The sequence below is a fragment of the Nocardioides pinisoli genome (genome assembly GCF_024199985.1).
Classification (GTDB): domain Bacteria; phylum Actinomycetota; class Actinomycetes; order Propionibacteriales; family Nocardioidaceae; genus Nocardioides; species Nocardioides pinisoli.
This window is the reverse complement of record NZ_JANARS010000003.1, coordinates 339,817-450,051: the sequence shown is the minus strand read 5'-3', so window position 1 is coordinate 450,051 and position 110,235 is coordinate 339,817. Positions and strand designations below refer to the sequence as shown.

The following is a 110,235-nucleotide window of genomic DNA, read 5'->3' as shown; positions in this document are numbered from 1 at the left end:
CCGCTGGGGGGCCGCCGGCGTCGAGGCCTGGACGACCGTCGTCGACGACCCGGTGCTGGCTCCTCTGGCCCGCGCGATGGTCCGCTCGCAGGTGTCCGGTGCGTCCGTCGTGCAGAGCGTCGAGCGGCTCGCCGACGAGCTGCAGCGGGAGGCGCTCGCGCGGGCCGAGGACGCGGCCCGACGCGTCGGGGTGGCAGCGGCCATCCCGCTCGGCGCCTGCCTGCTGCCCGCCTTCATGCTGCTCGGCGTCGTGCCCACCGTGGCTGCGCTCTTCGGCTCGGTGACCCCGTGACGCGCCGCCGGGCGTCCACAGGGCGAGCGGTCCGGACGTCCTCCACAGGTTCGTCGCCACGCACGTGCAGGCCGGCCGCAGCCCTCGCAGGCTGGACGTCGGTCGGGGTTCATCGGGAGCCCCGCGACGACAGGGGAACTGATGAAGCCCATGCACCACCTGCGACGACGCAGGTCGACGACGACCGTCAGGCGGCGGAGCGAGGCCGGCATCACCACCGCGGAGTACGCCGTCGGCACCGCCGCCGGCGCCGGCTTCGCGGGACTGCTCTACACGCTGCTCACCGGTGCCTTCGGCGACCAGCTGCTGGAGCGGATGTTCAAGCACGTCATGAGCCTGCTCGGCATCGGCTGATGCCTGCGCGGTCTCGCGGGGCGCAGTCCCGGGGCGAGTCCGGCGCGGCGACGGCCGAGCTCGCGATCGGCATCCCGCTCCTCGTCGCCCTGACCGCCGGCCTGGTGTGGATGCTGGCGGTCGGCGCTGCGCAGGTGCGCGTCGTCGACGCGTCCCGCGAGGCCGCGCGCGCCGTCGCGCGCGGCGACGACGTCACCTCCGCCCAGGGCGTTGCCCTGCGCATCGCCCCGGAGGGTGCGCGCGTGCGGGTCGAGGTCGGCGCGACCGACGTGGTCGTGACGACCTCCGTCCGGGTCAGCGGCCCGGGTGGCCTGCTCGGCGCGCTGCCCGGCGTGACCGTGACGGCCGACGCGGTGGCGGTGGTGGAGGAGTCGTGACGGCTCGGCGGGAGCACGCCGGCGAACGAGGCGCGGCGACCGTGCTCGTGGTGGCGATGGCCGGCGTGCTGGCGTTCGTGATGGCCGGGCTGGCCGCTGCCGGTGGGCTGGTCACGGCCCAGCGCCGGGCCCAGGCCGCCGCAGACCTCGCCGCGCTGGCGGGCGCCGGAGCGCTCGTCGACGTCGGCGCCGCCGTGGATCCGTGCGGGCTCGCCGCCCGGGTCGCCCGTGCCAATGCGGCCGTGCTCGACGCCTGCGCGCCCGACGGCCTGACGATCCGGGTCACCGTCTCGGTGGACGGGCCGGACGTCCCGTGGCGCGACGTGCGCGTCACCGCTGACGCGCGCGCCGGACCCGGCTGACACGCGGCCCGCCGCGGGCGACCTCAGACCTCGTCCCGCCGCTCCGGGTCGTCGGTGCGCCGCTCGGCCTCGACCCGCTCGAGCTTCTGGTTGAGCTCGGTGAGCTCCTTGCGCTCGCGGCGGTGGGCCAGGCTCCGCTTGGTGCCCCACTTGAGGATCGCGAAGCCCCACAGGATGGCCGCACCGGCGGCCACCCCGACCAGGAACGACTCGAGGGTGGTGACGCTGAAGCCCAGCAGCTCGCCGCCCGACCCGGGCTCGCTGACGAAGAGGGCGGACAGCACCGCGATGCCGCCGAGGATCATGAGACCGAGGCCGAGGATCACCATGACCCGAATCTAGCCCTAACCGTCGCTTCCGTCGGCACGCGGTGCCCCCGACAGGAGGGCGTCGAGGAGAGCGATGGCGCCGGCCTTGTCGAGCGGGTTGTTCTGGTTGCCGCACTTGGGTGACTGGATGCACGACGGGCAGCCGCTGGTGCACTCGCAGCTCGCGATCGCCTCGCGGGTGGCGGTGAGCCAGGAGACGGCCGTGCGGAAGCCGCGCTCGGAGAAGCCGGCACCGCCCGGGTGGCCGTCGTAGACGAAGACGGTGAGCACCCCGGTGTCGGCGTGACGGGCCGTCGAGACGCCACCGATGTCCCAGCGGTCGCAGGTGGCGAAGAGGGGGAGGAGGCCGATCGAGCAGTGCTCGGCCGCATGGGCCGCGCCCGGCACGTCGAGCGCCGCCAGCCCGGCCTCGGCCACCACGTCGTCGGGGACCGTCCACCACACCGCCGTCGTGCGCAGCGTGCGCTCGGGCAGGTCGAGCGGGTCCTCCGACAGCACCTCGCCGCCGGGCTGGCGCCGCTTGAGGAAGGAGACCACCTGGTGGGAGACGTCGACCTCGCCGAGCGCGAGCTCGCAGCCGCCCCACGACCGGCGCTCGCGGGTCGCGACGATGCTGATGTCGGTGACCTCGCGGGCCGTGGTGCTGTAGGACGGCTCGTCGCGACGCATGACCGCGACGTGGTGCTCGAGGTCGAGGTCCTCCACCAGCCAGGTCTCGCCCTGGTGCACGTAGACCGCGCCGGGGTGGGCCTGGTTGTGGGCGCCGCCGGCGTCGACGGTGCCGACGACCCGGCCGGTGCCGGCCTCGATCAGCTGCACGGGCGACCCGCCCGCGGACCGGATGTCGGCCAGGTCGGCCGCGCGGCTCCGGTCGGTCCAGAACCAGCCACGCGGGCGCCGCCGCAGCAACCCGAGCGTCGTCAGCTCGTCGACGACCTCCCGGGCGGTGGACCCGAAGAGCGGCAGGTCGGCCTCGGTGAGGGGCTGCTCCTGCGCGGCCGCGCACAGGTGGGGGCCCATGACGTGGGGGTTGGCCGGGTCGAAGACCGACGCCTCGACGGGAGCGCCGATCAGCTTGTCGGGGTGGGTCACGAGATAGGTGTCGAGCGGGTCGTCCTTGGCGACCAGGACGCCGAGCGCGTCCTGGGCGCCCCGGCCCGCCCGCCCGACCTGCTGCCAGAACGCCGCCCGGGTGCCCGGGAAGCCGGCGATGAGCACGGCGTCGAGCCCGCTGATGTCGATGCCCAGCTCGAGCGCGTTGGTCGCGGCCAGCCCGACCAGGTCGCCGCGGCGCAGCGCGGCCTCGAGCGCCCGGCGCTCCTCGGGGAGGTAGCCGCCGCGGTAGGCGGCGATCCGGTCGGGCAGCGACGGGTCGACCTCGCTCAGCAGCTCGGCGGCGGACAGCGCGACCTGCTCGGCGCCGCGCCTCGACCGGATGAAGGCCAGGGTGCGCACGTCCTCGGCCACCAGGTCGGCGAGGAGGTCGGCGACCTCCGACGACGCGGCCCGCCGCACGGGCGCGCCGTTCTCACCGGCGTGGGAGGTGAAGGGCGGCTCCCACAGCAGCAGCGACACCTCCCCGCGCGGGGAGTCGTCGCGGGTCAGCGCGACCACGTCGAGACCGGTCAGCCGCGACGCGGTGACCTCCGGCTCCGCGACCGTCGCCGAGGCGAGCACGAACGTCGGGTGCGCGCCGTACATCGCGCACACCCGCCGCAGCCGGCGCAGCACGTGGGAGACGTGCGCGCCGAACACGCCGCGGTAGTGGTGGCACTCGTCGACGACGACGTACTGCAGCGACCCGAGGAGCCGCGACCAGCGGTGATGCGAGGGCAGCAGCGAGCGGTGGAGCATGTCGGGGTTGGTGAGCACGTACTCGCCGAAGTCGCGCGTCCAGTCGCGCTCCTCGCGGGAGCTGTCGCCGTCGTGCGCCGCCAGGCGTACGTCGAGGCCCAGCGACGACAGCCCGGCGAGCTGGTCGTGGGCCAGCGCCTTGGTCGGGGCCAGGTAGAGCACCGACGCGCCCCGCTCGCCGCGCGGACCGCGGGCGGCGCGGATCGCGGACAGCGCCGGCAGCTGGTAGGCCAGCGACTTCCCCGAGGCCGTGCCCGTCGCGACGATCACGTGGTCGCCGGCGTGCGCCGCGTCGGCCGCGACCACCTGGTGCCGCCACGGTCGCGCGACCCCCTGGCCGGCGTAGGCCCCGCGGACGTCGTCGGGCACCCAGTCGGGCCAGTCCGCGTGCACGGCCTCCCGCGCCGGCAGCACCTCGAGGTGCCGCAGCCGGTCCTCGCGTCCGGGCACCCCCGTGAGCCGACGCACGAGCACGTCGACCGGTGGCACGACGCCGGGGCGGGACTGGTTCACCTGCGCAGTCTGGCAAAGGCCGGGGACGTCGCCGGAGGCGGTGGCGGGGGTGGTGGCGGGGGTGGTGCGGGCCTGATGCGGGGCCGATGCGGATGTGATGTGGATGTGATGTGGAGAGGAGTCCTGCGGAACCCGTGTGACTCGTGGTTTGATACCACCCGAAGAACGAAGGGGCACGGGCGTGCCCGAAGACGCACTGTCCGAACGAGTTCGGGGACCGGGGAGCAGTCGTGGATCTCACCCTTGCGACACGCGAGGTGGACGGCCGTGCCGTCGTTGCCGTCGGCGGCGAGATCGACGTCTACACCGCGCCCAAGCTGCGTGACTGCATCACCGAGCTGGTCGGTGCCGGCACCTACGACATCGTCATCGACCTCGAGGCGGTCGAGTTCCTCGACTCCACGGGCCTCGGCGTGCTCGTCGGCGGGCTCAAGAAGGTCCGCGCCCACGACGGCTCGCTCGACCTGGTGTGCACCCAGGAGCGGCTGCTCAAGATCTTCCGCATCACCGGCCTGGCCAAGGTGTTCGTGATCCACGACTCCGTCGGCCTGGCGCCCGGCGTCTGAGGCCCCGCCCACCCGGTCCGACCCCTCAGTACGCCCTGCCCGGGCGCGATCGTCGTACGACCCACCACCCCTGCGGACGTGTCCGCAGGGGTTTTGTCACGTTCGAACCGGGTGCCGGTCCAGATAGCAGGTGTGGCCTGGGTCACGCTGCCCCGTGATCTGGGTCACGTCTGCGTAGACTCCGGCGCGTTCACGGATCTATTCCAGCGCTAGACCAAGTCCGAGGAGGACACGCATGACGGGGATCTTGCCCGCGGTCGTCGCGACTCCCGAGCTCGAAGGCAGCAACCTCGTCCTGGTCGTCGTCGTCGCCCTGATCGCGCTCGGCGCGCTCGGGATGGCCGCGATGTTCAGGTCGCAGGTGCTCGCCGCGGGTGAGGGCACCGACAACATGAAGACGATCGCCCAGGCCGTCCAGGAAGGCGCCAACGCCTACCTGCAGCGGCAGTTCCGCACACTCGGGATCTTCGCCGCGGTGGCGTTCGTGGTCCTGTTCGCACTGCCCGCCGACGACATGACCGTCCGCATCGGCCGCTCCATCTTCTTCCTGGTCGGCGCCGGCTTCTCCGCCGCCATCGGCTACCTCGGCATGAGCCTGGCCGTGCGCGCCAACCTGCGCGTCGCGGCCGCCGCCGAGACCGAGGGCCGCGATCCCGCCATGACGATCGGGTTCCGCACCGGCGCGTTCGTCGGCATGGCAACCGTCGGCCTCGGCCTCCTCGGCGCCAGCGTCGTCGTCCTGCTGTTCCGCGACGAGGCCCCGGTCGTGCTCGAGGGCTTCGGCTTCGGCGCAGCGCTCCTCGCCATGTTCATGCGAGTCGGCGGCGGCATCTTCACCAAGGCCGCCGACGTGGGTGCCGACCTCGTCGGCAAGGTCGAGCAGGGCATCCCCGAGGACGACCCCCGCAACGCCGCCACCATCGCCGACAACGTGGGCGACAACGTGGGCGACTGCGCCGGCATGGCCGCCGACCTGTTCGAGTCCTACGCCGTCACGCTGGTCGCCGCGCTGATCCTCGGCGCCGCCGCGTTCGGCGACAAGGGCCTGGTCTTCCCGCTGCTGATCCCCGCGATCGGCGCGCTGACCGCCGTCCTGGGCATCTACATCACCAAGCCGCGGGCCGGCGAGAACGGCCTGACCACCATCAACCGGGCGTTCTACATCTCCGCCGCCGTCGGCGCGCTCGCCTCCGTGGTCCTGTCCTACGTCTACCTGCCCGGCGACTTCGCCGAGTTCGGCGACACGTTCGCCGGCATCGACGGCGACCCGCGCTTCATCGCCAGCGCCGCCGTCGTCATCGGCATCGTGATGGCGGCGGGCATCCTCGCCCTCACCGGCTACTACACCGGCACCGAGTTCCGTCCGGTCAAGGACGTCGGCAAGACGTCGCTCACCGGTCCCGCCACCGTCATCCTCTCCGGCCTCAGCGTCGGCTTCGAGTCCGCGGTCTACACCACGCTCGTCATCGGGGCGGCCGTCTTCGGCGCCTACCTGCTCGGCGGCGCCACCCTGACGGTGTCGCTCTTCGCCGTCGCGCTGGCAGGCTGCGGCCTGCTGACCACGGTCGGCGTCATCGTCGCGATGGACACCTTCGGCCCCGTCTCCGACAACGCCCAGGGCATCGCCGAGATGTCGGGCGACGTGAGCCCCGAGGGCGCGCAGATCCTCACCGAGCTCGACGCCGTCGGCAACACCACCAAGGCGATCACCAAGGGCATCGCGATCGCCACCGCGGTGCTGGCCGCGACGGCCCTCTTCGGCTCCTACGCCACCTCGGTGGCCGAGGCGCTCGCGGAGGCCAGCCCCACCGACGAGGAGATCGGCCTGCTCAGCTTCGAGGTCTTCAACCCCGCCGTCCTGGTCGGCGTGCTCCTCGGTGCGGCCGTGGTGTTCCTGTTCTCCGGCCTGGCCATCAACGCCGTCGCCCGCGCTGCCGGCGCGGTCGTGATGGAGGTGCGCCGCCAGTTCCGCGACATCCCCGGGATCATGGAGGGCACCGGCCGCCCGGAGTACGGCAAGGTCGTCGACATCGTCACCCGCGACTCGCTCCGCGAGCTCGTCACGCCCGGCATCCTCGCCGTCATGGCTCCCGTCGCCGTGGGCTTCGGCCTCGGCGTGACCGCCCTGGCGGGCTTCCTCGCCGGTGCGATCGGCGCCGGCACCCTGATGGCCGTCTTCCTGGCCAACGCGGGCGGTGCGTGGGACAACGCCAAGAAGCTGGTCGAGGACGGCCACCACGGCGGCAAGGGCTCGCCCGCCCACGAGGCGACCGTCATCGGCGACACCGTCGGCGATCCGTTCAAGGACACCGCCGGTCCGGCCATCAACCCGCTGATCAAGGTGATGAACCTGGTCTCGCTGCTCATCGCCAGCGCGATCGTCTCGATGAGCGTGGGCGACGACCAGAACGACGTGCTGCGCGTCGTGATCGCGCTCGTCGCGGTCGCCATCATCACCGGCGCCGTGATCGTGTCCAAGCGCCGCGAGGTCGCCATCGCCGACGACGGCGACAACACCGGTTCGACGTCGATGGCTCCGCGCCACGCCTGACCCGCACCACCCGTTCCACCCGTCCCGCACCTGATGGCGGTCGGTCGCCCCGGCGACCGGCCGCCATCACGCTGTCCCGAAGTGCGGCCGGGTCAGCTCCTCGGTGAGCCCGCCGAGCGCGGTGTGGTCGTCGGTGTCCCCGACGTGCGGCCCCTGCAGCCACTGGGCGAACGACCAGATCTCCGAGAGCCGCCACTCCAGGTCGAACAGCCGCACCATCTGCCGGTCGTGGTCGACGTCCCGGCCCTCGTGCACGAGCGTGGCGAGGTCGCGCTCGCGCGGCGCCAGCAGCAACGACTCCCAGTCGACCAGCCAGGTGCGCCCGCGGGCGAGCCACTGGTTGCGGACGTGCGGCTCGCCGTGCGTGACGACGTACGTCGACGGGTCGGCGAGCGCGACCAGCCGCGCGTGCTCCCGGGCCCAGCCGCCCACGGTGGTGAGGTGCTCGACGAGGAGCTCGTGCGCGGCGGGACCGAGCGGACCCGTCCACGGCTGCTGGAGCAGGCTGCGCAGCAGGGCGGGCAGGTCGGAGGGGATCTCGGTGGACCAGGCGCGGGCGCTGGCCGGTGCCGGCGCGGCGTGCAGGTCGGCCAGCAGGTCGGGCAGCTCGGCCACGGACTCCTCGGGGCGGGTCCCCTCGAGCCACCCGGTCACGCTGGTGGTGCGTGCGCCGAGCGGCGCGGTGAACGTGCCGTCTAGGGAGGGCAGCGACGGCCACACGAACGGCAGGTCCAGCGAGGCCGCCGAGGCGTACGCCGCCTCCAGCGTCGCCTGCGTGTGGCGGGGCAGGTCGGGGTCGAGGGTCAGGAAGAGCGCCGGCTCACCGTCCACGTCCACCCGCCAGTGGTGTGCACCCCACCCGACCGCCAGGTGCTCCACGGCGTCGGCGCGCGGCTCCCAGAGGCGGCGGACCAGCCCGAGCACCTCGTCGTCGGTCACGTCCGGAGGTCGTTCGAGCACCGCGCCATCGAACCACGCCGGCACCTGCGAGGCTGGGGCCATGCCGTCCGACCTCGACTACGCCGGGCCCCTGCGCGACGCCCTGCTCGCCGCCGACTTCACCTACGACCGTGTCGCCGAGGCGATCGGCGAGGAGGCGCACCGCGCGCTCGGACGTAACGAGACCCTCCCCGCCCTGCGTCGTACGACGTCGGGCGCACCGCTCGACACCCTGGTCCGGCTCTTCCTGCTGCAGACGCGGGTGGCGCGCGACGACGCGGAGCGGGCCCTTCCCGGGCTGGTCGACCGGCTCTGCAACGCCGGGCTGCTCGAGCAGAGCGTCGGCGAGGTCGCGGCCCGCACCGACTGCCGGCCCTACGCGACCGACGAGCGCGACCTGTGGGTCGTGTCCGACCTGACCCCCGGCCTCGACGGTGCCCCCGTCGCGGTCGGCCCCGACCACGTCCTGGGCATCTCCAGCGCCTCGACGAGCCTGGCGCAGCTGACGATGCGCGAGCCGGTGGGCCGCGCCCTGGACCTCGGCACCGGCTGCGGCGTGCAGGCGCTCCACCTCGCCGGCCACGCCGACGCCGTGGTCGCGACCGACGTCAACGAGCGCGCGCTCTGGATGACCCGGCTCAACGCGGCGCTCAACGAGGTCGAGGTCGACGTCAGGAGCGGCTCGTTCTTCGAGCCCGTCGCGGGCGAGCGCTTCGACCTGGTCGCCACCAACCCGCCCTTCGTCATCTCCCCGGCGACCGGCGAGCGCCTGGTCTACCGCGACTCCGGCCTGCCGGGCGACCGGGTCGTCGAGCACATCGTGCGCACCGGTCCCGACCACCTCACCGAGGGCGGGTGGCTGCAGGTGCTGGCCAACTGGGCGATCGTCGACGGCCGTCCCTGGGACGAGCGGCTCGGGTCGTGGCTGCGCGAGGACTGCGACGCGCTCGTGGTGCAGCGCGAGACGCTGGACCCGTCGGCCTACGTCGAGCTGTGGCTCAAGGACAGCGGCCACCACGGGCGCCCCGACTACGCCCGGCGCTACGACACCTGGCTGTCCTGGCTGGAGGAGACCGGTATCGACGGCGTGGGCTTCGGGTGGATCAACGTCCGGCGGGGCGGGGGAGGCCGTCACGAGCTCCTCGAGTGGCCCTACGACGTCGAGCAGCCGATCGGGCCGGCGATCCGGGCGTGGGGAGAGGCGGCGACCGGGCTGCGCGGGCTCACCGACGACGCGCTGCTGGGCGCGGTGCTGCGGGCGCGGGAGGACGTGCAGCAGGAGACGGTCGGACGGCCCGGGGCCGAGGACCCGGAGGCCATCGTGCTGCGCCAGCAGCGGGGCTTCCGGCGGGCCCGGACGGCCGACACGGTCGAGGCCGCCCTGGTCGGCGCCAGTGACGGCGACCTGACCCTCGAGCAGCTGCTCGGGGCCATCGCGGCGCTGCTGCAGCGCGACGAGGCCGACCTGCGCGAGACCTACCTGCCCGTCGTGCGCGAGCTGGTGGGCGAAGGCTTCCTGCTCCTCGGCTGACGGGCGTTGTGTCGCGGTCGAGTGGGTACTGCCCGGCCATGACCCAGACCACGACCCGGAACGGGGTGCAGTGATGGCCGAGTCCCTGATCGACGACGAGCTCTGGCAGGAGTTCCACGAGGTGGTCAACATGACCTCCCGCGAGCTGTCCGACTGGCTGCGGACCCAGGCGACCGGGGAGGACGGACGGGCGACCACCGGGCTGCCCGAGCTCGAGGTCGGCGAGGCCGTCGTCGCCATCCTCGGCAAGCGACGCACCGACCTGACTGGCGACGACGTCGACACGATGCAGCACGTGGTCGACCAGGTGCGCACGATCCGCGGCGACGAGCCCGAGCCCGAGGCGTACGACGACGACGTCCGGCGCGCCCTGATGCTGTTCGGGCACGACCCGCTGCGCCCGACAGGAGTCTGAGCCGACCCGAGAACGCTGGGAGCTGGTTCACCGCTGAGGGTGGGTCCCACGCTGAGCACTTGTGCCGACAGGCGGACAAAAGTCGCCTGCTCGTTGACGTGACGGTGGTCACGTGCCTACGTTGCTTGCTGGCTCCCAGCCACTCGGGAACAGGAGACCCCCCCAAATGAAGCATCCTTACCGCGCAGGGTTCACGGTCGCCGTCGGCGCCGCCTTCTGCCTGCCCACGCTGGCGGTGACCACCGCTGCCACGGCCCACGAGGGCCACGACGACACGGCCCCGCCGCCGCCCGCCGGCGCGTTCCAGAAGGTCACCCTCAACGACCGTCCGGGCGAGGCCATCGACCTCGCCGTGCTGCCGGACGGCGACGTCCTGCACACGACCCGGGCGGGCGTCATCTGGCACAACGACGCCCAGACGGGCGTCAACAGCGTCGCCGGCCGCATCCCGGTCTACCTCCACGACGAGGAGGGCCTGCAGAGCATCGCCCTCGACCCGGGCTACGACGGCAAGAAGAACAAGTGGATCTACCTCTACTACTCCCCGCCGCTCGACACCCCGGCCGACGACCCGGCCACCGCCTCGATCAACGAGGGCGACGCCCCGGAGACCGGCACGGCCGCCGACTTCGAGCGCTACAAGGGCCACCTGACCGTCTCGCGGTTCCAGTATTCCGGTGGCCAGGTGCAGCTCGACTCGGAGCAGAAGGTGCTCGACGTCCCCGTCGACCGCGGCATCTGCTGCCACGTCGGTGGTGACATCGTCTTCGACTCGGCGGGCAACCTGATCCTCTCGACCGGTGACGACACCAACCCGTTCCAGTCCGACGGCTACGTGCCGCTCGACGAGCGTCCCGAGCGCAACCCCGCGTTCGACGCCCAGCGCACCTCGGCCAACACCAACGACCTGCGCGGCAAGATCCTGCGGATCACGCCCAAGGCCGGCGGCGGCTACACGATCCCGGAGGGCAACCTGTTCGCCCCCGGCACGCCGAAGACGCGCCCGGAGATCTACTCGATGGGCTGGCGCAACCCGTTCCGCATCGAGATCGACCCCGACACCGACGACATCTGGGTCGCCGACTACTCGCCCGACGCCCGGCGCGCCGACCCCAACCGCGGCCCCGCCGGCCACGGCAAGTGGGCGGTCGTCGACGAGCCGTCCAACTACGGATGGCCCTACTGCGCGACGGCCGAGCTGCCCTACAACGACTTCGACTTCGCCACCCGCACGAGTGGCCCGAAGTTCAACTGCGACGCCCCGGTCAACGACTCCGTCCACAACACCGGCCTGCGCGAGCTGCCGCCGGTGGAGCAGCCGGAGGTCTGGTACTCCTACGGCCTCTCCGAGGAGTTCCCCGAGCTCGAGACCGGTGGCATCGGCCCCATGGCGGGACCGGCCTACCAGTACGACCGCAAGGCCACCAAGGGCCGCAACCCCGTCGCCTGGCCCGAGCGCTACGACGACACCCCGCTGTTCTACGAGTGGACGCGTGACTACATCAAGGGCTTCCACGTCGACGGCGAGGACGTCGCGATCGAGGACGTCGTCCCCGACATCGTCACCGACAACCCGATGGACATGGAGTTCGGCCCCGACGGTGCGCTCTACGTCCTCGAGTACGGCGACGGCTACTTCGCCGAGAACCCCGACGCCCAGCTCTCGCGCATCGACTTCATCGGCGAGGGCGGCAACCGCAGCCCGGTCCCGGCGATCGAGGCCGAGCCGACGGCCGGCAAGTCCCCGCTGACGGTCGACTTCTCGAGCGCCGGCACCACCGACCCGGACGGCGACACCAAGCTGAAGTACGCCTGGGACTTCGACGGTGACGGCAAGGTCGACAGCCGCCAGGCCGACCCCTCCTACACCTACGAGGAGGACGGCAGCTACCGCGCCACCTTGACGGTGACCGACAAGGGCGGGCGTCGCGCGTCGGCCGACGTCGACATCGTCGTCGGCAACCAGGCGCCGGTCGTCGAGTTCGTCACCCCGGTGGCGGGCCAGTCGTTCAGCTTCGGCGACACCGTGACGTACGAGGTCACGGTCACCGACGACGAGCCCGTCGACTGCAGCCGCGTCACCGTGACCTACGTGCTGGGCCACGACACCCACGGCCACCCGCAGTCCACGGCCACCGGGTGCACCGGCTCGCTCACCACCACGGTGCCCGAGGGCCACGACCCGGCGACCGAGGACCTCGCGGCCGTCTTCGTCGCGGAGTACACCGACGCGGGCTCCGAGCCCGGCCTGAGCGACTCCGACGAGGTCGTCCTCGAGCCGGCCGGCTGATCCGCAGCACGACCCGACCAGAGGCGGGCCCGGGCGACCCGGGTCCGCCTCCGGCCAGCACCACCCACCCCGAGAATCCCCCCGAGAAATCCAGGAAGAAGGCAGCACATGTGTTACGGATATGACGGCGACGCCGCCCTGCGCGAGTCGCTCGAGAGGAAGGGCGCCAGCCGCCGCGGCCTGCTGCGCGGCGCGGTCGCCGGCGCGGCGGGAGCCACTGCCCTCGCCGCCGGTTCGCCTGCGCTGGCCGCCAAGCCCAGCAGCCACCCGGGCAAGGGCCACGGCCACGCCCACGGCCGCCACAACGGCGTGCCGACCGACCTGATCAGCATCCAGCTCTACACGCTGCGGTCGGCCATGACCACCAACGCCAGCGTCCTGCAGCAGCTCGACCAGCTCGAGAAGTTCGGCTACCAGCGCGTCGAGCGGGCCGGCCTCTACGGGGGTGCCGGGCTCGACACGGCCGCCAAGCTCAAGGCGGAGTTCGACGCCCGCGGCATCTGGGCCTCCTCGAGCCACGACGGCATCAGCACCACCAACAACGTCCTCGACCCGGCCAAGCTCAACGCCAAGCTCGACGACGCCCAGACCTTCCGCCAGAAGTACATCAACGTGCCCTACCTCAACTCGCCCAACAAGAGCGACTGGCAGCTGTGGGCCGAGCAGATGAACGCCGAGGCCGAGGTCGCGCGTCGTCGTGGCCTGCGCTACGGCTACCACAACCACGCCCACGAGTTCACGATCACCTTCGCGGACGGCACGACCCCGTGGGACGTGCTCACCAGCGAGCTCGACCCCAAGCTGGTCCACTTCGAGATCGACCTCTACTGGGCCTACACCGGTGGCGTGAACACGGGTGCGGCCGACCCGCTGCAGTTCGCGATCGACGTGGTCCAGTCCTCCCCGCTGGAGGTCCGCCAGTACCACGTCAAGGACCGTCACGGCGCCGAGGCGGCCGAGCTCTACGGCCAGCAGCCCGGCGACATGGCCGACCTCGGCCTGGGTGTCATCGACTTCCCGACGATCTTCGCGGCCCACCAGCCCGAGGAGTACATCGTCGAGAACGACACCCCGGACTTCCGTCCGGCCGCGACCGCCAACACGGGCTTCCGCTACCTCGAGGGTCTCGACTTCTGACCCGTCCGGCAGCCTGACACGCTCGGGCCCCACGTCCTCGCGACGTGGGGCCCGAGCCGTGCCGGGCCCCGTCGCCGGCCCGGCTGTGGACGGCGCGGAGTGGCGTTATCGGGATGTGGCGCTACCGTTGCGGCGCTGAGCAACATCGCAGCGCACAACTTGAGGGAGCGAACAGAAGTGGCAAAGCTCGTCATCGTCGAGTCCCCGGCCAAGGCCCGCACCATCGGCGGCTACCTCGGCGCGGACTACGTCGTCGAGTCCTCGATCGGTCACATCCGCGACCTGCCCAACAACGCCGCGGACACCCCGGCCAAGATCAAGGACAAGCCGTGGGGCCGGCTCGCGGTCGACGTCGACAACGGCTTCGAGCCCTACTACGTCGTCCCGCGCGACAAGAAGAGCCACATCGCCAAGCTGAAGAAGCTGGTGAAGGACGCCGACGCCCTCTACCTCGCCACCGATGAGGACCGCGAGGGCGAGGCGATCGCCTGGCACCTCCTCGACGAGCTCAAGCCGCCGAAGGGCCTGCCGGTCCACCGGATGGTCTTCCACGAGATCACCAAGCCCGCGATCCTCGCCGCGGTCGAGAACCCCCGCGAGATCAACGACGACCTCGTCGAGGCCCAGGAGGCGCGCCGGATCCTCGACCGCCTCTACGGCTACGAGGTCTCGCCCGTGCTGTGGAAGAAGGTCATGTCGGGCCTCTCCGCGGGCCGCGTGCAGTCGGTGGCGACCCGCCTGGTCGTCGACCGCGAGCGCGAGCGGATGAAGTTCCGCGTCGCCTCCTACTGGGACCTCGACGCCACCTTCGACGCCGGCACCGGCCACGACCCGCGGATGTTCCCCGCCAAGCTCTACAGCGTCGACGAGGTCCGCGTCGCCCGTGGCTCCGACTTCGACAACACCGGCGAGCTGAAGGGCAAGGCCGAGCGCGTCCACCTCAGCCGCGCCGACGCCGAGGCGCTGGCCGCCGGCCTGGGCGAGACGGCGTACGACGTGCGCTCGGTGGAGTCCAAGCCCTACCGCCGCTCGCCCTACGCCCCCTTCCGCACCACCACGCTGCAGCAGGAGGCCAGCCGCAAGCTCGGGATGAGCGCGAGCGTGACGATGTCGGTCGCGCAGCGCCTCTACGAGAACGGCTTCATCACCTACATGCGTACGGACTCCACGACGCTCTCGGACGCCGCGGTCGGTGCCGCGCGCGACCAGGTGCGGGAGCTCTACGGCGCTGAGTACCTGCCCGACTCGCCGCGCACCTACGCCTCCAAGGTGAAGAACGCGCAGGAGGCGCACGAGGCGATCCGGCCGGCCGGCGACACGTTCCGGACCCCGGCCCAGACGGGCCTGTCCGGCGAGCAGTTCCGCCTCTACGAGCTGATCTGGATGCGCACCGTCGCCTCGCAGATGAAGGACGCCACCGGCAACTCGGTGACGATCCGCATCGGGGGCGCCGCCGCCGACGGTCGCGACGTGGTCTTCAGCGCCAGCGGTCGCACGATCACCTTCCACGGCTTCCTCAAGGCCTACGTCGAGGACATCGACGACGCCTCCAAGCGCCGCGACGACGCCGAGACCCGCCTGCCCAACCTCACGCAGGGTGCGGCGGTGTCGGCGGCCACGCTCACGCCCGAGGGCCACGAGACCAAGCCCCCGTCGCGCTACACCGAGGCCACGCTGATCAAGGAGCTCGAGGACCGCGAGATCGGCCGTCCGTCGACCTACGCCTCGATCATCGGCACGATCCTCAACCGCGGCTACGTCTACAAGAAGGGCACCGCCCTGGTGCCGGCCTGGCTGGCCTTCTCGGTCGTCCGGCTGCTCGAGGAGCACTTCCCCCGGCAGGTGTCCTACGAGTTCACCGCCGACATGGAGGACGTCCTCGACGAGATCGCGGGCGGTCGCAAGGACCGGGCCACCGAGCTCGGCGAGTTCTACTACGGCGCCGGTGACGTCGTCGGCCTCAAGACGCTGGTGACCGAGCTCGGCGAGATCGACGCCAAGGAGATGGCGACCTTCCCGATCGGGGAGGGCATCGACCTGCGCGTCGGCCGCTATGGCCCCTACGTCGAGGGCCCCGGCCCCGACGGTGGTGACGCTGCCCCGGTCCGCGCCAACGTCCCCGACGACCTGCCTCCCGACGAGCTGACCGTGGCCAAGGCCAAGGAGCTGCTCGCCAACCCGGCCGGCGAGGAGCAGGTCGTCGGCAACCACCCCGACACCGGCCTGCAGATCGTGGCGAAGAACGGCCGTTTCGGCCCCTACGTCACCGAGGTGCTGCCCGACGACGCGCCCAAGTCGGCCAAGCCGCGCACCGGCTCGCTCTTCAAGTCGATGACGCTCGACACGGTCACGCTGGAGCAGGCGGTCCAGCTGCTCGACCTGCCGCGCATCGTCGGCGTCGACGACGACGGCACCGAGATCACCGCGCAGAACGGGCGCTACGGGCCCTACCTCAAGAAGGGCACCGACTCCCGCAGCCTGACGTCCGAGGACCAGATCTTCGACATCACCCTCGACCAGGCCAAGGCCATCTACGCCCAGCCCAAGCAGCGCGGTCGCGGCGCGGCCACCCCGCCGCTCAAGGAGCTCGGCAACGACCCCGTCTCCGGCCAGCCGGTCGTCGTGAAGGCGGGCCGCTTCGGCGAGTACGTCACCGACGGCGAGTACAACGCCACCCTCCGCAAGGACGACACGGTCGAGTCGATCACCCTCGAGCGCGCCGCGGAGCTCCTCGCCGAGCGGCGTGAGCGCGGCCCGGCCAAGAAGGCGGCCAAGAAGGGCGCGAAGAAGGCCCCCGCCAAGAAGGCCGCGGCGAAGAAGACGACCGCCAAGAAGACCGCTGCCAAGAAGACGACGAAGAAGGCCGCGGCCAAGAAGTCCTGACGCACCGCTGGCGGCGCGCTGGTCGAGGAAGCCGCCCTGGCGCCTGTCACGAGACCCCGCGGTCAGGCCCCCGGCGCGAAGACCAGCAGCGCGAGGAGCAACGCCCACCCGGCGGTCAACCGTCGCTGCGGCGACTCCGGTCGGAGGAGACCGGTCATGCCGCCCAGCAGCAGGAAGCCCGGGACGCCGACCGGCGTCAGGAGGACGAGCCATGCCCAAGCCCAACGCGTGGCTCGCCACGGCTCGCGGGCGCCGATCAACAGCAGGGTCGCGCAGGTGATGACGAGCTGCGCGACGAAGAACTCGCCCGGGACGGTGAACCCCAGCACCTCGGTCGAGGTCCCGAAGGGACGCTGGGTCGTGCCGGCCACTCGCACCTGCCCGTCGGCGGTGAGGAAGTCCGCGACATCACCCACCGCGACGGGGGTCGACGCGTTTCCGCGCCGAGCCTGGCGCGCCTGGCGCTCGCCGGAGGCCTGGGTGACGGTCGTCGAGTAGGAGACACCGTGCTGCTCCCACGCGACCTTCACGCCGATGTAGCCGCGGGAGCCGTCGTCCAGGCCCTCCGACAGCCGGACCTCGGTGACCTCGCCCGACGCGATGGCCGCCCGCAGGTGCGGGAGGTCGGTCTCACGCTCGCCGACCACGGCGGCGGCGGCGTACATCACGAGGACACCGGCGAGGAGCACCCAGGCGACGATGCAGTCCAGGCGGGCGGGTGGCTGCGTCGCGAGGCGCGCGGGCTCGGGCGGCACCACCAGCTTCGTCGTCACGCTGTCCCCCTCCGGCTGAGCAGGATCCTAGGCCGTCGAGCGGACCGAACGCACCGGTTCGGAGGCGGCGTACGCCTGACGCTGGCGCCGCGGTCGGCGTTGGGTCCGTCCGACCGTCCCCCGGATGCGTGTCCCACCCCGCCCGTAGGGTGTGCCACGTGGACACCACCCCACGGAGTTCTCCTCCTCCGCTGCGCTCCCCCGGACGACACCGCGGGGACCCCGGATGAGCGCAGGCGTGTTCTCGGAGACCGGGCTCTTCGTGTGCTTCGAGGGCGGCGAGGGCGCCGGCAAGTCCACCCAGTCGCGTCTGCTGCGCGACTGGCTCGTCGAGCGCGGAGAGGCCGTCCTGCTCACCTTCGAGCCCGGTGACACCTCGGTCGGCAAGGAGCTGCGGCGCATCGTGCTCGACCCGGCGACCGGCGACCTGTCCGACCGCACCGAGGCGCTGCTCTACGCCGCCGACAAGGCCGAGCACGTCGACCACGTCGTGCTTCCCGCGCTCGCCCGCGGCGAGGTCGTGATCACCGACCGCTACGTCGACTCCACCCTGGCCTACCAGGGAGCGGGCCGCACGCTCGACGTCGCCGAGGTCGAGGCCGTCGCACGGTGGGCCACCGGCGACCTGCGCCCGCACCTGACCGTCGTCCTCGACCTGGAGCCGCAGGCAGGGCTCGACCGGTTCACCGGCCGCGACCGGATCGAGGGGCAGTCGCTGGACTTCCACCAGCGGGTGCGGCAGGGCTTCCTCGGCCTCGCCGCCGCCGACCCCGACCACTACGTCGTGCTCGATGCGCGCGCGCCGATCGACGAGATCGCCGCGACCATCCGCGAGCGCGTCGAGCCCCTGCTGGCGGTCCGATGACGACCACGACCCGCACCGTCTGGGACGACCTCGTCGGACAGCGTCCCACCATCGAGGTGCTCCAGCACGCGGCCGCCGGTCAGGGGATGACCCACGCCTGGCTGTTCACCGGGCCGCCCGGCTCGGGCCGGTCCAACGTCGCGCGCGCCTTCGCCGCGGCGCTGCAGTGCGAGCGCCGTACGGGCTGCGGCGAGTGCGAGGCGTGCCGGCTGGGGATGAAGGGCAACCACCCCGACATCACGTGGGTGAAGTCGGAGACCTCCGTCCTCTACGTCGACGACATGCGCGACCTCGTGCAGTCGGCGGCGAAGTTCCCCTCGATCGGGCGCTGGCAGATCGTGGTGATCGAGGACGCCGACCGGCTCGGCACCCCGGAGAACCCCCGCACCGGCAACGCGCTCCTCAAGGCGATCGAGGAGCCGACCCCCAAGACGCTGTGGCTGCTGTGCGCCCCGACGGTCCGCGACGTGCTGCCGACGATCCGCTCGCGGTGTCGCACCCTGACGCTGGCCACGCCCGGCACCCGCGACGTCGCGGCCTTCCTGACCGCCAACGACGGCATCTCCGAGACCATGGCCGGCTTCGCCGCGCGCGCCAGCCAGGGGCACATCGGGCGCGCCCGCGCCCTGGCCCTCGACGAGGAGACCCGCACGCGCCGGCGCGAGGTGATCAGCATCCCGGCCCGCCTGACGTCGCTGGGGTCCTGCATGACGGCCGCGACCAACCTCGCCGAGCTCGCCAAGGAGGAGACCGAGGCGATCACCGCCGACGCCGAGCGGCGCGAGCTGCAGGAGCTGCAGGCGATCTTCGGCAGCGAGCGCAAGGACACCACGAGCCGTTCCTACCGCGCCGCCCTCGCCGGGTTGGAGAAGCTGCAGAAGCAGAAGGCCAAGCGGCGCGTGCTCGACGTCATCGACCGTGCGCTGATGGACCTCGTCTCGGTCTACCGCGACGCGATCGCCCTGTCGGTCGGCGCCCCAGGCCTCCTCGTCAACGAGGAGCTGCGCGGCGACGTCGCCGTCGTCGCCCGGGCCGCCTCGCCCGAGGAGCTGCTGCGGATGATCGACGCGATCTTCACCGCCCGCGAGCAGATGCTGGAGTTCAACGTGCCACCGCAGCTCGCGCTGGAGTCGATGACGGTCGCGCTGCGGCTGCCCGGAGGTCGTGGATGAAGAAGGCTGTCGCGCTGGTCGCCGTGCTCGCACTGGCGCTCACCGCGTTCGTGGCGGTCGGCCTCGCCATCCAGGGCGCCACGCCCGACTCGCCGGCCGCTCGGCCGACGCCCTCACCGACGACCCCGCCGCCGGCGACGGTCACCGAGGCGCCGTCCCCGGAGCTCGAGGAGCTCTACTCCCAGCGCATCGACTGGCAGCCCTGCGAGAGCGACGACGACCACGACTGCGGCTTCCTCACCGTCCCGGTCGACTACGCCGACCCGCAGGGGGAGACGATCGACCTGGCGCTGCTCCGGGTCCCGGCCAAGGGGGCGCGCGTCGGCTCCCTGGTGGTCAACCCGGGTGGCCCCGGCGCCCGCGGTACGACGTACGCCGCCGCGGGTGCGCAGGTCTTCCGCGAGCCGCTGCTGGACGGCTTCGACATCGTCGGCTTCGACCCCCGCGGTGTCGGTGCCTCGGCACCGGTCGACTGTCTCACCGACGCCGAGCTCGACACCTACCTCGCCGAGGACCCCTCGCCCGACACCCCGTTGGAGGTCGACTACTTCGAGGACTCGGTGCTGTCCTTCGGTCCGGGCTGCGTGGCCGGGTCCGGGCCGGTCGTCGGCCACGTCACCACCATCGAGGCCGCTCGCGACATGGACGTGCTGCGGGCTGCGCTGGGGGAGGAGACGCTGAGCTACTTCGGCGCGTCCTACGGCACCGAGCTCGGCGCGACCTACGCCGAGCTCTTCCCGGAGAAGGTCGGCCGGTTCGTCCTCGACGGCGCGGTCGACGTGTCCCTCGACAACCGGTCGCTGGCCCTGGAGCAGGCGGCGGGCTTCGAGACGGCGCTGCGGGCCTACGTGCAGAACTGCCTCGACTCGACCGACAACTGCTTCCTCGGCGACACCGTCGACGAGGGCATGGCCACCATCACGGGGCTGCTGGAGTCGATCGAGGAGGAGCCGCTGCCCGCGGGTGAGCGGGAGCTGACGATCGGCAACGCGTTCTACGGCGTCATCACGCCGCTCTACAACCGCGACTACTGGTTCCTGCTGAGCACGGCGCTCGCCTCCGCGCTCGACGGCAAGGGCTCGGCGCTGATGTCGCTCGCCGACGCCTACGCCTCGCGCAACCCCGACGGCAGCTACGCCGACAACTCGGTGGAGGCCAACTACTCGATCAACTGCCTCGACGACCCGTCGTCCGTGCCGTTCGACGAGGTGCCGTCGCTCTACCCCGAGTTCGAGGAGGCGTCGCCGACCTTCGGCCGGGTCTTCGCCTGGGGGATGACCGCCTGCCTGGGCGTCGAGGTCACGTCGAGCGAGGAGCCGTTGACGATCAGGGGCGAAGGGGCGGCCCCGATCGTCGTGCTCGGCACCAGCCGCGACCCCGCGACGCCGCTCGAGTGGGCACAGGCCCTGTCGGCCCAGCTCGACTCCGGTGTGCTCGTCGAGCGCGACGGCGACGGCCATACGGCCTACAACGCCGGCAACGAGTGCATCGACACCCTCGTCGAGGACTACCTCCTCGACGGCGACGTCCCCGCCGACGGCACGATCTGCTGAGCCTCAGGCGCTGGTCGGGACCTTCGTCCCTACGCTGAGCTGCGGGTGCTGCCTACCGTGGGCCCATGGTCGTCGACGCCCGCTGTCCGCTGCGCCCCGGCGACTCCTGCACCTTGTGCGTCCCGGGCGCCACGGGACCGCAGGACTGCCCGACCGTGGCCGAGGTGATGCGCGACCCCGACCTGCGTGAGCGGCTGGCCGAGCTGCGGCGCGAGGCGCTGGCCCCTGCGGTCACCGGGCCGGGCGCCTGATCCTTCATACGGACCCGCACGCATCCGTGCGGGCCCGCATGAGGGAAGGAGGTGGCTCAGCCCTCGAGCGCGGCGTCGAGAGTGATGTCGACGGCGGCGAGCGCCTTGCTGATCGGGCAGCCGACCTTGGCCTTCTCGGCCGCCTCCTTGAACCCGGCGTCGTCGAGCCCGTCGACCTCGCCACGGACGGTGAGCTTGATGCCCGTGAGCTTGAACCCGCCCGCCTCCTTGTCCTCGCCGAGCGTCACGTCGGCCGTCACCTCGAGGGCCTGCGGGGTGCCACCGGCCTCGGCGACGAGGTTGGACAGCTGCATGGCGTAGCAGGAGGAGTGGGCCGCCGCGACGAGCTCCTCGGGGCTCGTCGTCCCGCCCGCGTCCTCGGCGGCGCGCTTGGGGAAGCTGACGTCGTAGGTGCCGACGCCGGAGCTGGTCAGCTCGACCTGTCCGGAGCCGTCCTGCAGGCCGCCGTTCCATGCCGTGCGTGCGGAGCGAGTGGGCATCGTGCCTCCTGTGATGAGGGATGTGCGGTCGCCTCGAACCTAGCCGGTGGACCGTGATTTCAGTCCGGCCCGACCGCGTCCGTATACTCGCCCGCGGTCCACCGAGCACGCTCGGCAGACCACGCCGCCTTAGCTCAGTCGGTAGAGCGAGTCACTCGTAATGACTAGGTCGTCGGTTCGATTCCGACAGGCGGCTCCGACTCCCCCGGGGACCCGAGACCCTGGGGGAGTCTTCTGTGTCGGGGGTCGACCTCCGGTCGGCGACGGCAGCTCGAGCACGCGAGCGTCAGGCGTCCGAGGACGATCGCGTCACGGCACTTCGGTGGAGGCGAATCGCCTGCGGTAGGACGTCGGCGTCGTGCCGTAGGCGTCGACGAAACGCTGTCGGAACGTCACGACGCTGCCGAAGCCGCAGCGGCGTGCTGTCGCGTCGATCGACAGGGTGGTGCGTTCGAGGAGCCGGCGCGACTCGTCGAGGCGGCGGGTCAGCAGCCACCGTGCAGGACTCGACCCGGTGACCTCGGTGAACCGGCGTGTGAAGTTGCGCGTGCTCATCTGGGCGTGGGCCGCCATCGCGCCCACCGTGATCGGCCGGTCGAGGTTGGCCAGGGCCCAGTCGATCGTCTCTCCGAGGTGCCCGACTCCGCCGGATTCCGGCATCGGACGGGTGATGTACTGGGCCTGCCCGCCGTCCCGGTGCGGGGCCACGACCAGGTGCCGGGCCAGCTCCGCCGCAGTCTCCGAGCCGAGCTCGCGCCTGACGATGTGGAGGCAGGCGTCGAGCGAGGACGCGGTCCCGGCGGACGTCAGCACGTCCCCGTGGTCGACGTAGATCGCGTCGGCGTTCACGGAGACCGACGGATACTGCGTCGACAGCTGCTCGGCGGCGTTCCAGTGGGTGACGACGGAGCGTCCGTCGAGCAGGCCTGACTCGGCGAGCGGGAAAGCGCCCAGGCACAGACCTGCCAGCCGGGCGCCCCGGTGAGCGGCCTGGCTGATCGCGGTCTGCACGTCGGGTTCGGCCGGACGCAGGTCTGCGTGCCACGACGGGAAGACGAGCAGGTCGGCTCCGAGGGCGGCGTCGGGCCCGCGGAGGTCGTCGACGGTCATGCCCTCGGCCGTGGTGACACGAGGAGCGGCGCTCCACACCACGGTCTCCCACCGCGCATCGAGCCCCAGTCGTGCCACCTCGGAGAAGACGGTCGTGGGCACCGCCAGGTGGAACAGGCTGATGCCGTCGAAGGCGTGGATCGCGATCTTCATTCTGTCCTGAACCCATCGCAAGGCGACATATGAGCCACTCACAATAGCGGGTCGAGACGGCGAGGATGGAGGCTCACCAACACCAAGGAGACACCGTGACCGCCATCCGCCGCGCCCTCGTCGTCGTCGACGTCCAGAACGAGTACTTCGACGGGACCCTGCAGGTGCAGTTCCCGCCGCGCGAGAAGACCCTCGAGAACATCGCCCGAGCCATCGACGTCGCCGACGAGCTCGACATGCCCGTGGTCGTCCTGCAGCACGAGCTCCCGGAGGGCGCGCCCGTGTTCGCCGTCAACTCCCCGAGCTGGGAGCTCCACCCGGAGATCGAGCGTCGCCTGAAGCCCGAGTTCAAGCGGGCGTCGAAGGTCTACGGGAGCGCGTTCACCGGCCAGGGAGTCGCCGAGTGGCTGGAGGAGAAGCAGGTCGACACGATCACGATCGTGGGTTACATGACCAACAACTGCGACATCGCCACCGCCGTGGACGCAGAGGCTCGCGGCATCGCGGCCGAGATCCTGTCCGACGCGTCCGGCGCGATCCACCTCGAGAACGAGGCCGGCAGCGTCTCGGCCGAGCAGCTGCACACCACCTTGATGGTGCTCCTGAACTCGAACTTCGCTGCGGTCGGCGACACCGACTCGTGGATCGAGGCCGCGCGCGGCGGCACCGGGCTGCCCAAGAGTGACCTGGGCACCTCTGCCGTCCAGGGACGAGCTCGCTTCGGCGACTGACAGGAGCTGCTGCCGGCGACGTGATCAGTCGCGGTTCAGCTCTCGCCCAGGTCGGTCACGGCGAAGACGGGCCAGCCGATCTCGGTGCGCCACTGCGCCGGGTCGTCGGTGTCACGGGGCCCGAGGACGTACGTCTCGCGGACCGGTCCGGCGACGCTGAGGGCGTTGGCGACCACCCAGGCGCCGACCTCGCCGTAGGTCACGTCGATGTCGTCGTGGTCGCCGACGTGGGTCGCGACCGCCAGCTCCACGGCCGGCAGCTCGACCGGGTGCACCCGGCCGCGGGTGGGCGGCTCGACGCAGGGCCGGTGCACCAGGACGTGGCCGCGGCCGAGCTCGAACAGCGCGTTGTCGTAGACGCCTCCCGGCGTGCCCCGAGGGTCGCCGAGGGTGGCGTCGAGCTCGGCCATGGCTCCGGCGTACCAGCCCAGCACGTCGTCCAGCTCGACGTCGTCCTCGACGGCCGCCACGGTCGTCCGCGGGACGGAGCGCACCTCGACCTCCACCGGGGCGGGCTCCGGGGCGAGCAGCCGGCGCAGTGACCGCACGGCGGCGCGCGTCCGGTCCAGCTCGGCCTCCAGGCGGTGGAGGTGCTCGGAGACGAGCTCGGACCGGGTGTCGGTCGCGGACGCGTCGAGGATGCGCCGGACGGTGGCGAGCGGGACGTCGAGCTCACGCAGCCGGTGGATCACCTGCGCGGTGGGGATCTGGGCCGCGGCGTAGTAGTGGTAGCCGGTGTGCTCGTCGACGTCGTCGGGGACCAGCAGGCCGGCCTCGTGGTAGCGACGCAACGTCCGCACGCTCACGTGGGTCAGACGGGCGAACTCGCCGATGCTGAGGCTGCGGGGCACCCGCGAAGTCTGCACTCTCTCCCGGGGGGAGAGTCCAGTGCTTGACCCTCCGCCGGGGAGAGGCGCGACGGTCGGTGCATGACCACGACAACACCTTCAGACATCCGCCCCGACGACCTGCCCGCCACGATCCGCGCGTTCCTGGCGGCGCACACGGCCCGCGAGGCCGACGCCGCCGCGCGCACGTTCACCGACGAGTCCGTCGTCGTCGACCAGGACGAGACGTTCCGCGGCACCGAGCAGGTGCTCGACTTCGTCCGCCACGCGGGGAGCGAGTTCACCTACACGACCGAGCTGGTCGCCGCTCGGCGTCGCGACGACGCCCACTGGGAGGTGGTCAACCGCATCGAGGGCGACTTCCCCGGCAACGTCGCCGACCTCACCTACCGGTTCACCCTCGCCGACGACCTCATCAGCGAGCTCACCATCGGCTGACGCACGTCGCCACCACAGATGCCGGAGACGGCAGAGAAGAGGAACAATGAGCACCACTGACACACCGATCACCAACGTCGTCCTCGTGCACGGCGCGTTCGCCGACGGATCCGGGTGGCGCGGCGTCCACGAGCGCCTGACCGACCGGGGCTACCGCGTCACGGTCGTCCAGAACCCGCTCACGTCGCTCCAGGACGACGTCGCCGCCACGAACCGGGTGCTGGACCTGCAGGACGGCCCGACCATCCTGGTGGGCCACTCGTGGGGCGGGACCGTCATCACCGAGGCGGGAGCCCACGACAGGGTCGCCGGACTCGTGTACGTCGCGGCGCTGGTGCCGGACGCGGGCCAGACCTCGGGCCAGCAGTACGAGGGCTTCGCCCCGACGCCGGACTTCGTCATCGACGTGCGTGAGGACGGGTTCGGCTTCCTCGACCACGACACGTTCAAGGCGGGCTTCGCCGCCGACCTGAGCGACGCCGAGGCCGCCTTCATGCGCGACACCCAGGTGCCGGTCAACATGTCCGTCTTCGCCGAGCCGGTCTTGCGGGCCGCGTGGCGCGACAAGCCGAGCTGGGCCGTGTTCGGCACGGAGGACAAGGCGTTCGACCAGGCCATGCTCACGCACATGGCCGAGCGTGCCGGGGCTGCCGTCACCACCGTGCCCGGCAGCCACGCGATCTACGCGAGCCAGCCCGACGCGGTGACCGACGTCATCCTCACGGCGGCGAAGGAGGCCGCGTCGGGGGGTCGGTGAGCGTTGCATCCCGCGGCGCGGGTCTCGGTCACCGGCCTTGGCCCGCGCCGTCCTCCCGGTCCGTCAGCGCCTCGAGCATGTCCAGCAACGCCTCCTGTCGCGCGGCGGGCAGTCGTCGGACCCGCTCGAGGGGGAACGTGAACGCCTCGCGCATCCGGCGGTCGACCCGCCTGCCGGCGTCGGTGATGCTGACCTCGCGCGAGCGCCTGTCGACGGTGCCCGGGACGCGTCGCACCAGGTCTCGCGTCTCCAGCCGGCTCACCAGCTGCGTGACGTTGGACGCGTCGCACAGGAGCTCGGCGGCGAGCTCGCCCATGGTGCGCGGGCCCCCGGCGACCGCCCGCAGGAGGCAGGCCTGGGCGGAGCTCAGGTCGACGCTGCGGGCCGCTTGGTCGTAGGCCGCGTCGTAGGCGTAGACGAAGTCGTAGAGCCGCTCCGCCAGCTCGTGCGGTGTTCGATCCATGCCGCCAGAATACTTGATTGACTCATGCAATTGTGCTGCGATGAAGATCCTTGAGCCGATCAAGCAATTCGGCTCGCGACCGGAAGGAACTCATGCGACACGTGCTCGTGACCGGTGCCCGCGCCAAGACGGGTGCCCCGCTCACCGATCTCCTGGCCCAGGACGGCGCAGTCGTCGTACGCGCCGGCTCCCGCGACGTGCGCCTGCTGGAGTCCGACCGCGACCGCGTCGAGGCAGTGCGGTTCGACTGGGACGACCGGGCCACCTGGGAGGGGGCGGTCGACGGCGTGGCGGGCGTGTTCCTCGTCCGCCCCGATCGTCCGGACGCCGCCGAGCTGGCCGCCGACCTCCTTGCGATGACCCCTCGAGGGGCGCACGTCGTGCTGCTCTCCGAGCTCGACCGCGGCTACTTCGGGCCCGATGACTGGGCCCCGCGGGTCGAGCGTGCCGTGCGGGGGAGCGGACGCCCGTGGACGATCCTGCGGCCGGGCTGGTTCATGCAGGTCTTCACCGATCCACGCTTCATGCTCGACGACCTCGTCCGCGACGGGCGCCTGCCACTGGTCTCGGGTGGTCAGGCGGTGTCGTGGATCGACGCTCGCGACATCGCCGCGGTCGCCGCGCGCTCGCTGCTCGACGACGGCCACGACGGCCAGGTGTACGAGCTCACGGGGCCGGAGGCGCTCGGCCCCGGCGAGACCGCCACCGTGCTGGGCTCAGCAATGGGGCGGCCCGTGCGTCACGTCGAGCTGTCCATGGAGGAGGCGCTCGAAGGCGTCGAGGGTTTCCTGCGCCGCAACGACGAGGGCGCCTACGACCGCATCCGTCGAGGGATGTTCGGCGTCGTGACCGACACGGTCGAGCAGGTGACGGGGCACCCGGCCCGCACGCTGCGTCAGTTCGCCGCGGAGGTGTTCGCCCCGCTTGCCGTCGGGTGAGGTGCTCCGTCGCTACCGGATGTGGCTGACCAGCTCCCAGTCCTGGGTCCGCGCGTTCCAGCGCTCGAGCACCCAGGGCCACTGGCTCCGGAGCTCGGGTGGTCGCAGCCGGTTGCGGCTGGCGGCCCAGCGGTGGGCCTCGTCCTGGGCCTCACGGCCCGTGGTGCCGGCGAAGTCGCGCACGATCCGGTCGCGGTCGGGCGCGTCGTCGGGGCCGGGCGCATATGCGACGCGATACACCACCTGCATGATCCCTCCCGAGCCCCGCAGGGCTCACGTCGTCGACGTTGTCCTCCACCTGACAGGAGGACGGACGACGGGATCTGATACGTCGCGGGCGGTGCTGGAACGGGCGGGCCGGCCGCCGATCACGACGCGCCCGGCGGGCGACGGTGCTGCCCGCCGGGCGCGTCGCGGCTGTCAGCGCGCCGACGCGTCGACGACGGCGGGCTCCTCCACCCGCGCGGCGTCATCGTGGGAGTGCCGGCGCAGCCCGGCGGTCAGCAGGCAGCCGGCGACGGTCGCAGCCCCCGCGACGAAGCCGGCGAGCCGGAGCCCGTCGACGGTCTGGTCGGCGGAGTTCGCCACCGCGACGAGGATGCCGAGCCCCACGGCGGCGCCGATCTGCTGGGTGGTTGAGGCCAGGGCCGAGGCGATGCCCTGCTCGTGTGGCGGAACGCCCGCCCCGGCGGCGGCGAACATCGACGTCCACCCGACGCCCTGCCCGAGGCTGATGAGCGCGATGCCGGGCAGCAGTGCGACGAACGTGCCGTCCTCGGACAGCGCGAGCGCGAACGCGGCCATGCCCAGGCCCCCGGTCACCAGTGCGGCGATCAGTGACGGGCGGATGCCCCAGCTGCCGAGCGTGGACTCGGCGATGCGGGCGCCGACCATGCCCAGGACTGCGGCGGGGAGGAAGGCCATGCCGGTCTGGAGCGCGGAGTAGCCCAGGACGCCCTGCAGGTAGACGGTGAAGAGGTAGTACTGGGTGCCGAAGGTGCCCATGAAGACGAAGGTGATCCCCATCGCCGTGACCAGGCTGCGGTTCCTGAACAGACCGAGGGGCATGAGCGCGTGGTCGGAGACCCTCTCGATCGCGACGAAAGCCAGGAGCAGGGCGGCCCCGACGCCGAGGACGGCGAGCACCTCGGCGCTGCCCCAGCCGAGCTCCGGGCCCTGCACCAAGCCGTAGACGATGGCCGTCACGGCCAGGGTGCCGGACACGGCCCCGGGCAGGTCGAGGCGGCGAGTGCGATCGCGGCGGCCGTCGGCCGGGAGCAGCCGGAGGCCGGCGACGGCCGCGACGGCGGTCAGCGGCACGTTGACGAGGAACACCGACTCCCACCCGAAGGCGCTGGTCAGCACCCCGCCGAGGAGCGCGCCGAGGGCCAGTCCGAGTGCCCCGGCGCCTCCCCACACGGCGAGGGCGCGGTTGCGGGCGGCGCCCTCCTCGTACTCGGTGGCGATGAGCGAGAGGGTGGCCGGCACCAGGAGCGCCCCGCCAACGCCTTGCCCGGCGCGGGCGGCGATGAGCAGCTCCTGCGAGGACGCGAGTCCGCCCACGAGCGAGGAGAGGCCGTAGAGGCTGATGGCCAGCACGAACATCCGGCGTCGGCCGAGGAGGTCGGCGGCCCGGCCTCCGAAGAGCAGCAGGCCACCGAAGGCGACCGCGTAGGCGCTGACGGTCCACTGCAGGCTCTGCTCGGAGAAGCCGAGCGCTCGGCCGATCTCGGGCAGCGCCACGTAGACGATGTTGTAGTCGAGGGCAGCGATGAACTGCCCGAAGGCGAGCACCGCGAGCAGGCGCACGCCGCCGTTCGAGTGTTGCGAAGGCATGGAAGATCCTCGGGACGGGTTGTAAGTGGTCAATCACTAATATCAGACCACGCCGTCGATGTGGGCGTGCAAGCGGGACCGGTCGGGGCATGGCTCTCGATGTGGTGGTTGAATAGCCACATGGCGACGACGCGGAGCGACGCGGACTCGCGCCGGGCCCAGGTCCTCGACGCGGCGGTGCGCGTGTTCGGCGCGCGCGGCTACTACGGGACCTCCACGCAGCAGGTCGCGGCGGAGGCCGGGATCTCGCAGCCCTACATCTACCGCCTCTTCCCCGGGAAGGAGGCGTTGTTCGTCCAGGTCGTGAAGCACGTGTCCGGGCGACTCCAGGCCGCGCTGGCCGACGGCGCGAGCGAGTCGCGCTCCGAGGACCCGCGCGACGTCCTGGCCGCGATGAACGCCTCCTACGACCGCCTGACCCGTGAGCGGGACCTGCTGATGCTGTTGCTGCAGGCCAACGCCGCGGCCGCGGTGCCGGCGATCCGCGAGGCGCTGCGCGAGTGCTATGCCGAGCAGGTCGAGTACATGCGCACCGTCGCCGGCGCGAACGACGCCGAGATCCGGGAGATGTTCGGCCGCAGCCTCCTCGCGAACGTGATGGTGGCGATCGACGCCGACGAGCTCGACGCCCCGTGGGCGCGCACCCTCACCGGCGCCCCGGCGGCCCGCCCGGGCGAGGCTCCCGCGCCGTCCTGACGGGGGACCCGCGACAGGCGGCTCCGACTCCCTCGCGGGGGCCCGAGACCCTGGGGGAGTCCCCTACGTCCGGCCGCTCGGCCTCACTCGGCCAGGGTCCAGGTGCGAACGTGGTCGAATCGCGCGGTCAGGTCCTCCGGCCCGCCCATCGACACCAGGCCGATCCTCGGTTCCGGACCGAGCTCGCCGTGCGTCCAGGCGCCACCGCGCACCCAGCGGGTGCCGTCCTGGCTGGTGTAGGCCGTGAACAGGTCCGCGCCGTCGCTGCCCGCTCCGACCTCGCGGACGATCCGCAGCCACGTCTCGTCACCGGGGGCGCCGACCACGGTGTTGCCGTAGCGCGGCTGGCCGGCCGGCGCGGCCGGCACCTCCTTGGCGAACTCGGTCTGCCGCGTCTCCCACAGCGACGCGTGGGTGAGCTTGAGGAAGGCGTCGTCGGAGCCGTAGACCACGAGCCCGGCCTGCACGAAGTTGTAGCAGTCCTTGCCGTCCGCGCCCGCCTCCGGTGGGCAGCCGTCCGCCGGGACGTCGAAGGCGACCTTGGTCTCCACCACGTAGTCCCCGTCCGGGGCCGGCCGGGTCAGCACGGAGGCGGTGTTGTTGTCGACGTAGAGGTCGGTGTCCTGCGTGTCGAGGGCGAACCGTCCGTCCTCGAGCCGCCACGACGCGGACTCGCCCCGTACCCACTCCCAGCCGGCGAGGTCCTGGTCGTCGAACTCGTCGGAGTACGCCGCCAGCGGCGCGCCCGGCACCTGGGCCGGAACGGGGTCGGGGGTGTACGCCGACACCTCGCCGTCCTGCGCCGCGGGCGCGGGCATCGGCTCGTCGGAGGCCCACCGGCCGGCACGCACCGAGGGCCACCCGTCGACCCAGTCGACGGGGTCGAGGAGCGCCGGCCGCTTGGTGAAGCTCGTGGTGCCGGCGAAGTAGGGGTCGTAGCGGTCGACCGCGTGGTAGGCCGTCCACCACTGGCCGCTCGCGTCCTGGAAGGTCGAGTTGTGACCGGTGCCGACCCACCGGTTGCCGTTCATGCTGAGCGCGGGCGTGCCGCCGGCGCGGCCGGCGAGCAGCGAGTTGCCCTCGCGGTCGACGAACGGGCCCATCGGGCTCGTCGATCGTCCGGTGAAGACGCTGTAGCCGGTGAGCGGACCGTTGCAGCAGTTGGTCGCCGACCCGAAGTAGTAGTACCACTCGCCTCGCTGGACGACGTTGGTCCCCTCGTAGCGGTTGCCGACCACGACCTGCCGACCACCCGGGCCACGGAGCTGGGCCGCGCCGGCGCGCTGCTGCTCGACCGGGTCGAGCCGAGGCTCCCGCTCCGTGCCGGCGGTGATCCGTCGCTCCGGCCCCGTGGTGACCATGCCGTTCCCGGTCAGCGTCACCTGGCGGGCGAAGACGCCGCCGTAGTAGCTCCCGTAGTAGAGGACGCTGCGCGAGCCGACGGCGTCGCCGAGCACGTCGGGGTCGTAGGTCCAGTAGAAGTCGCAGCCCGGACCGGCTCGCCGCGGGTCGACCAGCGGCTTGTCGCTCACCGTCCACGGGCCGGTCGGGTTGCGGCTGGTGGCGACACCGATGGCGCTGTCGCCCGTGCAGCCGGGCTCGCCGCTGACCTCGGTGGTCGTGTCCGTGACGACGAAGGTGAGGTAGTAGCGCTTGGTGGCCCGCGAGTACACCAGGTCCGGTGCCCACATCGCCGCCTCCGGGGCGGCCCAGGAGGGCTTCTGCGGCAGCGCGTCGCCGACGTAGTCCCAGTCCACGAGGTCCGTGCTGCGCAGCATGGGGATCGGGTGGAACACCGGCGAACCGTCAGCGGTCTCGGTGTCGTCCAGCGGGTCGGTCGTGCAGTACATGTACCAGGTGCCGCGGTCCTGCCCCTGACCGCGCAGCACGACGGGGTCGGCGCAGTTGTCCACCGTCCGGCCGTCGGCGATGCGGGGCGCGAGCGGGTTGTCGTACGAGCGGGCGCCGGCGGGCTCAGCCGCTCGAGCCGCCGACGAGGGCGGCGACGGCGTGGGCGGCGCCAGGGGGACGAGGAGCGCCAGCAGGGCGAGGACGGAGGCAGGGAGGAACCGCGGGACCCGAGACATCTGTCCACCCTGCGGGATCACTACAACGTTGTAAAGAGGCGCGCGACGGTCAGCCGCCGGGGCGGGCGTGCACGCGACGCGGCGGCGGCCGTGTGAGGCTTGCGGGCATGGCAGACCGAGCCGACGACCGTGCGGTGCTGATCGAGACTCCTCGCCTGCTGCTCAGGCCGTGGCGGGTCGACGAAGCCGCCGTCCAGCGCGAGATGTGGCTCGAGCGCGACCCGCGGGTGCCCGCGCACCGCCGCATCGACGCGGACGGGCGACCCGCGCTCGACGCCTTCGAAGCAGGGATCCGCGCGAGCGACCCGTCGACCGTCGGACTGCTCGCCGTGGAGCGCAAGACCGTCAGCGACGTCATCGGCTACTGCGGCCTGGTCGGCGGATCCGGCGTGCGCGAGCCCGAGCTGGCGTTCGAGCTCCTCCGCCGGTCCTGGGGACAGGGTCACGCGACGGAAGCCGCGTGGGCCGTGCTGGACTGGGCGAGAGCCGCGGGCCATGAGCGCCTGTGGGCCTCGGTCTGGGAGTGGAACGTCGCCTCCCGTCGTGTGCTGGCGAAGCTCGGGTTCACCGAGTCCGATCGCGAGGAGACGCCCCACGGGGTCAACGTGATGACGACGAAGGGACTCTGAGCTGCGCCCCGGACGGTGCGTGGAAGGATGCCGACCGTGAGGGTCGCCCTCCAGATCACCTGCGTCAACGACGCCATGTTCCCCGACACGGGGAAGGCCGTCGTGAGGCTGCTGCGCCGTCTCGGGGTCGACGTCGACTTCCCGCAGGCCCAGACGTGCTGCGGGCAGCCGATGGTCAACACCGGCTACCTCGACGAGGCGGTTCCGGTCGTGCGGACCTTCGTCGACGCGTTCGCGGGCTACGACGCGATCGTCACCCCGTCGGGTTCGTGCGCCGGGTCGGCGCGGCACCAGCACTCGATCGTGGCCGAGCGGTCGGGTGACCCCGCCCTGGTCGCCGCCGTCGCCGAGACCGCGCCGCGGACCTACGAGCTGAGCGAGTTCCTCGTCGACGTGCTGGGCGTGACCGACGTCGGGGCCTACTTCCCGCACCGGGTGACCTACCACCCCACCTGCCACAGCCTGCGCATGCTCGGCGTCGGTGACCGACCGCGGCAGCTGCTCGAGGCCGTGCGCGGCATCCAGCTGGTCGACCTCCCCAACGCCACCGAGTGCTGCGGCTTCGGCGGCACCTTCGCGCTCAAGAACGCGGACACCTCCATCGCGATGGGCGCCGACAAGGCGCGTCACGTGCGCGACACCGGCGCCGAGGTGCTGGTCGCGGGCGACAACTCCTGCCTGATGCACGTCGGCGGCCTCCTCTCGCGTGAGCGCGCCGGCGTGCGCGTCATGCACCTGGCCGAGGTGCTGGCCGCGACCGAGGACTCCGAGGGCGAGTCGAGCGGGCCCGCTGTCGGCGAGCGGGCCGGTGATCTCGCATGAACACCCCACGCCGTTCTTCTCCTCCGCTGCGCTCCCCCGAACAACGCCGCGGGGACCCCGAGAAGATGAACGGCACCTTCGTCGGCATGCCGGCCTTCCCGACCGCGGCCCGCGAGGCACTGGCCGACACCCAGCTGCGCCGCAACCTCGCCCACGCCACCCGCACCATCCGCGACAAGCGCGCGGCGGTCGTCGCCGAGGTCGAGGACTGGGAGGACCTGCGGCTCGCCGGTGCGGGTGTGAAGGAGGCAGCGCTCCGCGACCTGGCCACCCACCTCGAGACGCTCGAGGCGTCACTGACCCGGGCCGGTGCGACGGTGCACTGGGCGCGCGACGCCGAGGAGGCGTGCGCGATCGTCGCCGCCGTCACCAAGGCCCACGGCGCCGACGAGGTGGTGAAGGTCAAGTCCATGGCGACCGCGGAGATCGGTCTCAACGAGGCGCTGGAGGCTGAGGGCATCGCCGCCTGGGAGACCGACCTGGCCGAGCTGATCGTGCAGCTGGGGGAGGACCTGCCCTCGCACATCCTGGTGCCGGCGATCCACCGCAACCGCGCCGAGGTGCGCGAGATCTTCCTCCGCCGGATGGGCGCGGTCGGGCGTCCGGCACCCGCCGACCTGACCGACGAGCCGGCGGTCCTCGCAGGCGCCGCCCGCGAGCACCTCCGCGAGAAGTTCCTGCGCGCCAAGGTCGCCGTGTCGGGCGCCAACTTCGTCGTCGCCGACACCGGTACCCTCGTCGTGGTGGAGTCCGAGGGCAACGGCCGGATGTGCCTGACCCTGCCGGAGGTGCTCGTGTCGGTGGTCGGCATCGAGAAGGTCGTGGCCACGTGGTCCGACCTCGACCCGATGCTGCGGCTGCTGCCGCGCTCGTCGACCGGCGAGCGGATGAACCCCTACACCTCGACGTGGTCCGGGGTCACGGCCGGCGACGGCCCGCAGGAGGTGCACGTCGTCCTGCTCGACAACGGCCGCACCCGCGCCCTCGCCGACGACGTCGGCCGCCAGGCGCTGCGCTGCATCCGCTGCTCGGCCTGCCTCAACGTCTGTCCCGTCTACGAGCGCGTCGGCGGCCACGCCTACGGCTCGGTCTACCCCGGGCCGATCGGCGCGATCCTCAACCCCCTGCTCAACGGCGTCTCCGACGAGCAGACCGCGTCCCTGCCCTACGCCTCGTCGCTCTGCGGCGCCTGCTTCGAGGTCTGCCCGGTGCGGATCGACATCCCCTCGGTGCTGGTCGACCAGCGCGCGGCTGTCGTCGACTCCCACCGCGACGACCGGGTGCCCAAGGCCGAGGCGGTGGCCATGAAGGCCGCGGCGTGGACCTTCTCCGACTCGCGCCGACTCGCTTGGGCGGAGAAGGCCTCCGGCCTGGCGGGTCGCGTCATGGGCCGCTTCTCGCGTAGGACGATGCCCGGCGGCCGCGCCGCCGCCGGCCGCCTGCCCGGGCCTGCCGCGGGCTGGACGGGCGCACGTGACCTGCCGGCGCCGCCGGCCGAGTCCTTCCGCGAGTGGTGGGACCGCACAGACGGCGGTCGGGACGGGAGCGCCCGATGAGCGCACGCGACGAGGTCCTCGGCCGGGTGCGTGACGCCCTCGCCGGGGTGTCGCCCGCCGTCGCCGTCCCGGCCGCCCCCCGCGCCCCCGATCGCGGGGACCTGGTCGCGCTGTTCGCCGAACGGGTGGCCGACTACCGCGCGGTGGTCACCCGCTGCGCCTCCGCCGACCTGGCGACGGCGGTGGCCGACGCACTCGCGGGGGCGCGCGCCGTCGTACCCCCCGGACTCGGCCTCGACGTCGCCGGGTCCGTCGTGGACGATGGCCTGACCGCCGCCGAGCTCGACGCCCTCGACGCCGTCGTCACCCGCGCCCGGGTCGGCATCGCCGAGACGGGCACGATCGTGCTCGACCACGCGCCCGACCAGGGCCGCCGAGCGATCAGCCTCGTCCCCGACCTCCACGTCTGCATCGTCGACGCGAGCCAGGTGGTCGCCGACGTGCCCGACGCGATCGCGCTGCTCGACCCCGCGCGGCCGCTGACCTGGATCAGCGGGCCGTCGGCCACGAGCGACATCGAGCTCGACCGCGTCGAAGGCGTCCACGGACCACGGACGCTCCACGTCCTCCTCGTCGGCTGACGACGCCCGTCCCGGGACCCATGCCCCGAAGTCCCGGCACGCCGGGCACATCGGCACTTCGCACGCGGCTCCGCAGCCGATGTGCTGGAGGCAGGTGGAGGTGACGTCATGAACGACATGTCGAAGGCAGAGGCGATGCGGGCCGCGCGCGAGGCGAGGGACCGCGCCGGGTCGTCGCGCCGGTCCTCCGCGGCGGCGATCGAGTCCGCGATGAAGCGCTACCTGAGCGCGGAGCAGTACCACCAGCTCACTGAGGAGGCGCCGGCGGACGACGAGCGGCACGAGCCGATCGACCGCGGCGAGTGACCGACGGCTGCCTGTCGGCCCTGCCTCGGGTCGCTCAGCCGGCGACGGCGTCGCGGCGCCGGTAGCCCCAGAGACCCGCCGCCACGAGGGCCGCGGCGATCCCGACCAGGACGACGACGGGGACGACCTCGAAGTCGTCCGTCGGCACGGCGGCCAGGTGCCAGAACGGCGAGATGGCCTGGACCCAGTCGGGCAGGCCGAGGAGCTGGCCGAGCACGACCTGGAGGGCGACGAGCGCGACGGCGGTCCAGGCGACCCCGGCGCCGCGGGGGAGCAGGCCGAAGAGGGCGACGGCGAGCGCCCCGACGACGAGGGTGCCGGGCAGGTAGGCCAGCTGGCCACCGACCTGGGGGAGGACCTGGTCCCACTCGCCGCTGACGACCGCGTAGCCGACGGCGAGCCCGAGGCCCATGAGCACGGTCAGGCCGGCGGTGGCGACGAGCGCGACGGCGGTGGTGCCGGCCATCCACGACGTCCTGCTGACCGGGGTCGCGAGGACGACCTCGGCGCGGCCCGCCTCCTCCTCGGCGTTCAGGCGCAGCACCGACGCGACGACGAAGCCGCAGGCCACGACGGCCATGAACAGGAAGATGTAGGCCAGGAACGCGTCGACGAGCGCGTCCTCGGCGGCCTGGCCCGACGCACCGACGACGTCGGCCATGTCGGGGTTGGAGGCGATGAGGTCGGGCACGGTCGGGATCACCGCGCCGTAGAGCACGCCCAGCAGGAACAGCCCGACGGCCCACCCGGTCAGCAGTCCGCGCTGCAGCCGGACGGCGAGACCCAGCGGCGTGTGGAGCAGCCGGCTCGCCCGCGGCGGCCCGGGTCGGGTCGCGAGGAGCCCGCCCCCGAAGTCGCGGTGCGCCACCAGGCGCGCGGCCAGGGCCAGGAGGAGAGCGGTGAAGGCGAGGAGGAGCGCAGCGGGCCACCAGCGCTCGTCCCCGAACGCGTCCATGCCCTGCGCCCAGCCGAACGGGGAGAGCCAGACGAGGGCGTTGTCCTGCATCGCGCCGATGCCGCGCACCAGGTAGCCCACGGCCACGGCGGCCCCGGCCAGGCCGAGCGCACCGCGGGCCGAGGTCGAGACCTGGACGGAGACCAGGGTGATGGCGGTGTAGGCCACCCCGAGCAGCGCCAGCCCGACGCCGTACGTCAGGCTCCCGCCGGCGGGCAGGTCGGCCGCCAGCATGGACGTCGTCGTGATGGCGGCGAGGAGCAGCGCGGCCGTGACGCCGTAGACGAGTCCGGCGAGGGTGGCGGCGTGGCGGCCGACGACCGTCGAGCGCAGCAGCTCCGCCCGCCCGGACTCCTCCTCGGCGCGGGTGTGCCGCACCACGAGGAAGACGACCATCAGGCAGACGCCGAGCTGGGCGACCTGCGAGATCTCGTTGGCCACGATCCCGCCGATCGTGTCGAGCCCGGCCTGGCGGCCCGACATCAGGTAGCTCACCGGGCTGGTGCCGACGGTCCGGGCGTAGCCGGCGACCTTCTCCGGGGTGTCGTAGATCGGTGGCACGGCCAGCGCGCTCGCGACGATCGACCCACCGAGGCCGACCAGCCACAGCGGCAGCCGCAGCCGGTCGCGGCGCAGGACCAGGCGCAGCAGGTGGCCGACGCCGGTGACCGGGCTGGCGGCCGGGCTGGTGGCCGGGCCGGTGGTCGAGGTGGCGCTCACGCGGTCACCTCGTCGCCGTACTGGCGCAGGAACAGCTCCTCCAGCGTGGGCGGGTGGGCTGCCAGGGAGCGCACGCCGAGCCCGGACAGCGCGCGGACGGCCTCGTCGAGGTGGTCGGAGTCGACGTCGAAGGTGACGCGGTTGCCGTGGAGCTCGGGCTCGTGGACGCCGGGGACGGTCGCCAGCCCGGTGGCGGGGCGGTCGGTCTCGGCGATGACGGTGGTGCGGGTCAGGTGGCGCAGCTGGGCCAGCGTCCCGGTCTGCACGACCCGGCCGGCGCGGATGATGCTGATCCGATCGGACAGCGCCTCGGCCTCGGCCAGGATGTGCGAGCTCAGGAGGATGGTCGCGCCCTCGTCCTTGAGCTCGAGGACGGCCTCCTGGAACTCGGCCTCCATCAAGGGGTCGAGCCCGGACGTCGGCTCGTCGAGCAGGTAGAGGTCGGCCCGGCTGGCGAGTGCTGCGACCAGGGCGACCTTCTGCCGGTTGCCCTTGGAGTAGGTGCGCGCCTTCTTGGACGGGTCGAGGTCGAAGCGCTCGAGCATCTCCCGGCGTCGCGCCTCGTCGAGTCCCCCGCGCATGCGGGCGAGCACGTCGATGACCTCGCCACCGGTCAGGTTGGGCCAGAGCGAGACGTCTCCCGGCACATAGGCGAGCCGGCGGTGCAGGGTCGGGGCGTCGTGCCACGGGTCGCCGCCCAGCATGGTGACGGTGCCCGAGTCGGTCCGGAGCAGCCCGAGGAGGACCCGGATGGTGGTCGACTTGCCGGCCCCGTTGGGACCGAGGAAGCCGTGCACCTCGCCCTGCTCGACGGTGAGGTCGAGGTGGTCGAGCGCGCGGGTGGTGCCGAAGGTCTTGACGACGTCGTGGAGCTCGATGACAGCCATGGAGCGAGTGTTGCACAAGTTTCACAAACTTGTGAAGGTTATATAGTGCCCGACGTGAGCGACCTCGCGCGTGCCGTCGAACGACTCGGCCAGACCCTGGAGACGATGGGCCTGCCGCGCATGCCCGCCCGCGTCTTCGCGTTCATCCTGGCCGACGACCAGTCCGTCTACACCGCCGCCGACCTGTCCCGCGGCCTCGAGGTCTCACCGGCCGCGATCTCGGGGGCCGTGCGCTACCTCTCCGACACCCACCTGGTCGTCCGGGAGCGCAACCCCGCGGGGCGCGGCGACCTCTTCCGGGTCCGCGACGGCGACATCTGGAGCACCATCCAGGCAGCCAGGCTGCCCCTGCTCGACGTGATCATCGAGTCCGTCCAGGAGGCCATCGACCTGCTGCCCGAGGGCTCGCCCGGCCGCGAGCGGGTCGAGGAGACCCGCGACTACCTGCGGTTCGTCAGGGAGGACTCGCGCGGCCTCGACCAGCGCTGGCACGAGTGGCGTGCCGCTCACCGATGAGGCCACGTCGACGCTCGCTGGTGAGCGCTCGCGCTGGCACAATCCCGCCATGACGGGACGCGCGCATCCGGGGGTCGACGCCTACATCGAGAAGCTGCCCGACTGGCAGCGCGCGATCTGCGAGCGGCTGCGCGAGCTGGTCTGGGAGACGGACCCCGAGATCGAGGAGACGGTCAAGCGGACCGTGCAGCCCTACTTCGTCCTCGACGGCAACGTCTGCGCGCTGCTCGCGACGAAGGACCACGTCAACCTGTTCCTCTACGACCCGACCGTCAGCGACCCGCACGGCGTCATCAACCAGGGCCACGACAACCAGACCGCCAGGGCGATCCAGGTCTACGACGGCGACGAGATCGACCGCGACGCGATCGTCGGCATCCTCACCGAGATCGTCGACCACAACCGGCGAGGCGGGTGGCGGCGGCTGAGCCGGCCCTGACCGTACGGCGCTGTGGCGGGCGCGGCCGGTCCTGGTCGCACCCCAAGAACTGCGGCGGCGCGACGGGTCGAGGCCATCGGAGGGCGCCCTACGGCCGCAGTTCTCCCGCCGGGGTCCGCCCCACGACCTCCCATTCTTCCCGGACGGCTCGGGACTCGCGACCCGTGTCTCCCGCGCGCGAGGCGCTCATCCTGAGTGGCATCGGACGCGGGGAAGGAGCCCGGACATGGACACGTACGACGCCACACCAGCTTCATCGAGGTGGACCCGCGGACGGACCAGGCCGCCCCGCCTGGCCATCGCGGGCCTGGCCCTCGTCGCGCCGCTGCTTCCCGCGGTCTCGTCGAGCGCGGCCGCGGGGACGTGCGAGGGCAGGCCCGCGACGCACCTGGGCACGCCGGGGGACGACGTGATGACGGGCACCGATGGCGACGACGTGATGGTCGGGCTGGGAGGCGACGACAGGATCTCGGGGTTGCTCGGCAACGACGTCATCTGCGGCGACGAGGGGACCGACCGGCTGGAGGGGCTGGCAGGCGACGACCGCCTCCTCGGCGGCTTCGACAGCGATGCCGGCGGCGACGTGATCTGGCCGGGGGTGGGCAACGACTACGTCGACGGCGGCCTCGATCCCCTGACGCGCGACGACTACTCCCTCCCGGCGGACACCGTGCTCTACTCGGACCTCCTCGCCGCCGGCTTCCCGGGCGGGATCAGGGCCGACCTCACTCCCGTGGGAGGGCTCGGCGTGGTCGCGGAGCCGTCCGGCACCGACCAGGTCGTCGTGACCGAGGCCCTGAGCATCGTCGGCACGCGCACCGCGGACGTGCTGATCGGGTCGCCGTACCTCGACGTCCTGATCGGTCGCGGCGGCGCCGACCAGATCGACGGCGCCGGCGGCAACGACACCCTCGTCTCGGACTTCGCGGACACGGACCTCGACCCGGCCGCTGACGCCCCGGACGACATCGACGGTGGCCCCGGCATGGACTGGGTCTTCCTGGGGCAGGCCGGAGGTACGGCGCGCGGCGGGGAGGACACGGACCACCTCGAGGCCCACCCGGAGACCCGACCGGCCGTCCTGCGCGGCGACGACGGGGACGACCAGCTCCTGGCCCAGGCCGGGGAGGGCGTCGACGTCGACGGCGGCGGGGGACACGACGACATCTACGTCCGGCTCACCCCCGCCTCCCGCGGGACGACGGTGGACGGAGGCAGGTCCCGCGACCTCGTCACCCTCGACGTGCGGAAGGCCGGCTTCGGCGAGGGCTCGCCGATCACCGTGGACCTGGGCCGCGGAGTGCTCCGGACCAGGGCACGGGCCGCTCGCGTGCGCGGGCTCGAGGTCCTGTGGATCCAGGGCGAGGACGCACGGTGGCGGGTCCGCGGCACCCAGCGGAACGACGACGTGATCATGCAGGGCGGACGCAGCCTGGAGGCCTCGATGCGCGGGGGCCGCGACTCCGTGGTGGCCACCCGCGGGCGGGACGTCCTCGACCTGGGCGCTGGTCGCGGCGACTTCGCGAACGGCCGTCAGGGGCGGGACACCTGCCTCGGCGCCGAACGGGTCAGGAGCTGCGAGGACGTGGGGTCCGGCCGGTCGGGTCGGGACGCGCGTGATGGACGTACGCCGGCACCGAACGGGTTCGAGCGGCTCGAGAGCGGCCCGCGGGTCGCGCCGCGGCTGCCGATCGAGCTCGCGGAGCTTCGCCGAGCCGGCTGACCGGACCCGTCCCGGCAGCGACGTCCGGGTCAGGAGCGGCCGCCAGTGCTCGTCCGGTCGCGTGGTTCGAGCACGACCACCGCCGTCTCGGTCGGCCGGCGGGCGGCGTAGGCATCGAGGTTCTTGTCGATCTGTGCCCAGCGTGCCCACAGCCGCTCGCGCTCGGGTCCCTGCGCGCGGCGGGCACGGACGGGCCGGACGCCGTCCCTGGTCTGGGCGACGGCGTCGGGGTGGGCCTGGAGGTTCAGCCACCAGGCGGGTTCGGCCGCACCCCACCCGTTCATGGCCATCGTGACGTAGTCGTCGCCGTCCTCGAAGTAGCCGACCAGGACCTGGCGCGGCTGCCGGCTGCGTCGTCCCGTCGTGGTGAGCCAGAGCGCTCCCCAGCCGTCCGGCTTCGGCCGCCACAGCCCGACGCGGCCCTTGGTCAGGCGCACGAGCGCGCGATGGGCGTGCCAGAAGGTGACGACGAACCAGCGCGGCGGAAGCATCGCCTTGCCCCGCCCTGATGCCCGCCGGCCGTGGTCCAGGCTCATGACGTACCTCCCGGGGGCGTGTCCGTGCACTGCCGCGCGGCACTGCTGCGCTCGCCACTCCCGGTCTAGCACCCGCCCCCGGCGATCGCCAGGGTCGATCGTCCTCAGGCTGGCCCCCGGCTGCCCATCGGCGTGCGTAGGGTGTGGCACGTGGCCGACAACGTCCTGTGGATCGTGACGGACGACCAGATGCGTTCGACGCTGAGGTCGATGGACCGCACGTGGAAGCGGCTGGTGCGCAAGGGTGTGCACTTCCGGCAGGGCTACAGCGCGATGCCGTTGTGCGGGCCGGCGCGGGCCTCGATCCTCACGAGTCGCTACCCCCACAACCACGGGTGCGCCACCAACATGACCCATCAGCCCTTCGTGGCTCAGGGCCATGACCGGGACACGGCCGCGACCAGGATGAAGGGGGCCGGCTACAGCACCGGCTACTTCGGGAAGTACATGAACGGGGTCGCCCAGGATCCGACGTACGTCGCCCCCGGCTGGGACCGCTGGGTCACGTTGCTCGACGGCATGATCGACGACCCGCGGGTGAACGTGGACGGTGAGGTCCGGAAGGTCGACTCGCAGCGGAGCTTCGACCGGTTCGCCGGCACGCGGCTGCGCCGCTTCATCCGTCGCCACCAGGACGCCGGGCCGTGGTTCGCGGTGTACTCGCCGACGGCGCCCCACGGCCCGTACACGCCGAGCCCCGAGCACGCCGACGACTTCGACGGGGTCGAGTGGGACCCGCCCTCGCTCAACGAGGCCGACATGAGCGACAAGCCCACGTGGCTGCAGGACCTGCCGCCGCAGGACCGGCGCAAGATGCAGAAGATCTATGAGGGCAAGCTCGAGGAGCTGCAGGACGTCGACGAGCAGGTCGACCGCGTGCTGGACGTCCTGCGGCGGACCGGCCAGCTGAGGAGGACGTGGATCTTCTTCGTCTCCGACAACGGCTACCTGCTGGGCGAGCACCGGCTCCTGAGCAAGAGCCAGCCCTACGAGGAGGCGGCGGGCATCCCGTTCGCCGTCCGCGGGCCCGGTGTCGAGCCGGCAACGAGCGACGCGTTCGTCTCGCAGGTCGACCTGATGCCCACCACCCTCGACATCGCCGACCTCGACCCGGACGCCGGACGCGAGCTCGACGGTCGCTCCATGCTCGGCCCGCTCAGGTCGGGGGACTGGTCCTCCTGGCGGCGGCGCCTGATCATCGAGAACACGAACCTCGACTGGTCGCTGCTGCGGGAGGGGTCCCAGGCCTACATCGAGCACCACGGCACCGGGGAGTGGGAGCTCTACGACCTGGAGCGCGATCCCCACCAGCTCACCAGCCTGCGCGACGTCGACGTCTCCGACTGGTCACGGAAGGCCGGCGAGCTCTCCCGGGCGCAGGGCCTCGCCCTGCGCAGGTCCGAGCAGTAGGCAGAGCGCCACGCTCGCTCGACCGGGTGTGGGCGAGCGACCACCACGGGTCCTGTCACTCCGGCGGATGCGTCGTGCGGGCGACACGCACGAGCAGCTCGTGCATCGCGGTCTCGGACTCGTGACTGGGCTCGAGCCTCCCGAGCTCGTCGACCAGGCGGTGCGCGAGGTCGTGCAGCTTGATGTTCTCCCTGTTGGAGATCGCGCGCAGCATCTCGAAGGCGCCGTCGGCGTCGAGCCGGAAGGCCGCCATCAGACCGCCCTTGGCCTGCTCGATGACACCGCGGTGCTCCATCGCGCCGCGCAGCGCCGCCTCGACCGCGGGCTGCACTTCTTCGCGTTGGGTCGCGGTGAGATCCACGGTGTAGCCGTTCACCTCGACCAGCTCACCGTCAGCGTCGGTGAAGCCGCGCCCGGCACTCAGGACGTCGTGCACGCGTCCGTGCGCGTCGACGATGCGGTGGGGATTCGAGAACGGGGTCCCGCGCTCGGCGGCCGTCTGCACGAGTCTCCGGGAGCGCTCGAGGTCCGCCGGGTGCTTGTGTCGCAGGACGAGCTCGGTCGTGGGCACCACCTCGCCCGGCGCGAAGCCGTGGATCACGTACATCTCGTCGGACCAGTACCAGGTGTCATCGGGCAGTGAACGGCTCCAGCTGCCGGTCATCGGCCCGAGGACAGGCACGTCAGGGTGTGGAGCCACCTCGGCGAGCTGGTCAGTTCCGGGGATCGTCTTGGCAGGGCCGAGGCCGGTCATGGCGCCCCCTCTGTCAGGGTCGCGGGACGCCGTCTTCTGGACGCCCGCAGTGCCTGCGTCACGGTACGCGCCTTCCGCACGTTCAGCGAGGGGCAGTCGTGCGGCACGAACGCAGGTCGTTCTGCGTGGTGACAGGCCCCGCGCCCGGTCTCTAGCGTGGGTGACCTCGGCCGACTTCGGGAGGGACATCATGGGACTGATCACGGACGTGCGGGTGCGCCAGCCGGCGAAGGACGACCTGGTCGGGCGGCGGTTCGTCGTCGCTGGGATCGGCAACGGGTTCGAGGGGACGATCGGTGTCCGCGTGCTCGACGGCCGCGGCCGCGTCCTCGCCGAGGACTCCGCGCAGTCGACCGGCGGGATGGCCGCTGTGGGGGAGTTCTCCACGCACGTCACCGTGAGCAGCCCGCCGCGTGACGGCTCGCGGCTCACGGTGCAGGTCTTCGGTGACAACCCCGGCCTGCCCGACGAGGGACCCAGCCCGGGCTTCAACCTGCGGGAGATCGAGGTCATCTCGTTTGCTGACCTGCAGGGCTGGCTGGTCTACCGGGTGGAGCGTGGGGACACGCTCACCTCGATCGTGCGGAAGGTGCGCGACTACACGCGCACGACGGTCGCGCAGGTCGTGGCCGCAAACCCGAAGATCACCGACCCGGACGTGCTCAGCGTCGGCCAGCGGCTGCGGATCCCCGTCAAGGGCTGACGACGACGTCCGTCAGCGGCGCACCTCGCACTGCCGTCGCTGCTCGGCGCTGATGCACCGGTCCCGCCCGGGACCACCGACGACCGCGTCGCGACCCGGACCACCGTCGAGGAGGTCGCTGCGCGAACCGCCCACGAGGATGTCGGGCCCACGGCGCCCGTACGCCGTCACCTGCATGCCGCCGCTCACCGAGAGGCGGTCGCGCCCCGACCCGCCCAGGTAGGCCAGGCTGCCGGGACGCCCCGAGAACCTCGTGTCCTCGATGCCCTCGTAGCGCGCCCGCTTCGCGCCGTCGACCGTCACGCGCTTGCGCGGCACGTCGATGACGTACCTCGAGCCCCGGGGGAACTCCGACTTCGGCGCCCGCAGCGAGACGGTGTCCCGCCGCCCGTCGCCGCCGTCGATCTCGATCGTCCGCCTGCGGATGACGTCTGCGACGATGTCGTCGTTGCCCGGACCGCCGTGGACGCTGGCGCCGAGCCAGGAGACGAGGTAGTCGTCGCCGGCGCCACCGCCGATCGCACTGCCGGGCCCGCGCCCCTGGACCGAGTCCTCCCCACCGTCGCCGTAGAGCCGGTCGCGTCCCTTGTCCGGGGACATGATGTAGTCGTCGCCGCCACGTCCGCGCACGACGTCCTCGCCCGTTCCGGTCTCGAGCTCGTCGTTGCCGCCGAGGGCGTCGATGCGGTCGTCGCCGGCGCCGCCGTCGATGCGGTCCGGACCGTCCGTCCCCGTGAGCACGTCGTCGTACGCCGAGCCCACGATCCCGCCGGAGTAGGCCGGCACCACGATCGTGTCCGTGCCCTCGCCCGTCGCCGTACCGGCCGAGAGGTCCACGCTCACCGGTCCGGGCGCGTCGGCCTAGACGACCCTGTCGTACCGGGCCGGCCGGTCGACCCAGTCGACGTTCGCCGACGCGGGGTCGTCGCCGAGGTCCACGTGGTCGTTCCCGGGACCCGGCACGAGGGTGTCGCCGAAGTAGCCGTCGTCGGGGACGTAGTAGTCGTCGAGGCCGCCGAAGAGCCGGTCGTCCCCCGGGCCGCCGACCAGGGTGTCCCCGTTGCCGAGCCCGCAGATGGTGTCGTTGCCCGCACCGCCGTCGATCCGGTCCTGGGCGTACGTGCCGAGGATGACGTCGTCCCCAGGCGTGCCGGTGGTCGGCGTACCGGGGACGACGACGATCGTGGGCACCTTGCCGTCACAGGTCACCTGGGCCGTCGCGGGACCAGCGAGCAGGCCCATGACACCGAGCGGCGCCAGGGCGATCAACGAGACAGTGATGGGCATGCGTCGCATGGCTCTCCTTCGGGGGGTCGGCTCCGGTTGCGGGCCGCAACACGTGTGACGCAGGGACCCAGCCGGAAGTTGCGGGCCGACCCGGGTTCCGCTTGCAGGCGGCTCGATGCACGTCACCGCTCGAGCGGGATGTGTCGGAGCTCGCGACGCGTCTCGACCGGACGGGGCTCAGGGAGGCTGGCGAACGCCTCCGCCAGCCCGCGGAATCGACGAACCACACCTGCTTCTCCGACGCTGCGGCCAGTACCGCTGTCGGTACGTCAGAAGGCCAAGCTCAAACGTGTCGGCGCCCACCCTCCGCAGTGAAGCTGACGATGACCGACTCGTTCTCCCGGTAGTGGTGGCAGATGCCAGCCCTCTGGAGCTCTTCGAGAGCCTCGACCGGCGGCTCCTCATCGGGCGTGTACCACTCGATCGCAGCGTCCTCGGGGCGGTCCTCGTCGTGAGCGATGCCGACAAGCTGATCGACGATGCTGACTGCCTCGGGGGAGAGCTGGGCGTACGGGTCGGTCGGTCGCATGTCTGTCTCCCTGGTTCGGTACTACGTGGCCGGGCTGTCCGGTCGCTGTCACCGGGGGCGGTGGGTGCCTCTGGAGCTCAGCCTGTCAGTTCCGTGCTGGGATGTCGGTCCGCAGGCCAGCGACGGCGAGCATGCGACCCACGACGCGGCCGATCCGGATGTTGCTAGGACCGCAGGAAGGTGTCCTCGATGAGCACCTCGGGGGTCACGCGTACTCGCGTCCGACCCGAATGTCCCGCAGACCCGTACTCCACCAGGATCTCTGCCATCTCTCCCACGCCCGCGACGTGAGCAAGGTCGCCATCTCGCGCGTCGCAGGGTGCGGGGAACGTCCGTTCATTGGTCCGTGCGCTGATCGGGGCAGATCCGGATGTGCCGACTCTTGGGACGTCATGCCCAGTGGCTGTCCCAACGACCGCCTGCCATGACGTCATGAGAATTCCCGGTCCGAACCGCCAGAACTCATGACGTCCTGCACATCTGCCAGCGTGGGGCGACGGCTCGGGTTGCGGTAGATCGGGGCGAGCCTTGCCGCCCTCAACGCGGCAGTTCCGGATGTTCGGCCTCTCGCTAGCGATCGGAGTGGAGATAGCGAAGGGCCGCGCTGAGGTTCTCATCCGCCGCACTCTCGGCGTCCAGCCGAAGCCAGTCACGCTCTGGACGAACGAGCTGGGTCTGCCAGGTCGCGAGTGTCTCTTCGGCTGTGCCGAACTCCCATACGGTTCCTGGGGCCGGCGCTGTCGCCGACGCCACCTGCGAGGAGATCGGGGAACGTGCGTCGAGACGAGCCAGCACGGTCGTCCAGTCCCGGACCCAGAGCTCGATGAACCCGTAACGCACACCATGCTCGCGAGCGATCTGCTGACCGGATTTCAGCAGCTCTTCATACCTGCACGGCGAGTCCAGCAGCACGTCTCGACCCTGGTGGAGCAAGTCCTGCGCGAGCGCCAAGGTCGCCGCATACGTGGCGGCTCCTGCGTCGGCGACGGGCACACGGGATTCGATGAGCGAGCTCTTTAATACGTCAGTGTCCAGGACGACGAAGTTGCTCGCTGCCGCGATCGACCTGGCGAGCCTCGACTTGCCCGCACCCGGGACTCCAGACAGTTGTACGAGCACAGGTCGAACCTATTCCGCTCATCGGCGTGTGCGGACGCACGGGTCGCGGCAGACCCGGATGGTCGATTCGTGAGGCCGCTACCTGCGGAGCGGTCGGTCGTCGTCACGTGCGAGGTGGCCGTCGGCGGCGACGGTCGACAGGTGGCCGTTGCGCGTCGACCATCTCTCCGGCAGCGCCTCCGACAAGCGCGGTGCAACATGTCGGTCCCGCTCACGGGTCTTCACGGCGGTCCTTTCTCCGGACGCACGACGGGGCGGCATGTGCGGACGTTGGTGCTCCGGACTGGCCTCTACGATGCGTCTCGTGACCAGCCCGGTACAGCGCATCGTGGGGCAAGTCTTCATCCCGGTGCGAGACATGTCCTCGGCCATCGAGTGGTACGCCGACCTGCTCGGCTTCGATCCCGGGACGAGTTCACACGGCGGAACAATCTTCGACGTTCCCACCGACGGGGAGACCAGGCTCGCCTTGGACGCCAACCGTCCCGACTTCGACGTTTCAGGGCCGCCGAGGTTCTTCCTGTGGACGCAAGACATTGCCGCCACCGTGCGACACCTAGAAGGTCTGGGAACCAAGATCACGTCGGATGTCGAGGACATTGGCAGCGTTTTCTTCGTCCAGTTCGAGGATCCGGACGGCAACCCGCTCATGGTCTGTCAACGCCGCTGACGATGGGTTCACCTGCCCGTGACGTCGGCTCGCGAGCGTCCCTTGCCGTGAAGCCAGCGAATCGCCCTGTCATCGGCAGATCCGGAAGTCCGAGCTGCGCCGGCAGGCGGCGGTAAGACGCGGGTTCGATACGCACTCGCAGCGGCATGTGCGTACGTCTCGACTTCAGCGTTACCACACCTCAATCGCATAGGGGGGCGCCGCTGGACCACGAGAACGTGACACGTAGTTTCCGGTAGAAGCGCCATGAGGAACTCAACGTCGAGTTGCGACATCTGATCCCGCGTGGCCTCGGCCACCCGCGAGGCGCCCGGACGGCCCCTAGTGCGGAGCTGTTGGGGTCCGGTCGATGCGGCACCTGCGGCCCGAGTCCCTCGAGACTTTCCCCCGAATTTCCCCCGAGCGCCCCCTATGCGATTGCGGTGTGATTTGGCGCGAGCCCGGCAGGGACGCACGGATTGCGGTGGCGGACGGTCGTCTGGCCTTGGCCAGTGGTACCCAGGTGTCTGGCCAACGTCCAGGTGTGGGTCTTGACTGCTGCACGGGGCCAGAGGAAGGCCCGAGGAGAGGCAGGCGTCATGAGCACGCTCGAACAGCGCAGTCGCTGGCGCCAGCGCGCCACTTGGCTCACGCAACTGGGGTTGGCCGAGGGCGAACCGACGCCGGATGGGATCGCCAAAGAACTTGCCGACGCCGTCTCGGTCCTTCTGGCGGAAGTCCAACAACTCGAGCTCGATCGAAGCGAAGTGGGACGACCACGTCGAGCAGGCCATCGAGCACTACGACCGGGCGGTGGCGAAGCGGCGCTATTCGGCCACCATGTGCTGAACGAGATCGCGCGTGAAGGTGTAGACGTGTACTGCGCTGGAGCGTGACAAGACGTTGCCGGCCGGGTCGCGCACCAGGAGGTGAACTTTCGCCTCCACGTTTCCGTCGGTGCGTTCCTCGACGCTTCGCACCGTCATGATCGGCCGGATGTGAAGCCACTGGCGCTCCCAGTAGTTCCTCACGCTGTCGCGTCCCACCAGTCGGCCACCTTCCCAGCCGTTCGGCCAGACGACCTCGGGGGCCATCGTGGCGACGACAGCATCGAGGTCCCGATCGTTGAAGGCCTGGTACAGGTCGCGGACGCGCTCGGTGCGTTCAAGGGTCATCTGATGTCTCCGTGGTCAAAGATCGTGGTCGGCGCGGTGCACGCGGACGGCACCGTCAACGGGCAACGCGGGTGACCGGCGCTGATCCGGTCGACGTCTTCGGCAATCGCCTCCGCAAGGCTGCGGTCCGACGGTGAAGGGGGGTCGCGGATGCTCTCCACCCTCACCGTCTGACCTGGCCCTGGGTGTGTCAGCGGCCCTCGAGCCGGTGGCGCTGGAGGAGGCGCATCCCGATGAGCGCGAACGGCGCGAAGCCGACCAGCACCGCACCGGCCGCGAGGACCGGCAGTGTCGAGCCCAGGACGATCAGGGCGGCGACGCCGGTGACCAGCAGGGCGATCGTCCACCAGCCCAGCACACCGGCTCGGGCGAGCCCGGCGAGAACCATGATTGTGCCGATCGTCGACAGGGTCTCCGTGCCGTCCCAGAAGGGCAGCAGGGAGGCCGCCTTGACGTGGGCGAACACTGCTTCTGCCTGCGCGGGCTCGAGCACGGAGCCGGCTGCGGAGTTCCACCAGTCCGAGAGGAGCATCCCGGACACGTTGACGAATCCCAGGGCGGTGGCGAGCGAACCGAGCACGACGAGCCGCATGCCACGCGCGCCCCTCACCAGGGACGGCGCTGCCAGGATGCCCAGCCCGATCAGCACGTTCGCGTAGTGCAGGAACAGTGCCGAGATCTGCGTCATCGTCAGGTCTCGGGAGAGTGCCGCGATGTAGTCGGCGTCGGAGAAGCTCTCCTGCGGTGGCGAGGTCAGCATGCCGGCGGAGAACAGCAACGGACCGACCACCAGCGCGACACCTCCCACCAGGCGCAGGGTGCTGGACCCGCGGGTCGGGTGAGCAGCCTCGCGGGCAGCGGTCTGGGTGGGTTCGGTGATGGGGGCAGTGGTCGTCATGTCGGATCCTTCGTGTCTGTCGTCGCCGACCGTCGGCGACATCGAGGACTCTTTCTGCCCGCGCCCTCATCGCGCTTCCATCGCGGAGTACCGACCTCGGTCCTCCACGAGGACGAGGTCAGTGAGGTCGCCCCTCCTTCATGTGGCGGATCCGAACAGGCCCCACCGGCACCTACTCTTCTCGCCATGGACTGGCCGCGCGGGCGTGATCCCCACCTGTTCCCGCTGCTGGCGGCTCCCGTCATGGGAGTGCTGGCCGTGGCCGAGGCGAGTCTCGACGAGACGTTCCGCCCCGATCTGGGTCCGCTGACGCTGGTGGCCCTGTGGATCGCGACGTCGTTCCTGGTCGCCATCCGGTTCCCCGCGACGGGCTGCGTGCTGATGGCGGGCTTCTACCCGGTCGGGGTCGTGGTGGGCGCCCCGGGTCCTGGCGGTGCCGGCCTCATCTCCGTGTTGCTGGCCGTCGGGTGGGCGGGATACGCGGCACCGGCCCGGCGGTCCATGCTGGGCACGACCCTCGCCGTGCTGGTGTTCATCGCCACCGACGCCACGCAGCACGGGCTCAGCTGGGACACGATCTTCTTTCCCGCGGCCTTCTACCCGGGCCGATGGGCGGGCACGCTCGTCCAGAGGGAGCAGACCCGGACCGCCCAGCTCGTCGAGCTGACCGCTGTGCTGGACGCCCAACGCGAGGCCACCGCGCACGCCGCCGTCGTGGAGGAGAGGACCCGCATCGCGCGCGAGGTGCACGACGCCGTCGCGCACTCGGTCAGCGTGATGACCCTCCAGGTCGGCGGCCTGCGCCGCCAGCTGGCCGAGGTGCTCGAGGAGCGCCCGGACGAACGCGACGTCATGCTGGGCATCGAGCGGCTCGGGCGCCAGTCCGTGGAGGAGCTCCGCTCCCTCGTCGGGATCCTCCGCGAGTCGGGCAACGACGAACCGGCGGCAGTCGTACCGTCGCTGCGTCGGGTGCCGGAGCTGGTGGCCGACGTGCGAGCCGCCGGTCTGCCGGTGGAGCTGTCCACCTCCGGCGCGGTCGCCGAACTACCGCGGGCCTTGGACGTGAGCGCCTACCGCATCATCCAGGAAGCCCTCACCAACGTGCTGCGCCACGCGCCACAAGCTCAGACACGGGTGAGAGTTAGCTACGCGCCCGACGTCGTGGAGCTGGCCGTCGAGAACGACCCGCCGCGGCACCCCGCCGGGGCCCCGCACCCCACGGACGCAGTCGGCGGCCACGGGCTGGTCGGGATGCGTGAGCGCGCCGCGATGTTCGGTGGCACGCTCACGACGGCGCCGAGCACGGACGGGGGGTTCACCGTGTGCGCGCGGCTCCCCCTGACCGGGAGGTGGCGATGAGTATCCGGGTGGTCCTTGTCGACGACGAGGCCATGGTGCGCGTCGGGCTGCGCATGGTGCTCAGCGCCGAGACCGACATCGACGTGGTCGGTGAAGCCTCCGACGGTGCCGCCGCCGTGGGCGTCGTCGCCGAGACCCAGCCCGATGTCGTCCTCATGGACATCCGGATGCCTGAGGTCGACGGCATCGAGGGCGCCCGGCGCGTGCTCGCCAGCTCCCCCGACGTCAAGGTCGTCGTGCTCACCACGTTCGACGAGGACGCCTACGTCGAGGCCGCGCTGCGCTCAGGAGTCAGCGGCTTCCTGCTCAAGGTCGCTCCGCCCGAGCGACTCATCGACGCCGTGCGCACCGTTGCCCACGGCGGGGGTCTGCTAGATCCGAGCGTCACGCTGCGCGTCATCGAGACGTTCAGCGCCGCCCCTACCCCTCGGCCCGATAGCGCCTCGCGACTACAACCGCTGACCGAGCGTGAGAAGGACGTCCTCCGCCTCCTGGCCAGGGGGATGTCCAACGCCGAGATCGCGGCCGAGCTCTACCTCGGCGAAACCACCGTCAAGACCCACGTCTCCGGGGTACTGGCGAAGCTCGGCCTGCGTGACCGCGTGCAGGCCGTCGTCGCGGCCTACGAGACAGGGCTGGTTCGACCGGGCGGTAGGTGACCATCCCGCCTCGAGCGGCACCGGCCCGAGCTAGCTTGCGTGTCCGTGCGCTCCCCCGACATCAAGCGGGTGACGAGCGCACCAGTTCCTCTCACTCCTCGGCGGTCGCCATACAGAGAATCACGCCCTCCTCGGAACGACCTGTCATCGGCATGTGCGGATGCTCGGGTCGCGTCAGTTCGGACGTGCGAACCACGGCGCGCAGGCGCAGATGATCGTCAGAGCCGGCCGTACGCGCGGAGGGTGCGCAGGGCGCGGAGGGTCTCGATCCCGCGCCACTCCATGGTGGAGGCGGTTCCCGGTGCGTCCCACGTGACCGGCCAGCCGCCATCTGCTTGCTGGTCGCTGGCCAGGCGATCGAGGTGGCCTGCGATGGTTTCGTCGTCGAACAGCTGCCGCCAGGGGCTGTCCGGCGTGGGTGCTATGTGAAGCGGTGTCAGTCCGTAGCCGGGGTCTGTTGGGTCGGCCCGGTACCACGCGGCTTGGGTCAGCCAATCGCGAACGCCCGAGCCAATGGTTTCTGCACGCCCTCGATCAGGCACATAGGCGAGGAAGACCAGCACTTCGATCAAGGCGTGCGCGTCCTCGTCGAAACCGGATTCGAGTCGCCCCCAGGTCCACTCGGTGGCGTGATCCAGCCAGGGATGGGTCACGCCCAGACGGTGCAGTCGCCCGGCCAGCCCGGCGGTCGGGTTCAACCCGGGAGCGTAGGTCCAGTCCGACCAGTGCTCGGCTCGGGGGTAGCGCTCGATGACCGGGAAGGCCAGGGACACCGCCCCGTCGGGACTGGCGACCGTGGCCAGCCAGTCACACGCGTCACGGACGAGCTCATCGTGGACGGCGGTGCCCGTTTCGTCCGCTGTACCGCCCTGACTGACCTCGAGGAGGACGTCGAGAGCACGCTCGACGTCGATTGGGAGACTTGCCGGGCACCGCTTGTCGGGTTCGAGGCCGTGACCGAATCCTCCGTCGGGATTGCGGTAGGCGCGGACGGCGTCGACCACCCCGGCGGGGCTGTCGCCGTCGAACAGCGCTGCGGCGAGGCGGCGTTCGATGAGCCGTCCCTCACGATCAAGGAACCCTCGAGCCGCACCAACGAGTTCTTCCGTCACGGGCGGCAGTCTGGCAGGAGCATCGGGCACGTTCTGTCGCTCGAAGCTGCGTGGCGCGGCACCCTCGCCACTCACATCGGCAGATCCGCGCACTATGAGCGGGCATAGTTCGGGCGTGCGGCCTAGGTGCAGCAATAGCCTCCGGCCATGGGGGACGAGACCACCACCGAACCGCTTGACGACGTAGCTGAGGCCGACTGGTTGGTGTCGGCCCTCCCCGACTTCCACGGCCGGGTCATCGACCTAGTCACGGACACGTTCCCCGCGTACGCACGGATCTTCCATCGCCCCGACCAAGGCCTCCCCAGTGGCGACCGCCCAAGCTCGTGGGCCGAGATGGCCAAGGACCGCGGCACCGTGTTCCACCCCGCTGCGCAGTTCACCGACCTGGGCCGTGAGGCCTATCAACCGGAAACCGAACGGATCCCGGGTCCGCGACTCGGGACACTCGATCGGATCACGCTGCCTCTGCTCATCGAGCGTCTGAACGCCCACACCGCCACCCCCGAGGCGTGCTGGTCCGCCCTGTGGGTCGGCTACGGAAAATCTCCGGACCGATGGCGCGCCAAGCCCAGCTTCCGGCTGCCCGGTCGCGAGTACTGGCTCTTATCGGGCGCGTTGAAGGACCTGATCGCGCTGTCGTCCGAGTTTGAGACCGCCGGACTCACCGACGACTGGCGCAGGATGACTCGCAAAATGGGCATCATCCACTCACCCACGATCTGGTGGCCCCAAGACAGGTCTTGGCTGGTCCACTCGGAGATCGACTACGACTCCACGATCGTGGGCGGCACGCCTGCCCTGGTCCACGAGCTTGTGGCGGACCCTGCGATCGAGGCTTTGCAGGTGGACGGGGACATGTCGCTGTATGCAAACGGCGACAGGATCAACGGCTCGTACCCGAGCGGCTGGCTGCAGAACGACTGAGCTGGCGGTCCGCCACTGAGGTTAGAAGTCGTGCGGACATCGGCATGAGCGGTCGTCCGGGTCGCGGCAGATCTGGACGTTCGCGGGGCTCGACGGATGTTGTCGTGGTCCATGCTGTTGCTCGTGACCGACCTCATCCTCATCGGCTATTGGCAGAGCGAGCAGAAGCCCCTACTGCCCGACCCCCACAGGTTTGTGGACCAGTCGTGGGATCGGGACGAGCGCGACCTAGTCACTGACTATCTCCGCGGCGGCCTCCCGGTCGTGCACATGATGGGCCATTCCCAGTGCCGCATGTGCTCGTCGCAGGACTGAACTCACGGACGGGACCTACTTGTGGCCAGAGGGCCTGGCGCACTACGTCGCCGACCACGGGGTCAGGCTGCCGGACGAGTTCGTCCAGCATGCGATTGGCCGATTCGTAGATCTAGAGGAGGCGGCGGCGAGACCCAGCAATCGCGGGGTCGACGCCTGGCTCGCGATGGTCGGGTAACAGCCGTTCATCGGCCGATCCGGGCGCGCATCGCGGCAGATCCGGGCGAGCGTAGCCGCCCTCAACGCGGCAGATCCGGGCGAGCGACGACAACTAATCATGAGGTCGGCGCGTCTTAGCAAGGACCGTCGCATGCGACGTACCGTCAGCGACACGCTGCCCACCATCATCGGGGGATCGCGCTCACCCAGGGGTAACCGTGCTTCAACGTTCGACCACGCTTGTTGTCACCGCGCTTGTTACGGGGGCGCTGAGCGCACCGTCTTCGGCGGCTTCGGACACTGCCCAGACCTGCCAGGGCCGCCCGGCCACGATCGTCGGCACTGGCCCGGATATTCAGGGCACGCCGGGTGATGACGTCATCGTCACCGGCACATCCCAGCGCACCTACGCTGTCGCTGGGAACGATCTGGTGTGCGTGAGCCCGACCGCCTTGCGCGTGTACGCGGGCGACGGCGATGACGTGGTGGACGCGTCCGAGGCTGGGACACAGATGAGTGCCTATCTAGGTGCTGGTCTCGACCGCTACCTCGGGGGACCTGGCAACAACGGTCCCGTCTCAGCCGCGCTCAATCAAAACGTGGTGTACGCGGACGGCACGGATGACACCGTGACAGACGCCGACTGGGCGATCCTGACGGTCACCGCGCCTGCGACCGGGACACCTGGCACCTACACCGGTGGCGGGATCGCCGTCTGGTCGGCCGACCAGTACGTGGAGATCGACCTGGACACCAACATGGTGACGGTCGGCGGGGTCCATGCGGTCAACCTGTCTGGCATCGACGGCGCGAGCGTAGTCGCGCCGCGCGCGGTGTTGCGAGGCAACGCCGAGGACAACCTCCTATTCGGTTTGGGATGCGATGTGCTGTTCGTCGGGAAAGGCGGAAACGACCGCCTCAGCGGTGGAGATGGGAACGAGGACGGCCCTGAGGCCCAGATCAAATCGGAGTGCGTGGGCATGAAAGCCACGATGCGTGGTGGATCCGGCGACGACAGCATTAGGGGGTGGCTGGGCCGCAACCGGCTGGTCGGGAACGCAGGCAATGACGAACTCCAAGGTCGCGCCCGATCAGACGTGCTTCTCGGTGGCAGCGGCCGCGACGACCTCAGGGGCGGCGACGGGTCGGACGTGCTCCGCGGAGGCGGCGGTCGCGACACCGCCGACGGGGAGAATGGCCGCCAGGACCGCTGCGATGCCGAACGCGAGCGTCGCTGCGAACGCTGAAACCACCTAGGTCTGACGATCGCCATGGGCGCTCATCGCACGAGCGGACGCGCGGATCGCGGCATGTGCGGTCAATCGCTCGCTCCACCGTCCAGGAGCTGCTCGCGTACTCGTCCGGACCCGCTGGGATGCCCAGCTCGTCACGTGACCGCAAGGTGACGGCCTCGTCGAACCAGGCCTTCTCGACGAAGGTCGCGTGCTTGACCAGTCCGAGCAAGGTGGTCTTCGAGGGCACCAGGGATCGGCGTGCCTGCTGCTCGGTGAGCCCATCCAGGCAGGCATTCAGCGCCTCACGGTGCTGGTCGAGGAACGTCTCGAGCGATCAGGACGCGCTGCAGGTGAGGGCCATGCGCGTCCAGAGCGTGCAGGATGTCTGCTCGTGCCCCACGACTCCATGCCGACGCTCGAGTCCCGACTCCGCCAGATGGCTCCGCAGGAACAACGTCGGACGGCGACCGAGCTCGCGTCCGTCGTACTTCCCCTCGCTGAACTCGGTTCGCTCGAACTGCCACCTGGAGGACTTGGTCCTGTCGCCGACGCGATCAAGGCGCAGACCAGCATCACGTCAGTTGACGAGGCGCGTCACGCTCTGCTCTCCATGCCGGAGATGAGCCGTGACGAGGAGCCCGAGGGGTACCTGGACTGGTTCGCGTTCGGGGCACTCGTCGCCTGGGTCTACGCAGCCGATGCGAACACGACCCCAGCCTCCGATGGGGTCGTCCACACCTTCGACCGCGTGTCCGAGCTCCTGGACGAGATCGACAACGACCTCGGCGACACCCAGTTGCTGAACCGGCTGCTGCTCGTGATGAACGGCCTGGGCGGGACGTCCGAGTCGTGGGCCACGCTTTCCCAGGGCGTACGGGAGGCCGTCGAACGGCTTCGCTCTCGCTAGCTAGAGAGTCGCCCGCCCGACGGCCTGACGATGCGCTCAGCTCCGGCGCGCTCTGTTCATACGCGTGGTGGCGGGTGCGGTGCGTGGATCCTCGGGCCACGAGTGCTTGGGATAGCGCCCGCGCAGATCGGCACGCACGCCCGGGTAGCCGTTGTCCCAGAAGGACTGAAGGTCTGCAGTGACGGCGGCCGGGCGTCGGGCGGGGGAGAGCAGGTGCAGCAGGAGCGGGACCCTGCCGCCGGCCAGGACCGGTGCCGCGGCCCAGCCGAAGACCTCCTGCAGTCGCACGGCGAGCACCGGCTGGTCCTGGGAGTAGTCGATCCGCACGCTCGATCCGCTGGGGACCTCGACGCGCTCGGGTGCCAGGTCGTCGAGCCTGCCCGCCTGCTGCCACGGCACCATCGCTCGCAGGGCGGCGGTCACGTCGATCCGACGAAGGTCCTGCGCCGAGCGGACCCGCGCCAGCTGCGGCCCGAGCCAGGAGTCGAGGTTCTGCGTCAGGGCCGCATCGCTCACGTCGGGCCACGGGTCACCGAGCGCGCGGTGCAGGAAGTCCAGGCGGGCGCGCAACGTCGTGGCCGCCTCCGTCCAGGCGAGGAGGGCGATCCCCTCGCGCCCGAGTGCCTCCTGGATCGCGTCGCTCACGGCCTGCGCGGGTGGATCGCTGAGCGGGGTCGAGGTCAGCTCGATCGCGCCCAGCAACGTCCGTCGGCGTGCCAGCACCCGCCCACCGGTCCACGTGACCTCGTCCACCTCGGTCCACAGCGATGCGGCTGCCTCGACCGCGAGGTCCTCGGTGAGCGGGGCCGCCGCGCGGATCCGGGCCTCGGGTTGCCCGGGCCGTCGCTGTGCGTCCCCGACCGCGAGCCACTCCAGTCCGGCCAGCGGCCCCGGGTCGCGCGGGTCGAGCGCCGCGCCCGTCCCGGACGCCATCAGGTAGCTCGACGTGCCGGAGCGCTTGCGTGCGATCCGGTCCGGGTGCGCCAGGGCCACCACCAGGCCCACCGCCACGTCGTCGGTGAGTGCTCGGGCGTGGCCCGACGTCCCTGTCCGGTCGCCGGTGGTGCCCTGCTTCGCCACGACCTCCCCGAGCCGGGCGACCTGGTGGCGCCAGGACCCTGCCCGCCGGTCGGCGCGCAGTGACCGGAGCGCAGCGACCAGGTCCCCGCCGGGCGCGCGGACGTCCTCGCTCAGCATGGCGACCACCTCCGAGGCCCGCTCGGCCCCGACGAGACCGGCCCCGTCGATGAGCGCACGCGCCAGCCTGGGATCGGCCGGCACACTCGCGATCACCCGGCCCCGCGACGTGGCTCTCCCGTCCTCAGTCATCGCACCCAGCCCCACCAACACCTCCCTGGCCGCCGCCAGTGCGTGCGCCGGTGGCTGGTCGAGCAGCGCCATGTCGTGGACGTCGCGGCTGCCCCAGCACGCCACCTCCAGGGCGAAGGCCGTCAGGTCCGCGGTCGCGATCTCGGGCTCCGGGTGGGCGGCCAGGTGCGCGTGCTCCGCCTCGGACCAGCAACGCAGCACCGCACCCGGCCCCAACCGCCCGGCCCGTCCCGCCCGCTGCTCGGCCGCGGCCCGGCTCACCGCGACGGTCACCAGGGAGGCCAGTCCACGACGGTGATCGGTGCGCGGCTCGCGCGAGAACCCGGCGTCCACCACGACCCGTACGCCGGGCACCGTCAGCGACGACTCGGCGACCGCGGTCGAGACGATCACGCGTCGGCGCGGGCCTTCGCTGAGCGCACGGTCCTGCGCGGCGCCGGAGAGACGCCCGTGCAGGGCGTGCACGGCGGCGTCCACGCCGGCCAGGCGGCGTACGGTCGCGTCGACCTCCGCGACACCCGGGACGAAGACCAGGACGTCCCCGTCGTGCTCGACCAGGGCACGGCGCACGGTCGCTGCGACGTGGTCGTGGAACGCCGGGGTGATCCCCCGGTCGTCGGTGCGGCGCACCCCCGCAGGCGGTGGGCACCAGAATGCGCGGACCGGGTGCAGGGCACCCGGGACGCTGATCACGGGAGCGACCGAGCCTTCGTCGAGGCCATCGGGATCGTCACCCCGGCCGAGCAGGGCGGCCGTCCGCTCGGCCTCGACGGTCGCCGACATCGCCACCAGGGACAGGTCGTCACGCAGGTTGGCCCGGACGTCGATGAGCAGCGCCAGGGTCAGGTCGGCGTCGAGGTGGCGCTCGTGCACCTCGTCGAGCACGACGGCGCCGACACCCGCCAGCTCGGGGTCGTGCTGGATGCGCCGGAGCAGCAGTCCGGTCGTGACGATCTCGACACGGGTACGCCGACTGCTGCGTCGGTCTCCGCGTACGGCGTATCCGACCGTCTCGCCTACCGGCTCGCCCAGCAGGTGCGCCAGCCGGCGGGCAGCGGCGCGGGCGGCGATGCGGCTGGGCTGCGTGACCACGACCCGTCCGGCGACGACCCCGGCGACCGCCGGCGGGACCAAGGTCGTCTTGCCGGTGCCCGGCGGTGCGTGGACCACCGCCAGTCCGCGCGTGCGGAGCGCCTCGACGAGAGGGGCCAGGCCCGCGGTGACCGGGAGGTCGGGCGGCGCAGCGAGCAGGTCGCGCAGCGGGTCGGGCACTCGTGCAGTGTGCCCTAGCGTGTGTGACCTCGGCCGACTTCGGGAGGGACATCATGGGACTGATCACGGACGTGCGGGTGCGCCAGCCGGCGAAGGACGACCTGGTCGGGCGGCGGTTCGTCGTCGCTGGGATCGGCAACGGTTTCGAGGGGACGATCGGTGTCCGCGTGCTCGACGGGCGCGGCCGCGTCCTCGCCGAGGACTCCGCGCAGTCGACCGGCGGGATGGCTGCGGTGGGGGAGTTCTCCACGCACGTCACCGTGAGCAGCCCGCCACGTGACGGCTCGCGGCTCACGGTGCAGGTCTTCGGTGACAACCCCGGCCTGCCGGACGAGGGACCCAGCCCGGGCTTCAACCTCCGGGAGGTCGAGGTCATCTCGTTTGCCGACCTGCAGGGCTGGCTGGTCTACCGGGTGGACCCGGTCAAGGGCTGACTGCCAGGTCCAGATCTCCTGAGCAGGGGAGTGCCGAACTGAGGCGGCCCGCCCCGATTCGGCCCCGTCGCACGCGTCCGCTCGCGAGGAGGATCCTGGTCGATGAGGCCGACGAACGCTCGAGGGCGAGGCACTACTCACTCCCCGGAGGTCGTCATGGACGTCCTGATCTTCGTACTGGTGGCACTGCTCGCGCTTGTTGTCGTGGCCCTATCGGCCGGCTTCCGGGTCGTCAAGCAGATCGAACGCGGTGTGGTCTTCCGGCTGGGACGCGCCCAGCAGGAGGTGCGGCGGCCTGGCCCGATCATGCTGATCCCGTTCGCGGACCGGATGAAGCGGGTCAACATGCAAGTCGTGACCATGCCGGTCCCGGCGCAGGACGGCATCACCCGCGACAACGTGACGGTGCGCGTGGACGCGGTCGTCTACTTCCGGGTCATCGACCCGGTGCGGGCGGTCGTGGAGGTGCAGGACTACAACTATGCGATCTCGCAGGTGGCGCAGACCTCGCTGCGGTCCATCATCGGCAAGAGCGAGCTCGATGACCTGTTGTCAGATCGCGAGCGCCTCAACCAGGGCCTCGAGGTGATGCTCGACAGTCCGGCCGTGCCGTGGGGGATCGAGATCGACCGCGTGGAGATCAAGGATGTCGCGCTGCCCGAGGCCATGAAGCGCTCGATGTCGCGTCAGGCGGAGGCCGAGCGGGAGCGCCGGTCCCGGGTCATCACGGCCGACGGTGAGTACCAGGCGTCCAAGAAGCTCTCGCAGGCGGCGGCCGCGATGACGGCGACGCCGGGTGCCCTGCAGCTTCGTTTGATGCAGACGATGGTCGAGGTGGCGGCCGAGAGGAACTCGACTCTGGTGCTGCCGTTCCCGGTGGAGCTGTTGCGCTACTTCGAGGCGGCCGCCCACGCCGCCGACCCGGCCGTGCCGCGCGCTGGCATCCCGGATCGGGAACCCGCTCCGGAGGCTGCAGCTCCGGAGCCGGCATCTGACGTGGAGAGAGCGATCCTGGACCCGGCGCCCGACCCGGGGCGTCTTCCGCTCGACTGACAGGTCGTGTCCTGCACGGAGTGAGCGGACTCCGGCTCGATCTGCGCCACCACCAGCCGGCCGTCATCCGTACCTCGGCTGTGAGGACTTCGTGCGCTCCGACAGCCCCTCCTTGGAGACGTCGGCAACTAGGAGATGCCTGGGCACTGGCTCTCTTGTTTCCCCGCGGTGGGTGTGGTTGCGTGGCAAGACCGTCCCCGCCGTCCGGCGAGGTGCCACAACGAGGTGGGATCGATGGAGTCGACGTACGACTACGTGATCGTGGGAGCTGGATCGGCGGGCGCCGTGGTCGCCGCCCGGCTGAGCGAGGACCCGGATGTCCGGGTGTGCCTGCTCGAGGCCGGCGGGCCGCCGCCGCCCTCGGAGCTGGTGCCCGCCGCGGTGGCCAGCCTGCAGAACGACCCCGCGACCGACTGGATGTACAACGGCGACCCTGGTGGGGTCGGCAAGGGCCTGATCGGCGGCCAGATGATGGTGCCCCGGGGAAAGATGCTCGGCGGCTCCTCCGGCCTGAACTACATGGCGTACGTCCGGGGGCACCCGGGCGACTTCGACGCGTGGGCCGCCGGGGGCGCGGACGGCTGGTCCTACGAGGACGTCCTGCCCTACTTCCGCAAGGCCGAGGGGTTCGTGGACAGCCCCGAGCTCCACGCCGACCCCGACGTGCACGGGCACGACGGCCCGGTGGGCGTGTCGGTGCGCCAGCCGATCCTGCGTGCCTCGAACCAGTTCGTGGAGGCCGCGGGCGCCGCGGGGATGAAGCAGGGTGACTACAACGGTCGCGACCGCCTCAGCCCTGAAGGGGTGGCCTCGCTCTTCCAGACCACGACGAAGGACGGCAGGCGGACCTCGACCTTCCACGCCTACCTCGAACCGGCCATGGACCGGGGGAACCTCACGGTCGTCACCGGCGCGCTCGTCGAGCGCGTCCTGCTCGAGACGGACGGGGACGAGGTGCGTGCGACGGGGGTGGCTTACCGCACGGAGGACGGCACGTCGGAGGAGGTGGCCGCGAGCACCGAGGTGGTGGTCTGCGCGGGCGCCATCGGGTCACCGCACCTGCTGCTCCTCTCGGGGATCGGGGCACGCGACGAGCTCACCGCCGTCGGGGTGGACTGCGTCGTCGACCTCCCGGACGTCGGGCGTCACCTCAAGGACCACCTGCACACTCCCCTGATGTTCGCCGCCGACGGGATCGGCGAGACGATGACCGAGGTGGCGATGTCCCTCGGGCCGGACGCGTTGCGGGCTCCCGCTGGTCCGCTGCCGGCAGACCCCGCGGACGACGCGGACCTGCCCGAACCCCTCGCCGCTGCCAAGGCCGAGGCGGAGCGCCGCATCGCCGAGTGGTTCACCACCGGTCGCGGCCTCGCCTCGTCCTCTCTCTACGACGCTGTCGCGTTCTTCTCGACCGGGCTGGGCGACGAGCACACCCACGACGCGCAGATCGGATTCCTCGCAACGGGCTACACACCGCCGATCTGGGAAAACGTCTTCCGACTCCCGGCGTCCGCGTTCTTCGAGGACCCGGAGTCCTTCCTGGACCCGACGCGCGGCCAGGTGGTCGTCCTGCCCAATCCCGTCCAGCCCCACTCCGAGGGCTCCGTCACGCTCGCCAGCGCAGACCCCGCGGTCCCACCGCGCATCGAGCTCAACTACTTCGACGACCCGCACGACGTCACGGTCATGGTCGCCGTGATGCGCAGGGCCCTCGAGGTCGCGAAGGCTTGGCCCGGCGGCGGCCTGGGTGAGCCGGTCATCCCGCCGCACCTTGCGCAGGCACACGGCCACCTCGCCGGCGCCGAACCGAGCGACGCGCTGCTGGAGGACCTGGCCCGCCACTACGCGCTGACCGTCTACCACGAGACGTCGACCTGTCGGATCGGCGACGTGGTCGACCCGCGCCTGCGGGTCCACGGCATCGAGGCCCTGCGCGTGGCAGATGCGAGTGTCATGCCGAACGTCGTCAGCGGCAACACCAACGCTGCGGCCATCATGATCGGCGAGAAGGCAGCCGAGCTAATCGCCACGGACAACGGCGTTCACCTCCACGAGGTGGTCGGCTGAGGCCTGGGCGGCTACTTGAAGCGTGCGGTGTACGTCGTGGCGGTGGCCGGGGCGACGATCGTGTGGGTCTGCGCACCGCCGTCGGACCAGGACGTGAAGGTGTACCGCTTGTTGCCCTTCACCTGCGGTGACACCGCAGTCACCGTGTTGCTCGAGCCCACGACCACGTTGCGCGTGAAGGTGGCCTTCGCCGAGGAGCTGCCCACGGTGAGGGTCATGCCACCCGGCACGCTCGCGAACGTCAGCGCGACCATCCGCGGGTCGAGGCGGCGTACGACGGTGGTGCTCAGACCGCCCGAGTCGGTGGCGGTCAGCTTGAGGTCGAGGTAGACGGGCGCCTCGTGGTCGGGTGCGACGAAGGACCCGCTCGAGGCCCCGACCCAGCTCTGCATCGGGTGGGAGTGGCAGTTGCTGGGGCAGTGCTGGATGACGACGTCCCACGTGAGCGCCGAGGCCGGGAGCGCGCCTTCCTGGGCGTCGGTCGCACCGCCCGAGAACGTGATCGTGTCCCCGACCTTCCACAACGTCCCTGCCGCCGGGGTGTTGATCACCGGGACCGGCGCGGTGTTGCCGACGCTGATCACCACGGCGTCGGTCGCGGTCGCCCCTGCGGGGTCGGTCACCCGAAGCGTGGCGGTGTAGGTGCCGCTGCTGGTGTAGGTCCACGACGGCTGTGTGGCCGTCGAGTCGTCGAAGGCCCCGTCGCCGTCGAGGTCCCAGGCGAAGGCCAGAGCGTCACCGGGGTCCGGGTCGCTGGAGGCCGAGCCGTCGAAGGACACGGTGAGCGGCGCCGACCCGGTCGTCGGCGTGGCGGTGGCGTGAGCCACGGGTGGGCGGTTGGCGCTGGCGTAGGCGATCCGTCGGATGGTGCCGCCGTCGAAGTCGACGTAGAACAGCTCGCCCGTGGGGCCGACCTGCAGGTTGACCGGGTTGGCCGCGCCCGCCACGAAGGTCTTCACGAGGCCTGGCGCCGGGAGACCGTCGGCCCCCTTCGGCATCACCCAGATGCAGTCGCGCGAGTAGTCGGCGAAGAAGAGGGCGTCGTCGTACTCCGCCGGGTAGGGACCTTGACCGGCTCCGAAGGCGAACTGTGTGCCGGCGATCGAGGAGCTCCCCGTGGGGCACGACTCGTTGGGCACCACGCGAGCGGTGTGGTGGTAGGCGAAGTGCGGCGAGGTCACCGCGCCCGGCGAGGCGTAGAGGGACTCGCAGATGTCGAGGTTCGCGCTGTCGTAGCCGGCCTGCCGGTTCACGCCCTCGTAGCAGGGCCATCCGAGGTTGGGCACCTGGGTGGCGGGCGGGACGACCCGGTTGATCTCCTCCCAGTCGTTCCACCCGACGTCGCCGACCCACAGCTCGTCGGTGCCGGGCCGTTCGGTGAAGCGGAACGGGTTGCGCAGGCCGTGGGCGACGATGCGCCGGGCGTTGGGGTCCGACGACGCCGCGAGCGGGTTGGTCGGCAGGCCGGCTCCGGTGGCGGGGTCGACCCGGATCACCGAGCCGTCCAGGCTGACGGGGTCGCCACTCGTACGCAGGTCCTGGCTGCGCAGGGCCCCGCCCTCGGCGGTCGGTGGCGTGAGGGTCGCCCCGGCGCCGCCCGGCGGGTCCCCGCACGGGTTCACCGGGTCGCCGTCCTGGCCCCAGTCGGCGAAGTTGAAGCTCGCGCCGTCACCGGCGCTGGCGTACAACGCACCCGAGCGCCCGAACTCGACCGTGCCGACCGAGTGGCTGGGGTACTGCTGGCACCAGTCCTCGACCAGCACCTGCTCGGGACCGGTCATCGAGTTGCCGCTCGCCGTCAACCGCGACAGTCGGCCGCTGACCACGCACCCGTCGGCGGTCGCCCCCGGCGGGCTCGGGCACGGGTCGGAGTAGACGCCCGGGGTGCCCCACCGGGGTGCCGGCGCGGTCGACCCGAGCACGTGGTCGTAGGTGTAGAGCACGTAGACGTAGGGGTCGGCCGGGAAGTTCGGGTCCAGCGCCATCCCGAGGAGCCCGCGGTCCCAGAAGTTGTGCACGTTGGCGTTGAGGTCGGCGAAGACGTCGGGCGTGGTGTCGGCGAGCGAGTCGAACACCTTGATCACGCCGCGCTTCTCTGCGACGAAGACCCGCCCGTCCGGCGCGAACCTCACCACGGTCGGGTTGGTGAGCCCGCTGAATACCACCGACTCGGTGAAGCCCGCCGGCACCGGCGCTCCCTGGGCCTGGGACGTCAGCGTCACCAGCCCGAGGCTGCCGGCCAGCACGGCCAGCACGGCGAGCACAGAGCCCAGCGCCAGCCTGCCCCTTGCCCGTCGCAGACGCGGCGCCCATCGTCGTACGCGACCCCGAGCGTCCTCATCACCCGCAAACCCGCCCATGGTGAGACCTCGCCTCCGGTCCTCGACGGCCGCGACGCCGCCTTCTTCGAGGATGAGCAGCGAGGTGCGCCCGCGTCATCACCAAGAGTGGTGAGCGCCCGTGGCTCCTGGCCCGGGCGGTGGGTGGGTCTTGTGCCCCGTGGGACCGGCGCATGTCCGCGATCGCCGGACAAGGTCAGACGTCCTCGCCTACCGTCATGGCCATCGTGTCTCCATCGGGGCGACGCTCAACGGGGAGTCACATCGTGCACGCCACCAAGAAGTTCGCCGCAGTCGCTGCCACCACCTTGGCCGCCGCCACCCTGACGCTGGCCGGCCCGGCATCGGCCCACACCACCGGCCATCACGACAACTGCACCAACCTCAACAAGAAGTGGCCCCACGGCGTCGGCCTGGCCAAGGCCCGGGACCGCACCAGCGGTACGCCGGTCACCAACTTCTACCGCAACACCGCGGCCTACCGTGAGGCAGACGCTCACAACGGCACCCTTGACGCGGACAACGACGGCATTGCCTGCGAGAAGCGCTGACAGGAGCGGCTCCGTCGAGTGAGGACCGAGACGGCTCTCCGCTGAGCCGATCCGGACGCTCGTGCGGTTGATGGTCCACCGCAGCCGGTCGAGGAGAGTCTTGAAGCTCAGGCACGTTGCTGTGGGCGCCTTCCTCCTCGTCCTGGTCGGTCAGTGCAGCGATGCCTCCGACGTGGTGCCCGGCGTCCGAGACGCGACTCAACGGACTGACGCCGGCCGCTCGAGTGCATCACCCGAGACGTCTGCGGCGAGGGGTCGTCGCAAGCACGACACTTCCCATGAGTCGTCCCCACGCTCGCCCTCCCGGTCCTCGTCGGCTGAACATCAAGCTGACAAGGCGACCGCGGTGATGGCGCTCAACCTCTTGGCCGTCAAGGGGCGTGCGCCGATGTCGGGGTATGACCGGGACCGGTTCGGTCCGGCATGGCTCGACGCGGACCGGAACGGGTGCGACACCAGGAACGACATCCTTGCCCAGTACCTGCGTCCGGTGAGCTTGGAGAGCAACGGCTGTGTCGTGACCGCCGGCTCGTACGCGGATCCCTACACCGGGTCCAGGATCGACTACTGGGAGGGTCATGGGGCCCTCATCGACATCGACCACGTCGTCTCCTTGGGCAACGCGTGGGCCACTGGGGCCTCTGGCTGGCACATCAAGAAGCGCGCAGCCTTCGCGAACGACCCGCTCAACCTCCTCCCGACCGACGCTGGCGCCAACCGTCAGAAGGGGGATGGTGACGCCGCCACCTGGCTGCCCGCCAACAGCTCCTACCGCTGTGAGTACGTCTCACGTCAGGTCGCGGTGAAGGGCAAGTACGACCTGTGGATCACCCCGCCGGAGAAGGCAGCAATCCAGCGAGTCCTGGCCTCGTGCGACGGACAGGTCCTGCCAGCCGACACCTGGGGCGCCTCGACAGAGGTGGATCACAACATCTCCGACTCCTCGGACGCTGACGAGCTTCCTGCAGCCGACTCATCCGTAGTCGCGACGACGAGTCCGTCCGCAGGCGATGGAACAGTGCACTTCGACAACTGCGCCGCGGCGCACATGGCCGGTGCAGCCCCGGTCCGCGCCGGGGATCCGGGGTACGGCCCACACCTGGACGGGAACGGGGATGGAACCGCCTGCGAGTGACGGCAAGCGGCGGAAGGACGCTGTCAGATCCGCAATCGTTCCAAACGGATCTAAAGTCGTGACGTGACCGAGCTCCCCGTCCTCGACGCGACTGACCAGCGCATCCTCGGCAGCCTGCTGGAGAAGCAGACGACCGTGCCCGCCACCTATCCCCTCTCCGCGAACGCGCTGGTGTCGGCGTGCAACCAGAGGAGCAGCCGCGACCCCGTCACCGACCTCGACCAGCAGACCGTCGAGCGGACCGCGAAGTCGCTCAAGGAGCGCGGGCTGCTGCGGATCGTGTGGTCCGACACGGGGCGCCGGACACTGAAGTACCACCAGATCCTCGACGAGCACCTTGCCCTCGAGCCCGACGAGCGGGCGCTGCTCACGGTCCTGCTGCTCCGCGGCGCGCAGGCGCCGGGGGAGCTGCGCACCCGCACCGAGAGGTTGCACGGGTTCGCCGACCGGGGCCAGGTCGAGGATTGCCTGCGCCGGATGGCAAGCCGCCCGCAGCCACTGGTACGCGAGCTCGAGCGCCGGCCGGGCCAGCAGGATCCGCGCTGGATCCACCTCCTGGGAGCCGCGCCGGAGCAGACCTCAGCCGAAGCCAGCCCAGCTGGGAGTGCCGATGCGTCGCGCATCCGCGTCACACAGATCATCGCCGACCTTCACGTACCCGACCTCCCCGCCTCCAGGAGCTTCTACAGCGACTACCTCGGGTTGGCCGAGGAGGAGTTCAACCTGGGCTGGGTGGCCCGCCACACCTCGCCGGCATCCAGGGCGACGATCCAGGTGATGACCAGCGATGCCACCGCACCCGTGGACCCCGTGGTCTCGGTCATGGTCGACGACGTCGAAGCCGCCTACCGCCAAGCGCAGGAGCGGGGGTACGAGATCGTGCATCCCCTGACCACGGAGACCTGGGGCGTGACTCGCTTCTTCGTCCGCGCTCCCGATGGCAACGTGCTCAACGTCGTTCAGCAGCACGCAAGCTGAGGGCTTGTCATCCGCGGCGCTTGGGGCGCGTTCACCGCGCAGATGGCACGGCGACGCTCGCGGCGGACAGACGCAGCGATCACGCCTAAGAGGGCAATGCGCCTCGTGTCAGTCCCAGCCCAAGTACGAATAGACCTCATCACCCAGCAGCAGCTTCATCCGGTTCCGGTCGGTGGGAGAGGCCTGACCAAGGACGGAGACGAGGTCCTCCAACGCGCGCACGTCGTCGTCTTCGGTCGCAGTCTCTGGTCGATGCTCGACGAAGAGCACGAGGTCACGAAGCGCCTCAGCCAGCAGCATCGTCAGGTGGTCCTCGGGCACCACCAAAGGCTAGCGCCGAACCCACTCGCACTCGGCCGACCTGGACGTCCCCAGCAAGCGGCGAAATGCCGCACCCGACGGGGCCGACGACGCCTATCAGCGGCGGTCGACGCCGTCCAAACGCAGCTCGGTGGAGGCATCGGAGTGGGCGGTGCCGCTGTTGACGTGCTTGTCACCGATCGTCGCCCCGTTCTTGAGCACGCCGAACAGCGCCATCGCATGGCCCCGGCCGACGTCGTAGTCGTCCTTGAGCCACGATGCGAAGTCGCCCGCCTTGCTCTGCGGAGTGAATCCGCGCGCAGCGGCCTCCCTCAACAGCTCCTCAGGCGTCTTGCTGGTCTTCTTCTCGATCGCGTCGAGGTAGGCCTGGTAGCTCACTGTGATTCCCTTCGGTGGTGTGCCACCGACGCTAGTCACGCTGCCGCGTCACCGCTTCTCCGAAACCGCTGTGCCCCGCACAGCAAGTGAAGCTCGCTGGTCGGCAGAGTCGAGGCAGCCTCTACCCGCTCTCAACGTCGACAGGTTCATCAGCTCGCACAACTATCCGGCTCGACGGTGACACCGCCGACACCGCGACCGCGACGTTGTCGAGGTCAAGGGATCCAACCGCTGGCAGCACCTGCCCGACGCGATGCCGGCGCTCCCGCCGCCGCGCAGGGATGGTTCCGAGAACCCGCCCTGCCGGCTGCGATGTCTCAGCGAGGTCGGGACACCGCTCACGAGCGCCCGGGACACGCGTCGGAGAAAAGTCCCTCCTTGCCGGCGGAAGAGCCGCCGCACACACCAAGGAGACAGCAATGAACAGCACCGCCGCCGGCATCGCGCCGGCCAGCACCACCCCCGCCGGCACCGCCGAGCGGGCCGCCCCGACCACCCGCATCCGGCCCTTCGGTGCCACCTTGGCCGCCGCGGGGCTGGTGCTCGGAGCGGCTGGCAACACCGCCCAGGCAGTCATGACCCAGCTGCTCGGCGGACGTCCCGAGACGATCGACGACATGGTGGCCCTCGCGACCGAGAGCCCCACGCTCGTGACGGCCATGTCCGTCACCGGCACGGTCGCGCTGCCGTTGATGGCGCTCGGCTTCATCGCCGCGGCGCGCCTGCTCGCTCGGCAGGCGCGGCGCACCGGACGCATCGCTGGAACGCTCCTCGTCCTGGGCATGTGGGGCTTCCTCGGCCTCCAGCTCACTGGCCTCGTGCAGATCCGTGCCCTCGTCGACGGCGAGGCCGGACTGGCGGCCGCGACGTGGATGCAGAGCCTGCAGGAGGACACCCTGCTCGGCGCGCTCTTCGCCCTGCCGTTCATGGCCGGGACCGTGCTCGGCATGCTCGTGCTGACGATCGGCCTGCTCGTCAGGGGAGCCGGCGTGCCGCGGTGGATCCCGGGCGCGTGGCTCGTGTTCATCGTGCTCGACTTCACCATCGGCGCCGTCGGTCCGGTCGACCCGCACTGGCTCTACCTCCTCGGTGCGGTCGGGCTGGCCCACCACGTCCTCAAGGACGGTGCGCGGGCGTGGACGAACGCCTGACACGTCACGATCTGGCCCCCTACGGTGAGCAGGTGGCCGCGGATCGCGACGGGAGTCGGGTTGCCCTGACGGCAGCCCGGCTCCTCGCAGTGGTCGCCACGGCTCTCGCCGCCCTCGCAGTGGTCCTCCCGCTGGTGAGTGGCCTGGGCTACCTCGAGCAGCTCGTCCGCACCCCCGAGGCGGTCGTCGCCACATCGTTCTCGATCACCGGCGCGCTGCTCGTGCCGCACCCGCCGGCCCGCCGGATGGGCTGGCTGCTGCTCGGGGTGGGTGGGGCTTCGGCCGTCTACATCTCGGCGCTGTCCTGGACGGCGTACGCACTGGGTGGCGACGACTCCGCCGTGCTGCCGGCCGGCACCGACCTCGCCGCCGCCACCGCTTGGGTGGCGAGCTGGGCGTGGCTGCCGTCGTGGCTGGTGGTCTCGACGGTCCTCCCGCAGGTCGTGCCCCACGGCCGCCCCCTGCCCGCTCGCGGCTGGCGATGGTCCCTGGCATGCGCAGCCGTCGTCGGCGTCGTCGGTGTGATCACGATCGCGCTCACGCCGGGACCCTTCGACTTCTTCCCGGGCATCGACAACCCGCTCGGGGTCGAGGCAGTGGGTCCGGTCGCGGAGGTGGTGCAACCGGCGGTGCAGGTCGGTATGGCGGCGCTGCTGGTCGTCGCCATCGCCTCGGTCGTCGTCCGCGTCCGCCGAGCCGACGGCGTCGAGCGGCGACAGGTCGGCTGGGTGGGGTACGCCGTCGCACTGACCGTCCTGGCGATCGTCGTCGTGCCCTCGGGGTGGGCCAACCTCGTGGTCCTGCTCGTCCCGGCCGGGATCGCGGTGGCTGCCCTGCGCTACCGGCTCTACGACCTCGACCTCCTGGTCAACCGGACGATCGTGGCGGTCCTGCTGGTTGCCGGTGCCGCCCTGCTGTACGTCGCGCTGGTGGGCTGGGTCGGTGCCCTCGTCGGCACGTCCGAGGGCGCCGTGCCCTTCATCGCCGCGTTCGCGATCGCCACCGCCTTCCACCCCGCCCGCGTGCGCCTGCAACGTCTCGTGGACCGGCTGCTGTACGGACTGCGCGGGGACCCGTACGCCCTGATCCAGGCGGTGGACCAGTCGCTCCGAGAGGCCGCGACGCCGCGGGAGGCACTGGCTGCCGGCGTCGCGACAGTCCGCTCGGGCCTCCGGCTCCGCGGGGTCAGCGTCCTGGTCCGCATGCCAGATGGCTCCGAGGTGGAGGAGCGGGCCGGCGAGGCCGCGACTGCCGTCGCCGTACCCCTCGAGCTGCACGGACGACAGGTGGGCGAGTTGCGGGTCGCTCAGGCGGCCGGGCGTGACGCACCTGCTGCCGACGGGCCCGCGCCGCCGACCGGGGCGGATGCGCGCGCTCTGCAGGCGGTGGCCGGGCCGCTCTCGTCGGCGGCGTACGCCGTCCGTCTTTCCGGCGCCCTCGAGGAGTCGCGCACCCAGCTCGTCAAGGCGCGCGAGGACGAACGCCGCCGACTGCGCCGCGACCTGCACGACGGGCTGGGGCCGCTGCTGGCCGGGGTGGTCATGGCGCTGGACGTCGTGCGATCGGCGCTGGCTCGAGGTGACGGCGACCGGGCCGCCGAGCTGTCCGGTGCCGCCGCGGAGCAGGCGCGCTCGGCCGTGACGGACGTCCGCCGCCTGGTGGCCGACCTCCGACCGCCCGCCCTCGACGACCTGGGACTGGTCGGGGCGCTGAAGGCCCTGGTGTCCACCCTCACCGCCGGTGGCCCCGAGGTCGAGGTGCAGGCGACCGGGCGGCTCGACGAGCTGCCCGCCGCGGTCGAGGTCGCGGCCTACCGGATCGCGGCGGAGGCAGTGAACAACGCCGTGCGCCACTCGGACGCGTCCCGGGTCTACCTGTCTCTCTCCGCAGGGGACACCCGGCTGGAGGTGCACGTGCGCGACGACGGGGGCGGACTGCCCGCCGAGCTGACCCCGGGCGTCGGGCTCGCGTCCATGCGCGAGCGAGCCACCGAGCTCGGTGGGTGGTGCACCATCGAGACGACGACTGGCGGGACCGGCGTACGAGCCTGGTTGCCGTACGACGCACTCCCCGCTCCGATCGACGAGCTTCCCCCCGCCGACCGCAACGAAGAAGTGAGGCAGTGATGATCAAGGACCTGCGAGTCGTGCTGGTCGACGACCACCCGATGTTCCGACAGGGGCTGCGGACCCTGTTGGAGGACCTCGGCGTCACCGTCCTCGCCGAAGCGGCCGACGGGGAGTCCGGTGTCGCGGCCGTCGTCGAGCACCGGCCCGACGTCGTCTTCATGGACCTCCAGATGCCTGGCGTGTCAGGAGTGGAGGCGACCAAGCGCCTGTCGGACCTGGAGCCGGACGTGAAGGTGGTCGTGCTGACGATGGTCGAGGACGACCAGGCCGTCTTCGCCGCGATCCAGGCGGGCGCGCTCGGCTACCTGCTCAAGGGCGCGGGCCAGGAGGAGATCTCCCGGGCCCTCGCGGCCGTGGCGGCCGGTCAGGCTGTCTACGGCGCGGAGATCGCCCGGCGCCTCCGGGGCTTCTTCGCCGGCGGCGGGGGCGCGTCCGTGCAGCCCTTCCCGTCGCTGTCGGACCGGGAGCGGGAGGTGCTGGCGCTCATCGCCGAGGGCGCCTCCAACGCCGGCATCGCCCGTCGCCTGTTCCTGTCGGACAAGACGGTGCGCAACTACGTGTCGAGCATCTTCGCCAAGATCGACGTCGAGGGCCGCCCCGAGGCGATCGTCAAGGCGCGCGAGGCGGGGCTGGGTCGCTGACGCTGTGCCCTCGGCGTCCCGCTCGACAGGTGACCGGTGTCCCTGTCCCCCGGGACGTCGGGACCCCGAGGCTTGGAGTCGTTCCGCGAACGGTCGCGGACACCACAACAGGAGCACCTCGAATGAAGCACGTCCATACCATCAGCCGCACCACCAACCGCACGATCAGGCGCTCGGGCCGAATCCGTCCACACGTCCTACGGCGCGACGGCGTCCTCGAGGCTCCGAGCGAGGTCCCGGGCCGCGGGCGCTACGACATGGCGCTCGCAGCGGGGTGGAGGCCCATCGCGTGAGCGGGTTCGTCCGCCGAGCACCGGGTCGCCCGGGTTCCCCTGGCCGGGGAGCCCGGGCGACAGCCAATTCCCCCACCGCTCAGCGAACGGGCACCAGCGCCGCCGCCAAGCGCTCGGCGAAGTCCTCCGGGAAGCGGTGAGCCAGTCCCTCGACCACGTCCGTCCTGAAGCCTGAAGCGGCGAGGGCCTGCCCCGCCGCGACGACGTCGTCGTGGAGATCGTCGTCCTCTCCAACGATGAGAAGCGCAGGCTCCAGGGCCCGGGCACTGCTCTGCCTCGGCTCGCCACGTACGGCAGGCGCCACGGCGACCACGCCGGCGACATCGCACGGCGTCCCGAACCGAGCCCAGTCGAGTGCTACCCGCCCGCCCGCGGAGAAGCCGCCAGCGACGAGCGGCAACGACCGCGTCTCCGCCGACAGCGTCTCCAGGGCGTCGGCGATCTCGGCGGCGGCTCGTTGCTGGTCGGGCCAGGACCGGTAGCTGGGTGAGGTCCGTTGCGACGACCGTACGGCGAGCACGACGAAGCCGAGGTCCGTCGCCGGACCCCACGTGGCGAGCGCGTCGTCCGCGACCTCCTCGGCACCGTGCAGCGCGACGAGCAACCCGCGCGCTCGTCCGGACGGTAGCGCGAGACGATCACCTGTGCGGTCCGGCTCGGCGTTGGCCCGCGCCCAGCGCTGCCGGGACGACTCGACCAGCGTCGCGAACTCGGGCAACCCGACCAGGGACGCCAGGTCGTCGTCCTCGAGGAGGATCTCCGGGTCCCACCACCCGCCCGCGGCGTGGGCCTCGGCGAGGGTCGCCATCGCCGCGTCGAGCTCTCCCAGTGAGCCGTGCAGACACGCCCGGAGGTGCGCCAGCTCCGAACGCCACGGCAGCAGCTCCGGACCCGCGCCGATGAGCAGGGTCAGGGCCTCGCGCTGCTGCCCGGCGTCGTACAGCGCGAAGACGGAGTCGCTGACGGCCCGGTAGGTCTGGAGAGGCTCGACGGATGCGTGCTCGTCCATGGGGTCGGACGCTAGCGGACGGAACGAGCCTCAGCCCGGCTGCTGACCCATTCCAGCGCGCCTGGCGCGGGCGATCGCCTCGGCCCGGTCGGCGACGTCGAGCTTGCCGAGGAGTGTCGAGACGTGGTTGCGCACCGTCTTCTCGGACAGGAACAGCTCGCGGGCGATCCGGCGGTTGTCGAGGCCGCGGGCAACGAGGTCGAGGACCTCCCGCTCGCGCTCGCTGAGCTGGGGGAACATCTCCCGGCCGGGCTGGGCGGCCATCCCGGTGAAGTAGCCACCGAGGCGTGCGGCGACCGCTGGGCTGAAGACCGCCCCACCGGCAGCCACCGTCGCGACGGAGTGGAGCAGGTCCGCACGACCGGCCCCCTTCACGACGTAGCCGCGAGCACCGGCTCGCATCGCCGCGACGACGGCGTCGTCGTCGTCCGACATCGTGATCACCAAGATCCCCGTCTCGGGCGCCGCCGCCAGGATGTCGCGGGTGGCGTCGATGCCGGAGCCGTCGGGGAGGTTGAGGTCCATCAGCACGACGTCGGGACGCAGGGCGGCCGCCTTCTCCACGGCCTCCCGGCAGTCGTGCGCCTCGCCGACGACCTCGATGTCGGGAGCTCCCGTGAGCGCGGCTCGGACACCGTCGAGGAACAGGGGGTGGTCGTCGACGAGCAGGACAGTGGTCATCGGAGGTCTCCTACGGCGTGCGGCAGCAGTGCGTGGACGGTGGTGCCTGAGTCGGAGGTGCGGACCTCGAGCGTCCCGCCGACCTCCTCGGCGCGCTGCCGCATCGAGGCCAGGCCGAGGCCCGACCCGGCAGTGGTCGTCGCCGCCCCGAGCCCGACGCCGTCGTCGCTGACCTCCAGCTCGACGTGCCGGCCGTCCCTGACGCGCAGCGACACCCGGCGCGCGGCGGAGTGTCGTACGACATTGGCGAGCGCCTCCGCGGCGATGCGGTGCAGGGCGACCTCGACCGCCGGGGCAGCGGAGACGTGCTCAGCGATGTCGACCTCGACCTCGAGACCGGGCGCCCGGACGCGGTCTGCGAGCGCGGACAGGGCGCGGGCCAGCCCGAGCTCGTCGAGCGCAGCCGGACGCAAGCCGTCGGTGATGGCGCGCACCTCGGCCACGGCCTGGGCGACACCGTCTCCCGCGGAGCCGAGCAGGTGCTCGACGTCCGGCTGGTCGGACAGGTCCTGCGCGGTCTCGACCTGCAGACGGAGGCCGGCCAGGGTCGCACCCAGCCCGTCGTGCAGGTCGCGCCTGAGCTGGAGGCGCTCGTCCTCGCGGGCCGCGACCAGGGCTTCGCGACTGCGCTGGAGCTGGCGGTGCAGCTGGACCGCGGCGACGGCCGGCGCCACCTGGTCGGCGAGACCACGCACGACGACCTCGTCGCGCGGGTGCAGCGTCTGCTCGCCGGCGCGGGGCCAGACGTCGAGCGCCGCCACGACCTCTCCGCGGTGCCGCAGCTCGAGCTGGACCGGCGGTCCGTGACCGACCGCGCCTGCGGTGGCGACCGGTCGATCGCTGCTGTCACCGGCCAACCACACGCGGGCTGCCGGCAGGCGCAGGGTCTCGACGACCGTGTCGCACAGCACCTGGGGGACCCGCGCGACGTCGAGGCCGGCGTCGGTGAGGCTGGTCGCCAACGCGCTGGCCACCGCGAACGGATCGGCCCGGTCGCCGTAGAACATCCGGTCCACGCCGGCCGTGAGCCGCTTGGCGAGTGGCTGCATGATCGCGCCGGTGAAGCCGGCGGCCACGGCGGCGCTGAGTGCCGACTCGTGGCGCGGCAGCGCCTGGAGCACGGCGAAGAGAGTGAGGTAGCCGCCCGCGAGGCACGTGCCGAGGCTGGCGGCGACGATCGAGCGGCGAACGGCGACGTCGAGGTCGTAGAGGCCGTGCCGGGTGATGGCGACGCCGATGGCGACCGGGACCAGGGCCGCGGCGAGTGCCTGGGCGACGATGCCGACCGGCGAGGGCAGCGAACCCTGCGCGACGGTGACGGCGACGAGCAGCCCCGCGGCCGCGAGGAAGACGACCACCTGACGGCGTGCCAGTCCTCGGGTCCGGACCAGCCGGACGACGAGCGAGCCGAGGGCGGCGAGGAACGCCGGCAGGAGCATCGCCGCGCCGGCGTAGGTGAATGTCTGCGCGACGCCGAGGTTGCTCACCGGCTTCGTCAGCCGGATGCGGCCCTCGAAGGACTCGGGATAGAGCCCCACACCCACGGTCACGAGGGCGAGCCCGACGGCGGCGGCCAACGCAGCGAGGCGCCACAGCCTCCCCGGGAGCAGGCCGTCGGGGTAGAACAGCGGGACGAGGGTCAGCAGGGACAGGAATCCCGGCACCCACACGCTGCTCAGCAGCATCAGGGCGATGTCGGTCGTGGTCGAGGGCTCGGTGGCGACCTGGGCGACGACCGTGGAGAGCGTGACGATGCCCGAGCAACCGCCGGCGAGCATGAGGATCCACGCGAGGGACCGCCCCCCGCGGCGCAGTCCCGGCGAGCTGAGCACGACCAGGGCCGTCATCGGGTAGGCGATGGCCACCACGGCGTCCACCGGGACCTGGCCGGCCACGGCCAGGTCCCAAGCCTCGTTCGCAGCGGCCAGAGCCAGGGCGAGCAACCCTCCTCCGATGCCCGGGACCGCGGCCAGCGCCGCTCCCAGGGTCACCGGGCGTGACCGAGGTCGCGACGCTGGCTGCACGTGGCGGATTGTAGGTGTGGTGGACACTGCTCGACGTCAGTTCCGGGCGGTTCGGCCTCGTCCGACGACCGACGCACCGGCGGCGAGGACGCCGCACGCCAGGACCGTCAGGGACCATGCGGTGCTCTCGCCGAGAGCGAGCCCGGCGGTGCCGAGCCACGCCATCGCGACGGCGAAGCCGGTGGCCAGCACCCGGACGGCGGGGACCAGGCCGGCGAGCAGGGCGTACGCCGCGAGGACGACCGAGATCCACGCCATGTCGAAGAAGTGCGGGTTCTGGGAGTGGTAGCCGGTGGTCGCCGCGTTCTGCAGGGCGATCTGGTCCACGGCGTACGGCAGCAGCACCGCGCTGGCCGCGAGCGCGACCGGCACCAGCAACGGGTCGACCTGTACGCCGACGCGCAGCCGCGGACGCAGCGGCAGGGCCGCCCAGACGAACGATCCCGTGACCACGATGAGGCCCACGAGGAGAGGTGCGCCCCCTCCGGGGGCAGCCACGGCGCAGCCCGCGCCGGCAGCGACGAGGACGAGGTGGGCCCAGCCGGCGGCGGTGCCGGGCCGCCGGCCCTGCCATCCCGCGCGGAGCAGGGCGAGGAGCGGCACCAGCCAGAGGGCGAAGAGGATCTCGCCCTGCCCGGTCAGCTGGTGGAAGCGGTGGTCGGTGTCGATGCCGGTCACCAGCATCCGGGTGATGTTGATGGTGAACACGACAGGGACGGCGCAGGCCAGCAGCCCCGCGAGGGCCAGGAGCGATCGCCGACCGCGGCCGACGGGGCGCGGGGTGGATCCGGTGGTGGAGTGGACGGGGGACGGGGTGGTGGTGTGGGTGGTCATGACAGGAACGCTGTCGTTCCCGGTGTCCCGGAGGCATCGGCGAGATGTCCCGGCGCTGTCCCGACGACCTCGTGTCGGACGTCGCCGGTCGGTCGCCACGAACGGCTGTGCCCGCCGACCAGGTGGTCGACGGGCACAGCTTGGGTGTCGCCGCGGTACCGCGAGGGTTCAGCTCGGCTGCAGCGGTGTGGTCGACAGCGACCACGACCAGCTGGCCAGTCCGTCCGTCGTGTTCGTCGGCACGTAGCTGTTGTCGCCGGAGATCTCGAGGCCCGGCTCGACGATCAGCTCGTCGTCCACCTCCGCGGCGTTGGTGTTCATCGGGTGGTAGGGAACGGTCTCCGGTTGACGACCGGGGCACGAGACCGTCACCGGCACGGTCGTCCCCGCGACGCGGTGGACCTCATGGGCGTACGACGTCGTGTCCCACACGGTTAGCCCGGCCCGTCCCGGGATCGTGGCCCGGCCGGTGTAGCTGCAGCCGCGGGAGTCGGTGCCGCCGACGCTCCACACGATGGTCGTCTCCGCTGCCCAGTAGTAGTCCGCCACGACCGTCTCCAGGGTGTACGACGTGGACCAGGTCTCCTTGACGCCGCCGTGGCTCAGCGTGCCCGCGGCCCGGCCGAACCAGCGCGCGCGGGGGTTGCCCTTGCAGTTGCGCTTGACCTCGACGTCGTCACCGCATGTGTCCGGGTCGTCGGGGCTGAGCCCGTCGGTGCCCAGCGGGCCGCCGTTGCAGGTGTCGTGCCCGGCGCCACCCAGACAGGTGTCCTTCCCGTCGCCGCCGAGCAGCTGGTCGTCGCCCTCACCCCCGAGGAGACCGTCGTCGTCGCCGCCGCCGGTGAGGACGTCGTTGCCTGCCCCACCGTCGATGCTGTCGTTGCCTGCACCGCCGTCGACGTCGGTGTCGTCACCATGGTTGAGCGTGATGGTGTCGTTGCCCTCGGATCCCTCGACGTGGTCCGCGAACGCGCTGCCCTCGAGCGTGTCGTTGTCCGGGCCGCCGACCATCAAGGACCCCATGCCGGTGACCAGGACCTTGTCGTCTCCCTCCTCGCCGAGGATGCCGACGCCCTCGGCGATGGAGCGCACGACGTCGTTCCCGCTGCCGGCTTCGATGATCCCTGCGAGTGCCGGCCCGTAGTCCACGGTGTCGTCACCGGGGCCGGCCCGGATCGTGTGCTTCTCGCCGCCGTTGACGACGATGCGGTCGCCACCGTCCCCACCGTTGACCTCGTCGGTGCCCTCACCGGCATGGATGGTGTCCACGCCCGCGTCACCGTCGATGGTGTCGTTGTGCCTGCTCCCGGTGAGGGTGTCGTCGTCGTCGCCGCCGGTCATCAGCATGCCCGGAGCCCGGGCGACCATCACGTCGGCGCCGCCCTCGCCGTACAGGCCGGATCCGATGGCCGCCGAGCTCATCGTGTCCACCCCCGGTCCGCCACGGGCGAAACCGTTGGTGCCGGTGCCGAGGTCGATCGTGTCGTCGCCCTCGCCGCCGTCGACGAAGTCGGTGCCGGCGTTCATGAAGATGATGTCGTTGCCCGCGCCACCGAGGATCGGCTGCTCGGGACTCCCGTCGTCGGTGTTGGACCCGCGGATCGTGTCGATGCCGGGTCCGCCGACGACCAGCTCGGTGGGCTTGAGCAGCACGATGCGGTCGTTGCCCCACATCCCGTCGATCATCGCGCCGGGCTTCTCGGCACGGATCCTGTCGTTGCCCTCCTCGCCGAGCAGCCCGACGTCCTTGGCCTGGGCGAGCAGGATGTCGTCTCCCTTGCCGGCCGCGAGGGAGGCGCCCGCGGACTCGGCGGTCATCGTGTCGGTGCCGCCGTCGCCCCAGGCCTGGTCCTCCTGCCCGCCGCCGGTCCGGATGGTGTCGTCTCCGGCTCCACCCGTGACCCCGTCGGACCCGGGTCCACCGTCGATCGTGTCCTTGCCGGCGCCGCCACAGATGAGGTCCTGGCCGCCACCGCCGTCGATCGTGTCCTTGCCACCGGCGCCCCAGATGACGTCGGGGCCGTCGCCTCCGATGAGGACGTCGCGGGCGGGAGTGCCGACGAGAGTCGCGCGCTCGCCCATGCAGCGCGGTCCGGCCGCCTCGGCAGGCAGGATGCCGAGCGGCATGGACGACAGCAGGCCCCCCGCGAGGACGGCGGCCGCGCCGGACCTTGTCCGCGTGCTCACGACGCCGGGGCGAGCTGGACGGTGTACGCGCCGGGGCGCGTGATCACGGTGAACCAGACGTCGCCCGCGGTGCCGTCGAGCTGCTCGCCGAGGCCCTCGTCCTTGCGGGTCACCTCGTACGACGACGGCAGCGCCGCGACGACGGCGTCCAGCACCTCGGAGCCCGACGCATCGGTGGCCCAGTCGACGACCTGGAGGCCGTTGCCCGTGGCAGAGGTCTGGCAGAGCGTCCCGTCGACGGCGTCGCTCGGCCAGTCAGCCGGCAGCAGCGTGGCCGCGCCGAGGTCTGGCTCCCCGAACGCGGCGGGGAAGGCTTCCAGGCACTCGGCCGGGACGCCGGAGTCGAGCTGGGCGCCGGCGAGGTCGTCGGAGTCGGCGGAGCCGGGCTCGCCGGCGGACTCGGCGACGGGGTCGCTCCCGCTGGTCTCCGCTGCCTCGGAGTCCGAGCAGGAGGTGAGAAGGGTGGAGGAGAAGACGGCGGTGCCGAGCAGCAGGGTGGCACGGATTCGGACGGACGGACGACGGTTCACGATGGTTCCTCTGACTCTGGATGGCCGCGACTGTCGCGGCGCCGGCTGAGCCTGCGACGCCTGATGTCCCGAGCGACAGGGACAGGTGTCACTCCTCGGTTCCGTGATCGCCTCGGGACATGCCGACCACCTCAGGTGGGCGTGTCCGAGCCGAGGACGGGACAACGGCCCCTGTCAACCGGGACAACCGCGCAGCCACGATGCCGGTGCGACATCCCGTCGCCCACGACATCACCGACGTCCGGAGGATCCATGACCACCCGCCCACCCGCCTTCCTGGCGCTGGCCGCCGCGACCCTGACCGCCACTCTGGCGGTCGTAGCGGCTCCTGCAAGCCCTGCTCACGCGCAAGCGGCCATCCCGGCCAGCGCGACGAGCCTGCCTGGAAGCATCGTCCTGCTGAAGGACCACAACGTCTGGCTCGTCCGACCGGACGGCACCGGCCTCGTGCAGGTGACCAAGGACGGCACCTTCGCCTCGCAGTACTACTCGCCCAGCATGGCCGACGACGGCACCATCGCTGTCGGCAAGGGCCAGGAGATCGTCCGGCTCAAGCAGGACGGCACTGTCCTGAACACGATGGACCCGCCGCCGCTGACCAACTCCGTGGGCCAGCCGCAGGACGGCGTGCCCGTCAGCGTCGCCATCTCGCCCGACGGCACGAGGATCGCGTGGTCCACCACGAGCTCCACCTGTCCCGTCGCCGCTGAGTGTGGGACCCGGACGGTCACCGGTGTGACGTCGGCGTCGGTGTTGACTCCGCCGACGACGACGTCCTACTTCGGTGACCCGAGCTGGGTGACCAACACTCGGCTGATGGTGCACGGCGGCTACGGGAGCCAGATGATGCTCCAGGACCTCGGAGGCAGCCCGCAGCACTGGTTCGACGACCGTGACGTCTTCTCGTCCGACACCGACCTCGGCGACGGCTGGGTCTCGCGGGACGGTCGCGTGCTGGTGGCCACGCGAGGGTACGGGTCCTCCGCGAGGATCCTCACCTACAGCGCCGAGAGCGACCCACGGTCCGGCAACCCCGCCGCCCTGGCGTCACCGAGTCCGGTCTGTGCCACCAACGAGGACGCGAAGCTCTCGGACCCGACCACCGCCCCCGATGGTTCGGCCTTCGCCACGGCTGAGGTCGAGGGAGTCTCTGTCATGAGGATCGGGGCCGCGTGTGAGGCGAACGAGGCGTGGGTGCTCGTCCGGGGCGCCACGGAGCCGTTCTGGTCACCGGCTGCCATCAGTCCGGACGCCGGCGCTGGACCGGCCCCCGCCCAGCCCCCGGCTCCGGCGCCGGCTCCGACCCCGGCTCCCGCTCCCGCTCCTGCTCCTGCTCCGGCTCCGGCTCCGGCTCCGTCGTTCACCATGCTGGCCAAGCCGGCCGTCGTGGGAAAGGTGGTGGTGGGCCGGACGGTGCGCGCAAGCCTCGGGCGTTGGTCGCCCTCGCCCAGCGCCACCAAGGTGGTGTGGCTGCGCAACGGCAAGCCGATCCGATCCGCCGGCAAGACCTCCTACCGCGTGACCCGCGCGGACCGAGGCAAGCGGCTGTCGGTGCGGGTGACGGTGCGGGGCCCGGACCTGCCCGCCAGGACCGCGTCGTCCGCGCCTCGGCGGGTTCGGCGTTGAGGTGAGCAGACCTGCCACCAGGCAGGGTGAGGCGCCCGTTCCCCGGTGGTGGGGGACGGGCGCCTCTTGCTTCGTGGTGCTGGGTCAGTCCGCACCCATGCCGGCGTCCCTCGCGCGGGCGACCGCCTCCGCGCGATGGGCGACGCCGAGCTTGCCGAAGATCGTCGACACGGTGTTGCGCACCGTCTTCTCGCTGAGGAACAGCTTGCGGGCGATCGCTCCGTTGGTGAGTCCGCGGGCCACCAGGTCCAGCACCTCGAGCTCGCGGTCGGTGAGCTCGGGGAACGGCACGACCCGGCCGCCGCCCCGGTCGGCACCACGGTTGAAGAGCCCGAGGACCTTCGCCCCGACCGCCGGACCGAGGACCACGTCGCCGGCCGCCACGCCCTCGATCGCCCGGGCGATCTCGGCTCGTGCGGCACCCTTGACGATGTAGCCGCGGGCGCCCGCGCGGAGGGCCGACACGACGGACTCGTCGTTCTCCAGCATCGTCAGCACCAGGACGCTCGTCTGCGGCCGGTCGGCGAGGATCTGGCGCGTCGCCTCGATGCCACTGGTCCCAGGCATGTGGAGGTCCATCACCACGACGTCGGGACGCAGCTCCAGGGCGGTGGCCACCGCTTCCGCACCGTCCGCGGCCTCCTCCACCCGGCCCACGCCTGCCATGCCGCGCACGACCTCCACCAGGCCCTCGCGGAAAAGTGGGTGGTCGTCGACGACGAGCACCGACAACGGGGTGGTGGTCACGGGATCTCCAGGGGTAGTCGGGCTGACAGAACGGTCCCGGCACCGGGCCGGGTGTGGATCGCACAGGTGCCACCGACCTCGGCGGCGCGGTGGTGGACCGACTCGAGGCCGACGCCCGCCCGGGCGTGCGCCGGCATCCCGCTCCCGTCGTCGGAGACGGTCAGCGCCAGCTCGTGGTCGATCACCTCGAGCACCACGTCCACCCGCGTCGGCTGGGCGTGCCGCACGGCGTTGGTGACTGCTTCGGAGACGATCCGGTAGGCAGCGACGTCGACGGCCGCCGGGAGCGTCCGCAGCAGCTCGTCCGGCACGCGTACGTCGAGGCACAGCTCGACGCTGTCGCCGAACTGGTCGAGCTGTTCACGGAGCGCGCCGGCCAGACCGAGCCCGTCGAGGGAGGGTGGTCGCAGGTCGTCGACGATGCGTCGCACTCCCGCCACGCTCGCGCGCAGGCGTTCCGCGGCCACGTCCAGGGCCACGATGGCCGCCTCGGGGTCACGTGCGACGAGGTCGCGCGTCGACTCCAGCTTCATCGCGGTGGCGGCCAGGGTGGGGCCGAGGTCGTCGTGGAGGTCGCGACGCAGCCTCCGCCTCTCCTCCTCGCGGGACAGCACCAGCCGTTCGCGCGACAGGACGAGGTCCTCCGAGAGCGCCGCGGCGTGGGCGGCGAGTGCCGCCTGTCGGGCCAACCGCTCAAGCACCGCGAACTCTCGTACCCCGAGTCCGGACTCGCCGGCGCGCGGGGCGACGCGCATCGTCCCGACCTCGCGGCCCTGGTAGTGCAACGGGACGTCGACCGCGAGCCCGGTCGGCGTCCCGGCGGCCCCGCGGGCGCCGCGTGCCGTCTCCACCTCCGCCCACGGCACCCGCAGCGTGCGGACGACGCCCTGGGCGACGGCCGGGAGCACGTCGGCGGGGTGGGTGGCGGCGTCGAGGCGGTCGGCGAGCCTGGCCATCGCGGCCTCGGGGTCGTCCCGGTCGCCGTACAGGAGACGGTTCACCCCCACCTGCAGCCGGTCGCGCAACGGCGCGGTCGCCACGGCCGCCACCACCACGGCCGCGATGCGGAGGTCGGGGCCCACCGCGTCGGTGAGGGACCCGGCCAGCCAGACGAGGGCGGCGTACACCATCACCACGGCAAGCGTCAGGCCTCCGTAGACGAGCGAGCGGTCGAGCACGAGGTCCAGCTGCCACAGGCCCCGGCGCAGGATGGCGACGGCAAGCGCGAGCGGGACCGCGAGCATCGCCACCGCGATCAGGCCCGGCCCCGTGCCCGGCGTGACGAGCGCGATCCCGAGGAGCCCCGCGAGCACGCCGGCTGCGAGGACGAGCCACGAGAGCTGGTCGCGTTCGTGGGACCGGGGCTCCGCGCGTCGCCACCGCACCACCACGGACGCGACTCCGGCGACCGCGCAGATCAGGAAGAGCGGCAGCGCCACGGTCAGCAGGACCCCGGCGCCGGGGACGGCGAGCACCGGCTCGGCGTCGGCGAAGGCAGGGGGCGGGGCGAAGTCCTGCTCCTCGTACGGCGTCAGCGCCCATCCAGCCGTCGCCAGGACGACCACGGCCCACGACAGCACGACGAGGGGCCGCCACCTCGGCGACGGAGGGCGGCCGGTGGGAAAGAGGAGCAGGACGAGCGTCACGGGCAGCAGGTAGCCGGGCGCCCAGGTCCACCCGGCCACCCAGTAGGCCATCTCGGCCAGCGTGCTGTGACCACGCCCCAGGGCCCACCACGCGAGCGCGTCGCAGGCGGACGAGAGGGCGCTGCTCAACCCCGCCGCGAGCATCAGCCAGCCGATCGACAGCTGCGGTCGCCGGCCGGCCACGAGACCTCCCAGCACGCCGAAGCCGAGCCCGCTCGCGACTCCGCGGACCACGTCGACGCCGGTCGGGGCGCCGTCCACGACGACGGCGGCCGTCACGGACCACCCGAGGAGCAGCAGCGTGAGCCCGGTCAGGGCCGCCGCGAGCCTGCGAGCCGAGGCACCCAGGAGGCGGAGCGATCGGGACATGGGGTGATCATCGCTGGTCAGGAGTCCCGTTGGGGCGGGTTCGATGTCCCGTCCGAAGTCGGGACAGCCACCCGGTGACGACGGGACGTCCGCGGGGCGAGAGTTCTGGACGTCAGCACCACCACACCTTCGAACACCGCAGAGGACCTCGTCATGACCCAGCAGATCACCATGGGAGCCGGCCTCACGGCTCCCCAGGGCACCTTCGCCGCCGGCGAGGGCGCACACGCTTCCGCTTCCACCGCCCGCGCCGGCCGACCGTCGGCCCCGCGTCGGCTCCTCGGCGCGACGGCCGTCACGGCGCCGGTGCTCTTCACCGCGTACGTCGCCACCGACCCGGCTCCGCTCCCTCGCGAGCCCGCCGCCGACTTCCTCGGCGCGATCGCGGCCCACCCGACCGCGTTCGTCGTGTCCACCTCCTTGCAGTTCGCTGCCGCAGCCGCCGGCGTCGCCCTCGCGGCGTACGTCATCGTCACGTTCGCCCGTTCGGCGCCGCGACTGGCGCCGGTCGTCGGCGTCCTGCTCGCACTGGGCTACCTGGGCGTCGCGTCCTTCGTCGGCGCCAAGCTGGTCGCCGCCGACCTCATCCTCGACGGCGCTCCCCGTGCCGGTTCCCTCGAGGTGTGGTCGGCCGTCCACACGGGGCCGTTCTTCGACATCGTCTCGTGGCCGCTCGCGATGGCCATCCCCGGGAACCTGTTGCTCGCCGCCCTGCTGTGGCGTCACCGGTCGATCGTCGGTGCTTGGCCGGCCGCGGTCGTGGTGGCCGGGTTCGTGATGGGGTCGGGCGAGTTCCCGGACGCCGTCACGATCCTGGGCTGGGCGATCTTGGTCCCGGCCGTGTTCCACGTCGTACGGCGCACGCTGCGCGACTGACCACGTCTCGACGCGCAACGGCGCGGGAGCCCTGATGCGGTCCCGCGCCGTTGGCGGAAGTCGTCGAGGTCGTGGTTGCCCATACAGTCCACGCTGCACGCCAACTCATGGCCCAGCGTTCTTCAGAGGAGACCAGCAAGTGACAGAGACGCTCGTACGAAGCGGCGGGGCGACCTTGGCCGGAGAGGTGCGGGGCGACGGCCCGGCGTTGGTCTTCCTGCATGCGGGCGTGGCCGACCGGCGCATGTGGGACGGAGTGGTCGAGACCGTCACCGACACCCACACCACCGTGGCCTATGACCGGAGAGGATTCGGCGGGACGCCACCCCACGAGGAGACGTACTCTCAGACGGACGACCTCCTCGCGGTCCTGGACGCCGCGGGCGTCACGCAAGCGACGTTGGTGGGCTGCTCGCAAGGCGGCAAGGTCGCCCTCGACTTCGCCCTGGCACACCCCGACCGCGTCGCCGCGGTGGTGCTGATCGCCCCGGCCCGTGGGCGGCGCGCCAGCCGTCGACGCGTTCCCTCCGCACGTCGAAGCGCTGCTCGAGGACCTGGAGGCGGCCGAGGAGTCGGAAGACATGGACCGACTCAACCTCCTCGAGGCGCGCGTGTGGCTCGACGGCGTCCTCGGCGAGGAGGGGCGCGTGCGGGGCGACCTCCGCGACCTCTTCCTGGACATGAACGGTGTGGCCCTGCGAGCACCGCAGGTCGGCGAGGAGACCCAACCCCCGTCTGCGTGGCCACGACTGAGCGAGATCGCGGTTCCCACGCTGCTCGTCTGGGGCGACCTCGACTTCCCGCACGCGCAGGAACGTTGTCAGACGATGAGTGAGCTCATCCCCGACGCCCGGGGTCGGGTCATGCATGGGACCGCGCACCTGCCGAGCTTCGAGGACCCCGAGTCGTTCAGCACCCTCCTGACGGAGTTCCTGACGGAGGTCGTGCAGACCGACCGGCCGTGATCAGTCCGCGAGCGGCTCGGTTCGCTCAAGTTCCAGTTCGGACATCGCTACCCACTCGACACTCGCGCCGTCATGCTCCGCCCGCTCAGCCCACAACCCGACGACCACCTCCGCCGTCGAAGTAGGAATCACTACCGGCGAGGACCACGAACGGCGCGGCAGCCAATCTCGACGAGCTCCGGGACCTCGGCCCTTCCGACGACAAGGTCATCGCCCGCCTGGGGCGGGGTGCAGCACGTCTCCCGGACGCCGCCCGACCGCATAGGTCCGCAATGCCGGAGGATGGTCGCGTGACCCAGGACTCGACCCGTGACCAGCACTTCGGCCAGATGCCCGACGGGCGCGACGTACGCCTCCTGACGATCGGTTCCGAGCCGGGACCGGTCGTCGAGGTGCTCACGCTGGGCGCGACGGTGCACCGGCTGGTCGTCGCGGGCGGCGACGGGGAGCGGCGCAACGTCGTACTGGGGCATCCCGACGTCGAGGAGCGGCTTGCCAGCGGTGACTACGTCGGCGGCACCATCGGTCGCTACGCCAACCGGATCGCGGCGGGCCGGTTCACCCTGGACGGGCGCGAGGTGGAGGTGCGCACCCACGACCGGGGCAACAGCCTGCACGGCGGCCCGGACGGGTTCGACGTACGCCTGTGGGACGTCGAGTCGCACGCGCCGGACGAGGTCGTGCTGTCGCTGGCGAGTCCGGACGGCGACCAGGGTTTCCCGGGGGCGGTGACCGCGCGCGTGACCTACCGCGTCGACGGCGGGACCGTCCGCGTCACGATGGAGGCGACCACCGACGCCGCCACGGTCGTCAACCTGACCAACCACGCCTACTTCAACCTCGACGGCGAGGGCTCGGGCACCATCGACGAGCACGAGCTCCTCGTCGAGGCCGACGAGTTCACGCCCGTCGACGCGACCGGGATCCCGACCGGCGGTCACAGCCCCGTCGAGGGCACGCCCTTCGACCTCCGCGGGCCGACCGCCATCGGACCTGCCATCCGCACCGAGTACCCGCAGGTCGTCGACGCTCGCGGGATCGACCACAACTACGTCGTGCGCGGGAGCGGCCTCCGTCGCGCCGCACGACTCGCGTCGGCGAGCACCGGCACCGCCGTCGAGGTGTGGACCGACCAGCCGGGCCTGCAGGTCTACACCGGCAACTTCCTCGACGGCACCCGGCGCTCGACCAGCGGCGGTCGCTACCGCCAGGGCGACGGCGTCGCGCTCGAGCCGCAGCTCTTCCCCGACTCGCCCAACCGGCCCGAGTGGCCGTCGGCGGTGCTGCGTCCGGGGAAGACCTACGCCGCTCACCTCGAGTGGCGCTTCGCGACGACCTGACCGGTCAGCTCGACCGGGCGGTCGAGGCCGTGGTGGTCGCGGCTGGTGCCCGTGCCTAGGCTCGACGACATGGAGACGCGACCCTTCCCCCGGACCCCCTTCACCGCCTCGGTCGTCGGCCTGGGCACGTGGCAGCTCGGCGCCGACTGGGGCGAGGTGAGCGAGACCGACGCCCGCGCGGTCCTGGAGGCGTCCGCCGAGGCGGGCGTGACCTTCTACGACACCGCCGACGTCTACGGCGATGGCCGCAGCGAGCAGATCGTGGGCCGCTTCGTCGCGGCCCACCCGGACGCCGACTTCACGGTCGCCACCAAGATGGGCCGGCGGATGGACCAGGTGCCGGGCAACTACGTCGAGCCCCACTTCCGCTCCTGGCTCGACCGGTCGCGCACGAACCTCGGGGTCGACACGATCGACCTCGTGCAGCTGCACTGCCCGCCCAGCGAGGTCATCGACGACGACGCGACCTACGACGTGCTGGACCGGCTCGTCGACGAGGGCGTGATCGCGTCGTACGGCGTGAGCGTCGAGACGTGTGCCCAGGCGCTGAGCGCGATCGCGCGGCCCCATGTCGCGAGCGTGCAGATCATCCTCAACGCCTTCCGGATGAAGCCGCTCGACGAGGTGCTGCCGGCCGCGGCCGCGGCCGGTGTCGGGATCATCGCCCGGGTGCCGCTGGCCTCGGGCCTGCTGTCGGGCAAGTACGACCTCGACACCACGTTCGCCGAGGACGACCACCGGAGCTACAACCGTGACGGCAGCGCGTTCGACGTCGGGGAGACCTTCTCCGGTGTCGACTACGAGACCGGTGTCTCGGCCGCCAAGGAGTTCTCGTCCCTCGTCGAGTCGTCGCTCCCTGCCGGGGTCACGCCCGCGCAGGCTGCGATCGCCTGGGTCGTCCAGCAGCCCGGCGTCACGACGGTCATCCCGGGGGCGCGGAACGTCTCGCAGGCCGAGTCCAACGCCGCTGCCGGTCTCGTCGGTGAGCTGCCGGCGTCGTTCCTCGACGGCGTGCGCGACCTCTACGACCGGCGGGTCCGGGAGCAGGTCCACGGGCGCTGGTGAGCGGCCTACCGGCCGTCGGCCACGCCGAGCACCCGATCCACCATGGGGTTGCGGAAGACATCGGCCGGGTCCACCCGCTCGGCCAGCGCGCGGAAGTCGCCCAGGCGTGGGTGGTGGGCGGGCTCGATGCGGTCGTAGACCTTGCCCCAGTGCGGCCGGGCGGCGTGGGGCGCGAGGGCGTCCTCGACGCGCCGGACCATGGCCAGCACGGCCTCCGGCTCGCGCTTCCAGGTGAAGTGCAGGGCGACGGTCTCGCGGCCCTCGGCGGGTGAGAGCCACAGGTCGTCGGCGCGGATGGCGCGGATCTCGCTGACGATGAGCAGCGCGGCCAGCTCCCCGCCGGTCGCGGCCGCCAGGTCCGTGACGGCGCGCAGGGCAGCCGCAGCCTCGGTGGCCGGGACGAACCACTCCGACTGGATCTCCTCGCCGAAGCTGGGCTGTCGGTCGCCGCGGAAGTGGGGCAGCCGCTCCGACCACGGCCCGGGGGTGCCGCGCGCCGTGATGTGGTCACCCCCGCCGAGGGTGAGCGACGCGGTGGCAGCCGGAACGGCCTCCGTCCCGCCGGTCCAGTCGGCCGGTCCGCGGTCGTCGGGGAGGCGGGTCTTCGCCAGCACCTCGGTGGGATCGGTGTCGTTCCACCGGCCGAAGACGCTGACGCTGTAGGCCGAGCCCAGCACCTCGTCGATCCGCTCGACCACCTCGCTCCAGCGCAGGTGGGCGTAGAGGTCCTGGCGCACGTCGTAGGTCGGCTCGACGTCGAGGTCGAGCGACACGATCGCGCCGAGGGCGCCCAGCGCGACGACGGAGCCGTCGAAGTCCGGCTCGCCGCGGGAGACCGTGCGCAGCTCGCCGTCCGCGCCGATCAGCTCGAGGCGGCTGACGCCCGCGCCGAGGATGCGGTTGCCCGCGCCCGAGCCGTGCGTGCCGGTCGACGTGGCACCGGCCACCGAGATGTGGGGGAGCGAGCCCAGGTTAGCCAGTGCGTAGCCGCGGGCCTGCAGGTGGGCTGCGACGTCGTTGTACGGCGTACCCCCCGCGACCCGGACCGTCCCGCGCCCGAGGACCGGGTCAGTCGCGAGGCCGGTGAGGTCGAGCAGCGTCCCGTCGGTGTCGCACAGGGCGTTGAAGGAGTGGCGCGTGCCGAGCAGTCGGACCTTGCGGGACGAGCTGATGACCTCCTGGGCCTCCTCGACCGAGGACGCGCGGACGTAGCGCCCTGCGGTGTAGGTGTGGTTGCCCGCCCAGTTGGTGCCGGGCTGCGGTGCGGGCACGAGGACTCCTCGCCGGTAGGTGGCATGGCATCGCCAGCGCTCACCTGCCTGCCTGCACAACCCGTGACCGCTGTGGGCGTCGACGCTAACACCGGCAGGGTGCGGCGCTCGCCACCTCGCGCTCGGGGCGGCCGCCCTGCCCTCCGGCCGGCTCCCCGACGACCTGGCCGGGCAGCCGCGGCGCGGGGCATAGTCGGCGGCGTGCGTGCGTTGACGCACACCAGACGTCCCCGACGAAGGAGAAGCGATGCGTGCGGTGGTCTACACCCAGACAGGCGACAGCTCGGTCCTCGAGGTGGTCGAGCGCGAGCCGGCCGACCCGGGCCGGGGTGAGGTCCGCGTGCGGATCGTCCGGGCCGGGGTCAACCCGACCGACTGGAAGTTCCGCGCCGGCGGCATGGGCGAGCTCGCCTTCCCCGAGGTCGTGCCCGGTCAGGACGGCGCCGGCGTCGTCGACGCCGTCGGTCCCGGCGTCGAGGGCCTCGCGGTGGGCGACCGGGTCTGGACGATGCTGGCGCAGCACCAGCGCCCCGGCGGCACCGCCCAGGAGCTGGTCGTGCTGCCCGTCGAGCACCTGACCGCGCTGCCCGAGGGGGCGTCGTACGACGTGGGCGCCTCGCTCGGCGTCCCGGCGATCACCGCCCACCGCGCCCTGACCACCTCCGAGGGCGGCCCCGACCGGCTCGCCCCGGGCGCGCTGGCCGGACGGACGGTGCTCGTGGCCGGCGGGGCCGGAGCGGTCGGCAACGCCGCCATCCAGCTCGCACGCTGGGCGGGGGCGACTGTCATCGCCACCGTCAGCAGCGACGACAAGGCACGCCTCGCGACCGCCGCCGGTGCCCACCACACGGTGAACTACCGCGAGGGCGACACCGTCGACGCCGTCCGCGGCCTGGCCCCGGACGGCGTGGACATCGTCGTCGAGGTGGCGCCCGCGCAGAACCTCCGCGACGACGTGCGGCTCGTCAAGCCGCGCGGGACCGTCGCGATCTACGCCAACAACGGCGGCGACGAGGTGACCCTCAGCATCCGTGAGACCTTCTCGACCAACGCCCGCTTCCAGTGGGTGCTGCTCTACACGGTCGGGCAGGCTGCGCTACGCGCGGCGGCCGACGACGTCGCGGCCGCGGTCGCCGACGGCGCGTTCGGGGTCGGCGAGGACCACGGGCTCCCGCTGCACCACTTCCCGCTCGAGCAGGCGGCCGAGGCCCACGCGGCCGTCGAGGCCGGCGCGGTCGGCAAGGTGCTGCTCGACGTCAGCGACGCCTGACGACCGAGGCGCCCGCGGCGTCAGCGCTGGACCGGCTCCCGGTTGCGCAGCGCCCACGCCGTGAGCGCCGTGGTGACCGGCACGGCCGCGACCAGGCCGATGGTGGCCACGGCGCTGCGCACGATCTCCTGGGCCACGACCTGGCTGGGCACCACGGCGGTGAGCGAGCCGTTGTCGGCCACCATCAGGACGAGCAGCGGCAGCGACGCCCCGGCGTAGGCCAGCACGATGGTGTTGACGACCGACGCCACGTGCGCGCGACCGACACGGCTGCCGGCGCGGAAGAGCCCGCGGAACCCCGACGACGGGTCGGCCCGGGAGATCTCGGCGACCGTCGCCGCCTGGCTCACCGTGACGTCGTCGAGCACGCCGAGGGAGCCGATGACGATGCCGGCGAGCAGCAGGCCCCGCACGTCGATGCCCTGCGAGGTGCCGACCGAAGCGGACAGGTCGTCGGTGACGCCGGTCAGGTGGAGTGCTCCGACGGCCACGGCCGCGAGCACCCCCGTCAGCGCCAGGCTGGTCAGCGTGCCGAGGACCGCCATGGTCGTGGTGAGGGCGAAGCCGTGCGTCAGGTAGAGCACCACCAGCACCACGGCGGAGGACCCGACGACGGCCACCAGCAGCGGCGGGCTGCCCGCCAGGATGGCCGGGATCACGAAGACCGCGAGGATCCCGAACGTCGCCGCCAGTCCCGCCAGCGCGGCGACCCCGCGCCACCGGCCGAAGGCGACCAGCGCCAAGACGAAGGCGAGCGCGAGGAGCCACAGCCCGGTCTCGCGCTGGTGGTCGACGACGGCGTACGACGCCCCGTCCGGGGTCTCGCTGCGGATCAGCACCACGTCCTGGCCGACCTCGACGTCGGGCGCGCCGAGCCCGCCGGGCAGCGGTGCCGTCACCTCGTCACCGTCGTCGAGGGCGACCTCCACCTGCCCGCACCGCTCGACGTCCTCGGGCGTGCCGTCGGGGCACGGCTCGGGCAGCACCTCGGTGACCTGGCCCGTCAGCTCGGGAGCGGCACCCTCGCCGCGCTCGACCGCCGACGACGGCGGCCACAGCCACGCCAGCGCGACCACGGTGAGCAGCGCGAGCGGGGCCACGACGAGCAGGGCGGCGGTCCGGTGCAGCCGGGACCCGTCCGCGGGCGCGCGACGGTGATGGTGGTGGTGGGAGCCCACGCCTCTCCTGTCATCCGGACCGCTTGGGCGACAAGTCTCGCAGCAGCACCTCGCGGCCCAGCCGGACCTCCAGCTCCGCGACCTGGGCGAGCAGCAGCTCTGCGGCGGCGATCGCGTCGGTCAGGGCGTGGTGGGCGGCGTAGCGGGGGAGCCCGTAGGTCTGGCGGGCCGCGTCCAGCCGCAGCGATCCCCACACCTCGCCGTGCACGTCGGCCCGCAGGCGGTGCTCGACGGCCAGGGTGTCGACGACGGTGAGCGGCGGGCGGGCGCCGTACGACGTCATGGCCGCGGCACCGACGAGCCCGACCTCGACCGGGGCGTGGTGCGCGAGCAGGACCCGGCCGTGCAGCGCCCCGAGCAGCAGCGGCAGCACGTCGGGCAGGGCCTCCGCGCCGGAGAGCGCGTCGTCGGTCAGGTGGTGCAGCGTCGCCGAGGAGCCGACGTCCACGCCGGCGGGCGGGCGGACCCGGTGCTCCTCGGCCTCGGCCAGCAGCACCCGTCCGCGCACGACCGGCACCCAGCCGAGCGCCAGGACGTGGTCGGTGCGCGGGTCGAGCCCGGTCGCCTCGAGGTCGAGCGCGAGGAGCTCGACCTGCGACACCGGCGTCGACCCGGGCGGCGGGGGAGCCGCCGCGAGGTCCCGCAGCGGGCCCGGCGGGTAGTGGTCGGGACGACGGGAGCGACGCAGGACGGGGAGCCGCGCCCTCACTCGAACCCCGGCGGCAGGTGGCTGGACAGGCGCTGCTGCGCCGAGCGCACGATCTCGAAGGCGTCGCGCAGGTGGCGGCGCTGCCGCTGGGTGAGGTCGGCCGGACGGAGGAAGTTGTCGGGGGTGCGGCCCGACCGCGCCTGCGCCGCCTGGTGGTGCAGGCGCAGGTAGGACATCAGCTCGAGCGCGTCGGTGAGCTCGGTCGCGGTGTCCTGGTCGATCGTCCCGGCGGCCGCCGCAGCGGCGAGCCGGCGCCGCGTCGAGAGCGCCGGCGAGCCGGAGCGCAGGGCGTAGATGCGGGCCAGCTGGACCACCGCCGAGATCGGCCGCTTGATGTCGAAGGTGTCGCGGTGCTCGCCGTGGCGCTCCACCACGAAGCCGCGGAAGAAGCCGAGCGGCGGCCGCATCGCGAGCGCCTGCCGGGACAGGTGGCCGAGCAGGCGCGGGGAGGCCGTCGAGACCGACGCCAGGTGCACCTGCTCGGTGAGCCCGGGGTCGCCGGCGAGGTGGCGCATGTCGTGGAAGACCGCCGTGTGCAGGACCGCGTCGGGCTGCGGCTCGCGCGACCAGTCGGCGAGCAGCCGGCGCCACTGCGGCACGGTCAGGCGCCACTGCGGATTGGTGGCCATCATGTCCCCCGGGCAGCGCGGCCAGCCACACTGCTCGAGCACCGCGGTGACCCGCTCGGCCAGCGCGGCGAACCACGCGGCACCGTCTTCGCCGGGCTCCGCGCCCAGCACGATCGCGTGGTCCTGGTCGGCGGTGAACCCCTCCTCGTCCCGCGCGACCGACCCGAGCACGACCCAGCTGTAGGGCACCGGCGGCGGCCCCAGCCCCTCACCGGCCAGCTCGGCCTCGACCAGCGCCACCACGCGGCGTCGTACGGCGTCGCCCAGCGCGGTCGCCACCCGGGAGATGTCCGCGGCGCTGACGTCGCGCTCGACGAGCTGCCCGAGGACGGCGTGGATGCCCGGCGCCTCCGCCACGACGCCGGTGAGCGTTGGCTGGCCGCCGATCTCCGCGGCGAGGTAGACGGGGTTGGCGTTCTCCAGCCGCACCAGGTCGGTGGTGGTCACCAGGCCGACCGGTCGCCCGGTCTCGTCGACGACCGGGAGGTGGTGGATGTCGCGGCTCACCATCTCCAGCAGCGCCTCGAAGGCGAGCGCGTCGTCGGGCAGGGTCACGGGATCGGGCGTCATCACCGGCCGCACCGGGCTGTCGGGCGGGAGGCCAGCGGCGAGCACGCGGTTGCGCAGGTCGCGGTCGGTCACGATGCCGAGGAGGGCGAGGTGCTCGACGACGAGGATGCAGGAGACGCCGGCCTCCGACATGGCGGCCGCGGCGTCGCGCACCGTCGCCGTGGGGGTGGTCGTCACCGGCTCGCGGGTGAGGAGGTCGCGCACCCGGGTGCCGAGCGCGGTGCTGCCGGACGTCGCCCGCTGCAGGTTGCCGATCGCCCGGGACAGCCGCGCGTGGTGCGTGGCGGCGTAGAAGGTCGCGACGTCAGGATGCGCGCGCGTGAGCTCCTCGAAGGCGGCGGGCTCGAGCACCAGCAGCAGGGTGTCCTCGACCGCGGTGCAGCGGTAGCGCGTGGGCCGGTGCTCCAGGAGCGAGCTCATCCCGAAGGCCTCGCCGGTGCCGACCCGGTCGACCAGCTCACCGGTCTCGTCGCGCACCTCCACCGCGCCCGAGCGGACGACGTAGAGCCCGTCGCCGCGCTCGCCCACCTCGAGCACCACGCTGCCGCGCCGGGCGTAGCGGATGGTGCAACGCCGGGGCAGCTCCGCCAGCTCCGCGGCGGGCAGCCGGTCGAACGGCGCGTGGTCGGCCAGGAAGTCCCGGACCTCGGCGAGCTCGACCTCCATGGGGCCATGGTGGCACTGATGCGGGCCGGTCGGGCGTTGCCGGACGATGGTCCGGCAGGATGCGCCCGCCGCCGCGCCGCTACCCCTGGGGACCTTGCGGTGAGGCCGGTGACGGGGGTACCCATCAGGTGAAGGCCCGCGGCCCGCCGGGGCGCGCCTGAGGACCGAGGAGCCGCTCCATGTCCACCCAGTCGACGTCCACGCCTCCATCACCGGCATCGCCGGGCGGTCAGCGACGCATGAGTGCGAAGTCCATCGCGATCTGGGGGACGGTCGCCGTCGTCGGCGCCGTCTGCTGGACCGTCCTCGCGCTCTCCCGCGGCGAGGACGTGTCGGCGCTGTGGATCCTCTTCGCGGCGCTGTCCTCCTACGCCATCGCCTACCGCTTCTACGCCCGCTTCATCGCCAACCGGGTGCTGGGGGTCGACGACACCCGGGCCACGCCGGCCGAGCGGCACGACAACGGACGTGACTTCGACGTCACCCACCGCCACGTGCTGTTTGGCCACCACTTCGCCGCCATCGCCGGGGCCGGTCCGCTCGTCGGTCCGGTGCTCGCTGCCCAGATGGGCTACCTGCCCGGCACCATCTGGATCATCGTCGGTGTCATCTTCGCCGGCGCCGTGCAGGACATGGTGGTCCTCTTCTTCTCGATGCGCCGCGACGGCAAGAGCCTCGGACAGATGGTGCGCGAGGAGATCGGCGTCGTGGGTGGCGTCGCCGCGCTGATCGCGGTCTTCGCGATCATGATCATCATCCTCGCGGTGCTCGCGCTGGTGGTCGTCAACGCCCTGGCCGAGTCGCCGTGGGGCGTCTTCTCGATCGGCCTGACGATCCCGATCGCCCTGTTCATGGGCTACTACCTGCGGGTGCTGCGCCCCGGCCGCGTCTCGGAGGTCACCGCCATCGGCGTCGCCCTGCTGATGCTCGCGATCATCGGCGGCGGCTACGTGGAGCAGATGGGCCTGGAGGAGGCGCTGACCCTCTCGAAGGAGCAGCTGACCCTCGGTCTCGTCCTCTACGGCTTCATCGCCTCGATCCTGCCGGTCTGGATGCTCCTCACCCCGCGCGACTACCTCTCCACGTTCATGAAGATCGGCGTGATCGTCCTGCTGGCCGTGGGGCTGGTGCTCGCCGCGCCCGTCCTGCAGCAGGAGGCCGTGACCGACTTCGCACGCGAGGGCACCGGCCCCGTGTTCGCCGGCAAGCTGTTCCCGTTCGTCTTCATCACCATCGCCTGCGGTGCGCTGTCGGGCTTCCACGCCCTCATCTCCTCGGGCACGACCCCCAAGATGGTGGCCAAGGAGAGCCAGGTCCGGATGATCGGCTACGGCGGCATGCTGATGGAGTCGTTCGTCGCCATCAGCGCCCTCATCGCCGCCTGCGTGATCGACCCGGGCCTCTACTTCGCGATGAACAGCCCGGCCGGCGCGACCGGGGCCGACCCGGCCACCGCGGCCGAGTTCGTGGCAGGGCTCGGCTTCACCATCACGCCCGACCAGCTCACCGCGGCTGCCGCGGCGGTGGAGGAGCAGACGCTCATCTCCCGCACGGGTGGCGCACCGACGCTCGCCCTCGGCATGTCCCAGATCTTCACCGAGGCGTTCGGCGGCGGGCTCGCCGCCTTCTGGTACCACTTCGCGATCATGTTCGAGGCGCTCTTCATCCTCACCGCCGTCGACGCCGGCACCCGGGTCGGTCGCTTCATGCTCCAGGACACCGTCGGCAACATGTGGCCCAAGTACGCCGACCTCTCCTGGAAGCCGGCCTCCTGGTCGGCCAGCGCCGTCGTGGTCGGGCTCTGGGGTTACATGCTCTACGTCGGCGTGACCGACCCCCTCGGCGGCATCAACCAGCTCTTCCCGCTCTTCGGCATCGCCAACCAGCTGTTGGCGGCGATCGCGCTGACGCTCTGCGTCACGCTGCTGATCAAGCACGGCAAGGTGAAGTGGGCGTGGGTGCCGGGGATCGGCCTGGCCTGGGACCTCGTCACCACCATGACGGCGAGCTACCAGAAGGTCTTCTCCGACAACCCCGCCATCGGCTACTTCACGCAGCGCGAGCGCTACGCCGACGCGCTGGACGCCGGCGAGCTGCTGGCCCCCGCGACCGACGTCGACCAGATGGAGCAGATCGTCCTCAACTCCACCGTCAACGGCACCCTGCAGGCGCTCTTCGCGCTGCTGGTGCTCGTGGTGGTCGTCAACGCCTTCGTCATCTGGATCCGCGCGCTCCGTGCCGGCGGCCTGCCGACCACCGAGGTGCCGTGGCACGAGTCCCACCTGGTCCAGCCGTCCGACTTCCTCGCCACCCCCGAGGAGAAGGAGGCCGTGCGTCGGTGGGAGGCAGAAGGACGTGGGACCGAGGTGGGGAGCCACCGATGACCGAGGTCCTGGAGATCGCCCGCACGCTGCGCCGCCGGGTCCGCGAGCTCACCGGGGAGGCCAAGTGGGACGACTACCTCGCGGAGTGCTCCGCCGTCGGTGAGCCGCCGATGTCGCGTCGCGACTTCGAGCGACGGCGCGACGACGAGCGCGAGCACCTGCCGGGCAGCGGACGCTGCTGCTGACGCCAGCGGTCAGAACAGCTGCGGCACGAACGTCTGCTCGTGCATGGGCGGACGCACGTAGGGGATGTCGCGGATCTCCGGCAGCTCGACCGGGGGCGGCGCCACGTCCTCGTAGTCGAACTGCGAGAGCAGGTGGCTGATGCAGTTGAGCCGTGCGGCGCGCTTGTCGTCGGACGGGACGACGTACCAGGGCGCCTGCTTGATGTCGGTGTACTGGAAGGTGGTGTCCTTCGCCATCGAGTAGCGGACGTAGAGCTCGCGCTCGGCGAGGTCCATCTCCGACAGCTTCCACCGCTTGAGGGGCTCGGCGTTGCGGGCCTCGAAGCGACGCAGCTGCTCCTCGGCGCTCACCGAGAACCAGTACTTCAGCACCACGGTCCCCGAGCGCACCAGCATCCGCTCGAACTCCGGGCAGCTGCGCAGGAACTCCTGGTGCTCGTCCTCGGTGCAGAAGCCCATCACCCACTCGACGTTGGAGCGGTTGTACCAGCTGCGGTCGAACAGGACCATCTCGCCGGCGGACGGCAGGTGCTCGACGTAGCGCTGGAAGTACCACTGGCTGCGCTCGCGCTCGGTCGGCTTGGGCAGAGCCGCGATCCGCACGGTGCGCGGGCTGGTGCGCTCGGTGATCCGCTTGATCACCCCGCCCTTGCCGGCCGAGCCGCGACCCTCGAAGATCACCAGGACCTTCAGGCCCTGCGACTGGATCCAGTACTGCAGGAGCACCAGCTGCTCCTGCAGCCGCTCCATCTCGGCGTCGTAGACCGACCCCCGCAGGCGCCCTGCGGCGTTGTAGCGCTCGTCGCCTCCGGTCATGGTGCCTCCGCTCGTGTAGGAGCGAGAGTACGACGTGGGGCGTCAGGCGGCGAGACGGTTGAGGACGGTGGTCATGTCGTCCTCGGTGTCGCTGCCGATCTTCTCGAAGACGATCTTCATCACCGGATCGGCGATCTTGGCGGCACCCTTGAGCTCGATGACGGCCTCGTAGGTGATGCGGCTGCCCGGGCCGTCGGGGCTCGGCACGACGGTGATCGTGTCGACCGACCGCGCGGTGTCGTTGTGGCCGACCAGGACGATCGTGTCGTCGGTCAGCTGCTGGAGCGTGTAGGTCAGCTCGGTCGACACCCCGGCGATCTTCGAGACGTTGTGCCACGTGGAGCCCACCTGCACGGGGCCGGTGTCCTGGCGCGTGCACGACTCGGTGCCGGGGTCCCACTCCTCGGCGTTGCCGAAGTCCTTGAGGTAGTCGAGGACGACGGCGGGCTGCGGGTGGACGTCGAACGTGCGGCTCACGGTGGTCATGCCACGACAGTAGGCAGCCGCCCGCAGCCACAGACCGCCCGAAGGGGTGCCGGCCGGGCCGCTTGTCGGCGCGGGCCCGATCGGAGAGATTGGGCCCATGCCACACGACCTGCCGGACCTGCCGGGCGCCGCCGACCACCTCGAGCTGTGCCTCCGCCTGGCCGAGGAGGCCCTCGACGCGGGCGACTCCGCCTTCGGCTCGGTGTTGGTCGACGCGTCCGGCACCGTCCTGCGCACCGGCCGCAACCGGGAGACCACGAGCGGTGACGAGACGGCGCACCCCGAGCTCGAGCTGGCGCAGTGGGCAGCGGCCCACGTCGCCGTCGACGAGCGGGCCGGCTGCGTCGTCTACACCTCCGGCGAGCACTGCCCGATGTGCGCCGCCGGCCACGCCTGGGTCGGGCTGGGTCCGATCGTCTGCGCCGCCTCGTCCGCGCAGCTCGTGCAGTGGCGCACGGAGTGGGGCCTGCCCGCCGCGCCCGTCGCTGCGCTGCCGGTCACCGACGTCGCGCCGGGCGTGCAGGTGCACGGGCCCGTGTCGCCGTACGACGACCGCATCCGCGCGCTCCACGAGCGCAGCCTGCGCGGCTGAGGGCCCCGCGCCGCTACTCCCTCAGCCGGCGAGAGCGCGGCCGCGGGCGCGCATGGCGTCGACGACGGCGACCACCGCCGGCGAGTCCCTCATCGAGCTGCGGTGCACCACGGTGATCTGCCGGGTCGGGACGGGCCGGTGCGCGGCGACCGCGACCACCTCGTCCGACAGCGGCCGGCGGCCGAGGCGGGGGACCAGTGCGATGCCGAGGCCCGCGGCGACGAGCGCGAGGTGGGAGTCGAACTCCAGGGCGACGTGCGCGATGCGCGGTGTGCGCCCGGTGCCGTCGTACATCCGGGTCAGCCACTCGCGGCAGATGGTGCCCTTCGGGGTGGCCACCCAGTCCTCGTCGACCAGGTCGCGCGGCGAGACCCGCGTCCGGCCCGCGAGTTGGTGGCCGCGGGGCACGATCACGTCGGCGACGTCGCGCGCCACCGTCACCGCGACGACGTGCGCCGGGATGTCGAGCGGCACGTCGCCCCAGCTGTGCACGACCCCGAGGTCGTGCTGGCCGGAGGCCACGAGGTCGACGGCGTCCCACGGCTCGTGCTCGGTGAGCGCGAGGGTGAGGTCGGGGTGACGGTCGTGGAGGTCGCGCACCACGGGGGCGACCAACCCGCGCATCGCCGTCGAGAAGGCCGCCACGCGCAGCCGTCCGGCGACGCGCCCGGTGTCGCGGCGGAGGCCCGACTCCAGCTCCTCCAGCGCGGTGAGGAGGTGCGCCCCGTCGTCGACGAGCCGGCGACCGTGGTCGGTCAGCACGACGCCGCGGCCCACTCGCTCCAGCAGGTCGACACCCGTCTGGCGCTCGAGCCGCTTGACCTGCTGCGAGACCGCGCTGGGGGTGAAGCCGAGGGCGTCGGCGGCTCCCACCACGCTCCCGTGCAGGTCGACGGCCCGCAGGCTGCTGAGTGCGCTCATGTCGATCATGAAGCGACGCTACATCGAGAAGCGCACAAAGCGTTGCTGGTGCTTCATGGTGGCCGGCCCCAGACTTCTCGGGTGAACGTCCGAGACTCCGTCCTGGCAGCCCTCGTCGCGGCGATCTGGGGCGTCAACTTCGTCGTCATCGAGTGGGGCATGGCCGACGTGCCGCCCCTGCTTTTCGTCGCGCTGCGCTTCACCGCCGTGGTCGTCCCCGCCGTCTTCCTCGTGCCGCGGCCGGACGCCCCGTGGCGCAGCATCATCGCGGTCGGGGCGTTCATGTCCCTGGGCCAGTTCGGCTTCCTCTACGTCTCGATGGCTGCCGGGATGCCGCCGGGCCTCGCAGCCCTCGTGCTGCAGGCGCAGGTCGTCTTCACCGTGCTGATCGCCGCCGGCGTGCTGCGGGAGGTGCCGACGCGCACGCAGGTCATCGGCCTCGCGGTGGGCGTCGCCGGCCTGGTCGTCGTGGGAGCCGGGCGCGGCGGTCACGTGCCGCTCGCGGCGCTGCTGCTCTGCCTCCTGGCCGCCCTGTCGTGGGCGGTCGGAAACGTCGTGGCGCGGGCCGCACGGGTGCCGGGTGGGCTGTCGTTGACCGTGTGGTCGGCGCTGGTGGTGCCGATCCCGCTGCTGGCGCTGTCGCTCGTGGTCGACGGCCCGGCCGCGGTCGCCGGGGCGCTGGGTGACCTCTCGTGGACCGCGGTGGTGTCCACCCTCTACACCGCGGGCCTGGCCTCGCTGGTCGGCTACGGCATCTTCAACAGCCTGCTGGCGCGGTGGCCCTCGAGCGCGGTGGTGCCGTGGGTGCTGCTCGCGCCCGTGGTGGCGATGGCCTCGGCGTGGCTGCTGCTGGGCCAGCGGCCCAACCTCGCCGAGCTCGGCGGTGGTGCGCTCCTGCTCGCCGGGGTGCTCGTCGCACTGCGCCCGGCCCGGGTGCCGCCCGCGCCGAGCGACCGGCCGGCAGTGGCCGCAGCCGGGCGCTGACGCCACGATGGGGCCATGCGCGAGACGGTCCTGACCAACGCCCGGGTCTTCGACGGCTTCCGCCACCTCGGCGACGTCGGCGACGTGCTGGTGCGCGACGGCAGGGTCGCCGCGGTCGGCGGAGATCGTCGTACGGCCGGCGCGGAGGTGGTCGACTGCGGCGGGGCGCTGCTCCTGCCGGGCTTCACCGACGCGCACGTGCACCCCGTGCAGGGCGGGCTCGAGCGGATGACCTGCGACCTCAGCGAGCTGCCGGTCGACCGCGCGGCCTACCGCGCGCACGTGGCGTCCTACGCCGCCGCCCACCCCGCCCTCGACTGGGTGCAGGGCGGCGGGTGGGCGATGGCCGCCTTCCCCGGCGGCCTCCCGACCGCGGCCGAGCTCGACACCGTCGTCGGCGACCGCCCGGCCGCGCTGGTCAACCGCGACCACCACGGCATGTGGGTCAACAGCCGCGCGCTCGAGGTCGCCGGCATCACGCGCGACACCCCCGACCCGGCCGACGGGCGCGTCGAGCGCGACGACGCCGGCGACCCGACCGGCGTGCTCCACGAGGGCGCGATGGACCTGGTGCTGTCGGTGCTGCCGGTGCCGGACGCCGACGCCTTGCACGCCGGCCTGCTCGAGGGGCAGCGCCACCTCCTGTCGCTGGGCATCACCGGCTGGCAGGACGCGATCGTCGGCGCCTACGCCGGGATGCAGGACACCGGGCCGACCTACCTGCGCGCGGCCCGGTCGGGCGACCTCGTCGCCACGGTGGTCGGGGCGCTGTGGTGGGAGCGCGAGCGCGGCCTGGAGCAGGTGGCCGAGCTGGTGCAGAAGCGGGCGGCGTACTCGCACGGGCGCTTCGCCGCGACCTCGGTCAAGATCATGCAGGACGGCGTCGCCGAGAACGGGACCGCGGCGCTCGTCGAGCCCTACCTCGACCGGTGCGGCCACGCGACGACCAACACGGGGCTCTCGTTCGTCGACCCGGTCGCGCTCCGCAGCATCGTGGCGGCCCTCGACGCGGAGGGCTTCCAGGTGCACGTCCACGGGCTGGGCGACCGGGGCGTGCGGGAGGCGCTCGACGCGATGGAGGGCACCCAGCCGCTGCACCGGCACCACATCGCCCACCTCCAGCTGGTCCACCCCGACGACGTGCCTCGCTTCGCCGAGCTGCAGGTGGCGGCCAACATCCAGGCGCTGTGGGCGTGCCTCGACGACCAGATGGTCGAGCTGACCATCCCGTTCCTCGGCGAGGAGCGGGCGGCGCGGCAGTATCCCTTCGGCGACCTCCACCGCGCCGGCGCGCGGCTCGTCGCCGGCAGCGACTGGCCCGTCAGCACCCCCAACCCCCTCGAGGCCGTCCACGTCGCCGTGCACCGGATGGCCCACGGGGAGCCCGGGCGGGCCGGGAGCGAGCCGTTCCTCCCCGGCCAGTCCCTGTCGCTCGAGGTCGCGTTCGCGGCGTACACCTCCGGGTCGGCGTGGGTGTGCCACCGCGACGACGCCGGGATGGTCGCCCCCGGCGCGGTCGCGGACCTCGTGCTGCTCGACCGGGACCCCTTCGACGCCCCTGAGGAGGTCGGGGCGGCGACGGTCGAGCGCGTGTGGGTCGGGGGAGAGCCGGTCGTCGGCGGCTGAGCCCGCGCTGGCCGCGCCGCCCGGCGCCTCGGCAGGCAGTTCGCGGTGCCGGAGGCGGAAGCCACGCTCGGCCGGGCCCCGCCGGTCGTGAACTGCCTTCTTGGTGTGCCACAGCCCTCGCCGCCGGCGCCCTCGCTAGCCTCGACCCCATGGCGAACATCGCGACGAACACCGAGGTCGGGCTCGACGAGCTGCTGGAGTTCGTACGCCCGCGGCACCGCATGCTGCTCATCACCGAGCGCGCGGACGGCAGCCCGCAAGCGTCTCCGGTCGCCGGGGGAGTCGACGACAGCGGCCGCATCGTCGTGGCCACCTACCCGCAGCGCGCCAAGACGCGGAACGCGCGGCGGCGGCCCGGCGTCTCCGTCGTCGTCCTCTCCGACGACTGGGACGACGCCTGGGTGCAGGTCGACGGCACGTGCGAGGTGCTCGACGCCAGCGACGGGGAGGAGGCCCTCGACGGGTTCGTGGAGTACTTCCGCAACATCGCCGGCGAGCACTCCGACTGGGAGGAGTACCGGCAGGCGATGGTCGACCAGGGCAAGTCGCTGCTGCGGATCACTCCGACCCGCTGGGGCACGGTGTCGACCGGCGGCTTCCCTCCCGAGGTGGCCGCGCGCAGGTCCTGACCGGGGCCCGACGAGGACTGAGGGCGGCCGACGGAGCACGGCCCGTTTCGCGTCGGGTGTCACGATGAAGGGCATGCAGACCACGGCTCGCGAGCCCGCGTGGAAGGGCGCCGCGCTCGTCACGGGTGGGTTCGTCGTGCTGCTGTGGGTGCTCGAGATCTTCGACGCCGCGACGGGCAACCCGCTCGACGCGTACGGCGTCCAGCCCCGCAGCGAGGACGGGCTGGTCGGCGTGGCGCTGGCCCCGACGCTGCACTTCGGCTTCGACCACCTGGTGAGCAACACCGTGCCGGTCCTCGTGCTGGGCTTCCTCACCCTGGCCACCGGCGTCGCGCGTGGCCTCGCCGCGACGGCGATCATCTGGGTCGTGGGCGGTCTCGGGGTGTGGCTCTTCGCCCAGCCGGGCAGCACCCACGCCGGTGCCTCGGTGCTGATCTTCGGCTGGATCGTCTACCTCATCGTGCGCGGCTTCCTCAACCGCCGCACCGCCGAGATCCTGATCGGGGTCGCCGTCTTCCTGCTCTACAGCAGCGCGCTGCTCGGCGTCCTGCCCGGCCAGCCGGGCGTCTCGTGGCAGGGGCACCTCTTCGGCGCCGTCGGCGGGTTCCTCGCCGCGCGCCTGCTGACCACCCGGCAGCGCAGTGAGTCGAGCGTCACGTACTGATCGGTAACAAACGCCGGACGGGTCTCGCTCGCGACTCCTAGCCTGCCCGTCATGCGCGCTCCCAGCCTCCGCCCCGCCGTCCTCGCCCTTCTCGCCGTGCTGCTCGTCCCCTCGCTCTCCGCGTGCGGCGGAGAGGCCGACGCGACTGGCACCACCGCGCGCGCCGAGGCCGAGGCGGCCCACGCCGAGGTCCTCGCGGACTGGCAGGCGGCGCTGGAGGCGGAGCTCGGGACGGACACCTTCGACTTCGCCGCCCTGCAGCAGGCTGCGGCCGCCGACTGCGTCCGCACCGACGCCGGCGACTGGGCCGTCGAGCTGGCACTCAGCGGCGACCTGTCCACCTCCGCGCTGACCCGCATCGGCCTCGAGCACGCGTGCGGCGACGTGGTCCCGGCGTTCGACGAGGCCGTGGCCACCGTCGAGCGGGCGGCCGACCCGCTCGAGCTGGTGTGCGGCCCCGACGCCGAGCTGTCGGCCGAGGCGGCGCTGTCCGCCGACCTGGTCTGCGCGAACCGCTAGCCCGGGTCGGGGATCGTCTCGGGCAGGTCGCGCACCGGTACGACGGCCACGTCGTGCACCTTCCAGTCGAGCTCGCGGAGCACGTCGGCCGCCGCCTCGAGCTGGTCGAGCGTCGGGGTCCGGCCGGACAGCGGACGCACGAACGACTCGACGTGGAAGACGTGGCCCTGGTCCCGCACCCGGCTGCGGCTGTCGTCGACCCAGGACAGGTTGGCCAGCGCCTGGTCGACCTGGCGGGTGAGCGGGTGCGGGCGCTCGTCGTCGAAGGTGCGCGCGCGCTCGTCCATCAGCGCCGTGGTCGCGTAGTGCAGGTTGGTCCAGCCGTCGCGGACGATCGACAACGAGATGAGCAACGCCGCGCCGGAGTCGGCCCACCAGAGGCCGATGCCGATGCCGAGCACGCCGGCGATGGTGCCGGCGGCGGTCATCCAGTCGGCCTTCTGCATGTCGGCGTCGGCGTAGAGGACCTTGTCGTGCAGCTGCTCGGCGAGCGGGAGCTTCATCCGGCCCAGGACGAACGGGCCGATGCCGGTGTAGACCATCGCGGCCACCATCAGCCAGCCGGCCCAGACGGTGTGGCCGAGCAGGCGGACCGTGCCGATCGGCGGGTGCTCGCCGCGCACCAGGCCCATGGCGGAGTCCACGGCCAGCAGCAGTCCGACGCTCAGGAGTGCGATGGCCGCCGTCAGGTGGCCGACGCCGGTGGCCCGGTGGAAGCCGTAGGGGTGGTCGGCGGTGGGGCGCCGACGACCGAGCCGGACGGCGACGAGGAAGGCCAACGGCGGCACGAGCGCCAGCGAGTCCTCCACCCACGCCGTCTTCATCGCCTGCGAGCTGCCGGCCGTCGCGAAGACCACCGTGACGCAGGTGAGCATGTAGAGGAAGGTGACCACCTCCAGCCGCTTGGCGCGGCGCAGCGCGTCAGCCTGCGCCGGAGGCAGCTCGGTGTGCCCGAACCGGTAGCCGGACTCGCCGGACCCCTCGGCCCCTTCGGACCCCTCGGGTCCGCGGGTCGCGTCGACGCGGCTCATGGGCGACCGCCGGCGCTGGGCTGCGTGTCGAGCCAGCGCTCGAGCTCCGACATGAGGGCGTTCTCGCCCATCGGCACCATCATCACGTGCGCCCCGGTCGTCCCGGCGGCCTCGACCTCGGTGTAGGGCCGGGTCAGGCCGACCTCGTCGACCCACGCGTTGGTGTCGGTGAAGCCGCCCACGGCGAGGTCGATCTCGCCGTCCTCGAGCAACCGGACGAGCTCCTCCTCCCCGGCGACGGTCCACTCGACGTCGACCGCGAGGTGGTCGGCGAAGCCGGTCACCAGGCGGGGTTCGCGGCCGGCCGGCGACTCGCCGGCCACGTCGACCCATCCGGGCCGGGGTGAGGCCCCGACCCGGAGGACGCCGCCGCTGCGCACCCGGTCGAGGGTGCCGTCGGGGTCGGCCGGGAAGTCGTCGGGGACCACCGACCCGCACCCGGTGAGGAGGACGGCAGCTGCGACGAGCAGCAGCACGCGGCGCAGCTGCGACATCACTCCACCTGGTCTCCGGCCTTCGCGGCGGTGCCCGAGCGCTTCAGCAGCGGCCGGGTCGCCGGACCCTCGAGCACGGCCCCGTCCGGGGAGAACCGCGAGCCGTGCAGCGGGCAGTCCCACGTCTCCTCGGCGTCGTTCCACTTGAGCAGCCCGCCGAGGTGGGTGCAGACGCCGACGACGCCGCACGCGGCGGCCTGGGCCGGGCCGGTCGTCCCGGGGAGGCGCTCGCGCGCCGTCCGCACGGCGCCGGTGACGACGGCCGCGCCGACGCCGAGGTTGATCCGGGCCACCTCGGCAGCGTTGGACGCCGTGGGGGTCCGGCCGCTGAGCGCCTGCGCCCAGGGCGGCATGTCGCCGAGGATGTCGGAGGAGATCGCGCGCGCGGCGACCACCGCGTTGGTCATGCCCCACTTCTCGTAGCCGGTGGCGACGTGGATCCGGTCGCCTCCCCGCCGCAGCGGGCCGACGTAGGGCACCCCGTCGGGGCTGCTGTAGTCCTGGGCCGACCAGTGGTGGGTCTCGGTGGTGGCCGGGTACCACTTCGCCGCCCACGCGCGCAGGGTCTCGAGGTGGGCGAGGTGGGAGTCCGTACGCCCCACGACGTGCCCCGCGCCACCCACGACGAGCGTGCCGCCCGGGGCGTCACGCACCGACCGGGCGTCGGAGCCGGCCGAGAGGTACATCCCCTCCATCGGGCCGGCGCCGTCGAGGGCGAGCACGTAGGAGCGCTGCGGCTCGAGCCGCGCGAAGTGCAAGCCGCGATCGAGGATCGGGGTCCCGGTGGCGAGCACCAGGTGCTCGGCGGTCAGGGTCTCCCCGCCCTCGAGGCGGACGGTCGGCCGGCCGCCCTTGGAGACCGACCGCACGCGGTGTCCCTGGTGCAGCGTGCCGCCGTGGACGCGCAGCTGCTCGGCGAGCGCCCCGAGGACGTCCATGGCGTCGAGCTGCGCCTGGTCGGCGAGCGTCGTGGCCGCCACGTGCGGGAACGGCACGTCGAGGGTGTCGCGCCACGCGACCGGCAGGCCGAGGGACGACGCGGCCTCGTGCTCCTGCTCGACCGACGAGCGCTCCTGCTCGTCGGCGGCGTAGGTCACCGCGGTGCGCCGCTGGAAGGGCACGCCGTGGTCGTCGCAGAAGCGCAGCAGCCACTCCATGCCCTCGCGGTTGGCGTCGACGTAGGCCGCCGCGACGTCCGCGGACTGGTGACGCCGGATCCGGGACAGGTGGGTGCCCTGGAGCAGCGAGACCTTGCCGGTCGTCCGGCCGGTGGTGACCGCGCCGACGTGGCGCGCCTCCACGCACGCGACGCGCAGACCGGCGCGGGCGAGCAGGAGGCTGGTCGTCAGGCCGGTCAGCCCGGCGCCCACGACGAGGGCGTCCAGCGCCTCGCCCGACCCGGGCAGGGGGTCGTCGGCGACCGGCGTGGCCCGGTCGAGCCAGAGCGACGTCACGACTCGTCCTCCTCCTCGTGCTCGTCCTCCTCCACCGGGTCCCCCGCGTTGACCGGGTCGGTGTCGAGGTGGGTCTGCGGGTCGGTCCAGGGCTCCTGCGACCGGTCGTCGGACGGAGTCATCTCATCTCCTGCGGTGGGGTGCGGGGGGACATCTCGGAACGCGTGTCCCGTACCCCGGTCGCGAGGTGATCAGTAGCCGGCCTCGGACGGCGGAGCAGGAGACGTTCGACAGGGGCGTATGTGGTGCACCCCTAGGGGGTACATCCCCGTCACGTCGGGGTCGTCCCGCCACGATCCCGGCGGCCAGCGCGAGACCCGCCGGTCTCGACCTCCCGTACGCCGTGTGAGGTGACTCCGGCGGGTTTCGTACGTCGCCCGAGGGTCGATGGAGCGCCCGGTCGACCACGACGTCCGGCCCCGTCGCAGGAACGGGGCGAGAGGGGCGTCAGTGGGACCGCAGCGGTCCGTCCTCGAGGTGGTCGAGCAGGTCGCGCGGACCGTCGTAGACCCAGGACGCACCGGCGGAGGTGAGCCGCTCGGCGGAGATGCCGCCGCTGCGCAGCCCGACGCACGGCACCCCGGCCGCCTCGGCGGACAGCGCGTCCCAGACCGCGTCGCCGACGACGATCGCCGCGCCGCCGCCGGCGCGCTCGATCCCGAGCTCGACCATGTCGGACGCCGGCTTGGTCGCCGCGTCGTCCGAGCCGGTCACGACCGCGGTCAGGTGGCGGCGTACGTCGAGGAGCTCGAGCAGGTCGTCGACCAGGTCGCTCTCCGACGAGCTGACCAGCGCGAGCCGGTGCCCGTGCCCGGCGAGCGCCTCGACCAGGTCGGCGGCGCCGTCGAGGGCGCACACCGATCTGAGCTGGGTCCGGAAGTAGTCGTCGTGCAGCTTGCGCACGTCCTCGCCCACGGCCGCCTCGGCCGGGTCGCCGGCGACGTGGGCGACGAGCCGGTCGCCGCCCATCCCGATGGCCTCGTGGACGCGGACGGCGCTGACGTGCAGGCCGACGTCGTGGAAGGCGGTGTGCCAGGCGACGACGTGCTGGTAGACGGAGTCGACCAGGGTGCCGTCCAGGTCGAGGACGACGACGGGATGGTGGAGGGTCTCCGTGGTCACGGCAGCGACGTACCCCGACCTGCAGTGCCCCATGCGCGCGCGGAGGTGGCCGCCCCGGCGGGTGTGGTGTGGCCCGGGGTGGCAGAGGACCATCGAGGCTCAGGCAACACGAATGTGTCGAGGGGATCGTCATGGAGCTGCTGCCTCAGAGTCGGGAGGCCCTGGACGAGTACGTCACCACGTCGGTCGACGACATGGAGGGCTTGCTGCGGGTGATCGAGGGCTGGGCCGTGCGCTCGGTGCCCGACTGCGTCGCCCTCAGCGTCACCCTGCTCGACGAGGACCTGACGTTCACCCTGGTCGACAGGGCTGCGACCGACGCGCCGCGCCACGACGAGGGCCGCGACGACTCCCGCGACGAGACCCGCGACGCCGGAGCACGCCCGGCGGCGGTGCATCCCCTCGACGAGCTGGACTGGGCCGACACGGCCCGCGAGCGGGCCTTCGGCGCGATCGCGAGCACCGTGTGCCTCCCGGTGGTGGAGCACGGCCGCGCCGTGCTCAACATCGACCTCTACGCCTCGACCGCCTACGCGTTCCGGGACCGCATCGACGGGCTCGTCGAGGCCCTCGGCGCCTGGCAGGCCGGGGCCGTCACCAACGCCGACCTCGGCTTCGAGACGCTGCGGCGCGCGCAGGAGGCCCCCGAGCGGATGCGTGAGCAGCGTCTCGTCGACGTCGCTGTGGGACTGGTCGCCGCGCGGATGGCGGTGACCACCGACATGGCGGCCGTGCTGCTGAGCGAGGCGGCCGAGCGGGCCGGCGTCTCCGAGTCGGAGGCGGCGTGCGTGGCCCGGGTGCTGCTGGCGTAGACCTACACCATCGCGGGGCGTATGCGACCCGCCCATCGGGGTACTGCGGGCCATGCAACGACCTACAGCCCCCGTCACCCGCCACGTCAAGGTGGCGATCATGGAGGAGAGCGAGCTCGTCGTCCACGGCCTGCGCGCCATGCTCGAGCCGCACTCCGCGCTGGTCACCGTGGTGGCGCACCGGGCCGACGGTCCGGCTCCGCTGTGCGACCTGACGCTCTACGAACCCCACCGCCGCTCCGCCGGCGTACGTCCCGCCCCGCAGCGCTTCCCGACCCGCATGGTCGCCTTCGGCTGGGACTGCAGCCCCGAGGCGGTCTCCACCGAGATGTCGCGCGGCGCTGCCGGCTTCGTCAGCAAGTGGCTCCCGGCCCGTCGCCTGGTGTGGAACCTGCTGCAGATCGCCGACGGTCGCGTCGTGGTCGACGCGTGGACCGGTCAGGCCGAGGCGGAGAAGGCCGCGGCCGAGAAGTGGCCGCTGACCCAGCGCGAGACCGAGGTCCTCTCGATGATCGCCGCCGGCAAGGCCAACCGCGACATCGCCGAGGAGACCAACCTCAGCATCAACTCGGTGAAGTCCTACATCCGCGGCGCCTACTCCAAGATCGAGGTCACCTCGCGCTCGCAGGCGGTGCTCTGGGCGATCCAGCACGGGCTGCTCATGTCGCCCGAGCCCGAGCAGAGCAGGGCCCGCGTGCCGGTGCACGCTGCGCGCTGATGACCCGCTTCGGCTACTTCCTCTCCTGCGAGGAGTACGCCCCGGACGAGCTGCTCGAGCAGGCGCGGCTGGCCGAGCGCGCCGGCTTCGACAGCCTCTGGATC

112 protein-coding genes and 1 tRNA gene (2 of these 113 cut by a window edge) are annotated in these 110,235 nt (G+C 72.0%); 66 read left to right on the top strand and 47 right to left on the bottom strand.

The window, feature by feature from the left end; translation table 11 throughout:
• The 4 genes from NCI01_RS09265 to NCI01_RS09250 form a co-directional block, all read left to right on the top strand.
• Positions 1–292 carry the end of a type II secretion system F family protein gene (locus NCI01_RS09265; RefSeq protein WP_254181190.1) on the top strand. The gene continues 395 nt to the left of window position 1, outside the view, so 292 of the gene's 687 nt are visible here — the last part of the coding sequence; the start codon falls outside the window, past its left edge; the stop codon is at positions 290–292.
• Between the two features lie 141 nt (positions 293–433).
• On the top strand, positions 434–646 hold the full coding sequence (locus NCI01_RS09260; RefSeq protein ID WP_254181189.1) for a DUF4244 domain-containing protein: 213 nt from the start codon (positions 434–436) through the stop codon (positions 644–646).
• On the top strand, positions 646–1,023 hold the full coding sequence (locus NCI01_RS09255; protein WP_254181188.1) for a TadE family protein: 378 nt from the start codon (positions 646–648) through the stop codon (positions 1,021–1,023). The genes NCI01_RS09260 and NCI01_RS09255 overlap by 1 nt, the downstream gene beginning before the upstream one ends.
• A complete protein-coding gene (locus NCI01_RS09250; protein ID WP_254181187.1) occupies positions 1,020–1,385 on the top strand; it encodes an Rv3654c family TadE-like protein in 366 nt (121 codons plus the stop codon). The genes NCI01_RS09255 and NCI01_RS09250 overlap by 4 nt, the downstream gene beginning before the upstream one ends.
• Before the next feature lie 23 nt (positions 1,386–1,408).
• Here the strand turns inward: NCI01_RS09250 and NCI01_RS09245 are convergent, their stop codons facing one another.
• Together NCI01_RS09245 and sftH are read right to left on the bottom strand one after the other, a co-directional pair.
• The gene (locus NCI01_RS09245; protein WP_254181186.1) at positions 1,409–1,714 is read right to left on the bottom strand and encodes a hypothetical protein; all 306 of its coding nucleotides are present in this window, start codon (positions 1,712–1,714) and stop codon (positions 1,409–1,411) included.
• Positions 1,715–1,729: 15 nt separating this feature from the next.
• Positions 1,730–4,081, bottom strand: a complete 2,352-nt coding sequence (gene sftH, locus NCI01_RS09240) for a DEAD/DEAH box helicase (RefSeq protein ID WP_254181185.1) — start codon at positions 4,079–4,081, stop codon at positions 1,730–1,732.
• A 230-nt stretch (positions 4,082–4,311) separates the two neighbouring features.
• Here sftH and NCI01_RS09235 point away from each other — a divergent pair, with 230 nt between their 5' ends.
• Both NCI01_RS09235 and NCI01_RS09230 read left to right on the top strand, forming a co-directional pair.
• A complete protein-coding gene (locus NCI01_RS09235; RefSeq protein ID WP_254181184.1) occupies positions 4,312–4,647 on the top strand; it encodes an anti-sigma factor antagonist in 336 nt (111 codons plus the stop codon).
• A 235-nt stretch (positions 4,648–4,882) separates the two neighbouring features.
• Positions 4,883–7,198: a sodium-translocating pyrophosphatase gene (locus tag NCI01_RS09230; protein WP_254181183.1), complete on the top strand. Its 2,316-nt coding sequence runs from the start codon at positions 4,883–4,885 to the stop codon at positions 7,196–7,198.
• Positions 7,199–7,264: 66 nt separating this feature from the next.
• Here NCI01_RS09230 and NCI01_RS09225 read toward each other — a convergent pair whose 3' ends face one another.
• Positions 7,265–8,200, bottom strand: a complete 936-nt coding sequence (locus NCI01_RS09225; RefSeq protein ID WP_254181182.1) for a phosphotransferase family protein — start codon at positions 8,198–8,200, stop codon at positions 7,265–7,267.
• Between NCI01_RS09225 and NCI01_RS09220 the strand changes: the two genes are divergently transcribed.
• From NCI01_RS09220 to topA, 5 genes are all read left to right on the top strand, one after another.
• Entirely contained in the window at positions 8,199–9,668 is a 1,470-nt protein-coding gene (locus tag NCI01_RS09220) for a DUF7059 domain-containing protein (protein WP_254181181.1), read from the top strand. The genes NCI01_RS09225 and NCI01_RS09220 overlap by 2 nt on opposite strands.
• A gap of 73 nt (positions 9,669–9,741) precedes the next feature.
• Positions 9,742–10,083 carry a DUF3140 domain-containing protein gene (locus tag NCI01_RS09215; protein WP_254181180.1) on the top strand — a complete coding sequence of 114 codons (342 nt, stop codon included), beginning with the start codon at positions 9,742–9,744 and terminating at the stop codon, positions 10,081–10,083.
• Between the two features lie 166 nt (positions 10,084–10,249).
• Positions 10,250–12,373, top strand: coding sequence for a PQQ-dependent sugar dehydrogenase (locus NCI01_RS09210; protein WP_254181179.1), 2,124 nt, complete (start codon positions 10,250–10,252; stop codon positions 12,371–12,373).
• Between the two features lie 108 nt (positions 12,374–12,481).
• Positions 12,482–13,510: a sugar phosphate isomerase/epimerase family protein gene (locus NCI01_RS09205; protein ID WP_254181178.1), complete on the top strand. Its 1,029-nt coding sequence runs from the start codon at positions 12,482–12,484 to the stop codon at positions 13,508–13,510.
• A gap of 177 nt (positions 13,511–13,687) precedes the next feature.
• Positions 13,688–16,393: a type I DNA topoisomerase gene (gene topA / locus NCI01_RS09200; protein WP_254181177.1), complete on the top strand. Its 2,706-nt coding sequence runs from the start codon at positions 13,688–13,690 to the stop codon at positions 16,391–16,393.
• Positions 16,394–16,455: 62 nt separating this feature from the next.
• Here the strand turns inward: topA and NCI01_RS09195 are convergent, their stop codons facing one another.
• Positions 16,456–17,166, bottom strand: a complete 711-nt coding sequence (locus NCI01_RS09195) for a hypothetical protein (protein WP_254181176.1) — start codon at positions 17,164–17,166, stop codon at positions 16,456–16,458.
• Between the two features lie 226 nt (positions 17,167–17,392).
• On the opposite strand from NCI01_RS09195, the gene tmk reads away from it, so the two are divergent.
• The 4 genes from tmk to NCI01_RS09175 all read left to right on the top strand — a co-directional run bounded on the left by tmk (position 17,393) and on the right by NCI01_RS09175 (position 21,007).
• A complete protein-coding gene (gene tmk, locus NCI01_RS09190; RefSeq protein WP_254181175.1) occupies positions 17,393–18,031 on the top strand; it encodes a dTMP kinase in 639 nt (212 codons plus the stop codon).
• Positions 18,028–19,203: a DNA polymerase III subunit delta' gene (locus NCI01_RS09185; RefSeq protein WP_254181174.1), complete on the top strand. Its 1,176-nt coding sequence runs from the start codon at positions 18,028–18,030 to the stop codon at positions 19,201–19,203. Before tmk ends, NCI01_RS09185 begins: the two co-directional genes overlap by 4 nt.
• The gene (locus NCI01_RS09180) at positions 19,200–20,756 is read left to right on the top strand and encodes an alpha/beta hydrolase (RefSeq protein WP_254181173.1); all 1,557 of its coding nucleotides are present in this window, start codon (positions 19,200–19,202) and stop codon (positions 20,754–20,756) included. The genes NCI01_RS09185 and NCI01_RS09180 overlap by 4 nt, the downstream gene beginning before the upstream one ends.
• 65 nt (positions 20,757–20,821) lie before the next feature.
• Complete coding sequence (locus NCI01_RS09175) at positions 20,822–21,007, top strand: DUF6767 domain-containing protein (protein WP_254181172.1); 186 nt, start codon at positions 20,822–20,824, stop codon at positions 21,005–21,007.
• Positions 21,008–21,063: 56 nt separating this feature from the next.
• On the opposite strand, the gene NCI01_RS09170 is transcribed toward NCI01_RS09175, so the two are convergent.
• Entirely contained in the window at positions 21,064–21,507 is a 444-nt protein-coding gene (locus tag NCI01_RS09170) for an OsmC family protein (protein ID WP_254181171.1), read from the bottom strand.
• 123 nt (positions 21,508–21,630) lie between these two features.
• Between NCI01_RS09170 and NCI01_RS09165 the strand changes: the two genes are divergently transcribed.
• Positions 21,631–21,703, top strand: a tRNA-Thr gene (locus NCI01_RS09165).
• Positions 21,704–21,816: 113 nt separating this feature from the next.
• Here NCI01_RS09165 and NCI01_RS09160 read toward each other — a convergent pair.
• Positions 21,817–22,770: a GlxA family transcriptional regulator gene (locus NCI01_RS09160; protein ID WP_254181170.1), complete on the bottom strand. Its 954-nt coding sequence runs from the start codon at positions 22,768–22,770 to the stop codon at positions 21,817–21,819.
• A gap of 95 nt (positions 22,771–22,865) precedes the next feature.
• Here NCI01_RS09160 and NCI01_RS09155 point away from each other — a divergent pair, with 95 nt between their 5' ends.
• Positions 22,866–23,501 carry an isochorismatase family protein gene (locus NCI01_RS09155; protein WP_254181169.1) on the top strand — a complete coding sequence of 212 codons (636 nt, stop codon included), beginning with the start codon at positions 22,866–22,868 and terminating at the stop codon, positions 23,499–23,501.
• A 35-nt stretch (positions 23,502–23,536) separates the two neighbouring features.
• Here the strand turns inward: NCI01_RS09155 and NCI01_RS22705 are convergent, their stop codons facing one another.
• Positions 23,537–24,352, bottom strand: coding sequence for a MerR family transcriptional regulator (locus NCI01_RS22705; protein WP_254181168.1), 816 nt, complete (start codon positions 24,350–24,352; stop codon positions 23,537–23,539).
• Between the two features lie 78 nt (positions 24,353–24,430).
• Here NCI01_RS22705 and NCI01_RS09145 point away from each other — a divergent pair, with 78 nt between their 5' ends.
• Complete coding sequence (locus tag NCI01_RS09145; RefSeq protein ID WP_254181167.1) at positions 24,431–24,787, top strand: nuclear transport factor 2 family protein; 357 nt, start codon at positions 24,431–24,433, stop codon at positions 24,785–24,787.
• Positions 24,788–24,833: 46 nt separating this feature from the next.
• Positions 24,834–25,544: an alpha/beta fold hydrolase gene (locus NCI01_RS09140; protein ID WP_254181166.1), complete on the top strand. Its 711-nt coding sequence runs from the start codon at positions 24,834–24,836 to the stop codon at positions 25,542–25,544.
• A 28-nt stretch (positions 25,545–25,572) separates the two neighbouring features.
• Here the strand turns inward: NCI01_RS09140 and NCI01_RS09135 are convergent, their stop codons facing one another.
• A complete protein-coding gene (locus NCI01_RS09135; RefSeq protein ID WP_254181165.1) occupies positions 25,573–26,007 on the bottom strand; it encodes a MarR family winged helix-turn-helix transcriptional regulator in 435 nt (144 codons plus the stop codon).
• Positions 26,008–26,099: 92 nt separating this feature from the next.
• Between NCI01_RS09135 and NCI01_RS09130 the strand changes: the two genes are divergently transcribed.
• Positions 26,100–26,945 (top strand): NAD(P)H-binding protein, encoded by an 846-nt coding sequence (locus tag NCI01_RS09130; RefSeq protein WP_254181164.1) that lies wholly within the window; start codon positions 26,100–26,102, stop codon positions 26,943–26,945.
• Between the two features lie 12 nt (positions 26,946–26,957).
• Here the strand turns inward: NCI01_RS09130 and NCI01_RS09125 are convergent, their stop codons facing one another.
• The gene (locus NCI01_RS09125) at positions 26,958–27,185 is read right to left on the bottom strand and encodes a hypothetical protein (RefSeq protein ID WP_254181163.1); all 228 of its coding nucleotides are present in this window, start codon (positions 27,183–27,185) and stop codon (positions 26,958–26,960) included.
• A gap of 180 nt (positions 27,186–27,365) precedes the next feature.
• A complete protein-coding gene (locus tag NCI01_RS09120; RefSeq protein ID WP_254181162.1) occupies positions 27,366–28,781 on the bottom strand; it encodes an MFS transporter in 1,416 nt (471 codons plus the stop codon).
• Positions 28,782–28,901: 120 nt separating this feature from the next.
• Between NCI01_RS09120 and NCI01_RS09115 the strand changes: the two genes are divergently transcribed.
• On the top strand, positions 28,902–29,477 hold the full coding sequence (locus NCI01_RS09115; RefSeq protein WP_254181161.1) for a TetR/AcrR family transcriptional regulator: 576 nt from the start codon (positions 28,902–28,904) through the stop codon (positions 29,475–29,477).
• Positions 29,478–29,560: 83 nt separating this feature from the next.
• On the opposite strand, the gene NCI01_RS09110 is transcribed toward NCI01_RS09115, so the two are convergent.
• Positions 29,561–31,564 (bottom strand): family 43 glycosylhydrolase, encoded by a 2,004-nt coding sequence (locus NCI01_RS09110; protein WP_254181160.1) that lies wholly within the window; start codon positions 31,562–31,564, stop codon positions 29,561–29,563.
• A gap of 107 nt (positions 31,565–31,671) precedes the next feature.
• Between NCI01_RS09110 and NCI01_RS09105 the strand changes: the two genes are divergently transcribed.
• From NCI01_RS09105 to NCI01_RS09085, 5 genes are all read left to right on the top strand, one after another.
• The gene (locus NCI01_RS09105) at positions 31,672–32,193 is read left to right on the top strand and encodes a GNAT family N-acetyltransferase (protein WP_254181159.1); all 522 of its coding nucleotides are present in this window, start codon (positions 31,672–31,674) and stop codon (positions 32,191–32,193) included.
• Between the two features lie 36 nt (positions 32,194–32,229).
• Complete coding sequence (locus tag NCI01_RS09100) at positions 32,230–33,015, top strand: (Fe-S)-binding protein (RefSeq protein WP_372495128.1); 786 nt, start codon at positions 32,230–32,232, stop codon at positions 33,013–33,015.
• A 65-nt stretch (positions 33,016–33,080) separates the two neighbouring features.
• Positions 33,081–34,571: a lactate utilization protein B gene (locus NCI01_RS09095; protein WP_372495132.1), complete on the top strand. Its 1,491-nt coding sequence runs from the start codon at positions 33,081–33,083 to the stop codon at positions 34,569–34,571.
• The gene (locus NCI01_RS09090; RefSeq protein WP_254181156.1) at positions 34,568–35,152 is read left to right on the top strand and encodes a LutC/YkgG family protein; all 585 of its coding nucleotides are present in this window, start codon (positions 34,568–34,570) and stop codon (positions 35,150–35,152) included. Before NCI01_RS09095 ends, NCI01_RS09090 begins: the two co-directional genes overlap by 4 nt.
• 108 nt (positions 35,153–35,260) lie before the next feature.
• Complete coding sequence (locus NCI01_RS09085; protein WP_254181155.1) at positions 35,261–35,458, top strand: hypothetical protein; 198 nt, start codon at positions 35,261–35,263, stop codon at positions 35,456–35,458.
• A gap of 34 nt (positions 35,459–35,492) precedes the next feature.
• Here NCI01_RS09085 and NCI01_RS09080 read toward each other — a convergent pair whose 3' ends face one another.
• Together NCI01_RS09080 and NCI01_RS09075 are read right to left on the bottom strand one after the other, a co-directional pair.
• The gene (locus NCI01_RS09080) at positions 35,493–37,133 is read right to left on the bottom strand and encodes an ABC transporter permease (RefSeq protein ID WP_254181154.1); all 1,641 of its coding nucleotides are present in this window, start codon (positions 37,131–37,133) and stop codon (positions 35,493–35,495) included.
• On the bottom strand, positions 37,130–38,020 hold the full coding sequence (locus tag NCI01_RS09075; RefSeq protein ID WP_254181153.1) for an ABC transporter ATP-binding protein: 891 nt from the start codon (positions 38,018–38,020) through the stop codon (positions 37,130–37,132). The genes NCI01_RS09080 and NCI01_RS09075 overlap by 4 nt, the downstream gene beginning before the upstream one ends.
• A 54-nt stretch (positions 38,021–38,074) precedes the next feature.
• Here NCI01_RS09075 and NCI01_RS09070 point away from each other — a divergent pair, with 54 nt between their 5' ends.
• The 3 genes from NCI01_RS09070 (at position 38,075) to NCI01_RS09060 (ending at position 40,698) form a co-directional block, all read left to right on the top strand.
• Entirely contained in the window at positions 38,075–38,536 is a 462-nt protein-coding gene (locus tag NCI01_RS09070) for a GbsR/MarR family transcriptional regulator (RefSeq protein ID WP_254181152.1), read from the top strand.
• A gap of 49 nt (positions 38,537–38,585) precedes the next feature.
• Positions 38,586–38,975, top strand: a complete 390-nt coding sequence (locus tag NCI01_RS09065; protein WP_254181151.1) for a DUF1801 domain-containing protein — start codon at positions 38,586–38,588, stop codon at positions 38,973–38,975.
• Positions 38,976–39,201: 226 nt separating this feature from the next.
• Positions 39,202–40,698 (top strand): calcium-binding protein, encoded by a 1,497-nt coding sequence (locus NCI01_RS09060; protein WP_254181150.1) that lies wholly within the window; start codon positions 39,202–39,204, stop codon positions 40,696–40,698.
• 29 nt (positions 40,699–40,727) lie between these two features.
• On the opposite strand, the gene NCI01_RS09055 is transcribed toward NCI01_RS09060, so the two are convergent.
• A complete protein-coding gene (locus tag NCI01_RS09055) occupies positions 40,728–41,234 on the bottom strand; it encodes a nitroreductase/quinone reductase family protein (protein WP_254181149.1) in 507 nt (168 codons plus the stop codon).
• A 150-nt stretch (positions 41,235–41,384) separates the two neighbouring features.
• Here NCI01_RS09055 and NCI01_RS09050 point away from each other — a divergent pair, with 150 nt between their 5' ends.
• Entirely contained in the window at positions 41,385–42,644 is a 1,260-nt protein-coding gene (locus tag NCI01_RS09050; protein ID WP_254181148.1) for a sulfatase family protein, read from the top strand.
• Positions 42,645–42,699: 55 nt separating this feature from the next.
• On the opposite strand, the gene NCI01_RS09045 is transcribed toward NCI01_RS09050, so the two are convergent.
• Complete coding sequence (locus NCI01_RS09045; protein WP_254181147.1) at positions 42,700–43,398, bottom strand: PAS and ANTAR domain-containing protein; 699 nt, start codon at positions 43,396–43,398, stop codon at positions 42,700–42,702.
• Positions 43,399–43,588: 190 nt separating this feature from the next.
• On the opposite strand from NCI01_RS09045, the gene NCI01_RS09040 reads away from it, so the two are divergent.
• A complete protein-coding gene (locus tag NCI01_RS09040; protein WP_254181146.1) occupies positions 43,589–44,101 on the top strand; it encodes a Gmad2 immunoglobulin-like domain-containing protein in 513 nt (170 codons plus the stop codon).
• A 12-nt stretch (positions 44,102–44,113) separates the two neighbouring features.
• Here NCI01_RS09040 and NCI01_RS22700 read toward each other — a convergent pair whose 3' ends face one another.
• The 4 genes from NCI01_RS22700 to NCI01_RS09020 form a co-directional block, all read right to left on the bottom strand.
• On the bottom strand, positions 44,114–44,944 hold the full coding sequence (locus NCI01_RS22700; RefSeq protein ID WP_254181145.1) for a calcium-binding protein: 831 nt from the start codon (positions 44,942–44,944) through the stop codon (positions 44,114–44,116).
• 18 nt (positions 44,945–44,962) lie between these two features.
• A complete protein-coding gene (locus tag NCI01_RS09030; protein WP_254181144.1) occupies positions 44,963–45,397 on the bottom strand; it encodes a calcium-binding protein in 435 nt (144 codons plus the stop codon).
• A 274-nt stretch (positions 45,398–45,671) separates the two neighbouring features.
• Positions 45,672–45,917: a hypothetical protein gene (locus NCI01_RS09025; RefSeq protein WP_254181143.1), complete on the bottom strand. Its 246-nt coding sequence runs from the start codon at positions 45,915–45,917 to the stop codon at positions 45,672–45,674.
• A gap of 570 nt (positions 45,918–46,487) precedes the next feature.
• A complete protein-coding gene (locus NCI01_RS09020) occupies positions 46,488–47,036 on the bottom strand; it encodes a P-loop nucleotide/nucleoside kinase family protein (RefSeq protein ID WP_254181142.1) in 549 nt (182 codons plus the stop codon).
• Positions 47,037–47,331: 295 nt separating this feature from the next.
• On the opposite strand from NCI01_RS09020, the gene NCI01_RS09015 reads away from it, so the two are divergent.
• Together NCI01_RS09015 and NCI01_RS09010 are read left to right on the top strand one after the other, a co-directional pair.
• Complete coding sequence (locus tag NCI01_RS09015; RefSeq protein WP_254181141.1) at positions 47,332–47,706, top strand: VOC family protein; 375 nt, start codon at positions 47,332–47,334, stop codon at positions 47,704–47,706.
• Positions 47,707–48,390: 684 nt separating this feature from the next.
• Positions 48,391–48,534: a hypothetical protein gene (locus NCI01_RS09010; RefSeq protein ID WP_254181140.1), complete on the top strand. Its 144-nt coding sequence runs from the start codon at positions 48,391–48,393 to the stop codon at positions 48,532–48,534.
• On the opposite strand, the gene NCI01_RS09005 is transcribed toward NCI01_RS09010, so the two are convergent.
• Positions 48,513–48,860 (bottom strand): nuclear transport factor 2 family protein, encoded by a 348-nt coding sequence (locus NCI01_RS09005; protein WP_254181139.1) that lies wholly within the window; start codon positions 48,858–48,860, stop codon positions 48,513–48,515. The two genes, NCI01_RS09010 and NCI01_RS09005, sit on opposite strands and share 22 nt — an antisense overlap.
• Before the next feature lie 190 nt (positions 48,861–49,050).
• Positions 49,051–49,758, bottom strand: coding sequence for a hypothetical protein (locus NCI01_RS09000; protein WP_254181138.1), 708 nt, complete (start codon positions 49,756–49,758; stop codon positions 49,051–49,053).
• A 186-nt stretch (positions 49,759–49,944) separates the two neighbouring features.
• Here NCI01_RS09000 and NCI01_RS08995 point away from each other — a divergent pair, with 186 nt between their 5' ends.
• Both NCI01_RS08995 and NCI01_RS08990 read left to right on the top strand, forming a co-directional pair.
• Positions 49,945–51,117, top strand: coding sequence for a sensor histidine kinase (locus NCI01_RS08995; RefSeq protein ID WP_254181137.1), 1,173 nt, complete (start codon positions 49,945–49,947; stop codon positions 51,115–51,117).
• Complete coding sequence (locus NCI01_RS08990; protein WP_254181136.1) at positions 51,114–51,776, top strand: response regulator; 663 nt, start codon at positions 51,114–51,116, stop codon at positions 51,774–51,776. Before NCI01_RS08995 ends, NCI01_RS08990 begins: the two co-directional genes overlap by 4 nt.
• Positions 51,777–51,994: 218 nt before the next feature.
• Here the strand turns inward: NCI01_RS08990 and NCI01_RS08985 are convergent, their stop codons facing one another.
• Positions 51,995–52,888 carry a hypothetical protein gene (locus NCI01_RS08985; protein ID WP_254181135.1) on the bottom strand — a complete coding sequence of 298 codons (894 nt, stop codon included), beginning with the start codon at positions 52,886–52,888 and terminating at the stop codon, positions 51,995–51,997.
• Between the two features lie 147 nt (positions 52,889–53,035).
• Here NCI01_RS08985 and NCI01_RS08980 point away from each other — a divergent pair, with 147 nt between their 5' ends.
• The 3 genes from NCI01_RS08980 to NCI01_RS22695 all read left to right on the top strand — a co-directional run bounded on the left by NCI01_RS08980 (position 53,036) and on the right by NCI01_RS22695 (position 55,536).
• Complete coding sequence (locus NCI01_RS08980; RefSeq protein WP_254181134.1) at positions 53,036–53,815, top strand: hypothetical protein; 780 nt, start codon at positions 53,036–53,038, stop codon at positions 53,813–53,815.
• 123 nt (positions 53,816–53,938) lie between these two features.
• Complete coding sequence (locus NCI01_RS08975) at positions 53,939–54,130, top strand: hypothetical protein (protein ID WP_254181133.1); 192 nt, start codon at positions 53,939–53,941, stop codon at positions 54,128–54,130.
• A 377-nt stretch (positions 54,131–54,507) separates the two neighbouring features.
• On the top strand, positions 54,508–55,536 hold the full coding sequence (locus NCI01_RS22695) for a calcium-binding protein (RefSeq protein ID WP_254181132.1): 1,029 nt from the start codon (positions 54,508–54,510) through the stop codon (positions 55,534–55,536).
• Here the strand turns inward: NCI01_RS22695 and NCI01_RS08965 are convergent.
• On the bottom strand, positions 55,418–55,810 hold the full coding sequence (locus tag NCI01_RS08965; RefSeq protein ID WP_254181240.1) for a mycothiol transferase: 393 nt from the start codon (positions 55,808–55,810) through the stop codon (positions 55,418–55,420). The genes NCI01_RS22695 and NCI01_RS08965 overlap by 119 nt on opposite strands.
• Between NCI01_RS08965 and NCI01_RS08960 the strand changes: the two genes are divergently transcribed.
• Entirely contained in the window at positions 55,733–56,431 is a 699-nt protein-coding gene (locus NCI01_RS08960; protein WP_254181131.1) for a hypothetical protein, read from the top strand. The genes NCI01_RS08965 and NCI01_RS08960 overlap by 78 nt on opposite strands.
• A gap of 36 nt (positions 56,432–56,467) precedes the next feature.
• On the opposite strand, the gene hrpB is transcribed toward NCI01_RS08960, so the two are convergent.
• Positions 56,468–59,032 carry an ATP-dependent helicase HrpB gene (gene hrpB / locus NCI01_RS08955; RefSeq protein WP_254181130.1) on the bottom strand — a complete coding sequence of 855 codons (2,565 nt, stop codon included), beginning with the start codon at positions 59,030–59,032 and terminating at the stop codon, positions 56,468–56,470.
• A 53-nt stretch (positions 59,033–59,085) separates the two neighbouring features.
• Between hrpB and NCI01_RS08950 the strand changes: the two genes are divergently transcribed.
• The 3 genes from NCI01_RS08950 (at position 59,086) to NCI01_RS08940 (ending at position 62,586) form a co-directional block, all read left to right on the top strand.
• On the top strand, positions 59,086–59,466 hold the full coding sequence (locus NCI01_RS08950) for a Gmad2 immunoglobulin-like domain-containing protein (RefSeq protein ID WP_254181129.1): 381 nt from the start codon (positions 59,086–59,088) through the stop codon (positions 59,464–59,466).
• A gap of 156 nt (positions 59,467–59,622) precedes the next feature.
• Positions 59,623–60,519, top strand: a complete 897-nt coding sequence (locus NCI01_RS08945) for a slipin family protein (protein ID WP_254181128.1) — start codon at positions 59,623–59,625, stop codon at positions 60,517–60,519.
• Between the two features lie 234 nt (positions 60,520–60,753).
• Positions 60,754–62,586, top strand: coding sequence for a GMC family oxidoreductase (locus tag NCI01_RS08940; RefSeq protein WP_254181127.1), 1,833 nt, complete (start codon positions 60,754–60,756; stop codon positions 62,584–62,586).
• 11 nt (positions 62,587–62,597) lie between these two features.
• On the opposite strand, the gene NCI01_RS08935 is transcribed toward NCI01_RS08940, so the two are convergent.
• Positions 62,598–64,850, bottom strand: a complete 2,253-nt coding sequence (locus NCI01_RS08935; RefSeq protein ID WP_254181126.1) for a PQQ-dependent sugar dehydrogenase — start codon at positions 64,848–64,850, stop codon at positions 62,598–62,600.
• Positions 64,851–65,191: 341 nt separating this feature from the next.
• Here NCI01_RS08935 and NCI01_RS08930 point away from each other — a divergent pair, with 341 nt between their 5' ends.
• The 3 genes from NCI01_RS08930 (at position 65,192) to NCI01_RS22690 (ending at position 67,589) form a co-directional block, all read left to right on the top strand.
• A complete protein-coding gene (locus tag NCI01_RS08930; protein ID WP_254181125.1) occupies positions 65,192–65,476 on the top strand; it encodes an excalibur calcium-binding domain-containing protein in 285 nt (94 codons plus the stop codon).
• A 349-nt stretch (positions 65,477–65,825) separates the two neighbouring features.
• Positions 65,826–66,611, top strand: a complete 786-nt coding sequence (locus NCI01_RS08925) for a GmrSD restriction endonuclease domain-containing protein (protein ID WP_254181124.1) — start codon at positions 65,826–65,828, stop codon at positions 66,609–66,611.
• A 63-nt stretch (positions 66,612–66,674) separates the two neighbouring features.
• Positions 66,675–67,589 (top strand): DUF480 domain-containing protein, encoded by a 915-nt coding sequence (locus NCI01_RS22690; RefSeq protein ID WP_254181123.1) that lies wholly within the window; start codon positions 66,675–66,677, stop codon positions 67,587–67,589.
• Positions 67,590–67,697: 108 nt separating this feature from the next.
• On the opposite strand, the gene NCI01_RS08915 is transcribed toward NCI01_RS22690, so the two are convergent.
• Positions 67,698–67,910, bottom strand: coding sequence for a hypothetical protein (locus NCI01_RS08915; protein ID WP_254181122.1), 213 nt, complete (start codon positions 67,908–67,910; stop codon positions 67,698–67,700).
• Between the two features lie 96 nt (positions 67,911–68,006).
• Positions 68,007–68,288, bottom strand: a complete 282-nt coding sequence (locus NCI01_RS08910; RefSeq protein ID WP_254181121.1) for a DUF4287 domain-containing protein — start codon at positions 68,286–68,288, stop codon at positions 68,007–68,009.
• A gap of 419 nt (positions 68,289–68,707) precedes the next feature.
• Between NCI01_RS08910 and NCI01_RS08905 the strand changes: the two genes are divergently transcribed.
• From NCI01_RS08905 to NCI01_RS08895, 3 genes are read left to right on the top strand one after another with little or no spacing between them, the layout of a single operon-like run.
• Positions 68,708–69,439, top strand: a complete 732-nt coding sequence (locus tag NCI01_RS08905) for a hypothetical protein (RefSeq protein ID WP_254181120.1) — start codon at positions 68,708–68,710, stop codon at positions 69,437–69,439.
• A 32-nt stretch (positions 69,440–69,471) separates the two neighbouring features.
• A complete protein-coding gene (locus NCI01_RS22685; RefSeq protein ID WP_254181119.1) occupies positions 69,472–71,565 on the top strand; it encodes a sensor histidine kinase in 2,094 nt (697 codons plus the stop codon).
• Positions 71,565–72,209 carry a response regulator transcription factor gene (locus NCI01_RS08895; RefSeq protein ID WP_254181239.1) on the top strand — a complete coding sequence of 215 codons (645 nt, stop codon included), beginning with the start codon at positions 71,565–71,567 and terminating at the stop codon, positions 72,207–72,209. The genes NCI01_RS22685 and NCI01_RS08895 overlap by 1 nt, the downstream gene beginning before the upstream one ends.
• Before the next feature lie 372 nt (positions 72,210–72,581).
• Here NCI01_RS08895 and NCI01_RS08890 read toward each other — a convergent pair whose 3' ends face one another.
• From NCI01_RS08890 to NCI01_RS08865, 6 genes are all read right to left on the bottom strand, one after another.
• Positions 72,582–73,511 (bottom strand): serine aminopeptidase domain-containing protein, encoded by a 930-nt coding sequence (locus NCI01_RS08890; protein ID WP_254181118.1) that lies wholly within the window; start codon positions 73,509–73,511, stop codon positions 72,582–72,584.
• A gap of 30 nt (positions 73,512–73,541) precedes the next feature.
• Positions 73,542–74,192 (bottom strand): response regulator, encoded by a 651-nt coding sequence (locus tag NCI01_RS08885; RefSeq protein WP_254181117.1) that lies wholly within the window; start codon positions 74,190–74,192, stop codon positions 73,542–73,544.
• Positions 74,189–76,216: a sensor histidine kinase gene (locus NCI01_RS22680; protein ID WP_254181116.1), complete on the bottom strand. Its 2,028-nt coding sequence runs from the start codon at positions 76,214–76,216 to the stop codon at positions 74,189–74,191. Before NCI01_RS22680 ends, NCI01_RS08885 begins: the two co-directional genes overlap by 4 nt.
• A gap of 36 nt (positions 76,217–76,252) precedes the next feature.
• A complete protein-coding gene (locus NCI01_RS08875; RefSeq protein WP_254181115.1) occupies positions 76,253–77,050 on the bottom strand; it encodes a hypothetical protein in 798 nt (265 codons plus the stop codon).
• Between the two features lie 168 nt (positions 77,051–77,218).
• Positions 77,219–79,237 (bottom strand): calcium-binding protein, encoded by a 2,019-nt coding sequence (locus NCI01_RS08870; RefSeq protein WP_254181114.1) that lies wholly within the window; start codon positions 79,235–79,237, stop codon positions 77,219–77,221.
• A complete protein-coding gene (locus NCI01_RS08865; RefSeq protein WP_254181113.1) occupies positions 79,234–79,767 on the bottom strand; it encodes a hypothetical protein in 534 nt (177 codons plus the stop codon). Before NCI01_RS08865 ends, NCI01_RS08870 begins: the two co-directional genes overlap by 4 nt.
• A 252-nt stretch (positions 79,768–80,019) precedes the next feature.
• Here NCI01_RS08865 and NCI01_RS08860 point away from each other — a divergent pair, with 252 nt between their 5' ends.
• Positions 80,020–81,393: a TolB-like translocation protein gene (locus NCI01_RS08860; RefSeq protein ID WP_254181112.1), complete on the top strand. Its 1,374-nt coding sequence runs from the start codon at positions 80,020–80,022 to the stop codon at positions 81,391–81,393.
• 84 nt (positions 81,394–81,477) lie between these two features.
• Here NCI01_RS08860 and NCI01_RS08855 read toward each other — a convergent pair whose 3' ends face one another.
• Together NCI01_RS08855 and NCI01_RS08850 are read right to left on the bottom strand one after the other, a co-directional pair.
• Positions 81,478–82,140, bottom strand: a complete 663-nt coding sequence (locus tag NCI01_RS08855) for a response regulator (protein WP_254181111.1) — start codon at positions 82,138–82,140, stop codon at positions 81,478–81,480.
• Positions 82,137–84,155: a sensor histidine kinase gene (locus tag NCI01_RS08850; RefSeq protein ID WP_254181110.1), complete on the bottom strand. Its 2,019-nt coding sequence runs from the start codon at positions 84,153–84,155 to the stop codon at positions 82,137–82,139. The genes NCI01_RS08855 and NCI01_RS08850 overlap by 4 nt, the downstream gene beginning before the upstream one ends.
• A gap of 153 nt (positions 84,156–84,308) precedes the next feature.
• Here NCI01_RS08850 and NCI01_RS08845 point away from each other — a divergent pair, with 153 nt between their 5' ends.
• From NCI01_RS08845 to NCI01_RS08830, 5 genes are all read left to right on the top strand, one after another.
• Positions 84,309–85,031, top strand: a complete 723-nt coding sequence (locus NCI01_RS08845) for a hypothetical protein (RefSeq protein ID WP_254181109.1) — start codon at positions 84,309–84,311, stop codon at positions 85,029–85,031.
• A 34-nt stretch (positions 85,032–85,065) separates the two neighbouring features.
• Entirely contained in the window at positions 85,066–85,866 is an 801-nt protein-coding gene (locus NCI01_RS22940; protein ID WP_372495126.1) for an alpha/beta fold hydrolase, read from the top strand.
• Positions 85,859–85,996, top strand: a complete 138-nt coding sequence (locus NCI01_RS22935; RefSeq protein WP_372495124.1) for an alpha/beta fold hydrolase — start codon at positions 85,859–85,861, stop codon at positions 85,994–85,996. Before NCI01_RS22940 ends, NCI01_RS22935 begins: the two co-directional genes overlap by 8 nt.
• 290 nt (positions 85,997–86,286) lie before the next feature.
• On the top strand, positions 86,287–87,336 hold the full coding sequence (locus NCI01_RS08835) for an aldose epimerase family protein (protein WP_254181107.1): 1,050 nt from the start codon (positions 86,287–86,289) through the stop codon (positions 87,334–87,336).
• Positions 87,337–87,405: 69 nt separating this feature from the next.
• On the top strand, positions 87,406–88,401 hold the full coding sequence (locus NCI01_RS08830) for an aldo/keto reductase (protein ID WP_254181106.1): 996 nt from the start codon (positions 87,406–87,408) through the stop codon (positions 88,399–88,401).
• Between the two features lie 5 nt (positions 88,402–88,406).
• Here NCI01_RS08830 and NCI01_RS08825 read toward each other — a convergent pair whose 3' ends face one another.
• Positions 88,407–89,672 carry a D-arabinono-1,4-lactone oxidase gene (locus NCI01_RS08825; RefSeq protein WP_254181105.1) on the bottom strand — a complete coding sequence of 422 codons (1,266 nt, stop codon included), beginning with the start codon at positions 89,670–89,672 and terminating at the stop codon, positions 88,407–88,409.
• Between the two features lie 247 nt (positions 89,673–89,919).
• On the opposite strand from NCI01_RS08825, the gene NCI01_RS08820 reads away from it, so the two are divergent.
• Positions 89,920–90,942 (top strand): NADPH:quinone reductase, encoded by a 1,023-nt coding sequence (locus tag NCI01_RS08820; protein WP_254181104.1) that lies wholly within the window; start codon positions 89,920–89,922, stop codon positions 90,940–90,942.
• 20 nt (positions 90,943–90,962) lie between these two features.
• On the opposite strand, the gene NCI01_RS22675 is transcribed toward NCI01_RS08820, so the two are convergent.
• Genes NCI01_RS22675 through NCI01_RS08805 form a run of 3 tightly spaced genes read right to left on the bottom strand, consistent with a single transcriptional unit; the run spans position 90,963 to position 94,694 of the window.
• Complete coding sequence (locus tag NCI01_RS22675) at positions 90,963–92,120, bottom strand: YibE/F family protein (RefSeq protein ID WP_254181103.1); 1,158 nt, start codon at positions 92,118–92,120, stop codon at positions 90,963–90,965.
• A 10-nt stretch (positions 92,121–92,130) separates the two neighbouring features.
• Positions 92,131–92,829, bottom strand: coding sequence for an exonuclease domain-containing protein (locus NCI01_RS08810; protein WP_254181102.1), 699 nt, complete (start codon positions 92,827–92,829; stop codon positions 92,131–92,133).
• A complete protein-coding gene (locus tag NCI01_RS08805; protein ID WP_254181101.1) occupies positions 92,826–94,694 on the bottom strand; it encodes a putative nucleotidyltransferase substrate binding domain-containing protein in 1,869 nt (622 codons plus the stop codon). Before NCI01_RS08805 ends, NCI01_RS08810 begins: the two co-directional genes overlap by 4 nt.
• Positions 94,695–94,933: 239 nt before the next feature.
• Here NCI01_RS08805 and NCI01_RS08800 point away from each other — a divergent pair, with 239 nt between their 5' ends.
• Together NCI01_RS08800 and NCI01_RS08795 are read left to right on the top strand one after the other, a co-directional pair.
• Positions 94,934–97,078, top strand: a complete 2,145-nt coding sequence (locus tag NCI01_RS08800; RefSeq protein ID WP_254181100.1) for a carbon starvation CstA family protein — start codon at positions 94,934–94,936, stop codon at positions 97,076–97,078.
• The gene (locus NCI01_RS08795) at positions 97,075–97,263 is read left to right on the top strand and encodes a CstA-like transporter-associated (seleno)protein (RefSeq protein ID WP_254181099.1); all 189 of its coding nucleotides are present in this window, start codon (positions 97,075–97,077) and stop codon (positions 97,261–97,263) included. Before NCI01_RS08800 ends, NCI01_RS08795 begins: the two co-directional genes overlap by 4 nt.
• Before the next feature lie 9 nt (positions 97,264–97,272).
• On the opposite strand, the gene ppk2 is transcribed toward NCI01_RS08795, so the two are convergent.
• A complete protein-coding gene (ppk2, locus tag NCI01_RS08790) occupies positions 97,273–98,079 on the bottom strand; it encodes a polyphosphate kinase 2 (RefSeq protein ID WP_254181098.1) in 807 nt (268 codons plus the stop codon).
• A gap of 42 nt (positions 98,080–98,121) precedes the next feature.
• Positions 98,122–98,565, bottom strand: coding sequence for an SRPBCC family protein (locus NCI01_RS08785; RefSeq protein ID WP_254181097.1), 444 nt, complete (start codon positions 98,563–98,565; stop codon positions 98,122–98,124).
• A gap of 97 nt (positions 98,566–98,662) precedes the next feature.
• Between NCI01_RS08785 and NCI01_RS08780 the strand changes: the two genes are divergently transcribed.
• Positions 98,663–99,157 carry a nucleoside deaminase gene (locus NCI01_RS08780; protein WP_254181096.1) on the top strand — a complete coding sequence of 165 codons (495 nt, stop codon included), beginning with the start codon at positions 98,663–98,665 and terminating at the stop codon, positions 99,155–99,157.
• 21 nt (positions 99,158–99,178) lie between these two features.
• On the opposite strand, the gene NCI01_RS08775 is transcribed toward NCI01_RS08780, so the two are convergent.
• Positions 99,179–100,087, bottom strand: coding sequence for a LysR family transcriptional regulator (locus NCI01_RS08775; protein WP_254181095.1), 909 nt, complete (start codon positions 100,085–100,087; stop codon positions 99,179–99,181).
• A 72-nt stretch (positions 100,088–100,159) separates the two neighbouring features.
• On the opposite strand from NCI01_RS08775, the gene NCI01_RS08770 reads away from it, so the two are divergent.
• The 5 genes from NCI01_RS08770 to NCI01_RS08750 all read left to right on the top strand — a co-directional run bounded on the left by NCI01_RS08770 (position 100,160) and on the right by NCI01_RS08750 (position 104,500).
• A complete protein-coding gene (locus NCI01_RS08770; RefSeq protein WP_254181094.1) occupies positions 100,160–101,062 on the top strand; it encodes an EamA family transporter in 903 nt (300 codons plus the stop codon).
• A gap of 15 nt (positions 101,063–101,077) precedes the next feature.
• On the top strand, positions 101,078–102,688 hold the full coding sequence (locus NCI01_RS08765) for an amidohydrolase (protein ID WP_254181093.1): 1,611 nt from the start codon (positions 101,078–101,080) through the stop codon (positions 102,686–102,688).
• Between the two features lie 149 nt (positions 102,689–102,837).
• Positions 102,838–103,317 carry a PPOX class F420-dependent oxidoreductase gene (locus NCI01_RS08760; RefSeq protein WP_254181092.1) on the top strand — a complete coding sequence of 160 codons (480 nt, stop codon included), beginning with the start codon at positions 102,838–102,840 and terminating at the stop codon, positions 103,315–103,317.
• 73 nt (positions 103,318–103,390) lie between these two features.
• Entirely contained in the window at positions 103,391–103,981 is a 591-nt protein-coding gene (locus NCI01_RS08755; protein WP_254181091.1) for a rhomboid family intramembrane serine protease, read from the top strand.
• A gap of 51 nt (positions 103,982–104,032) precedes the next feature.
• The gene (locus NCI01_RS08750) at positions 104,033–104,500 is read left to right on the top strand and encodes a hypothetical protein (protein WP_254181090.1); all 468 of its coding nucleotides are present in this window, start codon (positions 104,033–104,035) and stop codon (positions 104,498–104,500) included.
• Here the strand turns inward: NCI01_RS08750 and NCI01_RS08745 are convergent.
• The 5 genes from NCI01_RS08745 to NCI01_RS08730 all read right to left on the bottom strand — a co-directional run bounded on the left by NCI01_RS08745 (position 104,497) and on the right by NCI01_RS08730 (position 108,601).
• Complete coding sequence (locus tag NCI01_RS08745; RefSeq protein ID WP_254181089.1) at positions 104,497–105,531, bottom strand: cation efflux transmembrane domain-containing protein; 1,035 nt, start codon at positions 105,529–105,531, stop codon at positions 104,497–104,499. The two genes, NCI01_RS08750 and NCI01_RS08745, sit on opposite strands and share 4 nt — an antisense overlap.
• Complete coding sequence (locus NCI01_RS08740; RefSeq protein ID WP_254181088.1) at positions 105,528–106,025, bottom strand: transporter substrate-binding domain-containing protein; 498 nt, start codon at positions 106,023–106,025, stop codon at positions 105,528–105,530. Before NCI01_RS08740 ends, NCI01_RS08745 begins: the two co-directional genes overlap by 4 nt.
• Positions 106,025–107,479, bottom strand: coding sequence for an FAD-dependent oxidoreductase (locus tag NCI01_RS08735; protein ID WP_254181087.1), 1,455 nt, complete (start codon positions 107,477–107,479; stop codon positions 106,025–106,027). The genes NCI01_RS08740 and NCI01_RS08735 overlap by 1 nt, the downstream gene beginning before the upstream one ends.
• Positions 107,476–107,601, bottom strand: a complete 126-nt coding sequence (locus NCI01_RS22150) for a hypothetical protein (protein ID WP_302181764.1) — start codon at positions 107,599–107,601, stop codon at positions 107,476–107,478. The genes NCI01_RS08735 and NCI01_RS22150 overlap by 4 nt, the downstream gene beginning before the upstream one ends.
• 325 nt (positions 107,602–107,926) lie before the next feature.
• Positions 107,927–108,601, bottom strand: a complete 675-nt coding sequence (locus NCI01_RS08730) for an HAD family hydrolase (RefSeq protein ID WP_254181086.1) — start codon at positions 108,599–108,601, stop codon at positions 107,927–107,929.
• Between the two features lie 131 nt (positions 108,602–108,732).
• Between NCI01_RS08730 and NCI01_RS08725 the strand changes: the two genes are divergently transcribed.
• The 3 genes in view from NCI01_RS08725 to NCI01_RS08715 are tightly spaced (at most 52 nt apart) and all read left to right on the top strand, a layout consistent with a single transcriptional unit that may run on beyond the window.
• Positions 108,733–109,413: a hypothetical protein gene (locus NCI01_RS08725; protein WP_254181085.1), complete on the top strand. Its 681-nt coding sequence runs from the start codon at positions 108,733–108,735 to the stop codon at positions 109,411–109,413.
• A 52-nt stretch (positions 109,414–109,465) separates the two neighbouring features.
• On the top strand, positions 109,466–110,131 hold the full coding sequence (locus NCI01_RS08720; protein WP_254181084.1) for a helix-turn-helix transcriptional regulator: 666 nt from the start codon (positions 109,466–109,468) through the stop codon (positions 110,129–110,131).
• Positions 110,131–110,235, top strand: the beginning of a protein-coding gene (locus tag NCI01_RS08715) for a TIGR03557 family F420-dependent LLM class oxidoreductase (protein WP_254181083.1). Its footprint extends 855 nt past the window's final position; the window shows 105 of its 960 coding nt (coding positions 1–105); the start codon lies at positions 110,131–110,133; its stop codon lies off the right edge, out of view. Before NCI01_RS08720 ends, NCI01_RS08715 begins: the two co-directional genes overlap by 1 nt.

What these genes read in the sequence shown, in the direction of transcription:
- NCI01_RS09090 (WP_254181156.1), top strand. Translation starts at nt 34,568, where the DNA reads ATGAGCGCACGCGACGAGGTCCTCGGCCGGGTGCGTGACGCCCTCGCC.
- NCI01_RS08745 (WP_254181089.1), bottom strand. Translation starts at nt 105,531, where the DNA reads ATGAGCCGCGTCGACGCGACCCGCGGACCCGAGGGGTCCGAAGGGGCC.
- NCI01_RS08725 (WP_254181085.1), top strand. Translation starts at nt 108,733, where the DNA reads ATGGAGCTGCTGCCTCAGAGTCGGGAGGCCCTGGACGAGTACGTCACC.
- NCI01_RS08950 (WP_254181129.1), top strand. Translation starts at nt 59,086, where the DNA reads ATGGGACTGATCACGGACGTGCGGGTGCGCCAGCCGGCGAAGGACGAC.
- NCI01_RS09045 (WP_254181147.1), bottom strand. Translation starts at nt 43,398, where the DNA reads ATGACCGGCCTCGGCCCTGCCAAGACGATCCCCGGAACTGACCAGCTC.
- NCI01_RS08805 (WP_254181101.1), bottom strand. Translation starts at nt 94,694, where the DNA reads ATGGAGGTCGAGCTCGCCGAGGTCCGGGACTTCCTGGCCGACCACGCG.
- NCI01_RS08885 (WP_254181117.1), bottom strand. Translation starts at nt 74,192, where the DNA reads ATGACCACTGTCCTGCTCGTCGACGACCACCCCCTGTTCCTCGACGGT.
- NCI01_RS09175 (WP_254181172.1), top strand. Translation starts at nt 20,822, where the DNA reads ATGGTCGTCGACGCCCGCTGTCCGCTGCGCCCCGGCGACTCCTGCACC.
- NCI01_RS09000 (WP_254181138.1), bottom strand. Translation starts at nt 49,758, where the DNA reads ATGACGACCACTGCCCCCATCACCGAACCCACCCAGACCGCTGCCCGC.
- NCI01_RS08740 (WP_254181088.1), bottom strand. Translation starts at nt 106,025, where the DNA reads ATGTCGCAGCTGCGCCGCGTGCTGCTGCTCGTCGCAGCTGCCGTCCTC.
- NCI01_RS08850 (WP_254181110.1), bottom strand. Translation starts at nt 84,155, where the DNA reads ATGTCCCGATCGCTCCGCCTCCTGGGTGCCTCGGCTCGCAGGCTCGCG.
- NCI01_RS09220 (WP_254181181.1), top strand. Translation starts at nt 8,199, where the DNA reads ATGCCGTCCGACCTCGACTACGCCGGGCCCCTGCGCGACGCCCTGCTC.
- NCI01_RS08875 (WP_254181115.1), bottom strand. Translation starts at nt 77,050, where the DNA reads ATGACCACCCACACCACCACCCCGTCCCCCGTCCACTCCACCACCGGA.
- NCI01_RS09075 (WP_254181153.1), bottom strand. Translation starts at nt 38,020, where the DNA reads ATGGCTGTCATCGAGCTCCACGACGTCGTCAAGACCTTCGGCACCACC.
- NCI01_RS08940 (WP_254181127.1), top strand. Translation starts at nt 60,754, where the DNA reads ATGGAGTCGACGTACGACTACGTGATCGTGGGAGCTGGATCGGCGGGC.
- NCI01_RS08785 (WP_254181097.1), bottom strand. Translation starts at nt 98,565, where the DNA reads ATGACCACCGTGAGCCGCACGTTCGACGTCCACCCGCAGCCCGCCGTC.
- NCI01_RS09030 (WP_254181144.1), bottom strand. Translation starts at nt 45,397, where the DNA reads ATGCGACGCATGCCCATCACTGTCTCGTTGATCGCCCTGGCGCCGCTC.
- NCI01_RS09160 (WP_254181170.1), bottom strand. Translation starts at nt 22,770, where the DNA reads ATGAAGATCGCGATCCACGCCTTCGACGGCATCAGCCTGTTCCACCTG.
- NCI01_RS09005 (WP_254181139.1), bottom strand. Translation starts at nt 48,860, where the DNA reads ATGACCCTTGAACGCACCGAGCGCGTCCGCGACCTGTACCAGGCCTTC.
- NCI01_RS09205 (WP_254181178.1), top strand. Translation starts at nt 12,482, where the DNA reads ATGTGTTACGGATATGACGGCGACGCCGCCCTGCGCGAGTCGCTCGAG.
- NCI01_RS09230 (WP_254181183.1), top strand. Translation starts at nt 4,883, where the DNA reads ATGACGGGGATCTTGCCCGCGGTCGTCGCGACTCCCGAGCTCGAAGGC.
- NCI01_RS08760 (WP_254181092.1), top strand. Translation starts at nt 102,838, where the DNA reads ATGGCGAACATCGCGACGAACACCGAGGTCGGGCTCGACGAGCTGCTG.
- NCI01_RS08820 (WP_254181104.1), top strand. Translation starts at nt 89,920, where the DNA reads ATGCGTGCGGTGGTCTACACCCAGACAGGCGACAGCTCGGTCCTCGAG.
- NCI01_RS08750 (WP_254181090.1), top strand. Translation starts at nt 104,033, where the DNA reads ATGCGCGCTCCCAGCCTCCGCCCCGCCGTCCTCGCCCTTCTCGCCGTG.
- NCI01_RS09085 (WP_254181155.1), top strand. Translation starts at nt 35,261, where the DNA reads ATGAACGACATGTCGAAGGCAGAGGCGATGCGGGCCGCGCGCGAGGCG.
- NCI01_RS09245 (WP_254181186.1), bottom strand. Translation starts at nt 1,714, where the DNA reads ATGGTGATCCTCGGCCTCGGTCTCATGATCCTCGGCGGCATCGCGGTG.
- NCI01_RS08845 (WP_254181109.1), top strand. Translation starts at nt 84,309, where the DNA reads ATGACCCAGCAGATCACCATGGGAGCCGGCCTCACGGCTCCCCAGGGC.
- NCI01_RS22935 (WP_372495124.1), top strand. Translation starts at nt 85,859, where the DNA reads ATGAGTGAGCTCATCCCCGACGCCCGGGGTCGGGTCATGCATGGGACC.
- NCI01_RS08995 (WP_254181137.1), top strand. Translation starts at nt 49,945, where the DNA reads ATGGACTGGCCGCGCGGGCGTGATCCCCACCTGTTCCCGCTGCTGGCG.
- NCI01_RS09105 (WP_254181159.1), top strand. Translation starts at nt 31,672, where the DNA reads ATGGCAGACCGAGCCGACGACCGTGCGGTGCTGATCGAGACTCCTCGC.
- NCI01_RS09015 (WP_254181141.1), top strand. Translation starts at nt 47,332, where the DNA reads ATGCGTCTCGTGACCAGCCCGGTACAGCGCATCGTGGGGCAAGTCTTC.
- NCI01_RS09135 (WP_254181165.1), bottom strand. Translation starts at nt 26,007, where the DNA reads ATGGATCGAACACCGCACGAGCTGGCGGAGCGGCTCTACGACTTCGTC.
- NCI01_RS09115 (WP_254181161.1), top strand. Translation starts at nt 28,902, where the DNA reads ATGGCGACGACGCGGAGCGACGCGGACTCGCGCCGGGCCCAGGTCCTC.
- NCI01_RS09210 (WP_254181179.1), top strand. Translation starts at nt 10,250, where the DNA reads ATGAAGCATCCTTACCGCGCAGGGTTCACGGTCGCCGTCGGCGCCGCC.
- NCI01_RS09120 (WP_254181162.1), bottom strand. Translation starts at nt 28,781, where the DNA reads ATGCCTTCGCAACACTCGAACGGCGGCGTGCGCCTGCTCGCGGTGCTC.
- NCI01_RS09060 (WP_254181150.1), top strand. Translation starts at nt 39,202, where the DNA reads ATGGACACGTACGACGCCACACCAGCTTCATCGAGGTGGACCCGCGGA.
- NCI01_RS08755 (WP_254181091.1), top strand. Translation starts at nt 103,391, where the DNA reads ATGCAGACCACGGCTCGCGAGCCCGCGTGGAAGGGCGCCGCGCTCGTC.
- NCI01_RS08890 (WP_254181118.1), bottom strand. Translation starts at nt 73,511, where the DNA reads ATGGACGAGCACGCATCCGTCGAGCCTCTCCAGACCTACCGGGCCGTC.
- NCI01_RS09095 (WP_372495132.1), top strand. Translation starts at nt 33,081, where the DNA reads ATGAACGGCACCTTCGTCGGCATGCCGGCCTTCCCGACCGCGGCCCGC.
- NCI01_RS09040 (WP_254181146.1), top strand. Translation starts at nt 43,589, where the DNA reads ATGGGACTGATCACGGACGTGCGGGTGCGCCAGCCGGCGAAGGACGAC.
- NCI01_RS09025 (WP_254181143.1), bottom strand. Translation starts at nt 45,917, where the DNA reads ATGCGACCGACCGACCCGTACGCCCAGCTCTCCCCCGAGGCAGTCAGC.
- NCI01_RS08895 (WP_254181239.1), top strand. Translation starts at nt 71,565, where the DNA reads ATGATCAAGGACCTGCGAGTCGTGCTGGTCGACGACCACCCGATGTTC.
- NCI01_RS08795 (WP_254181099.1), top strand. Translation starts at nt 97,075, where the DNA reads ATGACCGAGGTCCTGGAGATCGCCCGCACGCTGCGCCGCCGGGTCCGC.
- NCI01_RS09065 (WP_254181151.1), top strand. Translation starts at nt 38,586, where the DNA reads ATGACGGGACGCGCGCATCCGGGGGTCGACGCCTACATCGAGAAGCTG.
- NCI01_RS22150 (WP_302181764.1), bottom strand. Translation starts at nt 107,601, where the DNA reads ATGACTCCGTCCGACGACCGGTCGCAGGAGCCCTGGACCGACCCGCAG.
- NCI01_RS09055 (WP_254181149.1), bottom strand. Translation starts at nt 41,234, where the DNA reads ATGAGCCTGGACCACGGCCGGCGGGCATCAGGGCGGGGCAAGGCGATG.
- NCI01_RS08860 (WP_254181112.1), top strand. Translation starts at nt 80,020, where the DNA reads ATGACCACCCGCCCACCCGCCTTCCTGGCGCTGGCCGCCGCGACCCTG.
- NCI01_RS09145 (WP_254181167.1), top strand. Translation starts at nt 24,431, where the DNA reads ATGACCACGACAACACCTTCAGACATCCGCCCCGACGACCTGCCCGCC.
- NCI01_RS22940 (WP_372495126.1), top strand. Translation starts at nt 85,066, where the DNA reads ATGCGGTCCCGCGCCGTTGGCGGAAGTCGTCGAGGTCGTGGTTGCCCA.
- tmk (WP_254181175.1), top strand. Translation starts at nt 17,393, where the DNA reads ATGAGCGCAGGCGTGTTCTCGGAGACCGGGCTCTTCGTGTGCTTCGAG.
- NCI01_RS08780 (WP_254181096.1), top strand. Translation starts at nt 98,663, where the DNA reads ATGCCACACGACCTGCCGGACCTGCCGGGCGCCGCCGACCACCTCGAG.
- NCI01_RS09130 (WP_254181164.1), top strand. Translation starts at nt 26,100, where the DNA reads ATGCGACACGTGCTCGTGACCGGTGCCCGCGCCAAGACGGGTGCCCCG.
- NCI01_RS08765 (WP_254181093.1), top strand. Translation starts at nt 101,078, where the DNA reads ATGCGCGAGACGGTCCTGACCAACGCCCGGGTCTTCGACGGCTTCCGC.
- NCI01_RS09255 (WP_254181188.1), top strand. Translation starts at nt 646, where the DNA reads ATGCCTGCGCGGTCTCGCGGGGCGCAGTCCCGGGGCGAGTCCGGCGCG.
- NCI01_RS08905 (WP_254181120.1), top strand. Translation starts at nt 68,708, where the DNA reads ATGAACAGCACCGCCGCCGGCATCGCGCCGGCCAGCACCACCCCCGCC.
- NCI01_RS08775 (WP_254181095.1), bottom strand. Translation starts at nt 100,087, where the DNA reads ATGATCGACATGAGCGCACTCAGCAGCCTGCGGGCCGTCGACCTGCAC.
- NCI01_RS08830 (WP_254181106.1), top strand. Translation starts at nt 87,406, where the DNA reads ATGGAGACGCGACCCTTCCCCCGGACCCCCTTCACCGCCTCGGTCGTC.
- NCI01_RS09185 (WP_254181174.1), top strand. Translation starts at nt 18,028, where the DNA reads ATGACGACCACGACCCGCACCGTCTGGGACGACCTCGTCGGACAGCGT.
- NCI01_RS08980 (WP_254181134.1), top strand. Translation starts at nt 53,036, where the DNA reads ATGGGGGACGAGACCACCACCGAACCGCTTGACGACGTAGCTGAGGCC.
- NCI01_RS08990 (WP_254181136.1), top strand. Translation starts at nt 51,114, where the DNA reads ATGAGTATCCGGGTGGTCCTTGTCGACGACGAGGCCATGGTGCGCGTC.
- NCI01_RS09110 (WP_254181160.1), bottom strand. Translation starts at nt 31,564, where the DNA reads ATGTCTCGGGTCCCGCGGTTCCTCCCTGCCTCCGTCCTCGCCCTGCTG.
- NCI01_RS09215 (WP_254181180.1), top strand. Translation starts at nt 9,742, where the DNA reads ATGGCCGAGTCCCTGATCGACGACGAGCTCTGGCAGGAGTTCCACGAG.
- NCI01_RS09170 (WP_254181171.1), bottom strand. Translation starts at nt 21,507, where the DNA reads ATGCCCACTCGCTCCGCACGCACGGCATGGAACGGCGGCCTGCAGGAC.
- NCI01_RS09180 (WP_254181173.1), top strand. Translation starts at nt 19,200, where the DNA reads ATGAAGAAGGCTGTCGCGCTGGTCGCCGTGCTCGCACTGGCGCTCACC.
- NCI01_RS09225 (WP_254181182.1), bottom strand. Translation starts at nt 8,200, where the DNA reads ATGGCCCCAGCCTCGCAGGTGCCGGCGTGGTTCGATGGCGCGGTGCTC.
- NCI01_RS08945 (WP_254181128.1), top strand. Translation starts at nt 59,623, where the DNA reads ATGGACGTCCTGATCTTCGTACTGGTGGCACTGCTCGCGCTTGTTGTC.
- NCI01_RS08720 (WP_254181084.1), top strand. Translation starts at nt 109,466, where the DNA reads ATGCAACGACCTACAGCCCCCGTCACCCGCCACGTCAAGGTGGCGATC.
- ppk2 (WP_254181098.1), bottom strand. Translation starts at nt 98,079, where the DNA reads ATGACCGGAGGCGACGAGCGCTACAACGCCGCAGGGCGCCTGCGGGGG.
- NCI01_RS08925 (WP_254181124.1), top strand. Translation starts at nt 65,826, where the DNA reads ATGGCGCTCAACCTCTTGGCCGTCAAGGGGCGTGCGCCGATGTCGGGG.
- NCI01_RS09260 (WP_254181189.1), top strand. Translation starts at nt 434, where the DNA reads ATGAAGCCCATGCACCACCTGCGACGACGCAGGTCGACGACGACCGTC.
- NCI01_RS08800 (WP_254181100.1), top strand. Translation starts at nt 94,934, where the DNA reads ATGAGTGCGAAGTCCATCGCGATCTGGGGGACGGTCGCCGTCGTCGGC.
- NCI01_RS09140 (WP_254181166.1), top strand. Translation starts at nt 24,834, where the DNA reads ATGAGCACCACTGACACACCGATCACCAACGTCGTCCTCGTGCACGGC.